Genomic DNA, 110,133 nt, shown 5'->3' on the forward strand with positions numbered 1-110,133 from the left:
AGCGATGGACGGCAAAAAAACATATTACGTCAGCGTAGGTGCCAAAGAAATCGTCGACGAAGCGGATGAAATCAACTTTGATTTTGAAATTAAGGCAACGGGTGAAGAAATCGACAAGCTGGCCGAACTTTTCGAGGTGATGGACGAATCGGACGAGGCAACGCATTTCCGGGCTCTCCTGCCTTTTAAGGAATATCACAAGGACAAAGAAAACGATGCCTATGACTATGATCTCAAAGAGATCTACCGGACGCTTTACAATTTGGGGACGGAAAAAACCCGCAAACATATCGAAGAAATGAATGTGCTGAATTAAAAAAAGACCTGCCGGGCTTCCCGGCAGGTCTTGCTTATGACGAACACGTCAGCCGACATGTTCTTTGGAATCCGTATTTTCAAACCAGCAATCCAACACTTTACTCGACATGACGCGTTTCTTGATATAATCGACCTGCTGAACCGTAAACTGGGACTCCCAAGGAACGGAAAGTTCCGTGAAGAATTTGACCACCGTAAGAAGTTCGGACCATGCCACGTATCGTTTATACCAGAAAAATTGAGGGTGTTCAATCATATACGGGTACAAATCATCAAACTCGGTGTGTTTGCAGTCTAGGGCGCGTTCGAAATGGTTCTTCGCTTCGGACAGCTTCTCCAGTAAATATTCGGCTGGAATTTGCTCATTTCCCATAGCGATCCCTCCTCTCCAGTTACCTTCCTCTATTATATCGAATTTACCCCGTCCAGGAAAGTATTGAAGCAGAATGAAAATGTTTTCATAAAATAACAGTTATTCGGCAAATACGATGTTTCCTTGGTCGAGGGACGTTATCGTCACGAGGGACTCCGTACGGATTCCCTGCTCCCGAATCGCGCGGCCTCCGGCTTGAAACGCCTTCTCCACGGCAATGCCTACACCGACCAGTTCGGCTCCCGAACGTTCGACAATCCGGATCAGCCCTCTGGCCGCGTCGCCGTTGGCGATAATGTCGTCTATGATTAAAATCCGGTCGTTTGCGGTTATATATTGGGAAGAAACCATAATATCCGTCACGATTCCTTTGGTGAAGGAAGGTACACGTTCACAATACGTATCCTCGCCCATGGTCACCGACTTTTTGCGTCTCGCGAAAATAAACGGAACGCCCAGCTCGCTTGCGACGGCAAAAGAGAGCGGAATTCCGGACGATTCGACAGTCAGCACTTTGGTCGGTGAGCTTTCTACAAAACGCCGGGCAAATTCCCTGCCCATTTCCTTAATCAATGCAGGGTCAACTTGATGATTCAAGATGGCATCCAATTTAACGACTTGGTCGGAAACGACGCTTCCGGCTTCTAAGATACGTTGTTTCAACAGTTCCATAGCTTCTCCTCCACCTTTGAATATGTGTTAACGTACCACAAGCCAAACATAGGTTTCAAGTCCCATTTTACGCCTTAGGCCCTTTCTCCCGGAACTTTTCGGCCCTTTTACGAGTCTGTATAAATAACAGGCATTTAATGCCGCCCTCCTTGCCGGCGGCAAAGCAAGAAAAGACGGCTTACGCCGTGCGCGGCAGATGACGGAGCCGTTTGAACGAACGCCAGTCTCTTATTTCAACCCATCCAAGCTAATATGAAATTTGAACGAATCGCCCCCAGGGCTTATGATAAGGAATGTCGCTTCGCGTCCGAAACCGGAGCGGCAGAAGAAAGGAACGATTGCAATGAAGAACAAACTCCGCAGAGCAGCGATGATCGGTCTTCTGATCTCCGTTCTGCCGGCGGCGGCAGGCTGTGAAGCTGTACATACGTTTTGGGGGAAAGAAACTGCCGGTCCCTCCGCAAATCAGGCAGAATCTAACGGAAACGCGCAGCCTTCGCCTTCCGGTGCAGCCGGGCAGACACCGGCTCCCGATCGTTCGGCCGCCGTTTCTTCCAACGAAAATACGGAAGGTCCGGTCAAAGCCAAGCCCGTGGTGACTCCGGAGAACACATACCGAGTCAACAATCCGACCTTGATGGGCGTCACGCTGGGCACGCCTAAGGACGAGGTGCTGAATCTCTTCGGAAAAGCGAAGAACATGTTCGTCATGGACGAAGATCCCCAATCCGTCACGGTATACGAATACGGGTCCTTCTCCGTCGGCTTCAACGTGTTCGACCGCCTCGAATTCGTCCAGATCCAATCGGCCGATATCGATCCGGGCCTTGGCGGACTGCGTCTCGGACAAACCGCCGATGAGGCCACGGACGTTCTGGGCAAGCCCAACAACCGTACGGATTACGTGCTGGCCTACAAAGCCCAGAATACCGTATTGAAGCTGGACCTTGATCCCGACAATCACACGATTCAATCCATCAAATTGTTCCCGTCCAGCTAAACGCCGGTATACGGACAGTTAAAAACCCGCAGCCCTAGGGCTTGCGGGTTTTTAACTGTTCTTTTTTCTTTTTCTGCGGACCAGATAGTAAATAAGAAAACCGACTGCGGCGGCAACGGCGAGCCCCATAAGGCAGATGCCGAGGTAAGTGTGAAACCCTTTTAGAACCGCTTCAAAATTGGCCCCGATAAAATGTCCGAGCGAAAGAAACGTACAGCACCAAAGCAGAGCGCCCGATCCGGCAAAAAGCAGATAACGCCAAAGGGAAATCCCGCTGACGCCGGCCAGATAACAGGTGAAGTGTCTAAGACCCGGAACGAAATACCCGAAAAAGACAGCCCACATGCCGTATTTCTGAAACCACAGCTCCGTGCGGGTGATGCGCTCCTGTTTGACGCGGACCCACTTTCCTATTTTGTAAAGGAAGGGCTTGCCGAGTCGAAGTCCGACCGTATAGGAAATCAGCATCCCCGTCATCGTTCCCAGATAGGAGACGATAAGCGAATGCGTAAAATTCAACGGACCGGTGTCCATCGTAAGCGAGCCGACAAACGTCATCAGCGTCTCATCGGGGATCGGCAGGCCGACAATGCCGGCGGCAAGCAAAGCGTAAAGAGCCGTATACCCGTAATTGGAAATCAGCTCAAATATCGTTTCTTTCACTACATAACACTCCTAACGGGGTTGTTCCTGCGCGTTTCTTATGTTGCTGTCATGCCCGTCCGGTCCGAAACATACCTTGTACTAGTACGAAACATGAAGGGTGAGAACAATGGCTTCTAAAACATGGACGCAAACCGCACAGGTTGCTTTTACGTATGTCGGGACGGTCGTGGGAGCGGGCTTTGCGTCGGGTCAGGAGATCCTACAGTTTTTTACCCGCTACGGCGCGGCGGCTTCCTTAACCATCGCGCTCGCGAGCGTCTTGTTTGTATGGCTCGGCATCAAAATGATGCTGATGGCGCATGATGTCCGGGCGGAGTCGTACGAAGATTTGAATATCGCTTTATTCGGCCCGAAAATCGGCAGATGGATCTCTCTATTCACTTTGTTCGTTCTTTTCGGCATCTCTTCGGTCATGCTCGCCGGCGGAGGAACGGTTTTCTCCGAGCACTTGTCCCTGCCCTTCCAGAGCGGACTGCTCGTCACCGCTGTCCTGTCCTATGCCGTGATTACACGCGGCATCGGTGCGATTATGGCGGTGAACACAGTCGTCGTGCCGATTATGGCCACGTTCAGCCTTATTCTGGTGTTTTACACGAATAAGCTTCCCACGTCGCAGGCATGGCTGACCCTCGGTACCGACCATTCGCCGCTGAGTGCCTGGACCGCGCCCCTGCTCTACGTCGGTTTCAACCTGGCCACCGCCCAAGCGGTTCTCGTTCCGCTCGGCGCGCAGATCAAAGACCGGCGCGTACTGTTCCGGGGCGCTTTGCTGGGCGGGCTCGGAATCGGTCTCCTGCTGTTCGCCGCGCACTATGCGCTGAGCGCACAGATGCCGGGAATCCGCCAGTTCGGCATTCCGATGGCCCGGATTATGGACGGGTTGGGAACCGTTATCCCTTTTGTGTATCTGCTTGTCATCTATGGAGAAATCTTTACGACTTATCTTTCCAATACATACGGGCTGACTCTTCAGTTGCAGCAGCGGACGGGCCTCGGCCGCAGGACTGTTCTTCTCCTGCTTATCGCGCTCAGTTATATTGTCAGCCTGATCGGCTTTAAGCCGCTTCTGTCGGCGCTTTATCCGTTATTCGGCCTAGTCAGCTCGGTGTGGCTGGCCGTGATGATGTGGAGAAACCGCTCCGTCTGAGGAACGCCACGCCCGCACCGTCAATAGCAGACGGTTGAAGCTCATCAGCATACCCAGGAATACAAATAAAAATCCGCAAAGCAAATAACCGATGTGATAATCGGGAAAAGCTTTCGCATCGCGCAGCACCGCAACAAGATCGGCAAGAAGCATGATGATTCCAATCGCCATGAGAGCAAACTGCGCATAATCAAGCGGGGTAATCCGCTGCAAAAATTTTGCCGCATGCTGTTCGGGAGCAGCGCCCCGCACATCCCGTTTCCACATCCGGTGAAGGATCCAGGCGGTATAAGCGGAAGCGGCGGTTACAAGAAGCCCGAAAAAGGCTGTAAAAACGGCCAGAATGGTAAACAGTTGAATTGGAATCCTCTCCCTTGCGCTAGGCTGTCAGCCGAATGTTAAGAGCTTGGACACGACCCATAGGGTACACGCCGCTGCCGCGACAGGCAGCACCCAGGTTATCATGTTCGCGGCCCGCCAACCGGGCAGCGGAGTTGACCGCCACAGCAGCTCCATAAGCCGGCTGTTCTCCCCGGGAACGGGTGTCGCTTTCTCTTCCGGGTACGTCCGAACCGCAGGGTTTGACGGGTTCGGGGCCCGATTCGTGCTTTCGCCGGAAGCGGCCGCAGAAGAAGGATTGCTTGGATGTTCTATATACTCAGACGATTTTGCGGCCTCCATCCCTTCAACCTGCCGGGATCGGGAGTACGCGCGTTCGGCCTCTGTCTTCGCTTTTTTTCGTTCGGACGCGGATTTTTTCGGTTTCGCGGGCTCCCGCTTCGGTCCGGGAAGCTTCTCGTCCTGCACGGGAGCCTTCGCTTTTGCCGTACGGATACGGCCTTTGCGGCGCCCGACTTGATAGGTAATTTCACGGTCTCCGGGTTTTGCCGGTTTTTTCTCAGACAAATGTCTGTCCCCCCAGTTCCTGTAGAACCTTTTTTGTCCCCGGTCTTCTATATAGACGACTGTTACGCCGGACAAGTTGTGCTTTTCAGTCAAAAAAAAGACCTTTCCGTCCTATTCGACATGGGGAAAGGTCTTTCCTGTTTTTTACATGCAAAAATAATGACTTTATACCTAGATAAGTCTAGAAAGGCTCCGAAAAAAGACTTACACGATCCCGGCCGCGCGATTTGCGGCGAATGCCGCGCTGCCGATCACGCCACCGTCGTCGATAAGGGTACCCGGGTGGATGGTGAGGCGCTCCCAGTACCCTTTGTAAACCGACTTCTGCAGCTCTTCGCGCATCGGCTTGAACAGCCGCTCGCCGGCCAGGGAGGCACCGCCGCCGATAATCAGCGCGTCCGGGCTGTACATGGTTACGGCATACGAAAGCCCGCGGCCCAGCAGCTTGCCCGTATGGTTCATGACTTCGATCGCAAGCCGGTCGCCTTCGTCATACGCGCGGGAAACATCCGCCGCCGTAACGGAAGCCGCTTCTTCTCCGGGAAACCACTGGCCCAGGATGCTCTCGCGGCCTGCCGCAAGCGCTTCCCTCACCTGGCGGACGATCCCGGACGCGGATGCGATCGTTTCTAGGCATCCGACGAGTCCGCAGCCGCATGGCGTCGATTCCGCATCGTCGACGCGGATATGACCGATTTCGCCAGCCATGAAGCCACCGCCGTAATACAGCTGGCCGTTATTGACCAGTCCAGCCGACATGCCGGTCCCGAGCGTAATCCCGAGCACATGCTCGTACCCGCGGCCCGGTCCCTTCATGGCTTCGCCGTATACGTACATACGGACGTCGTTGTCGATGAAGACCGGTACGCCCAGTCTAGCTCCGAGCTGGTCGGATACCGGTACCTCGTTCCAGCGGAGGTTGCTGGCGAACACGCACACTCCGCGAACCGGATCGATAAAGCCCGGCGTTCCGATTCCTACCGCTTTCAGCTGCTCGGGCGCGATATTCTGCTCCCGGAGCAGCGTTTCCACCATAACCGCAATCTTTTCCAGCACATAGTCGCTGCCTTTGGCCGCTTCCGTAGGCTGTTTGCTTTTGGCCAGGACATTGAATTCCTCATCCAACAACCCGCATACAATATTTGTTCCTCCGAGATCTACGCCGACGAAAAAGCTCATTCCCGTCCGTCCTTTCCCTTATGCGTTCGCATACAAAGTGGTAATGCCGTGCTGCTCAAGAACCTTCTCCATGTCGGGTTCCAACCTCGCGTCTGTCACACACACGTTTACGTCCGCAAGCGGAGCTATGGAGAACAAGGAGGCTTTCCCCACCTTGGTATGGTCAAACACTGCTATCGTATGCTGGGTGCGGCTTATCAACAGACGGGCTGTCTGGGCTTCGAGCTCGGAAAACGTCGTGATGCCTTTATCCGCGGAAACGCCGTCCACCCCGAGAAAGAGCTTCTCGATATTGAGATGCTCGATCGTCTTCTCGGCCAGAGGTCCGCTGAGCTCGAAGCTCTTGCTGCGCATGACGCCACCGACGACGACCACCTGCAGGCCTTCGCTGTCGGCCAGTTCCATGGCGATATTCACAGCATTGGTCACGACCGTAATCCCCTGGCGCTGCTTCAGCTCGCGGGCGATGAGGAAGGTTGTCGTACCGCCAGTCAGGCAGACGCTGTCCCCTTCCTCGATAAGGCCGGCCGCCCTGCGGGCGATCGCTTCCTTCTCCAGCCAGAGCTGCTGCTTCTTCTCGGCGAACGAGGTTTCGCGGACAGCCGTGAGGCCTTCGAACAGGGCCCCGCCGATGGTGCGGACAACTTCGCCTTTTTTCTCCAGAAGGTCCAGATCGCGTCTTGCCGTCGCTTCCGAACATTGAAAATGCTCGATGATCTCCCCAATGGTGATGCGCCCTTGCTGCTTGAGGATCGTCATAATCTGCTGGCGCCTGAGATCTCCTTTGGAAGGAGTCGTGTCATTCATTTCAACTGTCACTCCGTCACAAGGTTAAATTTTGACGAACTGAGTCAGGTTGCGAGGATCGTCCGGATTCAGCCCGCGCTTCACCGCGTTGTAATAGCCGTTGTACTGGACAGCGGGCAAATACAATACGCTTCGCGCTTCATCGCTGAGCGCGGCTCCGCCAAGTTCCAGAACCAGATCCGCAAAATCCGTGTCTTCCCCGCGCTCCGCGGTCAGAAGCAGGATCGTCGCCCCGTATTCCTTCAGCTCTCTGGCTACCTTCAGCTCATATTCGCGGGCGGACTGCGAAAGCAGGAAGCAGACAAGCGTACCCGAGTCGACAATGGATTTGGGACCGTGTCTGAACTCGAGCGTGCCGTACGCTTCCGTCCACGTGTACGTCATTTCCTTCAGCTTGAGGCAGGCTTCCAGCGCCAAGCCTCCGAGTGCGCCGAGTCCGAGATAGACCGTTTTGTTGAAGTTGTGCGCCGACACCCATTCTTTGATGCTCGAATCCGAGGCTTTGACCAGTTCTTCGTCTAATTCTAACACAGTTTTAAGCTCTTGTAAGTATGCCTCGCCGCCCGCCGCCATGGCGATCGCGGCCTGCATCATAAAGGTCATGGAGCTGAGCGATTTGCTCATCACCGTGCTCTTCTCTTTGCCGAGAGGCGAAAGCAGACATTCCGTCATTCCGAACATTTTGCTTGTCTCGTGGCAAGTGATGCCGCACGTATCGATATGATCCTCATTTTTGACGGAATCAAGCGCAAGAAGCACCTCATGGGATTCACCCGAACGCGACACGCCCACAATCAGAAGCTTCTTCCCTCTCGGGAGAGTAGCGTCACGCAGCAGGAAAATATCCGAGGAAGGCTGTGCGGATGCGCTGCGTCCGGTCCATTTGCGGAACGTCGCCGCCATCGTGATCGACTGATAATAGGAAGAGCCCGAACCGATAAAAACGACTTCCTCGTATTGATCGTTTCCTATATAACGCTTCACCCAGTCGGACTGCTTCTGAAGCTGGTCCCATGCTGCCTGCAGAGCGGCGGACTGGGCACTGATTTCGGTATACGTTAATTGGCCTTGAATGTTTGACATTTTCTAATTTCCTCCCTTATAATCAACTTAATGACATTATAAATCATTTTTTTGATCGTTTCAATCATTTTATACGAAGGGGTTTTTCAAAATGGCTCATTTAATTTCTTCTACGCACCTGCTTCAAACGGCCCGTCAAAACGGTTACGGCGTTACGGCGTTTAACGTGCACACGCTGGAAATGCTGCAGGCCGTCGTCGAGGCGGCCGAGGAGCTTCAGGCTCCGCTGATTCTGCAAACTACGGTCGGAACGGTGAAACACCTGGGACCCGACTACATCGTTGCGGCCGCAGCCGCTGCCGCCAAACGGTCTTCCGTTCCGATCGCGCTTCATCTCGATCATTGCACGGATTACGAGCTTATCGTACAATGCATCCGGGAAGGCTATACATCGGTCATGATTGACGCTTCCATGCATCCGTTCGAAGAAAACGTGCGGCAGACGCAGGAAGTCGTGAAAGTCGCCCGGGCGGCCGGCGTGAACGTGGAAGCCGAGCTCGGCAAGGTCGGCGGCGTCGAAGACGATATCGTCGTAGCCGACGAAGATGCGCTCCTCGCCGATCCGGACGAATGCGTCCGCTTCGTGGAGCTTACCGGCGTGCCGACGCTTGCCCCGGCCATCGGGACGGCTCACGGCATTTACAAGGGCGAACCGAAAATCGCTTTCGGCAAGCTGGAAGAAATCTACCGCAAAGTGAGCCTCCCCCTCGTTCTTCACGGCGGCTCCGGCATACCGGAAGAGCAGGTGAAACGCTGCGTATCGCTCGGCATGGCCAAAATGAATGTCGCCACGGAGCTGCGCATCGCTTTCTCCGATGCCATCAAGAAGGTCTTCCAGGCCAATCCGGATGAAAACGATCCGCGCAAATATATGGTTCCGGCCAAAGCGGCCGTCAAAGAGCTGGCCCAGGCGAAAATGCGCCTTACCGGCTGCGTAGGCCGCGCCAAAGACTTCATTTAATTTCAGTCAAGACAGGAGAACCCGGATGATTACCACCGTGACCCTCAATGCGGCAATCGACAAAACCTACAGCGTAAAAAGCTTTGAAATGGACCGGGTTTCCCGCGTAACGGACATGATCGCCGTCCCCGGCGGCAAAGGGATCAACGTCGCCCGGGTGGCCCGTCTGCTCGGCGAGCCCGTTACGGCCGCCGGCTTCGTGGCCGGCTTCAACGGACAGTTTATCCGCAGCGGGCTGGACACGGAAGGCATTTCCCATGACTTCACGGAAGTCCCGGGGGAATCCCGCCTCTGCCTGACCGTTCTGGATGCGGACAACGGCACGCAGACGGAACTGCTGGAGCCCGGGCCCGTCATCGCCGAGAACTCCCTTCTTACCCTGAAGGAGAAGGTGAAGGAGCTCGCGGGCAGGTCCACGCACGTGTGCTTCTCCGGCAGCCTGCCGCTCGGCTGCCCTCCCTCGCTTTATGCGGAGCTGATCACGCTCGCAAGAGAAGCCGGCGCCGAGGCCGTCCTGGACGCGAGCGGCGACGCTCTGGCTGCCGGGCTGGAAGCTATGCCTCTGCTCATTAAGCCCAATGAGCATGAAATCGTGCGCCTGCTCGGCAGGCCCGCTTCCTCCGACGACGATTTGGCCGCCTGCATCCGGGAACTGATGCAGCGCGGAATCCGGCACGTCGTCGTCTCGCTCGGCGCGCGCGGAGCCCTCGCGGGCAGCAGCGGCCGCGTGCGGCGGGTCGCCATCCCGGCGATCCGGGCCGTGAACCCGGTCGGCAGCGGCGACGCGATGGTGGCCGGCATGGTCACGGCTCTGCGCCAAGGCCGAAGCGACGCCGACGTGGTCCGCTTCGGTGCGGCATGCGGGAGCGCCAACGCTTTGCAGAAGCAGGCGGGGGTCGTCACCGACGAAGATGTGGAACGGATCTTCCGGGACATCACGGTGACGGATTACTGACACGGGCCGGACCGACGAAAAGACGACGGGCGACCGAGTCATCACGCTTCGCGCCGGAACACACAGCACCGGCACACTCGTAAAAAAACAGACATGTTCTCTTGCAACGCGGAGAACGTGCCTGTTTTTTTACGTTTTGTCCCGTTCGCTGCCGGGGAGGCCGCACGTGTGCATGCGAAACGCTTTGCAGCATGCGAGCTTCCCGGAAGGCTATGCCGTGCTGTCGGAAGCGTTCACCGACCGCCCCTTGCCCTCCCCCATGTATCGATCGCTTACGGATACCGTCACATTTTCATTCCGTTGCCCCTGGTAATTTGCCGGCGATCTGGGAAGTCTACCCTTATAGCTCTAGATCGATCAAGGGACATCATGACCGATCAGAACGACAGCCGCAAGCCCGACGGCCGGCCGACGCTCCCGGCGCCGCCTACACTGAACGCCGACCAGTGGGACATTCCGCTTGCCGCCGATACGGACGGGGTTATTCAGCTTTTCCAGGAGCTGCTGCCGACCGATGAATTTCAATGGATTCTTACGGACAATAAACTGCTCGGCGGCACCAAAGAACAGGGCCTGGATATTCTGGGAATCGGCGAACAGTTCCGGATGAGAGGCTGGGATACGACTAACTGGGAAGAACTAATAAAAAAACTGGAAGTGACGGTCCGCGTTCATCTCAAAATTCTTTCTCCGGAAGGCAAAAGAGGATAGCGCATTTTTTTGTCAAGACATACTTGGAAGGACATATACGATAAACGCCAAAAGACCCTTCCTTTAAATAAGGAGGGTCTTTTTTTCAGTCCATTAAACATGAAGTACACCTGCCGAGGGAGAAATCCCTGTCACCGCATCTCTTACATGCTCGTGACAAGTAAAAAGCAGAACCTGCCGCTTTCCGCCGAGCTGCCCGATAATCCGCAGAGCCCCTTCCATCCGCTCTTTATCGAAATTGACGAAGATATCGTCAAAAACGAGCGGCAGGGAAGCTCCGCCGGTAAATTCTTCAACGAGCGCGAATCTCATCGACAAGTAAAGCTGCTCCGCGGTTCCGCGGCTCAATCTCGATGAATCCACCTGCCGTCCGTCCGACCGGACGGCATAGAGCCGCTGCTGCCCAAACGGTGCGACCACCTGCGTAAACCTGCCGCCCGTCATGGCGGCAAAGCAGGCCGAAGCCCGGCGGAGCACGCCCGGCTGGCGTTCGCGTTCACAGCGCTCGCGCGTCCGCTTCACGAGCAGGGCGGCCATCGCGAGCACCGCGTATTTGCCGCCGAGATCGCGCACCTCGGCGAGCTGCTCCTCGGTGCGCTGGAGCAGCTCGCCCCGCTCGCTCCCGCCTTCGAGCTTCTCCAGCTCGCCGGCCAGACGGCCGCGCCTGTCGCGCAAGCGGTTCGCCTCGGCTTCCAGGCCGCTCAGGCTCCCCGCAAGCTCCTCCTCGCGCGAAGCGAGGCTCCCCTCGTCGGCGCCGGACAGCGCCTCGTCGAGCCGCTCCCGCCGCGCGACGCCGGCATGCGCATTCAGCGCGCCGGAGAGAAGCCGCGCTTCGGCCGCGAGCTGGGCCAGGCGCTCCTGGAGAGCCGCCTGGCGGAGAAGCTCCTCTTCGCCGGCCGCCTGCGCCTCGCTCAGAAGCGCTTGCAGGCGCTCTGCCGCGTGCCGAGCCTTCTGCGCGGCTGCCGCCTCCCGGCGCCGGGCCTCCCCGGCTTCGGCGGCCAGCCGCTCGCGCCTTGCGAGCAGTCCTTGCTGCTCCGCAAGACGCTCGGCGCAGCGTCGGAGCCCCAGCAACGGGTCCGCCGCTTCGGCTTCGCCCAGCAGCCGGACCGTCCGCGCTTCGAACGCGGCGGAAGTGGCCTGCAGGGCGGCCAGCTTGGACTCGCAGCCGGCAAGGCGCTGCAGCAGATCATGCCCGCGGGCGATCAGCTGCAGCGATTCCAGCGCGGCTTCGGGAGACAAGTGCGGCCTCAGCTTGCGTTCGCAGAGCCAGCCGCTCCAGCGCTCCTGACCGGACGCGGCGCGTTCTTCCAGCGAACGCAACCGGGAGGAAACCGCCGCCTGCTGCTTCTCCAGCGACTGGATGCTCTGCTTCAGTTCTTCAAGCTTGGCCCGTCGGCGCTCCATTTCGGAGCGGTGCTGCGCCCACAAGTCGGTGCCGGTCAGCCAGCTTTCCAGCTCGCGGTCCAGCCAGCTCAGCGTCTCCGGCCAAGGCGGCAGAGGCATGCGTCGGGGAGCGGAAGCTTCATCGAAAAAGCCGTTGGCACCGGCCGTGCGGGCGGCGGCCGCTTCACGGCTTCCCTCTCCGCGGCTGCTCAGCAGAAGCGCCAGATTCTGCTGAAGCCGCTGCCGGAGGGCCGCCTTGTCCGCTTCCAGCCGGACATCCTCGCCGTCTGTGCGGTCCGCTTCGCCCGGTTGTGCGGGAGCGGACAACCAATCGCCGGAGGAGGCTATTCTTCCCCGGCGGGCACGTCCTCTCCCCTCCGTCCGGACTTCCGGCAGCAGGGTGCTCGGGCTGCGGCTGTTTCCACGGGCTCTATCTGGGGAACCGAACATTAGCCAGGCCGTACCGGCCGCCAGCACAACGAATACGACCGCAGCCGCAGGCCCCTGACCGCTTAAGAGCAGCGCCGCCGGCAGAAGAACCGCGATCGCTCCCGCGGCGTAAGCGGTCTTTTTCCTGGTACGGTCGGAGTCGCTTCGCCTCCTGTCCGACCAGGCTTCGAATTCCTCCTGCCTGCGGCGTTCTTCCTCCCGGATCCGGTCTCTCTGTTCTTCCTCGCTCTTCAGCAGTCTCCACTGCGCGTAATCGGAAGATAGCCGGCGAAGCAGACCCGATTCGGCGGCTGTCCGCGCTCCCGGCGCATCTTCCCGGAGCCCCGACAGCGTCAGCCATTCGCTCCATTCGAGCTGGCGTTCGGCGAGCTCGCTTTGCTGCTCCTCCAGACGGCCAAACACCCGGCTCAGCTCGCTGTCGAGCAGCGCCCTCTCCCCGTCCCATTTCGCGAAGGAATCCCTGGCTTCCCGGATCTGCTCTTTCATGCCGACCGAAACGGGGAATTCGGCCAGATCCTCCCGCGACCACTGTTCGTCGAGCTGCCGCAGCAAAGCCGCAAGCGCTTCGTTCAGCTGAGCTTTCTCCGTCTCCGAGGAAGCCGCCGCAAGCTGCCCGCTGCGGTATGTCCCCGCTTCCTCTTCAAGGGCGGCGAGTTCGGCCGCGTCTTCGAGCAGTTCTTCGCGGACGGGCAGGGCTTCGACCGCCCGCAGAAGCGCGGCGCTCTCTTCCTCGTATTGACGCCGCTCATTCTCGAATTCGTCCCGTTCCTGACGGATGGCTTCGTAACGTGCGGCGGCATGCAGCGGAAACCCGGGAATTTCCCGGATATCCGCCATTTCCGCCTGAACCCGCCGCAGTTTCAGCCACGGCTCGAAGGCCTTCCCACAGCGCCGGGTCCATTCCAGCTCGGCGGCCGTCTCCGCCCGGGCGGCATCCAGCCCGTTCAGCCGGTCTCCGAGCCGCTTCCACTCCGCCGTCGCTTCTTCGTACCGGCTGATCTCGTCGGCGGAACGGTTTCGGCTGGAACGGAGTTCTTCGTACGCCCGGATGCTGCGGTTCAGCTCCTGGGTCCGTCCCCTTGGCCGGAACAAAACATCCGCCCTTGCGGCAAGCTTGCGCTCGGCTTCCACTACGGCGCTTCCGCTCACGCCGAAGCCCGCTCCGTAGAGGTAGCCGCCGATGTCGTCCCCCTGCAGGGTCCGCAGCTCTTGAAGCTCGCCCAGCCCGAAGGCGAACAAGCTCCGGAAAAGCTCCGCGGACAGTCCTCCGAGCAGGTGACGGAGCAGTTCTTCGCCGCCTTCAGCGCCTCCTTCGAGCGTTACTTTGACGGAACCGGCTGCGGGCGGACGTCCGGGGCCGCCGTGATCCGCGTAGCGTTCGATCAGGACAGTCCTGCCCTGCTTGTCCTCCAGCAGCAGCGCGCCGCCGTGCGATCCCCCGCCGTCGGGCTCATACCTGTCGGCGGCCTGCGCCCGCGTCGGAAACCCGAACAGGACGGCGCGGATAAAACCGAGCAGGGTGCTTTTGCCCGCCTCATTGGGGCCGTACAGCACGGTAACGGGCGATTCGAACCGGTAAGTCCGGTTCTGCAGGGAACCGAACCCGCGGACTCTTATTTCGCGGATGATCATTTGGCCCGCCTCCCGTCCGGCATCAGCTGATCGACGGCGAGTTCACGCGCCGCCTCCAGCCAGTCCCCCGTGTCTTCGAGAAGCCCGTCCGCTCCTCCGAACAGCCTGGAAGCTCCGTTCTGGGCAAGGAGGGAACCGAGCGCTTCCTCGGCAAATTCCCGCAGCTTTCCTTCATCCGCAGACAGTTCTTCCGCCAATCGGAGGAGGTCGCCTATGAAGCTTTCCTCCCGAAGAAGCAGTTCAAAGTCGATATCCTGCCCGGTCCGTGCTTCGATGGATTCGATCCAGACGAACGGAACTTCCGCCGCCGCACTGCGGAAGACGCCGCCTGAGGGGGCCGTGGTGTAAGAGCCCCTTGTCCCCTCTTCCTTATTGTCGTCCGCCGGGTGCGGCGCTTCCGCATATTCGGCGCCTGCACCCGTACCGCCCTTGCCGTATCCTGCGGCCGAACGCCCCGCCAGAGCCAGAAGCTCGCTCTCGCGCAGCTCACGGAGCAGGTCGGAAAGGGTGCTTCCGGCCTGCAGCTTCAAATGAAGCGGTCCCCGGCCTTCCAGGAAGATCCGGGCGACGGTCGGTCTGCCCTCGGCTTTCTCCCTTAGCCGGGCCAGCAGATCCTGCAGGCTTTCCTGCAGTTCCTGTTCCGTGCCGATGCCCGCGATAGAAAGAGACTCCTGCTGCCAGCGCACCCCGTCAAGAGCATGAAAATCCAGAGCGGGACTGCCGTTCTCATCCACCGCCACGATGTAGCACCCGCGCGGGCCGCACTCCCGTATGCTTCTGCCCTGTATGTTGCCGGGATACACGACTGAGGGCTTTTCATCCATGACGATTTCTCTTGTATGTATGTGGCCCAGGGCCCAATAGTCGATTCCCCGCCCCACAAGATCCGACTTGCTACAAGGGGCATAGTTGTCGTATCCCGGGTTTCCGTCGACATTTGTGTGAAGCAGAGCCACTTGAAAAACCGAAGCGTCCCCGCCCCGGAAACGCAGGGCGAGGTTCTCCGTTACGGCGGCGGACGCGTACGAGATGCCGTGAACTTCGGCGATAAGCCCCCGGTCCTCCTTCACGATCCGAACCGTCTCGACCTTGTCCGCCGGATACACATAGGCTCCCGCCGGCCATTCCAGATCCGCCCCCCGGCCGTCCAGCGGATCGTGATTGCCGTGGATAACCAGGGCGGGGATTCCCGCCCGGTCCAGCTCGGCAAGGGCGCTGCGGAAGCGCAGCTGAGCCCGGAGAGAGCGGTCGCCGGCGTCGTAGATATCGCCGCTGAAAACAGCGAAATCGACCTTCTCCCGGACCGCCAGCCGGACGAGCCGGCTTAACGCTCCGAAGGTCGATTCCCGGATCACATCCCGGATCCGCTCGGGAACCGAGTTCATCCCTTTGAACGGGCTGTCGAGGTGAAGGTCGGCGGCATGCAGAAATTTCAGCGCCTTCATCCACCCACCCCTTTCGTTTGGCCTAAAGCAATGAAACTTTTCATTTCCCGTACCTCTCGTACACGCCGCGCAGCTGCCGGATGACCCTGTTGAGCGAGTACGATTTCTTCGCCTTCTCCGAAGCCGCACGTGCAAGCTGATACCGGTAGGTCGGATCGACCACGACTTTCTCCAGCGCCTGACTGAGCGCCGGCGCATCACCCGACTCGACGAGCAGCCCGTTGCGTCCGTTCTCGATCTGCTCCGCAACCCCTCCGACATTCGTGCCTACTAGCGCCAAAAGGCAGAGAGCCGCCTCCGCAAATACGGAGCCGAACGCCTCGGCTTTCGAAGGAAGAACGAAAATGTCGAAGAAGGGCATAAACTCTTCCGGGTGCAGCATGTACCCGTAAAAAATAATCTCTTCATATAAGTTCATTTCCTTGGCCAATTCCTCGAGCTCTGTCCGGGAAGGGCCGTCGCCGATAATATGCAGGACGAAAGGATGCCCCCGTTCTTTGAGCATCGCGCAGGCCTGGAGCAGCGTTTCGAGCCCTTTCGCCGGAACCAAGCGGCACACCGTGATGAGCTGGGCCACTTCGTTCTCGTGGGAAATCGGCCGGAAGCGTTTCTCGTCGTAGCCGTTCGGGATTACCCCGATCCGGTCGGGATCCTGGATAAATTCACTTATATAACCTTTAAAAGAATTCGAAACCGTTAGAATCTGGTCCAGCCGCGCTTCCATTTCGCCGTAAATCGACGTCAGAAAAAGCTGCTCGGGACCGCCTCCCTCTATTTTTCCGTTCAGTAGAAGCTCTCCCTCGTAGCTGGAGTGAACCGTTACGATGACTGCCGTATCGGGGAATACTTCCTTGATAGCGAGCGCGGCAATCGGGTGATGAGCGTGAATCAGATCGTAGCTCTTGCGGATACGAAGCTTCGTCCACCACACGTAGTCTTTGTAGGTTTGGATATATTTGTCCACAATCGGATTTCCCGCATAACGGGTCCAATCGAACGTATTGAAGGTAACGGGCTCGGTTCCCTTGCCCCTGACCCTTCTGGGAAGGGAAAACAGTTCCATGTCCCAGCCTCTTTTATTAAACTTTTCGGTGATATACGGGACCATGGAAGAAACTCCGCCCGGCTGCTCCGGCGGGAAGAATAACGCTTGCAAAATGTTCATCGGTGCACACTCCTGATCCTCCGTCCGCTTGCGCGGCGTAAATCCGGCTTACAGCATCATACGCTCAGCCTCTTCTTATTGTACCTTCTGCCCGGCTAATAGAAAAGAGAACACGCCCTGCCGGTCCGGTCGGCGTTTCAGTCTGCCCGTACTTTTCCGAAAAAAAGTTGTTCTTGTCCCCGTCCTATTTTGCTATAATGAAATCGCCTGAAAATGCGAACGTACATTTGAATCCGGCCCGCGCAAGAGGGAACGGACAACCTCGGAGGAATGTTGAACTTGTGGAACGATCCGATTGAAACATGGGGTCCGGAGACGGCCAGCTCCATGATGCTAGTCATTCTTACCCTGATGATTTTCATCTCGGGAAGACTTTACTACACACGCAGAAAAAAAGGCTATCTCTCGATGACCGTCTCGCTCATCCTCATGCTCGCGCATAACCTGCTCCGGCTTTACTGGCAGGCCTCGGGCCAACTGCAAGGCATGTCGGGCTTCGCGGACGATCTGCTCCAGGTCGTCACCTTCGTCCTGATCAATCTGGGCGTTTATCAACTGTATAATCCGACGCGGCGGCGTCATTATTTATATTTTTACGGCTTGATCGCGGTCGCTCTGGGCATTTCCGCTTTTCATTTTTACCCGCCGTCCGGAGGAAGTCCCGAGCAGGCTGCGCTGCTGGCTGACTTGCCGCTGGAGCTGTACATATTCGTGCTGATCTTTTTGTGCGCTTACATCATTACGCCTCTGATCGGACAACAAGGAAAATTCCAGGCCATGATGACGTTGTATTTCGCCAGACAAACGGCACATATGGTCAATCTGTACCTGTTTCAAGGGGAGCAGAAATGGCTGATGCTGGCGGAATGGTTTATTCCGGTCATCTATGCGACGATTCTTTTCTTCCTGCTGTTCGATCGGGTTGTCGAGCTTATGCAGGCGATTTACCAGTCCTCGATCACCGACGGCCTGACCAAAGTGTATAACCGCAAATATTTCGATAAAAGAGTTTCGCAGTATATCCGGCTGAATTTGAACGTTTCGGTCCTGTTCAGCGATATAGACAATTTCAAAAAGCTCAACGATACCAAAGGCCACCACATGGGAGACGAGATGCTCAAGCAGGTGGCGAGCATCATGCGCCAGGAAGCGGACGAAAGCGGTATCGTGGGGCGTTACGGCGGCGAGGAGCTGGTCATTCTGCTGACCGATCCCGATGTCAAACCCGCCGAGCTTGCGGAAAGAATACGCAAGCGCATCGAAGAAGAAACCATCGTCACCGTCAGCATGGGTTTCAGCACCTACAAGAAAGGCCTCACGGGAGACAAGCTGATCAAACAGGCGGACGAAGCGATGTACAAGGCCAAAACAACCGGGAAGAACAAAGTCGTCAAATTCTCCGCCTGACTTATCGCCTGCCCGGTCTTTCGGCAGCAATGACTGCACAGCAGTGAATACAAAAAAGGCGCGGCCTCTGGCGGGACCGCACCTTTTCCTCACTGAATGTGGAACAACTCCTCGACCTGCTTTCCGAGAACGACGCTCAGACGCTTCGCGGCCCCGGGGCCGACCGACTTCATCGACCGCTCCAGCAAGCTGATGTATGCGTGGCTTAATCCCGTCTGTCTGGCGAGCTCCCGCTGGGTCAGTCCCAGCGTCATTCTTCTGCGGATAAATTCTTCCGATTTGGCGATAATCCTCATAAAAAATCATGGCCCCCATTTCCTAATTAATTCCATGGTAGCATTATAATTTACTATTGTAAACATTAAAATTTACTATAGTTGACGATAGCTTTTCTTTCTTTTACCCCCGATTGAAAAACCACATTTTCCCTGCTATGATAAGCATGTTAACTAATGTTTACCAAGAAATGCGGGTGCTGCGATGTATTTCTATGACAAGCTTAAAGATCTCCGCAAGCTGAAAGGCTATACGATCCGTGAACTGGCAGACCGTTCCGGCGTATCGGCCGCTTACATTTCCCAACTTGAGAACGGCAACCGCAATATCCCGTCTCCGGATGTGCTGATGAAGCTGTCCGAAGGATTGAATATTCCCTACGCCGAACTGATGAAAATCGCCGGATATCTAGACGAACCGGAAAGCGGCAGGGACAAGCCTAAGGCTCCGGTCAATCTGCGCCGGTTTCTTCATGACAATGATCTCATCTTCGACGGTATGGAACTGACGGAGCAGGATAAAGAATGGGTCGAGCGCATGCTCAGCGCCCTCTTCTGGAAAGAACGGAACAGCCGCAACGGATAAGACCAGCCGGCTGCTCTCCTGCATTTCTTCCTTACATAAGCAAACGGAACAACCCGCGGGAGCTGGATCTTCCCTGCGGGTTGTTATTCGTGCATGTAATTTTTTTGGCCCCGCGTCCAAAGTTCCCCTTTGAAAAACCACATATTCCCTGCTATGATAAACATGTTAACTAATGTTTACCAAGAAATGCGGTGGCTGCGATGTATTTCTATGACAAGCTTAAAGATCTCCGCAAGCTGAAAGGCTATACGATCCGCGAACTGGCAGACCGTTCCGGCGTATCGGCCGCTTACATTTCCCAGCTTGAGAACGGCAACCGCAATATCCCGTCTCCGGATGTGCTGATGAAGCTGTCCGAAGGCTTGAATATTCCCTACGCCGAATTGATGAAAATCGCCGGATATCTCGACAAACCGGAGAGCGGCGAGGACAAGCCCAAGGCTCCGGTCAATCTGCGGCGGTTTCTTCATGACAACGAACTTATCTTTGACGGCATCGAACTGACGGAGCAGGATAAAGAATGGGTCGAGCGCATGCTCAGCGCCCTTTTCTGGAAAGAGCGGAACAGCCGCAACGAATAAGACCGGCCGACCGGCCTCCTGTAATCCTGCCTTACATAAGCATACGGAACAACCCGCGGGAGCTGAATCTTCCCTGCGGGTTGTTTCTTGTTGTATGTTAATCCGGGCCGGCTACGCGATTGAATTCGGTTTGGCCAGTTGGCCGAGGTTTCCCTGTATCTCCTGAATCCGTTCATTCTCCTGCCGCAGCTTCTCCTCAATGCGTTCCGTCAAATGAGCGATCTGTTCTGCAACACTGTCCGGCACTTCAACTTCGGGCAGCGACTTGATTATATACAGCAGACACTGCAGCGTATCTTCCATCACTTCTTTTTTGCGGCTTGCGATTACGACCTCCGCCAGAAAGATGAGGTGCGTCAGTTCATTTTGCAGGACACTCATTTAAGTTCCACTTCCTTCCACTTCCGATTATGACTGAAATTGTCGAATGTGAAAAGTTGCTCTTGACAGTTTTAACTGTAATATTTATTATACTAGATATAGCGTAACTTATTTAGTTACAGTTTAGTCCACCCAGACGGCATCCGTTATGCCCGGATCTTCGTCCTTCTGCCAGCGGGCCTAACCGAGTTCTCCCTTTCCAGTCGAACGGCCGGAGGCCCGTTTTTTTTACCCGATGGCCGGGAATGTTCGACCTGAAAAAATTGACTACGCGGAACTTCCGGAAACGAGACATGTTTTCCGCAAAACCGCACACATTACCTATAACTTTGCAAACCGCCAAAAGGAGGACATTTATGACCCAACAGATTTTTCCCGAAACACTGAAAGTCATCGCGGAGCGCCACTCCGTAAAATCGTACGATCCGGATTTTATCTTTCCCGAGGAGCATAAGGAGCTTATCCTGAACGCGGCTAACCAGGCGCCATCCTCTTGGAATCTGCAGCACTGGAAATTCCTCGTGATCGACGACCCTAGCGCCAAGCAGCGTCTGCTTCCCATCGCAAGCAACCAGAAGCAGGTCACGGAAAGCTCCTTTGTCGTCGCCGTCCTTGGCGACCTGCAGGCGAACCTGAACGCCGAAACGATTTACGGGGCGGCTGTTGAAAGCGGGTTTTTGACGCCGGAAATCAAAGACACGCTCGTGTCGCAAATTAACGGCGCCTATGCGAGCGGCGGCAGCATTCCTCGCGATGAAGCGATCCGCAACGCCTCGTTCGCATCCATGCAGCTCATGCTCGCGGCGAAAGCGCTCGGTTACGACACGTGCCCGATGGGCGGATTCAATCCGGCCGCGTTTGTGCAGGAATTTAACATTCCCGAGCGCTACATCCCGACTCTGCTGATCTCCGTCGGCAAAGCGGCGAAACCGGCTTATGCGTCCGGTCGCTTTCCCCTGGAGCAGGTTATCGTTAAAAATTCGTTCTGATCTGGTCTTACACTAAAATTTCACACACGGAGGGATTCCCATGTCTTTGCTAAATGTATCCGATCAAACTTTTCAAGAAACGCTGGATAAAAACAACCTTGTTCTCGTCGATTTCTGGGCGCCGTGGTGCGGTCCCTGCAAAATGCAGAGCCCCATCCTGGACCAGTTGACGGAAGAAGCCGGCGAAGCGGTAACGATCGCCAAGATCAACGTCGACGACAATCCTGAAACGGCCTCGAAGTTCGGCGTGATGAGCATTCCTACCTTGAAGCTGTTCAAAAACGGCAGCGAAGTCAAAACGATGGTAGGCGTTCAATCGCTTCAGACGCTGAAAGAACTGGTTAATCAAAATCAGTAATTAACCCGAAGCTTACCTGCCCCTTTCCCCCAAAGCCCGGCACAAAGCAAAAAGAGCGGTCCTTATCGTCATCCGGCGAGTTGGACCGCTCTTTTTTTACGGAAAAAACGCAGAGCCCAGGCTCCACTTTATCGTGTTATTGAATCGTAACATTTTCGAACAACAATTCATCGATCAACTTGTTGCGGTAAAGCATGGACAGATGCAGCGAATCGTAATCCCGCTCCTTATCCAGCTCCTCCATCAGCAGCCGGGCAATTTCCTGCCGCTGGCGGGAATCGTCGGTTTGACGGAAGTCGATAAAGCCGGTCAGTTGATCCTCGCTTACATCAATAGTGGCCGTTCCGATCGGAATGCCCCCGTATTCCTGCTCGTAAATTTCATAGGTCAGCGTATCTCCGTCATCTCTTGCCAGAATGACCGAAAATTCGTCTTCTCCGCTGTCCAGCTCGCTCAGCTCATCCGCCTCTTCCAGTGAGATTTCGACCGAATCCACAATTTCCCCGTCAAAACGGCTGTGGAACAAAAAGTTCTCGGTCTCTTCTTCCTGAAAATCCGCCACAATCAGGTTCGATGCGAGCTCCATCTCTTCCTCAAGCGGGTCGAATACCCAGTCGAGCATACATACGGCTTCACTGCCATAGATCCGGCATGACGCTTCCGCCACAAGGCGGGATCCCGGATCGAAAAGCTGGTACTCCACCCGCCCGCGCGAATCCTCCAGAAGCACCAGCTCGTAATCCGGTTCCGCGTCATAGGCATCTTCTTCCATGGAGATGTCATCGAGTTCATCTTCCTCGTAGTCTCCGTATACCGATTCGTCACCGACCCACTCCGCCGTCGTTTCATCGTCCGCATAGTCCACCGCCTGGGATTCGTCCGAAAGCAGCGGAGTGCCGATGATATGGTCATAGCTGCCATACGTCAGCACAACGTCGCATTCCCGGATGTTCATCGCATCGACCAGCCATTGGATATGGTTGCGCACGAATGCGTCCACTTCTCTTTTGCCGGCAGGGGATAGTACCGCATCCTCAAGCTGAATGCCCCCGGTCATCCGGTCCCCTTCGCGGTACACCAAACTGATAATTCCGGCAAAACGGCCGTCCACCAAGATTTCCGTCACTTCTCCGCCCGCCGTTTTCAGGTCGGGTCTTAGTACTAACTGGGCCATTTGCTCTGCCTCCCTTATCGGTATTTCCGGACGATGCAGCAAGTTCTGGCCAGGCCAAACATGCTTACCCGGAAGATTCTGCTCCTAGCGTACCCGGATCGCCGGAAATATATGTGACAACCGGGAGGCCGGCCCATAACAAAAAAAGGCTTACCCGGAGTCCGCAAATGCGGACGGGTAAGCTTTTTCAACTCAAACAGGAAGAAGCATCTTCCGTTCAATCCGTCAGGACTGACGGGACGGCTCAGTGTTCAACCGCCTGCTCCGGCTCCTCTTCGACCTTGAAGCGTTTCGGCAGAAGCAGCGTGAGCACGATGCCGATGGCCGCCAGAACGAGCAAGGACCAGAAGATGCGGCTCAGACTGAACGCGAACAGCTCGCGGATGCCCGCCATCGTTTCCGGCGAGAACGCGGAGCGTCCGTGGGAGTCCAGCGCTTTGTTGAGGTCGATGCCTCCGACCTGATCGGGATGAGCCTGCTGATACGTATGCAGCGAGGTGTTGTACAGCATCCCGAACACCGCGATTCCCAGCGTCTGGCCGAGCGTACGGATGAACGTATGCGAAGACATCGCGGCTCCGCGCAGCTTCCAGCCTACGGCGGACTGCATCGTGATCGTGTACGCCGTGAAGGCGAAGCCGAAGCCGATCCCGAACAGCGCCGTGTACACTTCGAGCGCCCACCCCGGGGTCGCGGCCGTCATTAGGGCCAAGGCGACGGACCCCGCGGTAATTCCTCCCACTCCGATGAGGACGGCGGATCTTACGCCGAGGCGGACAAAGCCTCTTCCCGCCAGGGCTGCGCCGATCGTCCAGCAGATGGACAGCGGAATCAGCGCGAAGCCCGAGCCTGTCGCCCCGCCGCCGTTCACGCTCTGCACCCAGAGCGGCAGATAGATCGTGACCGCCACGAGGATGGCGCTGAGAATGAAGCCCGACGAGTTGATGAGCGTAAGGAGCCGGTCCTTGAACAGGTCAAGAGGCAGCATCGGCTCCGGTGATCTTTTTTCGACGGCGATAAAAATAAACAGGAAGACGACGGAGACGAGCAGCAGACCGAGAATGACAGGCGAACCCCAGGCGTACTGGACCCCGCCGCTCAGCAGGGCATAGATCAGAGCCGTCATGCTGATCGTAAACGTCACAATGCCGGGATAATCGATTGGCCGCTTCGTTTTCTCCAGATTTTCGTGCAGAAAAGCGGAAATCAACAGCATGGAGATGATGCCGAACGGAATGTTAAAATAGAAAATCCATCTCCACGACACGTAATCGACCATCAGACCGCCGGCCAGCGGCCCCAGAATGCCCGAAAGCCCCCAGATCCCGCTGATCCAGCCCTGGATTTTCGCGCGTTCTTCGAACGAGTAAATATCTCCGACGATAATCATCGTAACGGGAAGAATGGCGCCGGCGCCGATCCCCTGGACCGCCCGGAAGAAGATCATCATTTCCATGGATTGCGCGATTCCGCACAAGGTCGAGCCGATCAGGAACAAACCGGTTCCGATCATAAAAATTTTCTTGCGTCCGTACAAATCGGACAACTTGCCGAATATCGGGGTAGAAACCGCCGTGGTGAGCAGGTAAATGGATATGACCCAGCTCATCAAGTCCAGACCGCCCAAATCGCCGACGATGCGGGGAATGGCGGTCGACACGATCGTTCCTTCGATGGAAGAAAGGAAGGTCACGACCATGATCGCCAGCAGGACTTTTGTTTTGTCGGTGTTACCGGACCGAGCCATTGGCAGCACCGCCTTTTCTTTTTTTAGGGAACCGCACGGGATGTTCGTTCAATTCCCTCAATCCCGGCGGACCGTCTGTAAGACGTGCGTTTCCAGCGCTTTCGCTACGCCGTCTTCATTGTTGGAGGCGGTTATTTGGTCCGCCTGTTCCAGAACGCCTGCCGGAGAATTGGCCATCGCGATTCCGAGACCCGCGAAGGAGATCATCTCCAAGTCGTTGAAGTAGTTGCCAATGGCAAGCACTTCGTCCGGACGGACGTCGAGACTTTCGCATAAGCTCCGCAGTGCGTTGCCTTTCGTGGCATCGGCGTGCATCACGTCGATAAAATGATCCCCGCTGCGGATCATACGGAGATCGCCGTACAGCCGAGAAAGCGACCAGTCCCGCTCCACCGTGTCCATGACGGCAGGGTCCGCGCTGTAAAGCGTAAACTTGACGAGCGGGACCGTCAAAGCCGTTACATCCGCAACGAGATGCGGAGTAACGAAAAACTTCTTGTACATCGCCTGTTCGATCTCGGTTAAACGCTCCAGGTACATATCAAACGGTGCGCATACGTCGAAGTGCACCTCATGTTCGCGGCAGTATGCGATCATAGGGGCGATTTGGCTCACACGGAACGCATACTGATGAATCAGTTCCAGCCCGGGAGACTGAACGGTGGCGCCGCCGTTGTGTGTAATGATCGTTCCTTCCAGTCCCAGTTCCTCCAGAACCGGAATGGCGCTTGCGGGCCCCCGGCCCGTGCAGAGCACGATAGAGCTTCCCTGCTCGTGCACACGGCGTACGGTTTCCCGTGTCCGCTCGGTAAGGAGATAGTCGTCGTTCAGAAGCGTGCCGTCAACATCCAGGGCGATCAGTTTGTAAGTCATGGGACAGGTCTCCTTTCCACTCCGTTATGATCTGGTTTTGTCTCTCTTGCCTTGTGCATTGCCTTGTGAACGCTGCATTAGCCTCGTCTCACTTATGTAAATCGTCGTCGACACCGGGGCCGGAATCATGAGAAGGCTTGCCCTGAAGCAGCTCCAGTTCCTCCCGGGTCAGTTCCCGGTATTCGCCCAGTCCCAGAGCCGGGTCCAGTTGGAGCGGCCCCATCGAGATGCGCTTCAAATAAACGACCCGCTTGCCGACTGCCTGGAACATCCGTTTCACCTGGTGAAACTTCCCTTCCTGAATGGTCAACTCAATTTCCGAGCGTGGCGGATCGACGATTATATCGCATGTCAGAACGCGAAGCTGCGCCGGCATCGTCACATATCCGTCATCCAGCTCGACGCCCGCCTCAAACGCCTGTTTGTCGTTTTCTCCGACCGCTCCTTCCACCTTGGCGTAGTACGTCTTCGACACATGCTTGCGCGGAGAAAGGAGGTTATGGGCCAGCTTGCCGTCGTTCGTGAGCAGCAGAAGCCCCTCCGTATCTTTGTCCAGCCTGCCGACGGGGAATACGTCAAAAGGCGCATAAGCCTCGCTGAGCAGATCGACTACCGTGCGGTCCCGGTTATCTTCCGTCGCGGAAACGACGCCCTGGGGTTTATTCAGAAGCAGATAGACGAATTCCCGGTAAACGATTTTTTCTCCGCTTACGGTAATCTCGTCCTGCTCCGGGTCCACCTGCATTCCGCTGTCTTTGACCCGGATGCCGTTCACTTCGATGAGGCCGTTTTTGACCGCCTTTTTCAAATCGGACCGTGAACCGTAGCCGAGATGGGCGAGCACCTTATCGAGCCGTTGTGTTTTTCTTTTAATCGCGCTTCCGCCTCCTTCCGTCCAATATTTTGATGGAGCCTGCCTCGGTTTCCTGCTTTTCCGCCCTATGAATAAAAGCCCTCTCGCCTCCTTGAATCCGGGGCCGGGGCATGTTCGGTGGATTGCCTTTTATGTGAATCGGGGTAATCGGTCGAAGCGTTCGTGTCAAGCATACCGGGCGGGATTTAGTGCGGCTCCCCGTATTATAGACTATTCCGTGCCTGCTTGCACCTTCGGTCTGACAAAAAAACAGGAAATCTTTCACGATTTTCTCACTTTTTCACGAAGAACAAGCAGGATTTGCACTCTTTCGTCTCGAAATTATTCTAGCTAAACAAGTACACCTTTAAGGAGTGAATTATGAAAAAATTAGCGATTTACTTAGGCATTATCGTTGTCCTTTTCGTCGCGATCTTCTTGGTCACGAAATCTTCCAACAAGGGCAATGACGACGCGGCCAACAGACTTTACGGCGTATCCGCTTCCAAGCTGAAACCGGCCACGCAGAAACTGCTCGAAGACCCGAATTACCAGAACCTGATCAAACCCGAAGAGCTCGACAAACGCATCGCGAACAAAGAAAGCTTCTTCCTGTACTACTATGGCGCCGATTGTCCGCACTGTAAAGTAACGACGCCCGTCCTTGTCCCGCTGCAAAAAGAGCTTGGCATCGACGTGAAGCAGTTTAACCTGCTTGAATTCCAGGACGGCTGGAAAAAATACAACATTGAATTCACGCCTACACTCGTATACTACAAAGACGGCGTAGAAGTAGAACGCATGGTCGGCGGCGTGCCGGAAAACGGCGGAACCGAAGGCAATACGCCTGCGAAGTTCAAAGAATTTTTCCTCAAACATAACGGAAAATAAACCAAAGAAGCAGCGGAGCTTATCCGCTGCTTTTGTTATGTTATTCCCGCTCCCCGGGACGGCGGGTCAAAAATCTTTCTTTTTCATGATACCGAGCGAAATCAGATAAGAAACGAAAAATACCGATACTCCCGTCAAAGCGATAACCGCGACTGCAGCCGGGGAAGGAAGCCCCCATTTGTCCGTCGCTCCTACAATGAAGCCCAGCATGGAAGTCGACGCGAACAGCAGGATCATCATGATAACGCTGATTACCTGCAGGTACTTGTCTCCCAGCCAGTAATGCAGCGGAAGGTAAATCGCCGCATACACGAGCAGCATGGCGCCGAGAAGGCCAGAGGCTCCCCAGGAGAAGGAGGATGCGCCGCCGGTCCCTTGTATCATCGACGTTACCGTGCTTACGATAAAGCCGATCCCCGCTCCCAGTACACCGAACAGGAGCACGCTCACATACCTGGCGCGCACGATGTCCGAACGCCGCACGGGAAGGCTGCCCAGCAGGATGAAATTACGGTTCTTCACGTCATGATTCGCGGAAATAAATAAGAGCATGATGGAGGGAACAAGCTGGACCACTACACCGCCCATCCGGGAGTTGGAGAAAGTGATGGCAAAGAAAACGACATAAACGGCCATCCACAAGAGCTCTTTTCTCATCACGCGAAAATCTTTGCTAAGCAGTGCCACCATGGCCGTACCCTCCTTTGACCGTGTAAACCATAATATCTTCCAGATTCGCGGGCTCAATGACCGCATAGCCTCCGAACAACTTCTCGGCCTGCGGCCGGTTGTAAACGAGGCCTTCGAAGCCTACGGACGTTTCCCGGACGGAAACGAACTGCTTCCGGATGTCCGCATCGAGAAGCTCCGTCCCTCCTTTTACGATGGCATACCGTTCTTGAATGTTATCCTTGCTCTCGCTGAAAACGAGCTTGCCCCGGTTCATAAAGGCGACGTAATCCGCGACGCGGTCCAAATCCGTCGTAATGTGGGTGGAGAACAGGATCGTATGCTGTTCATCCTGCATCAGATCGGCCAGCAGATCGAGCAGCTCGCGCCGGAAGACGGGATCGAGTCCCGCGGTCGGTTCGTCCATCACTAGAAGCTTAGCCCCGTGGGAAAGAGCCGCGGCCAGACCGAACTTCATCTTCATGCCTTTGGATAAGTCCGAAATTTTTTTCCCGGCCGGAAGCTCGAACCGCTCCAGATAGGTTTGAAACTGCGTCTCGTTCCAATTCCGGTAAAAAGACGCGAGCAGCCTTCCGGTCTGGCGGACGGTCAAATGCTCGTAGAAATGACTTTCGTCCGACACGAAACCGATCCTTTCTTTGATCTCTTTCTCCCGTATCGGCATCTCCATTCCTTCTATGAAGACACGTCCCTGCTCCGGAATAGCAAGATGGAGCAAAATTTTAATCAGCGTGCTTTTGCCCGCACCGTTAGGACCGATCAGTCCTGTAATGTATCCTTTCGGAACCGCAAAGGACAGGTCTTGGATGCTGAAGTTTGAATAGGCTTTGGAAATATGTTTAAATTCCACGGCGTTCATCGAATCTCTTCCTCCTCTTCATACAGCGCTTTGACGGTTTCGATCGTTTCATCCACGGTTATTCCCAGCTGCCTGGCTTCCCGTACGGCTTCCGACAATTTCGCTTCAAACTGCTTTAACTGCTGTTCCCGGATATATTCCCGATTCAGACCGGAGACGAAGGAGCCTTTGCCGACGACCGAGTCGATCAGCCCTTCCTTTTCCAGCTCCTCGTAAGCCCTCTTGGTCGTGATCACACTGATTTGCAGATCTTTTGCGAGCTGCCGGATCGACGGCAGACCTTCACCGGGAAGCAGCTCTCCCTGCAGAATTTGGCGCTGAATCTGCTGTCGGATCTGCTCGTAGATCGGCTCGCCTGAACTCTGCGAAAGAATAATGTTCATAGTTCACCCGCTTCGTGTAAGCTTTGTTTATATTGTATATGTATACTATATACACTATATACAATATTGTCAATCCGCTTATGCCCATAAAAAAACGGAAGTCCGCTTGGAGCAGCCTCCGTTTATTTGTCCAACCGCATTCCCCCGTGGCTTCAGCGGTCTCCGTATCGTCCAAGCTCCTCCATGAGAAGCCGGATTCCCCTCCGGATTTGTTCGTCCCCGACTTGGGAGACATTCAGCTTCAAATAATTGTCCCGGGGAAAGCCCGGCAGATAGTGCTTGTCGATCGGTTCGATTACCACCGATTTTTTACGCAGCCGCCTGGCCAGCTCCGTCTGGGATACAGACGGGCTCAGCACAAGGTGAGTATGGACGGGAGAGAGCTCTTCGCTTCCCGCAGCTTCTTGTACTGCGCCGCCGGCAAGCGGCCCATACTCCGCAAGCATTTGCCGGAAAAGCAGCGACCTGGTCGCATAGGCGGCTTTGATTTTATGCTTGTGCCGTTCGAACATCCCGCTTTTCAGGTAAATCTCCAGCGCGCCTTGGGAAATCATCGAGCTGTCGATGTCGGCGATGCGCTTATACTGGCTGAAGAGGTCCACAAGACTGCCGGGAATAACCGCAATCCCGATGCGAAGGCCGGGGAACATGATTTTGGAGAAACTTTTCAAATAAACCACCCGTCCCCCCTCATCGTAAGCATGAACCGGGTCGGCTTTCCCGTCCGGCTCCAAGTCGGCCAGATAGTCGTCTTCCACCACGTAGACATCATATTTGCGGGCAAGGGCCGCTATTTTTTTCTTCACATCCGTGGGGTAAGAACTCCCGAGCGGGGCATGAAACCTCGGAATCGTGTAAAAGAACTTGATCGGCTCCGTGCGGAAAATCCGCTCCAGTTCATCCAGATCGATCCCTTCCCGCGAACGCCGGATTCCCATGACCGGGACCCCGTGAGTCACGAGCTGTTCGATGAACAGGTGGTAGCCGGGCTGCTCGATCAGCACCTTCGTTTTTCCGTTCGGAAAAGGAAGCGCGGCCAGAATGGCTAGCGCCTGCTGCACCCCGGACACGACAAACAGGCTGCCGACGCGCGTAAACACCTGATAATCCGCAAGCAGCTTCTGCATCATCACGAGCAGTGCGGGCAGTCCTTGAGGAGTGCCGTACACAAACAAATCGTTTTTGTACGTATCGATCGCTTTGTTCATACAGTGCTGGAAATCCAGATAAGGAAAAAAGGCCGGGTCCGGGGCGGATACGGCAAAGTCGATGACATCCGGCGAGTCCGGGGCGGTATCCGTCGACGATTGGACGACATAATACCCGCTCTTGGCGATAGAATAGACCAGGTGCCTGCTCTCCAATTCCTCCAACGCACGGATAACGGTACTTTTGTTAACCCCGTAACTTTCCGACAACTGCCGGATGGAGGGTAGTTTGCTGCCCTCTTTATAGCGGCGGTCCGCGATCTGCCGCTCCAGATCGGTTAAAATCCCTTCATATTTGTGCATGAATTCACCTCCCCGGCCAATCTGTACCGGTACAGTTAACGTTTTCTCCTATTGTAGCACAGGCGCCCATCCCCTTAAAATCTAAGCAAGGACCTTAATAAACCGCTATGCATGCAGGCTCAAAGGAATAGATCGCCATGAAAGCAGCACCTCTTACCAAAGCTTATCTAGCCGCCGTACTTTACGCCTTGATCATCGGCTTCTCGTTCATATTCGTGAAAACCGCCCTCGTTTCCACGGGGCCGTTCGACCTCCTGGCGCACAGGTTTACGATTTCCCTGGCCGCGCTGCTCGTCTTCCTCGCCCTCGGCAGAACCCGCCTGAACATCCGGAAGCGGGATTATTTAGCCATCCTGCCGATGGCCGTGCTGTATCCCGTTCTGTTTTTTGCTTTCCAGACCTTCGGCCTGGTACAGGCGTCGGCTTCCGAAGCGGGAATCATCCAAGCAGCAGCCCCCGTTTTCACCATGATGCTCGCTTCGGTTGTGCTGAAGGAACGGACCGGCCTGCGGCAAAATTTGTTTATCGCCCTCTCTGTGGCAGGCGGTGTTTATATTTTCGCCATGAAGGGACTGGACTTTCGTACGATGAACGGTGCCGGGCTGTTCCTGATCCTGCTCTCCGCTCTTTCCTCCGCGGGATACAGCGTGCTCGCGAGAAAATTAAGCCGGAACTATACGCCGCTCGACTTGACGTTTGTTTCGCTGCTTTTCGGCTTCATCGCGTTTAACGGATTTGCGGTCATTCGCCGCACCGTCCAAGGCACGCTTCCTCTCTATTTCGAACCTTTCGGCGACCTTTCGTTCACCGTCTCGGTTCTTTTTCTGGGCGTGCTGTCCTCCCTGGCGAGTTCATTTCTGTCCAATTACGCCCTTTCCAAAATGGAGGCTTTCAAAATCAGCATTTTCAGCCAGCTGGCGACGATCGTTACCATGGCGGCCGGCGTCATCATCCTGCATGAGAAACTGGCCTATTTCCATTTGATCGGAGCCGCCCTGATGATTGCCGGAGTGGTCGGCGTATGCCTGCCGGCGTCTTCCCGCAAAATTTCCCGGCAGCCGGAACGGAGGCTGGATGCGTAAAGGAAATTTTAAGCGGCGGCTGCTTGTCCAATGTCTCGCAGTCCTTATGTTTTGGCCGGAAATCGGTGTTTTCTTTGAAACCGGCCGCTCAACACTAATGCTGCCCAGCGCTTATTCGCAGGCAAAACGAAAAGGCCGTGACATTCACGGCCTTTTTATCGTTCGCTTTATTCCCGGCTGTCCGCTTCCCGCACCGGCTGCGAGGCGCCTACTCATCGCCCCGAATCACTGTCTCAAAGAGAAACGCGCATATGGATGCCGGCCAGGCGCTTCCCGTCCGGTCCCGCCTTCTCAGACACGTCGAAGGGACAGAAGCCGATCTTTGTATACAGAAGCAGCGCGGGCGTATTCGTGTTATGACAGATGAGATTCAGAAACGGAACACCGAGCTCCCGTTTCGCTTTGTCCATCATCGTCCGGATCAGATAAGAGGATGCCCCTTTTCCCCGGTAGCCGAGCGCCACAATCACGTTTCCGAGCCAGCATTCCTTCTCCCGCACACAGTCGTACAAATTGGCGTAAGCGGCAATTTCCCCGCCTTCGGCCGTTATAACGGTCGGGCACAGCCGTGTTTTCAGCGCTTCCCGAATCTGCTCCGGCGTTAGCGGAAATACGCCTTTCGGATACATGTAAAAGAGCTCGCCCGCATGTTGCGGCATCCCGCAAATAACGTCCAAATCGTCCGGCGACAAAGGCCTGCTTTGATAATCCGCCATTCCCACCACTCCCTCATCATATGTACCGTTTTGTACCGGCGAAACAGGCGAGCACCGTTATACCGCCCGCTCTTATCTCTTGTCCTACCCCTGCCTGCAAAAAAAACCGGCCGGGCCTTATGCCTGCCGGTTCTTTCCCTGCCGTTTCCATCTAGGATTCGGTCCGCCGGATAAACTCAACCCGATTCCCGCTCGCCTTGAATTTGCCGGACCCGTTCCGCCAGGTCCTCATCCACGATGCGAATCTCCAGCGGATAAGGCTCGAAAGGCCGCACCCCGTTATTCCGGAGCTTGCCCAGGTAAGCCTCCGCATCCCGCAGCAGCAGGGCCACGTCTATTCCGAGCAGCCTGTCCGGGTACCCCTGCAGCTTCGCGATCCCCGATTCCATCAATTTAACGGCTCCCGATACGTTAGCGTTAAGATGATGGTACAGGCCGACGGCAATCTGCAGCAGCCCCTGGTAAAACGGCTTCCGGCCTTCTTCCAGCCAGAGGGTCTCCATCACTTCATGGCATTCGTAATAGTCCCGGTTTACATTGAACTCGTATAAAAAAGCGAGGTACAACGGATCGTAAGGACGCAAATCAGCGTGCCCCTTTTTTCGCCCGTTTGATGGCTTCCTGGATTTCTTCCTGAAGCTCGCGCATGGCCCGTGTATCGTCCTTCTCGAAAATTTCGTTGAAGCGCATCTGGAACTGGACGGCTTCCCGCACGCGATGATAGAAGTACAGCACCTGGATGCAGTTCAGAATGACGGTAACCAGATTCGAATTGTCTTCGAACAGCTTCTGCGCTTCCACGATTTCTCCGCGGATGTTAGACATTTCCTGATCCAGCAGGTAAGCGGCTTCGGCCGCGCGGCTAAGTCTCGTGCGAACCTCCTCCGGCAGCATGCTTTCCTTGTATTTATAATTCAGGGAATGCTCGATAGTCGCCCAGAAATTCATCGCCAGTGTACGCAACTGAATTTCGCCGAGCACCTTTTTCATCCCCAGAGAAGTCTGCACCGGGTATTCGATAATCATATGAAAGCTGCGGTAGCCGCTTTCCTTCTTGTTGGCGATATAATCTTTTTCGTAGAGCACTTTCATATCCTTACGCTGGTGGATCAGCTCTCGCAATGTTTCGATATCTTCAACGAACTGGCACATGATGCGGATGCCCGCAATATCTTCGATACCGGTTTCGAGATCGTCCATGGATACGTTCAACTTCTTGGCTTTATCCAAAATGCTGGAAATTTTTTTAACACGCCCGGTCACGAATTCGATCGGAGAATATTCCTCGCGGTTTTTGAGTTCCGCCCGAAGCGTTTTGAATTTAATTTTGAGTTCTTCTACGGTCTGTTCATAAGGAAACAGAAATTTTTTCCAATCTCTTCCATCCATAAGAACTGCCTCCACTTCCGGTCAAAGTCGACGTTGATCTGCCCCGATCGCCTCGGAAATATGGGTAAAGCCGTCTTTTTTAAGCAGGGTCGACAAACCTTCATTCAATTTCTTCAAAAGGCCCGGGCCTTCGTATATAAGCGCCGTATACACCTCGACGAGGCTCGCTCCCGCCCGGATTTTGTCATAGGCATCCTGCGCGGTGAAAATTCCGCCGGACCCGATAATCGGGATGCGTCCTTCCGTCATTCGGTACACGCGCGAAATAAGCTCGGTCGAACGGGATGTCAGCGGACGTCCGCTCAGGCCCCCTGCCTGATCCCGGTTGGGATGACTTAATCCGTCGCGTCCAAGCGTCGTATTCGAAACGATAATCCCGGAAACCCCGCTTCCGCCGATGACGGCAATCGTATTTTCCAGCTCGGTGTCGGTCAGGTCGGGCGCGATTTTGACGAGAACCGGCTTGGCCGCGCCGCCGGTCCGCTCGTGCTGAATCTTCATCTCGCCCGTGACCGCATGAAGCAATCTCTGCAGATCATTGCCATGCTGCAAATTACGCAGATCGGGTGTATTCGGTGAAGAGATATTAACCACGAAAAAGTCTCCGTGCCCGTACAAGACCCGGATGCAGGAGCGGTAATCTTCTTCCGCCTGCTCGTTGGGCGTCGTTTTGTTCTTGCCGATGTTGACGGCCACGGGGACCGGACGGCTGCCGAGGCGGCTTAAATTTTGCGCCATCGCCTCCGCGCCGACGTTGTTGAAGCCCATCCGGTTGATCAGGGCTTCATCCTCCGGAAGCCGGAAAAGCCGCGGCTTGTCGTTGCCGCTCTGCGGTTTGGGGGTAACGGTCCCCACTTCCATAAAACCGAAACCCATCCGGGAGAAACCTTCCACCGCCTGGGCATTCTTATCCAGTCCGGCGGCAAGTCCCACCGGATTCGGAAACGCGATTCCCCAGAGCGTGCTATGAAGTTCGGGGGCATGACCGGACCCCCATGCGGCGCCGATAACGGACGACATTCCTGGGATCTTGGCAGCCGTTTTAAGTCCGTTAATAATCAAATGGTGAGCCTTCTCCGCGTCCATGCGAAACAGGACCGGCTTAGCGATTTTCTTGTATACCATGCAGTTGACACTCCGTTCCTCAGTACTCTCATCTGTCAGTTTATCGCGTTCCGCGCGAGAATGCAAAGATTTTTACCCGTACAGAGTCCCTTGATCGGGACGTATAACTCCTGTTAAACGGTATTAAACACGAACGAAATATATTATAACACATAAATCGTTCGTTTTATGGCAAATTCCGTACAAATGTTTGCATCTTTTGAGTCGTTCTTTCGACAGAACCTATTTCGATAAACCGGATCGTTTTAATCGGTTTTAAAAAAACGGGTTTAAACGGCAGTCCTCCGTCTCGTATCGCGTCAGACGCAAGAGTCTCTAATCGGCCGTAAAAAAAAGCGCCTCCCCCGCACGTAGCAGGAAAGGCGCTCTCACATCCCGTCCTTAACGGACGGGGATTTAATCCAGCCAGCGGTATACTTTACCGGGATTGGTCTCCTTAACCTCCGAAGGAAGCTTAAAAGCTCCCTTCGGGCCGAATCCGGCTCCGGGTGCGCCGCTTCCTTTGGAAGCCCCGCTGTCGCCGCCGGACCCGTCACCGACGAGCCCCGCCGGGAGCAGCCCGCTTCCTATGGTGACCTTCGTGCCTTTCGGAGCCATGTCGAACAGCTCCTCCACGTCTTCCTGCCTCATCCGGATACAGCCCAGCGATTCGTCCTTGCCGATCGAGGACGGGTGCCTGGTCCCGTGGATCGCATAGTCCGTATCGGAGAGCGTCATCCCGCGCGTGCCGAACTCGCCTTTCTTCCGTCCCTTGGGATCGCGGACTTTCTCGGATACGGCGAATTCGCCGAGCGGCGTCCGAGCGCCTCCGAGGCCGACCTCGTAGCTCCGCACAACAGTCCGTCCGCTCACCAGAGCCAGCCGATGCAGCTTCGTGTCGATGAGGATCGCCAGCGGCTCGCTGAGCGCCTCCTCCGCCGCGACGGAAGCGGCGGTCGGCTTTGCGCCGGGGGCCGTGCCCGCGCCGCCTGTCCCGGCCGCGGCCTGCCCGTTCGCGCCCGCGGCGGCCGCCTCCCGTACAAGCGGGAACGCTTCCCGCATGTACGGCGTAAGTCCCGACATCACGTTGTCGGGATACGGCCTCAGCAGCTCCTCCGGGCCTTCCGGCAGCTTCCCGCTAGCCGCGCGGTAAGCCTCCAGCGCCGATCGGAGCACGAGGAGCTGCTCCTGGCGCTGCCGCCAGGCTCCCGCCGGTTCCGCGAAGCGGCCCGGATCGTCCGGGCGGCAGTTGCAGGCGGCGGCGTCGAAATAGGCGATCGCCGCCGCTTCGCCGGGCCCGCCGCTCGCGACCGACAGGAGCGGATTCAGCGGCCGGTGCCAGGCGATCCAGCCGCCGCCCGGGCCGTCCGCGCTCTGTGCGGACAGGAGGACCGCTTCGCCGCCTGTCGGCCTGTCGCGCAGCAGCATCCGTTCGAGCGCTCCGCTCGCGGACGTCTGCTTCTCCGCCGCCAGGTAGACGCGGAGTCCCCCGTCCGCAGCCGGGAGCTCCGCCGATGCGGCGGCGCTTCCGGCGGGGCGCCCGTCTCCCGCGGCCGGCCCCGCCGGAGCGGGCAGCAGCGCGATCAGCGCCAGCAGGGCGGCCGTAAGCGCGGCTTTCCTGCGGCGGCTCCGCTTGGCCGCCGTCTTTAGCTCCTGCGGCCAGGGGACGGAGGAATCGAGCGCCGACCAGTCGACGGTTATTTTCCGTTTCTCGAACGCTTCATAGATTTCGCCGGACTGCGCGTAGCAGTAAGCGGCTTTCCCCCGGTCTCCCCGGGCCGCATATTCCCTGCCGAGCAAGTACCACGCCATCCTCTGGTCCGGATGATCCCGGACGTATTCCTTCAGATAAACCCGGTCTTCAATGGGATTGTGCCGCAAAAATTGGGCAAGTTTCTCGTCCGGTTTTTCTGTGCTCACTTTTTTCACCGCCTGCCTCAAGGATTACCGGTGTTTCTTCTCTTTTTATCGGCAGGAGAAGCCGCTCTGTTGAATTTCCTTCAAATTCTGTCGGTTTTTCTCTCTTAATTTCCGTTATCCGGGTTTATCCGAGTTAATCCGACAATATAACACAAAAAAGCCCTGTTTCCGATGGGGAAACAAGGCTTTATTTGTATAAAGAAAGAAATCTTACATATTGAAAGGAGTATCGGCCACTTTGATCGAATCGGTCGGGCAGCCGTCTTGCGCATCCTGCAGATCGTCGTACAGATCTTCCGGAATTACGGTTACGCCATGGTTACCGTCGTTTTCGTAAATCACTTCCGCAATACCCTCATCATCGTAGTCGTAAATATCTGGAGCAGTTGCGCCGCAAGCTCCGCACGCAATGCAGGTGTCTTTTTCCACCCATGTATACTTAGCCATATATGAATTCCTCCTCTAATAGTCCTCCATTGTCCACTATAATATAAAGTATTCGAAAGTTCAACGGAAAGTACAAGTGAAAACCAGCCGCCGCGCGGTGTCCGGCTCTTCCCCTTTAAGATTTCATTCCGGGCCGGATGTTATTCGGCTCCCGGCTTTTATAACGGGAATGAATCTCCGTCGGGGTCTTTCTGCAAAGAAGTTCCCCTCCGCTTGCGGTTGCGTATATGCGCCGACGGATTGTCGCCGATCATCCCCGCGGTGAGCACCGCGTCTTCTCCGAATTTATCCCGGAGCGCGTCCATAATTTCGCTCAGCTTGTCCTTCTTCGGCTGCTGCTCGTAACTGAACAGATCGAGCTGAATCGCGGCCTCCTCCTTCGGCGTCAGGTTCTGGCCCGTGATGCCGAGCAGGCGGATCGGCTTTTCCGGCTCCCAATGCCGCTCGAACAGCTCGCACGCGGCTTTGTACAGATCCTCGTGATGATCGGTCGGCACGGGCAGCGTCACGTTCCGCGTGATCGTCTTCATATCGGGGTCCCGGATCGTAATCTGCACGGTCGAAGCCATCAGCTTCTGATGTCTGAGTCGGCGCCCGACCTGATCGGCCAGATTCAGGAAGACTCGGAACACTTCCTTGCGGTCCGTGTAATTGTAAGGAAGCGTTGTCGTGTGGCCGACCGACTTGTTCGGCTCGCGCTCCGGGTTAACCTCCGACCGGGAGATGCCGTTGGCGGCCTGCTTGAGCGCGAATCCGTTTATGCCGAACGACTTGCGGAGAAGCCCCTCGTCGGCGGCCGCCAGTTGGCCGATCGTGTGAATCTGCAGCTTCTGCAGCTTCTCGGCCGTTTTTCTGCCGATGCCGTACAATTCTCCGCAGGGCCTGTCCCAGAGAACCTTCGGCACATCCCGCAGGCGAAGCACGAACAATCCGTTGGGCTTCTTCATATCGGAAGCCATCTTGGCCAGAAGCTTGTTCGGCGCCACCCCGATCGAACAGGGCAGGCCCAACTCCTCCCGTATCCGGGTCTGAATCTCCTCCGCGATCTGAAGCGGGGTTCCGAACTGCTTGGAGCCCGTTATGTCCACATAACATTCATCAATGGACATGGTCTCGACCATCGGTGAATAATCATAGACTATACGGCGGAATCCGCGGGAAAACTGCCGGTACAAATCAAAGTTCGGCTTGATGAGCACAAGCTCCGGACAAAGCCTCATCGCCTGCCGGACGAGCATGCCCGTCTTGACTCCGCGCGCCCTGGCGGGATAGGAGGAGGTTACGATGATGCCTTTGCGCTGTTCGACGCTGCCCGACACCGCGATCGGCTTGCCCCGGTACAGTTCGGGCTGTACGACTTCGTGAACGGAACAGTAAAACGCGTTCATATCGATATGTAAAATGACTCGTCCGTTCTTGGGATACCCTTCCTGTGCCATCATCCCGGCTTCCTCCTTCCTGCGGGCGCGCGAGGTCCCGAACAGCCTATCAAAAAAGCGGCCTTTCGGCGCTTGATCCTCTTTGTTCCTGCTAATTCTTAGTCTATTCCTGTCCGCTTGAGGAATCAAGAACGGTTATCGTCCAAAATTTGCGAAAATTCATTTTTTATGGTTGAAATTATGATATAATCGTGCATTATACATTCGAGAAAACATTCGAAAAATGAACAGCCACACGTTTAGAGGGGGAGCACCGAAATGTCCGATTCAATCAAAATCTTTGACACTACGCTTCGTGACGGAACCCAGGGCGAGGGAATCAGCCTGTCCGTGGAGGACAAACTGAAAATTGCCCAGAAGCTCGACGAGCTGGGCGTTCATTATATAGAAGGCGGCTGGCCCGGAAGCAACGGCAAAGACATTGAATTTTTTAACCGTGTTCAGGAACTGAATCTTAAGCATGCGAAAGTAACGGCATTCGGCAGCACCCGCCGCAAGAACACGAAAGCCGAAGAAGATCCCAATCTGACGACGCTGGTGGCCTCCGGCGTTAAAGTCGCGACGATTTTCGGAAAATCGTGGGATTTTCACGTTCACACCGCCATTCAGACGACGCTGGAAGAAAACCTCGCGATGATTTTCGATTCCGTCCGGTATCTGAAAAGCTGCGGTCTTGAAGTTATTTACGACGGCGAGCATTTTTTTGACGGCTACAAAAACAACCCTGACTACGCTCTCCAGACAATCCGCCAGGCGCAGGAAGCCGGTGCGGACTGGATCGTGCTGTGCGATACGAACGGCGGATCGATGCCGGAGGAAATTTTCGAGATCGTTTCGGAAGTCAAGAAACAGATCACGACTCCCGTGGGCATCCACGCCCACAACGACTGCGAACTGGGCGTCGCCAACTCCCTGGCAGCCGTTAGAGCCGGTGCCCGCCAGGTCCAGGGTACGATGAACGGATACGGCGAGCGCTGCGGCAACGCGAATCTGTGCTCCGTCATTCCCAATCTGCAATTGAAGCTCGGCTTCGCCTGCATCTCGGATGAGCAGTTGGAGTCGCTGGGGCCCGTCGCCCGTTACGTCAGCGAGATCGCGAACATGCACATGCCGATGAACCAGCCGTATGTCGGCAGCGCGGCTTTCGCCCACAAAGGCGGAATCCACGTGTCCGCTATCCTCAAGCACGCGAGCACATACGAGCATATCGTTCCCGAGAAGGTCGGCAACAAACAGCGTGTGCTCGTTTCGGAACTGGCGGGACAGAGCAACCTCGTTTCGAAAGCGGCCGAGCTCGGCCTCAATCTGGAGCAGCAGGACGGCAAAGCGAAAGAAATCATTTCGCGCATCAAAGACCTCGAGCACGAGGGCTACCAGTTCGAAGGCGCGGATGCTTCGCTCGAATTGATGATGCGGGAAGCTTCCGGCGAACTGCAGGAACCGTTCGTGTTGGAATCGTTCAAAATTTTCGTGGAAAAATCGGCGGATCGCCCGGTCAGTTCCGAAGCTTTCGTCAAGGTTAACGTGAACGGCGAATCCATGTATACCGCCGCGGAAGGCGACGGACCTGTCAACGCGCTCGATAACGCGCTTCGTAAAGCTCTGCTGCCTTTCTATCCGGACATTCACAGAATGCACCTGTCCGACTATAAGGTGCGCGTACTTGACGACAAAGGAGCGACCGCTTCCAAAGTCCGTGTTCTGATCGAATCCCGCAATTTCGAGAACGAATGGAATACCGTCGGCGTTTCCTCCAATATTATCGAAGCCAGCTGGCACGCGCTCGTGGACAGCTTCCGGTATGCCCTGATCGGCAAATCCAGCATCGAGAGAGAATCGCTTGATCCCAGACCGGTCGGTCTAGTGAACCATTAATATTTACACCTTCTTATTCCTTACAAAAAGACAAGCCCCGTTTCTTCCGTGTGGGCAGCCTGGCTTTACACACGGACCCGAAACGGGGCTTTTTGCATGTCTCCGAAGGAGTCGGATAATGTGACCGGATCTTATCGGCCCGTCCGCTAGCGGCCCTTGATCAAAGCCTTGATTTTCTTTTCCCACTCCGCCTTGGGAAGAAGGTTTACCACTTCCTGCACGACTCCGTTCTTGTCTACGAGGAAGCTCGTCGGGATCGCCAGAAACTTGAACGATTCCGAGACTTTACCGGGTTCATCCAGCAGCACCGGAAAATTGATTCCATACTCCTTGGCGAAGGCCCTCGCCTTTTGCTCGTCATCCTGACTCGTTACATTTATCGCCACCAGGTCCACTTTGTCCCCGTACTTTGCCTGCAGATCAATCAAATCGGGCACTTCCATCTTGCACGGACCGCACCAGGACGCCCAGAAGTTCAAAATAAGCGGCTTATCGCGCGCGCCTCCGACCTGATAGGGCTTGCCATCCAAATCCGGCAGGCTGAAAGAAGGCACAAACATTCCCGGCCGGGGTCCCGTTTGAGTAGGCGCCGCCGTTTGTTTTTCGTCTTTTTTGCCGATCTGGACAAATATAGCCGCGGCCAGAAGAAGCACGATGGCCAGAATCGCTGCATTCCGTTTCAATTTGAGCCCTCATTTCCGCATCATTCGCTTTATTCTATCACATGGGAGGTTCAAAATCAGGTAACCCCCTTAGTATCCCCATCTTTATCCGATTCCAACATTATGAACGGCTTAAAAAGTATGATCTTCCGCCCGGAGGAAACCCTATCCGTACCAAGTCAGAAGAGAGGTCAACCGCATGGAAAAAACGAAATCCCGAGGGCTTGACATCATTTTCGAGAGTGATCAGGACGACGACTACCAGTTTACCGCCGAACAGACGGCTGAAGGCGGCGAAAAAGGAGGCGGCGGCAAAGGCCGGCTTCTTGAATTTATGGCCATTGCGACGGTACCGCTCGTGCTGGTACTCGGCAACTCGATGCTGGTTCCTATTCTCCCCCAATTGGAGACCGAGCTGGGCATCACTAAATTTCAGAGCAGTTTGGTTATTACTCTCTTTTCGATAACCGCAGGCCTGATCATCCCTATATCGGGATACTTATCCGACCGGTTTACGAGGAAATCAGTGATCATCCCGTCTCTTATTATATATGGGGCTGCCGGGGTATTGGCGGCGTTCGGAGCCATCTGGAAATCCTATACGATTCTGATTATAGCCAGAGCCATTCAGGGGATCGGCGCTGCCGGCACGGCTCCCATCGCGATGGCTCTCGTCGGGGATTTGTATAAAGGGGGAACGGAAAGCAAGGCCCTCGGCCTGACGGAAGCATCCAACGGGCTCGGTAAGGTGCTCAGTCCCATCATCGGCTCCCTGCTTGCTCTTCTTGTCTGGTATATGCCTTTTTTCGCCTTTCCGATTTTTTGCCTTCTGGCCTTGCTGGCCATGATGTTTCTCATTCACGAACCCAAAACCAAGAAGAAACCGACGGAACTGAAACCTTACCTCCACAAAATCGGAACCATTCTGAAAAAGAAAGGACGCTGGCTGATCACTTCTTTTTTTGCGGGTTCGCTTGCGCTTTTTATCCTGTTCGGCGTCTTATTTTACTTGTCCAATATACTGGAAGAGCCTCCGTACCATATAGATGGCGTCAAAAAGGGGTTCGTCCTGGCAATCCCGCTGCTGGGGATGGTCATTACCTCTTACACAACCGGAGCCCTAATTAAGAAAAACGGCACCCTGATGCGCTGGCTGATCAACATCGGCCTTTTAGTTATGACCCTGTCGCTGGCTTCCACGATTTTCGCTTTTCAGAATCTGTATTTGTTTATCGGCCTGCTTACCTTAAGCGCCATCGGCACCGGGCTGCTTCTTCCCTGCCTCAACACAATGATCACCGGCTCCGTGGAAAAAAGCGAACGCGGTATGATCACATCCATCTATAACAGCCTCCGGTTCATTGGCGTGGCCTTCGGTCCGCCCATCTTCGGCTGGCTGATGGATAAATCCGACCGGCTCATTTTTATAACCGTATCTTCTCTGGCGGGTTTGACGCTCATTCTTGTTTTTTATCTGGTTAAACCTCAGGGAAAAATCAGCTGATCCGTTGAGTGCGTTAAAAGATTTCGTTATAATTAGCGCATGATAAACGCGAAACGGTTAACTGAAATCAAAGTAAGCCTGTCCTTGTACACGGAATGGCTGGCGCGGTTCAGCAGCTTTCCGGATGAAGAAACGTGCGGATTCGTTTACGGAAGGATTCGGAATGAGACCGCCTATGTCTCCTCTTTCGTATGGGTTCCGAATGTTTCGGCTTGTCCCGCCCGGTCTTTCCGTATATCCCCATCCGATATTATGCGTCACTTAGGGGGCGGACAAGCCCGAAACGACCGGCCCGCGCGGTCTTCATTAGCGGCCCCCGTGCTGCTGGGCCTGTTCCACTCCCACCCGCGTACGGCTGCTTCGCCGTCTTCCGAGGACATCTCGGCCTTGCGGTTGTGGCCGGAACTGCCCTCCTTCTGGATCGTCTCCCTGGAGCGCTGCGTTCCCGAAACCGAGGTATACGCGTGGGCGGAACCGCAGGATAGCCCGGCCGCACTCGGACCGTCCGAATCGGCGGATTCCGCCGATAAGATCGTCACGACTGAGGATACGGGGCAGCCCGGATCGGTTGGTCCCTCCACAACGGACACTTTGACCGATCGGACCTCACTGCGTGCAGTATCCGCTCCTTCGTCTAATCGGCCAAATCAGGCGAAAAGTCTCTCAAAGCTCCGTAAAATCCCGCTTTGTATAGAAGCGCTATGAACCAAAAAAGCAAGCAGGTATCCGCGGCTTCCCGCACTCCTGCTTGCTTTTTCATATCTTGGCTTTCTTCTCCGCTATCTGCGAGCCCTACGCTTTACCGAGAAGCGCATACAGATCTCCGAGCGTATCCACGCCCATTTCACCGATCTCTTCCAGAAGCTTCTTCCACAGCTCGGCGGTCATCAAAGAATCGTCCAATGCGTGGTGTCTTCTCAGCACCGGAATTCCGTACAGCTCAAGCAGGGAATCGAGTGTGTAGTCTTTGTGCCGGGGCATCAGCCATTTGGCTGCCATCAGCGAATCCAGCACCCGGTGGGAGAGGCTGATTTTCGATGTTTTCCAGAGCGCCGCATTCAAAAACGCTTTGTCATGAGCCGAACCGTGCGCCAGCAAAACCCTCGCCCCCACAAACTCGAAAAATTCACGCAGGGCCGTAATCAAGTCCGGCGCTTCGGCCGCCTCTTCCGTCCGGATTCCGGTCAGCTCCTCGATATGAGGAGGAATCGGGCGGTTCGGATTCACAAGGGTGTAAAACGACTCCTCTTCGAGTTTGTCCCCGGCCATAGACACGGCGCCGATCGAAATAATCTCGTCCGCTGCCGATGAGAAACCCGTTGTTTCCAGATCAAAAACAACGACTTTGAGATTGTGCAGGGAAGTGTCCAGCAGCGAATGTCTGCGCTGATCCTTCAGAAGCTGACGGATAAACGCCATCTGCTGGGCATTACGCGGGTTAAACATGGATGTAATCGCCGGGGTCAACCCGCCCATCTTGTAAAGCCTCCACAAACCGCCGCCCGGGCCGCTCTCTTTCATCGTTTTACTCCTTTCCGGTCCTATTGTCCCGTATGCTCGCGCAGCTTGGCGGAGGAAGCGTCCCTGCCTTTCTTGACGGAACCCCGCACTTGGCGGATGATCTGCCGCTGAAGCCGTTTTCCGAATTTAAGGCCGTTTTTCAGTTCCGCCCGGCATTTGCGGGTCAGCATTTCGGCAGGCAATATCCCCGCAGTCGCGAAGTGTCCGTTTTCCCTGTAAAAAGGCGTGCTCAATCTCATTTCCAATGAGTGCAGAAACACTTCCCGGCAAGCCGTGCCGAACTCAACCGTAACGGCTCCGCGGTCGATGAGCGCATGGATTCTTTTAAAAGTGGAAGAATCGGAAATGCCGTTTTCCAAAGCGAGTAGACGGACCGCATTTACAAGCGGGATATAAAGTCCGTATTTGATATCCACACCACCCGCGTACGGCCCGTACCGTTCCGTCACCAGACGCCCCAGCAGTCCCAGGGACACTTTATGGTGCAGGGTGTTAGCCAGAAGCGGCAGGAGCAGCCCTCGGTTAAGCGCTACGCTCTCGTGGAAAGCCTGCTTGATCCGTTCCGCAAGAGCTTCGCTGCCGTATACGCACCTCAGGTCGGACGCAATAAGCAAATAGCGTGCGTTCTCCCAGACGGGCTCCTCAAACCAACCGCTAAGCTGATCTTTCCACCCCGCTTCGCTTCTTCTCCACATCGAGTTCTCGGCCAGCACCCTCCCCGTGCACGGCGGATATCCTGCCAGCTCCAGACCTTGGCGGATTCGCTGGGCCAGCTTGCTGAAATATACGTCCGCCGCCGCTTCCGTGCCTTCCGGGGGATTTTCGTAAACCAGTCCGTTGTCCTGGTCGCTCCACGGCGTCTGTTCCTCCCGTCCGCCGCTTCCCATAAGCAGGAATGCGTAAGGGAGCGGGGGCTCCCCTGCTCCTTCCGCTGCGAGGCGTTTTTCCGCCAAGAGAATCATTTTCCGGATCAGGGTATCGTGTGTAAAATTCAGCTCTTTGTACAGCAAAGCTGCCGCTTTCTCGCCGAGTTCCTTCCGGAACAAATCCTGCATATCCGCGCGGATCAGGGCCAGTTCATCCGTTCCGGCGGCACGGGCGATCCTTGTGCGAAGCAGCTGCCAATCCGAGCCTAATGTCGGTTTCATAACGGCATCTCCTTAGATGAGACCGGTCCGGGGCGCGGTCACGAAACCGGCACCGGGCGACCGCCTTCATTGGACTGTTTTGCCGAAGTGTGCGCTTCGATCGCGTGATTCATTTGCTCGGGATACCCGTAAGTGCCGTGTTCGGCGAGATCCAGCCCCATGATTTCTTCTTCTTCCGTCACGCGCAATCCCGTCGTAATTTTAATCAGGTAGAGGACAATGAAGGAAATGACTAGGACGAAAACAAGAGCGCCTGCCACTCCGATAAACTGAACCCACAGCTGGCGGAAACCGCCGCCGTAGAACAAGCCCGCTCCGCCTACATTGACCGTTTTGGCCAGCTCCGGCGTTGCGAAGAAACCTGTGGACAGCGTACCCCAAATCCCGGCGATGCCATGCACGGAGAAAGCGTAGACCGGATCGTCGATCCCTTTCTTCTCAAACCAGATTGCCGTGAAGAAAGTGACCCCTCCGGCGATGGCCCCGATGGCGATTGATGCCAGAGGCGTAACGAAGGCGCAGGAAGCCGTGATCGCGACAAGCGCGGCAAGTACGCCGTTAAGCATGCTTGGTATATCGGATTTGCCGAAGTAAATCCAGGAGACCGCCATAGCGGCCACGCCGCCTGCCGCCGCGGCCAGGTTTGTAGTCAGGGCGATATAGCCGAAGAACCCGTCTCCCATTGCGCTCAGCGTACTCCCCGGATTAAAACCGAACCACCCGATCCAGATGATGATGACGCCAAGCACGGACAGCACTTGATTGTGACCCGGAATTTTATTCGGCGAGCCGTCTTTATTGAATTTGCCGATACGCGGCTTCAGAAGGATGGTTGCCACCAGTGCCGCCGTAGCCCCTTGCAAATGCACAACCGTGGAGCCCGCAAAGTCCTGCATGCCGATTTTGGACAGCCAGCCTCCGCCCCATACCCAGTGAGCCACGATCGGATAGATCACTACGGTGAAAAGCAGTCCGAAAATAAAGTAAACCGGGAGCTTGGCGCGTTCGGCGAAGCCTCCCCACGCGATTGCGAGCGAAACACCCGCAAACGCCAGCTGGAACAAAAACTTTATCGTGATCGGGACATCCGAAGCGCTCAAGGAAACGAAGGCGTCGGCGTTGACTCCGTCCATGAAGAAGCCGGACAAGCCGAACAGATTGTTGTTGAACAATCCGGCCCCGTCTCCGAAAGCAAGCCCGAAACCGAACGCCCAGAATGCGATGGCGCAAATTCCGAAAGTCAGAATGGTTTTACCCGCCACGTGGCCTGCATTTTTCATCCGGGTCGAGCCTGCTTCCAGCAAAGCGAAACCGGCCTGCATAAAGACAACTAGCATAGCGGCGACCAGCACCCATACCGAGTTGATCGCGGCTTGCAGTTGTTCCGGTGTCGGCGCTTCCGCAAACGCCAAAGTCGGTAAAGCCATACTGAGCAGCGCTAACCCGATCAGTGTCTTTTTAATCATTGATACCAGTCCCTTCATGTCAGGTTTCTTTACAAAGAAATTGATTAGTGTCATTATAAGCGAACGATTCGCGAAAAAACAATAGGTTTCGTTCACTTTTTTGATGTTTTTTATTAAAAAATCAACTCTTTTTCCGGATTTTTCAATATATTTATCATACAATGTAATGTTTATGTCATTTGTGAGCTCGTTCATCAAAATGTCAAAAGCATTACGTTTGACTGTACGGTTTAGGATCGGGTATCATTAGGCTGAGGTAAATACGTGCGAACAACAACTTTTAAAGGAGGGGCAAAATCATGGGGATATGAAGCTTCATAGAATCGGAGAGTTGTCCCGGTTGGCCGGAGTCAGCCCCAGGACGATCGATTATTACACCAAGCTGGGCCTGATTCATCCCGAAAAAAGATCGGACACCAATTACCGCTTGTATTCGGATGAAACCTTGCTGCGGCTCAAACGTATTGAAGAAATGAAAAAAGAGAAATATACGTTGGAAGAAATCCGTACAACCATGCTGAAACTGGATAAAGCGGCCCACGACGAACATGTGACCGACAAGCTGACATCCTATCAGGTGCTGCTCGGCCAGCTGCAGAAAGAAATCAAGGAACTCGATCCTATGATTCAGCAGCTAAAACCGAATCAGCTCAAAAAGATTTATAATCTGATTACCCAGCCCACCGCCGCATGCGTCGAGGCATTGCTCTACTTGCTCGGCAAAGGTCCTTTTACGTAACGGATCCCCACGATTATCTTGACTATGGAGGTCTGCAGCTATGTTTTTTCATCCTATGGATTTTCTCATTCTCATTGCCTTCGGCTTGTCCATGTGGGCTTCATTCCGGGTCCGCGGCACGTTCAACCGTTGGTCCCAGGTACCCGTTCAATCCGGTATGACCGGATACGAGGCGGCCCGCCGCATGCTTGATGCGGAAGGGCTGTACGATGTTCCGATCGAGCCGGTTCCCGGAGCTCTCACAGATCATTACGATCCGATCTCCAGAACGGTGCGTCTTTCCGAGCCTGTCTACTACGAGAGCACCATCTCGGCCGTTTCGGTCGCTTGTCACGAAGTGGGACACGCGATCCAACATCAAGTTCATTATCCGATGCTTGTTGCGCGCCACAAGATGTTCCCGGTCGTAAACTTCGCTTCGGGCGTGGCTCCGCTTCTACTTATCGCCGGCCTTATTTTTCAGCAATTTGATATTCTGCTTCTTCTGGGGATCGTCTTCTTCTCCGCAGCGGTGCTTTTCCAGCTCGTGACTCTGCCGGTCGAATTCAATGCCAGCAACCGGGCCCGAGAGCTCATGATTGCAGGCGGCTTTATCACCAACGAAGAAGAACAAGGCGTTGCGAAAGTGCTTAACGCGGCTGCCTTGACTTATGTGGCTGCGGCCCTTATCTCGCTGCTTGAGCTCGTTAAGTACGTCATGATTTTCAACAGCCGTTCCAATGATTAAAACGGCCGTAACCGCAAAAAGCTTTCGTCTGCAATAGACGAAAGCTTTTTTTCTGTATATGTACGGATAACGACAGATTATGTAGGACGGATGACGGAGGGCTTTTTCATCCCGTTATCCGGCTAAGCCCCGTCTAATCTGTCCATAGGCCTGCCCGGATCGGCAGAGGGCTGAAACTCCATCAGAAACCGGCCGAAAAGCTCCGTCACGGGCGGAAGCTTCTCGTCCCTCCGGCGGATGATTCCTACGGTGCGCGTCACCTTCGGATCGACCTTCACCACACACGGCTCTATATGCGTCGAATAGCGCAGTGCCAGCTCGGGAAGAAGACTCACGCCCATCCCCGCCGCGACAAGCCCGCGGATCGTATCCGTTTCGTCTCCTTCAAATTCGATCTTCGGCACAAACCCTGCCTTCAGGCAGGCGTTCATGACGATCGGACGAAGCGAATACTGTTCGCCGAACATGACAAACGGCTCCTCCTTAAGCTGCTCCAGCCGGATGCTTTTGCAGCCGGCCAGCGCATGGTTAGGCGGAAGCACCGCTAACAGCTCCTCCGTGAGCATCACTTCTCCCTTGACGAGCTCATGCGTCTCCGGACACGGCGATATGATCGCCAGATCGATTTCGCCTTCCGTAACGTCACGGATGAGACTGGTGTAAGTTCCTTGCTTTAACCGGAATTTAACGTTGGGATGCTCTTTCTTGAAGCAGGATATAAACGCTGGAAGAATAGATACGGATACACTATGCGGAAAACCGACCCGGATCTCCCCGGCTTCGGGGTCCAGGAATTCCCGCACTTCGCCCACCGCGCGTTCCAAGTCGGTCAAAATATGTTCCGCACGGCTCAGAAACAGACTCCCGGCGGGAGTCAGCTGCAGATTGCGGCCTTTCTGGACAAACAGCCGGACACCCAGCTCCTCCTCCAAATGACGGATTTGCCGGCTTACGGCAGACTGGGCCACGCGAAGCTCTTCGGCCGCTTGTGTCATATGCTGCTTTTTAGCCACTTTCACGAAATACTGCAGTTGTCGTAACTCCACAGATTCCTCCATTAGTAAGTTCTGCCATTTGTACCTATTATAGCCGATTTAGGTGTTCCAGAGAACCGTTTCCGGTTCCCTTTCTTTTAAAGAGTGTATTGGACAACCCCTTAAATGCGAGGGTATAATAGGGAGGGCTGGAATTTCCAGTTCTTTCGGATAATCGATAAGGAGGAATACATATGTCACAAGAACGCAAGGGTGCAGCCACTTTTAAGGGCAACCCGATCACACTCGTCGGTCCCGAGCTTAAAGCGGGCGATGCAGCACCGGATTTCAAACTGAACAAAGACCTCCTGAACGAAGTTTCCCTTTCCGATTATGCCGGCAAGGTGAAGCTGATCAGCGTGGTTCCTTCCATCGATACGGGCGTATGCGACGCTCAAACCCGCCGTTTTAACGAAGAAGCCGCTAAACTCGGCGATAACGTTGCCGTTCTGACTGTCAGCGTCGATCTTCCGTTCGCGCAAGCCCGCTGGTGCGGTGCCGCAGGTATCGATCAAGTCGTCCTGCTGTCCGACTACAAAGCGAAGTCCTTCGGACAAGCTTATGGCGTTCTTATTCAAGAACTCCAGCTCGACATGCGTTCCATCTTCGTCATTGACGCCAATGACAAGATCCAATACGTGGAGTATCTCGGTGAGATGACGGAGCACCCGAACTACGAAGCTGCGATCGAAGCGGTTAAAAAGCTCGTGTAAAACTCCGGCATAAAAAGAAAACAGCACAGGAATCGATGCGCTCATCGAATCCTCTGCTGTTTTTTTTATGCCCGCGAAGCCGTCCGCAAGCTATCCAAGCGTCAGTGGCTGATTTTGTAAGCCGCCAGCTTTTTATCCAGCTGCTTGTAAATGTCCAGAATAGTCCGGTAATTGGAACCGAGATCCCCCATATTCCCACGGGAAGCCGAATAAATATCAATAGCCGTTGTCGTCGGATTAACCGCAAACAAAGTAATCGTAATATCCTGAGTACGTCCGAGAGCCGTACGTTTTTCCACCACAATCTCTCCGACGTTCTTCACTTCGTGAAGGAGTTTGTAGCCGGGTGTTTTTTTCATCATCCCGACGGTTTCTTCCCACACCTGGTCTTTGGATAATTTGTAGTAACGGGTTTTTAATTCCGGATCTTTAGCTTTCTCACCGGTTGTCTCGAAACTGCGAAGCAAACCGACTAACGTTCGTTTCAAAGTCGTTCCCCCTTCATGAAGCATATCCAAACTGCTTGCCAAACCACACTAAAGACAATCTTACCATTCTTTGCAGGGAAGCAAAAGAGGAGAACGGCAAAAACCGGGCATAAATCCCTGGTCATTTTATTGAACAGCGGCTAAATAACCAATTTCCTCCATCATTGCCGCATTTATATGAATAAAAAGCCTCTCCGCAGAGAGGCCCATTTAATTCAAGGGAGGCTCCGTTCACCCTAAATGTGCGCCCCCGGATTATGTTTAGAACGTTTTCTGGTTGGCACCTTCCCAGTCCTTCATAAACCGTTCCACGCCGGCATCGGTTAACGGATGCTTCATCATGGCTTCGATCACTTTGAACGGCACTGTAGCGATATGGGAACCTAGAAGAGCGGCCTCGATCACATGCGTAGAATGACGCACGCTGGCTGCGATAATTTGCGTCGGCAGCTCGTGCACCGAAATAATCTGGCTCACTTCTTCAATCAGATTCATCCCCACCTGGTTAATATCGTCGAGCCGTCCGATAAACGGAGATACGTAGGTCGCTCCCGCTCGTGCGGCCAGAAGCGCTTGTGTGGAACTGAATACAAGGGTCACGTTTGTTTTAATGCCTTGGTCGCTGAAACGCTTCGTCGCCTTAAGGCCGTCCGCAGTCATCGGCACTTTAATGACAATCCCGCTGCCGATTTTGGCAAGTTTCTCGCCTTGCTGGACCATTCCTTCCACGTCCGTGGCGACAACTTCGGCACTGATCGGCAGATCGCCTACGATGCCTACAATTTCTTTGAGGGTCTCAAAGAAATCTCGTCCCTCTTTGGCAATCAGAGACGGATTCGTCGTAATTCCGGAAATAACCCCCAGCTCGTGCGCTTCTTTAATCTCGTTAACATTGGCCGTATCAAGAAACAGCTTCATACAAGATCCACCACTTTCGGCAAAATTTTTGATCTCTATGTACATTCACATTCCACTTTTTTACCATAGCATAAAATGGGGTCTAATACAAAAAGGGTCCGTGCCTGCAGCTTCTCTTTAAATTACCCTCTTTCGGACAAAATAAAAACAGCCCCGTTTACGGAGCTGTGTCTTTTTTTATACGCTTAAAATCCATAATGACATAAAAAAACCCGCAAATGCCGTCCGGTTTAATAGTTTCAAACCTGCTTTAGCAGGTGGGTGATCGCAGAAACGTTTTTGAAGTCCCTTTTCGGGGGCATGTCAGCCGCGCTTCAATATGGATCTCCCGAGAAACAATCATTGGTTTAAAACAAAAGAAACCGAAACGTACATCGCAGGATTTTGTTTGTATCCCTATTATAAGACAATCGCGAACCGGATTCAACTGGAATCGACTGTCTTTTGTAAGAATAGGTCTATCGCTTCAGAACGCCGCCGAAAAAGGGCCCCAGGCTATAGTTTGTCAGACTCTTTCTTTGTCGAATCGTCTTCCCGGACAGCCGCCGCATCCAGTTCAGCCGCCTGCCCGTTCTCTTCCTCCTCCCGCTCGCGTTCAGCCTCTTCCATCGCCTCCTGCTTGCGTTTGATTTTCTCGAAGCTCCGGTTGAACTGCCAGAACGTAAAGGTCGCGCTGACGCTGCCCGCGAAGAATACGAGCAGGAAGCTGAAACGGAAACTGATCATCACGATCGCCACGTTTCCGATAATCGTCATCACGCTGGTCACGGGGTTGCCGATCGTCAACAGGATGGCGTTTTTGATAATTTGAAGAACCTTCATATGAAGGTGGGTCATGATACAGAAAAAATTGAAAAAGGCGCCGATCAGCAGGATTCCCATGGCCAGGAACATGTACGAAAGAAGGGAAAGCGCGCTGTCGAGACCCGCATAAAAACGGTAGCTCACGAACAAAATCAGGATAAATAAAACGAAGGCGATGCCTCCGATCATACTCTGCAAAAAGTTTTCTTTGTAACCGCGGAAGTAGGTCTTGAACAAGGGCACATCCTCATCCCCGGTCACCCACTTACGGGCTACCGTGAACATCGCAGCCGTAGAAGGAAACAGTGTAAACGGTGCCAGTATTCCCATTAAAACGAGCGATTGCATCATTATATCCGTTTGGCCCGAAGTAAGCCCGGCTAATGCAAAAAAGAAAAACGGAATGCTGCAAAGGATCCACAGCAAATTAATGGCGGACAGCCTCATGATCCATTCGGAAATCCGGTAAAAGCCGCCCATTAGTCCTCTAAATTCCAAACCCTTGTCCCCCTCTGTTGATGTTATTCTTATTATAGCCTATTTTGTAGAGCATAGGTAGCCGCCGTTTCTTTTCTTCCCCTCAGGCATAATCTATTAAGGTAACAAATCTTCAAATTTTTCACGAGGAGGAGATTACATGTCTGGTGTAGGCGGCGGTTTTACTTCCACGGGTGCGATTCTCGTGCTTTTCATTCTACTGGTTATCATCTCTCGTACTTTCCTCTACTAATCAATCCGTAAAGTTCTATACTAATTTAACACGAATCTCCAAAAAAAATGACGACCCGTAGGGTCGTCATTTTGATATTCAAATCGATTAAGCGTTGGAATCTTCACTGCGGCGAGTGCTGCTGGAACGGTCACGATTGTAATCGGAACCGCCGCTGCGGGAGCCGTAGCCTCCACCGGAACGGCTGTCACGGTCACGGTCGCGGTAATCGCGTCCGCCGTCTCTTCCGCGGGAGGAAGAAGAACCGTAGCGCGATCCGCCTTGGCCGGAGCGGGAGCCATAGCCTCCGCCGGAACGGCCGTCGCCTCTGCGGTCGCTGCCATAGTTGAACTTGCGTCCGGAGCTGCGAACATCGACGCGGCGTTTCTTCGCACGGATCGGATCTTCCGGAGTCAGCTCGACGGATACTTCCTTCTTCTCACCGCCGGTAAGAAGCTGAAGTGCCGCTGCCAGCAGGTTGACGGAATCGTATTCCTCAAGAAGCTGGATAGCTACGCCTTTGAACTCGTTGTGCTTGTCTTCTTGAAGCAGGTTGATGATGCGTTCAGCCGTTACCTTCTGCTTGCCTTCCATAGCCTCGGCCGGGCTCGGCATAGGCTTCTTAGGAATGCGGTGACGGGTTACTTTCTCGATGAAGTGCAGGTGATCGATCTCACGTGGCGTTACGAACGTCCAAGCCGTTCCTTCTTTGCCCGCGCGGCCCGTACGGCCGATCCGGTGAACGTAGCTTTCCGGATCCTGCGGAAGATCGAAGTTAACGACGTGCGTGACGCCGGAAACGTCGAGACCGCGCGCCGCCACGTCCGTAGCGACAAGCACTTCGATGCTGCCGTCGCGGAATTTGCGCATCACGTTGTCACGCTGATTCTGGGACAAGTCGCCGTGCAGGCCTTCCGCGGCATAACCGCGCTTCTGCAGGGCTTCCGCCAGCTCGTCTACACGGCGCTTCGTACGTCCGAACACGATCGCCAGTTCCGGGGATTCCATGTCGATGAGACGGCTAAGCGCTTCGAATTTCTGCTTCTCATGCACTTCGACATAAGCCTGATCGATAAGCGGAGCGCTCACGTGCTTAGGAATGACCGATACATGCTGAGGGTTCGTCAGGAACTGTTGAGCCAGTTTCTGAATGTTAGGAGGCATGGTTGCCGAGAAGAGCATGGTGTGGCGTTCTGCCGGTACAAGGCTCAAGATGGACTGGATGTCATCCATGAAGCCCATGTCGAGCATTTCATCCGCTTCGTCGAGAACGACGGTTTTAACGTCTTCGAGCTTGATCGTTTTACGGTTGATGTGGTCAAGCAGACGTCCCGGCGTACCGATGATGATCTGAGGTCTTTTCTTCAATGCGCGGATTTGCTTACCGATATCTTGTCCGCCGTAGATCGGCAGGGAGCGGATGCCTTTGAAACGTCCCAGTTTGCTTACTTCTTCCGCAACCTGGATGGCAAGTTCGCGTGTCGGGCACATGATAAGTGCGACGATCTTGTCTTCGCTTGGTTCGATTTTGCTTACGAGAGGAATACCGAAAGCGGCCGTTTTACCCGTACCGGTCTGCGCCTGGCCGATCAGATCGTGTCCTTCAATCGCAAGCGGAATCGTTTTCTCCTGAATCGGGGTCGATTCTTCGAAACCCATTTCTGTAATAGCTTTGATTACTTTTGCATCTAAATCAAATTCTGAAAAATTTTTCAATCCGTTCATTCTCCTTTTATCCGATGAAGATCTCTCTTCTTTTATATACCCTTAAGCACGACTTTTCTTCCTTAATATCCGTTCATCCGTGCGGAAACCCTATCCCGAATTGCCCTTATCCTAATTCGTAGAGCCGCCCTTAAGAATATCTCGACTAGTATAACATATTATACTCAAGCTTTTCCAGTGACTATTTGCCCATGTGCAGGGAGGAAGAGGGTCTGCCATCGAAACCTTAATCGCTTTTCATCGTATATAATGGACAGAAGAACAACAGATTAAACGTAAGGAGCGTCCCTTTATGTCTATATTCAAACGCGTAGGCAACATAATCCGCAGCAATAAACAGCAGGAACCGGTCAGACAAGCGAACCCCATCGAGGAATCACGCGTCGGCGATATCGTCAACGTCGATCTCGAGGAGTACGTCGTTACCGGGAAAGTGATTTATTTCGACCGCGGTTTCGAGCCTCACCGGTATGCGTACTATCTTCAAAGCGGCAAAGATATCCGCTGCCTGCTGATCGAGAAAGGCCGTTCTTACGAGTGCTTCCTTTGCGATTTTATGGAGGGAGCGCTCGACGACCCGAACGACGTGCCTTCCCGGCTCGAGCTTGACGGAGAAGACACGTTCGAACTGGAGCATCACCGCAGCGACGTGACCCGTACGGAAGGCAACACCGATTTCCGCAGCGGCGACGAAGTCACGATCTGGAGATACTTCGGACCGGACGACCGCTATTTCTTCCTGCAATGGCAGGACGGCAAATTCGTCGCCATGCAGGGCGAACGCACACCGGCCACGCAGGTCAAATTTATGCGGGCGACGCTTTAACGTCCGGCGGGCGGAAATCCGGTTCGTTCATTCCGGCGGCAAACGGCGCTGAGGCTGCAGACGGCCGCACAGACTGTCTGTGCGGCTTCTCCAGTTCAAACGGAGGCTTCTGTTTTTATCCCCCTTCAGCCTTCAGGAGGTGCCTTCCGCTTGAACAGATGGACATCATGGATTTCCTGCCTGCTAGTATTCGTTCTGCTCACGGGCTGCGCCCCCAACGCCGGCGATTTCGTCCGGCAAGAGTATAATCTCACCAGCGCCGACGGATCGGGCAGCAATTTATCGAAAGTATACACCGCCGAGAATAAAGACGTCCCGACAGTGGCCAAGGAACTCGCCGCCCGGGAGAAGCCGCGCGAAATCAGCAAGGAATCGCAGGATCAGATGTTTCTGCTCTATCCCGACAAGGTCATCAACCTGCAGCGGGACGAGCAAAACCCGGCGAACACCCTGGTCCAGTTGGATTCGATCCAATATGCCAGGGAGCATTACTCGCCCTCCTTCCTGCAGACCTTCCTGACCGCAGCCATGCTTCAATCCGTTCTCGGCGGCGGTTTTTTTGGCAATCGGGGGGCCAGCGATTACCGCGGCTACCGCTCTACCCCGACCTACCGGGGGACGCCCGGCGGTTATTCGCCCGGCACGGGTACGGGCACGACCAAGCCGCCCGTAACGTCGGACCGCGAAGGCTCATTCCGGACTCCGGGCAGCCCGTCCGGCACTACCGGCGGGATCGGCGCCGGAACGGGAGCCGGCGGCCGCCGCAGCGAGATCACCAATCCCGGACGCACAAAGCCCGGGATCGGGACTAGACCGGGAACAAGCGGCCGGTCCGGATCGTTCAAGAGGCGGCGGTAAGCCAGTTGCCGGCGGCGGCCCTTTCCTTGCAGTACGAGCCAGTTCCGCGCTAAGCCGGAAACCGGCGAGCCGTGCGGCCGTTCGTCGAACGGCCGTACGGCTTTTTACATAGGTCACCTCCTGCTTAATTCTTCCGCGTTTCGGGTAAAAGAACAACGAACGCAACAAAACCGTTACACGGAAGGAGGAACGATCATGCCTTGGACCAAGAACGACTATCCGCCCTCAATGAAAAATTTGCCCGAACGGGTTCGCAAGAAAGCCGTTGAAATCGCCAACGCCCTGCTGGACGACGGATACGAGGAAGGCCGAGCGATCGCGATTGCTACCGCGAAGGCGGAGGAATGGGAAGACAATCATCCCGATCACCGGAGCGGCGGCAAAAGCGGTACGGAACGCAGGGCTTCTTCCTCCCACTCCTCACCGCTTCATGTCGTGCCGGACGGCGACGGCTGGGCCGTTAAAGCCGAGGGAGAAGATGAACCTCGCTATGAAGCGGACACGAAAAGCGATGCGGTCAAAAAAGCCGACGAGCTTGCCTCAGAAGCCAACACGAGGGCCGTCATCCACCGGAAGGACGGCACCGTTCAGGACTCCCACAATTACTCTTAACCCCACAAACGGACCAGCCGAAAGTAACCTGAGCGGCAGAATGACAGGTATATTTTCAAAAAGGTCCGTTTTTTTATTGTCCTCCGGTCAATTCCTCTTGATGTTTATCCCGGATGAGTGGTACTTTTAATCTGCATACTACTTCTTGAGGTGATCGTGTGGACAAAAAAGCGATTTCCATCGCGGTTGTACTAATCGGCGCGGCACTCGTCGCGTTCGGCTTTAACATGTTTCTTATTCCGCACGAACTCCTGAGCGGCGGAGTATCCGGTATTGCGATGGTAATCGGATACTTGACGAACATGGATATTTCCATTTTATACTTCGTCCTGAACCTGCCTTTGATCATCTGGGGGCTTGTCATCATCGGACGCCGGTTCATTGTGCTCAGCCTCGCGTCCGTTATCGCCACGACCTGGTTCATGCAGCTGATCCCGGTACGCGGGCTGGTGCAGGAGCCTATTCTCGGGGCCGTATTCGGCGGCGTGCTTGTGGGAATCGGCGCCGGCATCACGATACGGGCGGGCGGCTCCACGGGCGGGTTCGACATCGTGGGGTTCATTCTGACGCGCAAGCGCGATTTTCCTCTCGGACAAATGCTGTTCGCTTTGAACGGCGGCGTTATTTTTATGCTCGGTTATTTTAAAAACAACTGGGACCTCGCCCTCTTCTCCATGCTTTCCATTTATATTGCCGGCAAGGTGATCGACACGATTCATATCCGCCATATCAAAGTGACTGCTTTCATCGTGACGAAGCAAAGAGAGGCGCTTCTGGAGAAGCTTCTCGTGATTCCGCGCGGGGTGACCGTTATCCGTACGGAAGGAGCTTATACGAATCAGGAGCAGAGTCTGCTGATGACGGTAACGACACGTTACGAACTGGTCGGCCTGCAGAAAATCATTAAAGAAACCGATCCTAAAGCGTTCGTGAACGTGGTCGAAACGGTCGGTGTCCTCGGAGAATTCCGCCGACAATAGCACCGGATTCAATCGGGAACCCTCCACGATGTGCCAATGCACCCCGCCGCTCTTTATGGTATAATGAAAGAAGGCTTCAGCTTGGCTTCATTTCGGTTTACGAGTAATATTTCCGCTTAGCTTTCTCATCAAATCCGGATAGGAAGGATGATGGAAATGGAAACCGTAAAACTGTCTCATATCGTGAAGACTTATACCCCTGAGCTTTATACGTTTTTAACGCGTACGGAACTCAATTCCGAAATCGTCCTCGTGAACGGAATGCAGTCCCTGGATCAGGAAGATGTGATTGAAATTGTACAGTTTAGCATAAACGAAAACCGCAAAGACGCCTTCCTCCAGTAGGAGGGCGTCTTTTTTGCAGCTAGTTCACAAAAAAGTAGCAAATGAACTGGATTGGTGTCCCATTACATGGTATGATAAGGTCACGATTGAATAGCCTGGTTGCATGCCGGCATCGAATTGGAGGTACATGTAATGAATTTTTTCTCTCCATGGCATTTACTGCTCGTTGTTCTAGTTGCTTTACTGCTATTCGGACCAAGCAAACTGCCTGAACTGGGACGCGGCTTCGGACGTATGTTCAGAGAATTCAAAGACGCGACTAACGGTCTCGTTTCCGACGAACCGAACCAAAACCAAGCGGCTCCGGCGCGTAAAGAAGTCAACACTAATTCTTCCGTTGAAGAAGAAGCGCGGAAATAATTTTATACCCCCTTTATACACAGAAGACTCCGCGTCGATGCATGCAGGGTCTTTTTTATTGTAAACAAACAGCCCGGCAAGGGAGATCCCTTGCCGGGCTGTTTGCGTGAAGCTTTTCCTGCTGCTGTAAAGGAGCCCAGACGAAGCGTCCCGGCTTTGTTTTAGCGCAATCCCGGCCAATTGCCCCGGGACGACTGCTGCCAGCGGCCTCTGATTTCGGCAATAGCTTCGATAGGGAGCGGCCCCCGGGAGAGAAATGCCGCATTCTCTTCCCAGCGTCCCGGACGCGTCGTTCCCACGATGGCCGTATGAACACCGGGCACCGACAGGGTAAACCGGAGCGCATAAGCGATGGCTTCCGGTACGGATTCGTTCAGAAAATGGTACCGCAGCCGCTTCAAGCGCTCCCAGTATTCGTGGTGATAGCTGTCGGCAGGCTTCTCTCCCGTCCGCCAAGCGGCGTTAGCAAGAGGTCTCTTCGCGATGACGCCCATCCCCCGCTGCCGGGCTTCGGGAATCGTCAGCTCGATCGCCTCCTGATCGGCTATGCTGAGCGACGTCTGAAGCGTGTCGAACAATCCCGTCCGGACAGCGTACAGGGCGGCTTGCCCGTCTCCGCTGCATCCGATGAAGCGGGTTTTGCCCTGCTTCTTGAACTTCTCAAGAAGCCCGATCACTTCTCCCCGGCGCAAAATCTCCTCCGGGCAGCTGTGCAGTTGAAGCAAATCCACGTAGTCGGTTTTCAGACGCTTCAAGCTGCGGTCGATGCTTTTCTCAAGCATTCCCAAATCCCAGTCTTCTTCTTGAAAACCGGCGCTGTGGCCGATTTTGGTAAACAGGCTGAATTCAGCCCGGCGGTGCGAAACGGCTTTTCCGATTAATTCTTCGGAATCTTTGTAGCATTCTCCGGTATCGATGACGGTAAGTCCCGCGTCCAGCGCTCGGCCCAGCAGATTTTCCACCGTTCCCGGATCAATGCCCTGGTAGCCGATTTCGGCGCCTCCGAATCCAAGCGAGCTTACCTGCAGGCCTGTCCGGCCCAAAATCCTCTTCTCCATCTCGTTGCCTGACTCTCCTTTCAACCTTAAACGGATTTACGGAAAGTCTCTGTCATAGACAGGAAGTAAGTGACCGTTCTAAGAATACGCTCGCGGATTTGAAGCGTTTCCGGCTCGCCCTGTTCGTTAAACGTCCGGCCCGCGCCCCCGATGGAGATCCACTCCGGGCAGTTAACGCCGTGAAGGTTGCGGACAACCGTCTGAAGCTGCTGCAGCGAGCTCACTCCGACAGCACCGCCCGCGGAACTCATCGACAGCACGACTTTGCCGTCCACGTACTGGGCGTCCATGTGATCGAGCGCGTTTTTCAGTACGCCGCTCATGGCGCCATGGTATTCCGGCGTAGCCAGAATGATGCCGTCCGCCTCCATGACCGCTTGTTTCATATGGACCAGATTCTCGTCCTCGACTACGCTCGGATCCGGGCTGTAGAGCGGGACAGGCTGTTTGTACAGGTCGACCAGGGTCACTTCCGCCCCCTTCTCCGTCAATACTTGTCCGACATAGGCGCTTAAAAGGGTTGTACTTGCCCCTTCGCGGTTGCTTCCGCTAATAATTACGATTTTCATTTTTTCGTTTCCCCTCTTCTTAAACCGGACTCTCGACGGCGGATTCGATTACGTACCCCGCGCCGTTTCCGACCCGTTTTTTCTCAATGATCGTCGTTTGTACGACTTCAGGCGCCACGGTGAAATGGCGGACAAGATGACCTTCTACCGCATCGAACGCCTTAGCGTCCGTTTCCGCCACAACAATCAGATACGCCAGACTTTCTTTAAGTTCCAGCTCTACTTTGTATAAGAACACCTTCATAGCCTCCTTCTCCCACCGACATACTCGGCATCTCTGTAAGATTCCCTTTATGTTACCAAATTGTCAAGGATTTGCCTAGATGAACCTCGGCCGCTCGCGCTTGTTTTCTTTCTCCTTCTCTTTTGTTTAATATATAGAAAAGGAGCTGACCCCTATGCTGAATATAACGGCTTTAACGAAAATGGACTTGACGTATTTGCAGAATCATCTGCCTGAAGATTTGAAAGACGCCGTTTCGCTGGCGCAGTTTCCGACTGCCGAAGAGGCGGGGGACCGGCTCGCTTCCACGGATATACTTCTCACATCCGGAGCGTTTCAAGACGACTGGCTCCCTCTACTGCCCAAGCTGCGCTGGTTTCAAAGCCTCTCGGCCGGTGTCGACAAGCTGCCTCTGAAGAAGCTGGACGAGAGAGGCATCCAGGTGACCAACATGAGCGGTGTCCACTCCATCCAAATGAGTGAATATGCGCTGTCCGTCATGCTGGACTTCGTCCGCCGTTCTCATACGCTCATGGAGAGCCAGAGCCTCAAAGAATGGAACCACCGGATTCGTACGGCGGAGCTTCACGGCCAGACGCTCGGCCTTATCGGCACGGGAGCGATAGGTTCGGAAGTAGCCCGGAAGGCGAAGGCGTTCGATATGAAGGTGGTCGGCTACAGCCGCTCCGGCCGGGACAGGGAACATTTCGACGACATGCGAAAAGGAAAGAGCGGCCTTTATTCTCTCCTGCGCGAATCCGATTTTGTTGTCGTGATCGTCCCCGCCACGCGCGAGACGGAAAACCTGATCGGGGCCGAAGAACTGGCCCTCATGAAGCCGTCGGCGTTTCTCGTTAACATGGCCCGCGGCAGCGTGATCGATGAAACGGCTCTGATCGAAGCGCTGCGGAAAGGCATCCTTGCCGGCGCGGCGCTGGACGTATTCCGGGAGGAGCCGCTTCCCGCGGATTCCCCGCTCTGGGGAATGGAACAGGCTGCCCTTACGCCTCATATCGCGGGAAATACGCCGAAATATGTAGAGCGGTGTGCGGAAATCTTATTTCCGAATATCCGTCGTTTTATCGAAAATAAACCGTTGATCAACCGGATCGATCCGGAACACGGCTATTAACAAGCGCCGCTTTGCGCCGGGTCTGCTGCCGGATAAGACGGGAAGACCTGGTGCGGCCGCATTCATCATAAAAGCCTTCCTTCTCCATATGCCCGCTGAGGCCGTGGAGAAGGAAGGCTTTTGTATATCGGCTTGTTCCGGCGTACCGGTCACCCGCATTGCAGAATTACTGCGATAAACGCAGCGCAAGATTGTACAATTCCATGTTGAACGGACGCTTCGTGTTCACGACTAGGTCGATATCCGTCGCAACGAGTTCGCCTTTGATCACGCCGCAGGATTTGCCGGAGTCGCCCTCGATGAGTCTGCGTACGGCAAAATCTCCAAGGCGGCTTGCCAGAATACGGTCCGTATGTGTCGGCGTTCCGCCGCGCTGAATGTGGCCGAGGACGGTCACGCGGGCATCGATGCCGTTATGCTCCATGATCTGGCGGGCGATATCATCGCCTTTGCCGGCGCCTTCCGCAACGAGAATAATGCTGTGACGCTTGCCGTGGGCAAAGTTGTCGCTCATCCGTTTCGCGATTTCCTGGCAGTCGTGAGGAACTTCCGGCACGAGGATCGTCTCGGCGCCGCTCGCAAGTCCCGCGTACAGGGCGATTTCGCCGCAGTGGCGGCCCATGACTTCGACCACCGAGGAGCGCTCATGCGAAGTCATCGTATCGCGGAGCTTGTTAATCGCGTCTACGACGATGCTGACAGCCGTGTCGAATCCGATGGTGAAATCGGTGAACGCAATGTCATTGTCGATGGTGCCCGGAAGACCCATCGTTTTGATTCCGAGCTTGCTCAGTTTGTTCGCCCCTTGATAAGAACCGTCTCCGCCGATAACGATCAGACCGTCGATGCCTCTGTTGCGGAGATTCTCCGCTCCGAGCTGCTGGCCTTCCGGCGTCGTGAATTCCTTGGAACGGGCCGTCTGCAGGATCGTTCCTCCGCGCTGGATAATGTCCCCTACGCTTCTAAGGTCCATTTCCGTTATATCGTTATTAATCAGCCCCTGGTAGCCGCGCTGGACACCGAATACCTTCACACCGTGATAAAGTGCGCTGCGCACAACGGCGCGTACGGCTGCGTTCATCCCTTGGGAGTCGCCGCCGCTCGTAAGAACTGCGATGGATTTTACTGCTGTCATTAAAGTTCCTCCTTGCTTATCTATGAGCAATATAATGAGAGATCAGGACGTTTTGCGGATCACAAGACTGTTTATCCAGAAAAACAAACGGCTGATCGTACTGTCTTTCATCAGATTCCGGGATATTTGCCGGACAACCGGCTGGTCTTTCACTTTGGGGTCGGACAAATAAAGGGCAAGCAGTCCTTCAATAACCATGCGGTGGAAAGCGGCGTCTTCCAGTTTCGAAGTGCCTTCCTTGGCCTGTTCGGCCACGTAAGCGATCCGCCGGATCGTTTCATCCATGTCCGCGTAGTAAAAGCAAAAATTCAAATCTCCGCCGACACGGTCTTCTTCCTGGTCGATGAGATAATCCAGCAGAATATGAAGCCCGCATACGTAAGGAAAGTAGGCGCTTTTAATCCCCTCCACCCGCCGACGGTCCAAATTGCGGTCCGAAGCCGCCGCGAACAGCATGAACATGCCGAGCGTCGATCCGGTTGCCGCCGAAAACTCGTTCCAAGTCAAATCGGGGTAGTTCGCGCTATGTTCCGCCCACCAGTCCAGCAGGGCTTGTTCGCGAAGTTCGGGGCGAATATGTTTGTATACCTGCAAATCACAATACAGCCCCACTAACGAGCGGACCGCATCGGCTGCCAGCCCGTACGAAGGAAGCTCGGCAATGCTTTTCTGACAGGTCTGTACGAGTTTGACCAGATAGCCGTTGTCTTCTTTCTCATTACGGTAAGCGTAATAATCGTGAAGGGGAGCCGCCGGGTCGACCGCGTCCAGCATGGATTGATGCAGCATCCGGAAATCCTGAGGGTCCAGTGAAGTGCTGCGGTCGCACAGGTTATCCAAGTAGTCGCTGATGGTCTGGAAAGCGACAATCAGCGAAATGAGCACCTGCCTCATCGGTAAATTGATTACCGCATAAATGGCGCCGCCCTGACAGTGAAACTGTTTGGATGTCATGCTGGCAATCGCCTGCGTCCGCAGCTCCTCGTCCGGAATCCGCTCCGCTTCGCGGCGCCAGCCTTCCAATTCCCGTTTAACGCCTGGAAGCACATATTTGTATACCCGGTACATTAGGCCCAGAGGCCCCCGGGGAACGTTTAAAGATCCTTTATTCGGCAAGTTCAACGAGTTCTCCTCCATAACACTGGCGATAACAGTAAGCAAGCAGCAGTTTGAACTCCAGGTATTGGATATGAGTGAGCCAAGCTTCAATGTCCGGATTTTGCAGCAGGGTTACCTGAAGCTCGACGGCATCCGCAAATACGGAGGAATTCCACTCTGGAGAAGTGACAAGAACGTCAATCTTCGCTTTCATCGCTTCATGTTCTATCGCCCGGAGCCCCGGCTGGCGATCCAGAAAGGACCGGACCTCGTTGACCAGGTCGGTATGGATCGGATGGTTGCCCGCGTCCTGCAGCCAATACTTCGCATTGCTGTAGTCGCCTTCCATCCGGTGCATCAGCCCGTGCCAATAGCTTCCGGTTTCATTTGTAACGGACTGGGAAATTTCATGACTGTTGTCAAGACTCTCATTTAACAGATAGAGTCCCGATTTTAGCGCCAGTGCATAAGGTTCTATATCTGGACTGTCTCCGCTTAATGCGGAAACCTGAAGTTTGTCGATCCGGACATCGATCAGCGAATCCCATTCTTCGATCGGATACAGCGAAGGCTGCCTTCCGAGCAAAGGCTTGACGATCAGTCTGATCCAAGACGGTTTCTCATTTTCTGTTGGCACCTCGAGCACTCCTTCCTGCGGCTCAGACCTGGCGCTTCAGATCCAATCTCAATTTTTCTTTCTATTTTACCAGAATTGCGGAGCTTTTACACCTCGTCTCCTCCGGCAGTCCTGCCGCAGCAAAAATACGTGCGCATCCGCGCAGAGAGAAAATCACCGGAAGGAACCCTCTGTCGTTAACCGTGTATCTTGCTTTCCACTTCCTGATTCGTCCGGAACCAGAGATGAAGGTCGTTGATGGCGCTGGCCAGCTCGGCAATCTGCGAATTAAGCGCGCAGGAAACCGGAAAGTCGTCCTCGACGTTCAACTTGTTCTGCTTGGCGATAATCTGTCCTTCAAGCTGCTTGATCCGGTCCGGGATCGTTCCGCGTATTTGTTCCCATTGAAACAGAATGGACTCTCTTTCCCTTAGAGAGTACTCTTCCCACTCCTTATCGAACTCGGGGACCGGGATTCCCAATCGCTCGTCAAAAATAAAACGGCAGGTCACAAGGCACCCCCTTCAGCTTAATCCGGCGCGATGTCTAACAATCTTATCTTCTAATGTATCACGAGGCGCCGTAACCTTTCCACTACAAGTTAACGGTAACTTGTCCCCTGCCGTTACCCGCATCCTACTGCATCCCAATTATACCGGGATATGACTTTTGTCATGGTTTCGGAGCCTCCATAGGGTCCTTAAGACTATCGGACGGTCCATAACGCTTCTGTGCCGGGATATGGCGCCGGATTTGTTCATATAGAAGCAACTGGGATAAGCAGCCCCCTCTATTCTCCAAACGACTGCCGATAGCGGTGAAATGCTCAATTGCGCCGCCGCCCGCGGCCTCCGTATACTGGATGGAAAGAATACGGGGCGCCCTTACGGCGTCCTCCGTTTTTACAGAACAACGAAGACAGGTGGTCGCCTTGAAAAAACAAAATGATTTCGTCTTGAGAGGGTTTACGTTTTCCTATTATATGATGATGGCCGTTATCGCCACATTCTTCCCTCTTTACTTCGATTCGCGAGGGTATTCCAAAGCCGAAATCGGACTGCTGTATTCCATCGGTCCGATGGTGAGCATCTTTGCCAACCTCGCCTGGGGATTCGCGAGCGACCGGATGCAGAAGATCAAGCCGATCATGATCACCCTGTATGTCGGACAGCTCGTTTTTGTCATCTCCATGTTCGGAACCGATTCCTTTACCGTGCTTTACGCTCTGATGGCCGGGTTTTACTTCTTCCAGCAGCCCGCCCAATCCCTGAACGACAGCCAGCTCCTGCTGCATGCCAGCCAGACGGGAAAGAGCTATTCCTCCTTCCGGATATTCGGCTCCATCGGCTTTGCTTTCTCGGCGCTTTTTTTCGGGCTCCTTATAAAAGAAACTAATATCAGTCTTACTTCGTCTATTAGTATAGCGGTTATTGTGATCGGGCTGATTTTCACTCTCGGCCTGGTCGATACACGGGTTGCTTACAGCAAAATGGACTTTAAGGGCATGGGAAAAGTGATCGGTTCCCCCCGGCTGCTGATCTTCCTCCTGTTCGTCCTGATCATGTCGATTTCGCACCGGATCAATGACGGCTTTCTGGCTCTGCATCTGCGCGAGCTGGGGGCCTCGGATATGACGGTCGGTACGGCGATGATGCTTTCGTCGCTGAGCGAAATTCCGGTGTTCTTCCTGCTGGGCAAATACGGGAACCGCTACAAAGAGCTTCCGCTTCTGGCCATTGCCGGATTTATGTACGCCGTCCGCCTCCTGATCGTCAGCCTGACGGATCAAACCGGCTGGGTGCTGTTCGCGCAAACGATGCACAGCGTGACCTTCGGCATTTTCTTCGTCACGGCATTGCGCTATCTCGCCCAAATCATCCCGGATGAATACAGAGCGTCCGGCCAGGCTATTTTCGCCGTTACGTGGTCGGGGCTTGCGGGAATCATCAGCGGAAGATTCGGCGGCCTGATCTATGCGGACTACGGAAGCACGGTTCTCTTCGGAATCGGATCGGGGCTTGCTCTTACCGCTGCGGCCGGTTTTCTTGTATTTCATGCCCGCCTGAACGCCCTGGAAGCCAAACTAACTGCTATTTCAACGAAAAAGGAGGATTCGCATGCTTGAGGTAAGCGGGCTTTCGCATACCTTTCTAAGCGGTACGGAACAGTCCCAGGTGTTGAAAAACATCAATTTTACCGTGAACAAAGGAGAAATCGTAGCCCTGCTCGGAAGCTCCGGCTCCGGTAAATCCACACTGCTCAACCTGATGGCCGGACTTATGAAGCCGACGGAGGGCAGCATTCTGATCGACGGACAGCCGATCGAGCGCATGAGCGAAAACAAGCTCGCCGAATTCCGGCGCCATCATATCGGATTTATTTTTCAATCCTATGAGCTCATCTCGCATTTAACCGTCCGGGAGAACGTCGAGCTTCCGCTCGTCTTTCAAAGCGTCAAGCCCAGCGAACGGCGCGAGCGCGCCATGAGTCTGCTTACGCAGGTCGGACTGGCGGAGAAGACGGAACTCTTCCCTTCCCAGCTGTCCGGCGGTCAACAGCAGCGCGTATCCATCGCGCGTTCGCTGATCACCCGTCCTCCCGTCGTCTTCGCGGACGAACCTACGGGGAATCTGGACACCAAGACCGAGAAGGAGATCATCGATCTGCTGCTCGAATTGAACCGCACGCTTCAGCTAACGTTCATCATCGTCACGCATGAAAGCGAAGTGGCGGCCAGAACGCAGCGGGTCATTCAGCTGAAAGACGGACGGCTCGCCGAAGACAGCGATTACCTTCACGGAGAGAATGAGACGGCGGCGGCCTTGGCCGATGAAGCTCCTCCGGCACTCGCGCCGGAAACCGCTCTCCATGCCGGACAAGCCGGAGGTGAGCGGCCATGAAGATGCGCGATTACATGGGGCTCGGCTGGGACCAGCTCAAACGCCGGAAAGTCGTTACCGCTCTGTGCGCACTCGGGATTTCCATCGGGTCCGCCGCTATCGTTGTCGCCCTGGCCGTAGGAGAGTCCGCTTCTCACTACAGCGAGCAGCAGATGAAAGCGTACCTGAAAACCGATGAGATTACGATCCGGAACGACCAGAGCCAGGACCAGGGGTCAGCGGGCTCCGCTTCGGACAAACCTGGCTCCGCTGCCGGTTCCATTACAAATCAGAAGCTCGATCTGATCCGGACGCTGCCGCACGTCAAAGCCGTCGCCAGCTTTCAGCAGGTCGGTCACTTCTTCTTTAAGCTCGACGACGGCAAAATCGGCAGTTTCGAGCTGGTCGCCACGGATCTGGATACGCTCGAAAAGTTCGGGAACGAATTCCAGCAGGGCGGCCCTTCCGATATCGAAAACACGATTATTTTGAACCCCGGCGCCACTATGGGACTTCTCGACGAGGAAACCATGAAGAACCGGGATCGTCAAATGCGGGCGAATCAGAACGATCCGGCGATATGGGAAACGTTCCGGGAATTCGATAAAATCCCGACATCTCTTTATCAGAAGAAGCTTACGCTGACGCTGGAACACCCAAGCGCATCGGAAGGCAAAGCGCAGGCGCAAATCCCCGTACGAGTCGCCGGCGTCCTGAAAAAAGGAGAGAGTGTGCCCGCTAATATGGTTATGTATGACAAAAAGGGGTACATTTCCCACGCCCTTGCCAAACAAATCCGCGAGACCATTAAAGCTTCGGCACCGCCGGACAGCGAAACCGCCAAGCGGATGGGAGCAGGCGAATCCTACTCGGAGGTACTGGTTAAAGTCGAGAACTCGAGCCATATCGAAACCGTCGACAAGCAGATTCAGAAGCTTCGCCTGAATACCCAGAACAATCTTCATCAGGAAGAGAGAATGCAGGGAGAGTTCGTCATCATCCGGGTCGTCTTTCTCGGCGTCGGATTGTTCGTCCTGTTCATCGCCTCCATTTCCATTGTGGTCGCCATGACGATGTCCACCTACCAGAGACGACGCCAAATCGGCATCATGAAGGTGCTCGGAGCGAACCTGAGGCAAATCCGCAACATGTTCATCGTAGAGTCGGCGCTCCTGGGGCTGCTGGGCGGAATTCTCGGCATTATGCTGTCCTATTGGGTCGTCTGGGGCATTAACGCTCTGACCTTCATGATGGGCAAAAATTCTGCGGGCGATGACTCCCAAATCTTGTTTATATCCACGTGGATCCTACCCGTCGGTCTCTTCTTTGCCATCATGACAGGGGTCCTCTCAGGCATCTATCCCGCTGTCAAAGCGTCCAAAACCGACGCCCTGACAGCTATCAAACGCGAATAGGAGTGAAATCGGTAACGATGAAGAAAAAATTGTGGGCACTGGCGGCGGCGGTTGTCGTCATAGGAATCAGCGCGTTTTTATACATAAAAAGCCATCCTCAAACAGGTCCTAATCCCGCCGATATGGCGATGAACAATCCCCTTTCTTTCAAAGTGACCCGCGAAGAGCTGGTCGGCTCTGTTGAAGTGAAAGGCAAATCATCTTATGAAAAAGAGACCTGGGTACACGCCCCGTTCAGCGGGGATATCGTGAAGTGGAACGTAAACGAAGGCGCTCAAGTCAAAAAGGGCGACTCGCTTTTCGTCCTCGACAGTGCGGCCATCGATGCCGAAATCGTTCAGATGCAGGCCAACCTGAGAAAACAGGACCTGGAAGCGCAGCTCGCCAAATTCCAGGAGCGTTCCGCCGAAGCTCCTTCGGCAGGTTCCGGCGAATCGGGCGGCATGACGGAATCGGAATCCAAGAAACGCTATGTCGATGCCGAAAGCGCCAAACTGCAGGCCCAGCTCAATACCATGAACCGGGAGGCGGCCCAGAGCCAGCTCGGAGAAAAACAGAAAATGCTCGCCAAAGCGAATTTTAAAGCTCCGGAAAGCGGCATTTTTCTTTTCGAGGATTCGTCCAAAATTCCGCAGGCCCTTCAGGCCAATCACCGGATCGGAAAAATTGTCGATTTGTCCAAGCTTGAACTGCTCTGCTATGTGGGAGAATTCGATGTTTTTCAAATCAAGCCGGATATGCCGGTCCAAGTCAAGATCAATGCACTTGCCGACGTTCCGCTGAAAGGCAAAGTCAAACAAGTGTCCAAATTCGCCAAATCGGGAACGGAAGCGGTCGCCTCTCCGACAGCCCAGTTTGAGGTCATCGTCTCCCTGGAGCCCAACGAAAGGCTTATTGCCGGCCTCAGTCTGACGGGCACCATTGAAACGGCCCGCAAGGCCGACGCTCTTGTCGTTCCTACCCTTGCCGTGCAGCGTGATAAAGACAAGCATTTCGTCATGCTTGAAACAGCGGGCGGCGTGGAGCGCAAAGAAATTACAATCGGCATGGAAACCGCCGATAAAACCGAAGTGGTCAGCGGCTTGAACGAAGGAGACACCGTCGTCCTCCAGTAACAATTCCGGGCGGAAAGGACCGCTTGTCCATCATCGGCTTTCCCTATGCAAACTGCCGGATTTGGACTATAATTAGGAGAAGATATTAGTACCAAGTCTTAAGAACAGTATCCAGGAACCAGCGGAAAGTAGGGACTGTACGCATGAACTATGAAGATTTCAAATCCATCGTGCTCGAAAGACGGAGCGTCCGGAAATTCACGGAAGACCCTGTCTCGGTTGAGGACGTGCGCGAACTGATTGACTGCGCCAGATACGCACCGAGCGATACAAACTCACAAACATGGAAATTTATTGCCGTCATGAACGGCGACCTCATCAAAACGATCGAAGACGTTACGTGGGAAGAGCTTCACAAAAGGGCGGCCGATGCCGAAGAACGCGGATTATTTCGTGAAGGCCGTCTTCTCGTCAAGTCTTTCGGACCGTATGCGACCGCGTTCTCGGGCGCGCCTGTGCTGATTATTTGCCTGGCCACCCCTTACGATTCCAAATTCCGCAAGCGCATTTTCGATCCGATCGCACTTGTTGAAAACTCCGTCTGGGATGAAGAAGGCATTAAGAGCTCCTGCCTTGCGGCCCAGAACCTGATGCTGGCCGCTCATGCGCGCGGCCTAGCGACTTGTCCCATGACCGGACCGGTCCTCCTTGCGCAGCACAGGCTCCGCGAGCTTCTCCCGATTCCGGAAGAAGCGCAGGTCAACATGGTCATCGCCCTCGGTCATCCGCAGGAGCGCCCGGGCAAGCTGGCCCGCAAAGAAGTGGATGAGATACTCGAAATCATCCGCTGACCGGATCAAACGCAGGTAAACTTTCAAGCCTCCCCTTTCCAAGCCGGAAACCGGGAGGCTTTCTTTTCACGTCTCACCCTGTGTTAACGAACTTCAGGAGGCGGTATTATGGCACAATTACCCGTACTTACAAAAGAACTTGTGAAGCGCCTGGAACAGGCGGAAACGGCCTTCTGGACTTCACGCATAGAAGCCATCGGCAGCCGCGAAGGCAACCCGATGGGGGTTCACACGGCGCGTTTCGGTCATACAAGCGCTGTTTGCACGGAGGAGATGCCCTGGCCCTTGTTCAACACCGTCAGGGGTCTGGGTCCCGAAGATGTCGGAGAGCTCGGGACGATTCTCCGCTTTTACGCGAAATACGGCCGTTCCTGCACGTTCGAGCTAACTCCCGGCAAAGCGGACAAGTCCGTTGCTTTCGCGCTGGCGCGGCAAGGCTTTTATCAGGAAAGCTTTCACGCTTATATGTACGGCTTGCCGGAACCCATCGCTCCCGTACTTCCGCCTCATATCCGGATCGAACCGGTAACGTCGGCCGACCGGTTCGACCTTTACGCGGAACTGCACTGCGTCGGGACAGGAATGGATGTGAGCGCGAAGCGGCATTTCATCGACAACAACATCGTTCTGCTTAACCGGCCGGACTGGCATTTGTACATGGGCTACGTTAACGATCAGCCCGCCGGAGTCAGTATGATGCACATCGACGGCGACATCGCCTCCTTCACCCTGGCCGCGACACTGCCGCAGCATAGGAGCCGCGGCCTGCACACCGCTATGCTGCAGGTGCGCATGCACGAGGCGGCCAAACGAGGCTGCCGGCTAGCAGCCGCGCAGGCCGCCTTCGGCAGCGTAAGCCAGCACAACATGGAGCGCGCCGGCATGAGGCTCGCTTATACGCGCGCCGTCTGGAGCGCTTTGGGCGAGTAGCCCGGCGCGGTAGCGGTCCCGGCGCGGTAGCGGTCCCGGCGCGGTACACAAAAAAAGAGAGCGGAACGGCGAATGCCGCTGCTCTCTTTTTTTGTGTCAATTTCCCGGCCGCGGTGCGCTCCGCTCGTCCGCCGGTGTTCCCGGCTTGGCGGGCCAGAACGCCGCTCTGCCGAGCAGAAGCGTGATCGTCGGCACCAGGAACGGACGGACGATAAACGTGTCCAGCAGAACGCCGACCGCACAGATCACGCCGAACTGCACGAGCACCTGAATCGGCAGCACGGACAGTACCGCAAACGTGCCCGCCAGAATCAGTCCGGCCGAAGTGATCACGCTGCTCGTCGAGCTGACGCCAAGCCGGATCGCTTCTTTCAGCTTGTGCGTTTTGCTTGCTTTCCATATCCCCGACACCATAAAAATATTGTAGTCTTCACCCAAAGCGACCAGGAACACGAACGCGTAAAGCGGAATCAGTCCCTGAATCGCCTCGGTTCCGAAGAACGTGTGCAAAATAAGCCAGCCGGCTCCAAGAGCCGAGAAATAAGACAGCAGAACGGTGGCCATCAGATAGACCATCGCAACGAGCGAACGGAGATAGACGAGAAGCAGCAGCGCGATGATCCCGATTACAATCGGGATGACCACCTTCGTGTCCTTGCCCGTCACATTCTCGGTATCGTACTGCTCGGCGGTTTGTCCCGAAACCCTCACATGGGAGCCGGTACTCGTCACTCCCGCATCTTGAAGAGAAGCTTCCGCCGCCGCATACAGATCCGGAATGTGATGAATCGATCCCAGCTCGAACGGATCATCCTTGAACAGCACATCGTAGGCTACGATGTCGGGATTTGTTTTCCCTTTTACAGGTTCCGAGACGGAGTCCACAAAAGAGAGTGCCTTCAGTCTGGCTCCAGCGTCCACCTTCTTCCCTTCCGTGTCCACCATCACTTTGGCGGGGGCCAGCGTCCCCGGAGAATAATGTTCCGAAAGGAGAGTAAACCCTTCTCTGGACGGCATCGTTTCCGGAAAAGATGAAAGCAGATTAAATGTATATTTGATCTGAGACGAAACCCCCGCCAGTGCAATCAGCACAACAAGGCTTACGACCAGAATCGTCTTCGGCTTTTCCGTCACCATCCGCCCCAACGTTTCGCTCATACGGCCGACGGCTCGCTGTCCGCGGACGGGTTTTCCCCGCTTCGCTTCCTTCACGGCTCTCTGTTCCGGCGTAAGCGGAGCAAACGGATAGAACGACTTGCGTCCCAGAATGCCCAGAATCGCCGGCACAAGCGTTACGCTCGCTGCGGCCATGATAAACACGGCCAGAGAGAACGGGATGGCAAACCGGTGGTTGGCCCCGTATTTGGCGAAAAGCAGCGCCAGCATCGAAACGATAACCGTCAGCCCGCTCATCCCGATCGCACCGCCCGAACCGAGCAGCGCTTCTTTGACGGCCAGATGCTTATTCTCGTGCTCCAGAAGCGCCGTCCGGTACCGGGTGGCAAAAAACAGACAATAGTCCGTCCCCGCCCCGAAAAGCAGCACCGTCATAATAGAAATAGACTGCGCATCCACCACGATCCAGCCAAGCTGCGCCAGCTTTCCGAGTATCGGCGAAATAACGCCGTAAGCAAAGGCCACCCCGACAAGCGGCACAATCGCCATAACGGGCGACCGGTAAAGCAGAATCAGCAGCACGAGCACGAGAATGACCGTCGCCATCAGCAGCGAGAAATCCGCTCCCTTGAACAAATCGTTCGCATCCATGGAAATTCCGACAGGACCGGTAATGCGCGCGATCAAACCGTCTGCCTTCAGATTTTTCACGGCAAAAGGATCGCTTCCCGTCACGGCGGCCGCTATCTCCTTGAGCTTTGCCGCGCTCTCCTTGAGCACCTTGGTTTCCGTTTTTTCTTTAAACGAGACCGGCAGCACGACGGTGGTCCCGTCCTTGCTCACGGACTGCTTCAGAGCCGGTAAAGGCAGCTTGTCGAAAGGAGCCACCGAAGTCTGCTCCGGAAGCGGCGTTTCCGTCAGCCGGCCCGCTATTTTCTGCAGGGCGCCAAGATCTCCTTCGGTCAATCCGGCCTGCCGGTAAAAGACAACAAGCGCCGGGACCCCGCCGCTTGCGGGAAACTGCTCCTTCTCAAGCGCCGCGGCCTGCACGGAGAGCGAATCCGCAGGAAGCTGGTCCGCCGCGTTATTTTCCTGGCTGTTGACGCCCGGCCACAGAGCGCTGAGCAGAACGGTCAGCACGATCCAGACTGCTACCGTAACCCATTTGCTTCTGGGACCCGCAACCCGGGAAAGCATTCCCTCCATAAAGGACGATGATTTCATTGAGACGTTCTCTCCTTTTTATCCGGATAGTAAAGTGGTAAGGGCACTCTATAGACGAAAAACATTCATTTTCGTTATAATTATATATACTGGTCAGTTAATTAATCAACCAAAAATTTTCCGTTTCCTTTTTTCCAACCTGTTTGTCGGAGCTGCGAGTTCCCTGTCACGGACGCTTTAAGAAAGGTTATGTCCCTGTTTGTGGTATAATACTCTTTAATGAACTTCTCAGATTTCCGTTTTGAAAGGAACACTGCCTATGTCTTCAACTTCCCGAAAACCTCCCGGAAGGCCCCGTTCCAGCGAGCAGGCGGCCCCCGTTTCCGACCGGATTCTCCAAATAGCCATGCACGAATTTATTCGCAGCGGCTATGATGCCGTTTCCATGGACGATATAGCGAAAGCGAGCGGAGTCACCAAAGCGTCGGTCTATTATTATTTTCCGTCCAAAGCCGTGCTGCTCACCGAATCGACGATCCGGCTTATGAATGTGGTGCGTGCGGCCACGCTGAAAATTCTCCAGAAGCCCCTTCCTCTCCGGGAACGGCTGCTGGAAGTCACTTACAATCACCTTCAGGCCACGACAAGCTTCGATTTCGAAGGCTTTATGAACAAAATCGAAACCGTCCTCACTCCCGAGCAGACGGAAAATATGCGCAAAGCGGAGCATCAGCTTCTGGAAGCGTTGGCCGACGCGTTCGCCGAGGCCTCGGACAAGGGCGAAATCCACACCGCGGATTCCTGGCTCGCGGCGCGTTCTTACATGGCCCTGCTGATGATCGGACACAGTAAACAGCCCGACGGCACGTTTACCTACCCGGACAAGCGGCTCGCCGCCGATAAAATCGTCAGCATGCTCTGGAACGGAATCGGAAACAGTCCCGCATAAGCCCGTTATGAACAAATTCAGACCGCAAAAAAGACAGTTCCCAATCTTTCGATCGGGAGCTGTCTTGGTTTGCTATGACACTATTTATAAGAAGGTGGTTATCCCTGGATCTTATAACTTGGTGACGTTAGCTGCTTGAGGACCGCGGTTACCATCCGTGATCTCGAATTCTACTTCTTGGCCTTCGTCAAGAGTTTTGAATCCATCGCCTTGAATAGCGGAAAAATGAACGAATACGTCTTCGCCGCCTTCTACTTGGATGAAGCCATAGCCCTTCTCTGCGTTAAACCATTTAACTGTACCTTTCAAGTGAACAACCTCCTAAATGTATCGCCATCTATGGCGAATATGGATATTATATCATCCTTTGTCTGCCAGTTCAACTGCCAGAAAGGGGTCAATCCGCAACTTTATGCAAAGTCAAGTAGTCCCTCGAACCCGGGATAAAAGCGAGCCGCGTCGGCCTATATTCGGCGGTGACGCCCTCTCTGGCGAGCTCCGCCAGCAGCTCGGGAAGCTGAGGATACAGCTCTCCGCCGAACGTCAGCAGCGGATAAATCCGCACTTCTCCGCCCGGTTTACAAACTCTCAGCAGCTCTCTCATCGCCTGGAGGTGAAATTCGGGGCCGAACTGCTCTCCGTACAGAAACAAGAAGTGGCTGCACAGCACAAGATCGAACTCATCCTCCGAGTGAGGAAGTTCCGGCAGCGAAGCCGCCGCGTATTTCTCTTCGCGGGAAGCGGGATTCGCATAATCGGCGGCAAAATCCGCGAATGACTTTTTGCGAAGCTCTTTCAGGAGCTCGGGGCCTTCATAGAAGTCCCAATTGTACATGTGCCTTCTCTCCGTCAGCTTGGCAATAAACCGGTCGATCTCCTCTAGACCCAGCCCTTCGATTTCCGAAGGCCCCATCGCATACAGGGGATCCGCCGCTCTGGCCTCGATTTCCCTTCGGGAAGCCTCGGCCGTAAATGCCGAAGCGCCGGCGCCGGTATCCAGCACGCGCTTGCCGCGCAGCTTTTCCGGCTCCAAGTCAAACATCCGGACGTATTCCTCGAAATTGCGGCATGTCATAGCGACACCCGTCTGCTCATAAAAGCGTTTTGTCTCCATCTCAACTGCACTCTCCTCTTCTCGGCTCATCTCAACTAAACTGATTGTCCGTCGCTGCGGACGGGACTTTACGGATAAGTGACGGCGGCTCTCGATCTGCCTCATCCAACTTTTCCCATAAAGATTGAAAGTATTGTACCACCTCCGTCCGGTTCATGCTAGTGAAATTTTCAATCCCTTATGCTAAAGTAAGATGCAAGCGGTTGGGGCATTCTTACCTTTAAATTCGTCCCTCATCCTTCAAACCAGATTAAAGGAGAATTCTCATGTCACACGTGATAAAAAAACATGTCATCTTCAAAAGAGACAAATGGAATATGGTTACGGTTGAAGTGAACGGTTCCCGGCTTGTCGCCAGGGAGATTTCGGACCAATGGGGTGAAGACACTCATACTTTTCTCAGCCGGCCGGCCTTGATGCAATGGGCTCGGGAGCGATTCCCGCGGGATCTGTTCGAGGGGACCGACGAAGAATATGACGCCATGATGGAAGCTTTCCGCAACGTCTGAATCAGGCTAACAAATGTCTTGACGTATTTGCGACACGCGCGTTATACTGAGCACAGAAAACTAAATGTACGGGACAGTCAAAGGGGAGTAGCTTCTACAGTAAAGTCGTCAGTTCGGGTTGGACAACAGCCCCGGCTTTATTGGCAACGAAAGTTGTTAGCAAGACCTTTGCCAGCACGCTGGTAAAGGTCTTTTCTTCTTCGCTGGAGAAAAATGCCTTTACCGGATAATTCGGTAAGGCATTTTTTTGTAGATTGCCGTCGAATTAGAAGTCCCGGACTTGCAAACCCTATTTTAAGATGAAGGAGTGAACTCACTATCATGGACTGGTTCTCAACAGCATCCTTGCTTACCTTGCTCAACATCATTATCATCGATCTCGTGTTAGCGGGAGACAATGCCATCGTCATCGGGATGGCTGCCAAAAACGTACCCAAGAACCTGCAGAAGCGGGTCATCCTTTGGGGGACTGCAGGTGCGGTCGGTATCCGCGTAGTCGCAACCGTTCTCGTTGTGTATCTGCTTAAAATTCCCGGCCTGCTCTTCGTAGGCGGACTGCTGCTGGTCTGGATTGCGCTCAAGCTTCTCACGGATAAAAGTGATCACGACAATATCGCGGCGAAAAATACGGTCGGAGCCGCGATAACCACCATTATCGCCGCCGACGCGGCAATGGGCATCGATAACGTGATTGCGATTGCCGGTGCGGCTCACGGCCATATCGGCCTCGTCATTATCGGACTGCTGGTAAGCGTGCCGATCGTCGTCTGGGGAAGCACCATTTTCATCAAAGTCGTCGACCGGTTTCCGATTGTCATGTACATCGGTTCCGGGGTACTCGCCTATACCGCAGCCAAAATGCTGACGGAAGAAAATTTCATTATGCACGATTATTTCTCCGCTAACCCGCTTGTAAAATGGCTCTTTATCGCCGTCGTTATCGTCGGAGTACTCGTAACCGGTTATGTCGTGAAAATGTCCGGTTATTCCGTTAAGATCAACGACCGCGGCCAGCTCACCCTTCCCAAGCATGTGGGCCACGAAGCCAACATCGCACCGGAAGACCGGTTTACCGTGCAGTCGGATCCGAGCGGCCGTCTCGTCTTCGTCAAAGTAGGTCCGGACAAAGATCCGAAGTCCGTTAAATCCGCCGGCTGACGATCAAGCTCCGCATCCCGTGAATCTCCCGGACCCGCCCCTTTCCGTTGAAAGGCCGGCGGGTTTTTGCGCGTTAGCCGGAAAAGAGGGAAATCGTCCGCATGAAGCGAAATTGTATGGCATACTAGTTAAAACGCTTAATGGCATGAGGTGAACGTATTTTGGGGATTTCAAATGATGCATTGCTCTTTATCATCGCGGGCTTCGCTTTCGCGCTGCTTGTGCTTTATTCTCGCAACCGAATACCGGAACAGTTGCGCAGGCCGATGGCCATTTTCGCGCTGATCCTGGTGGTCTGCTCTTTCTCGTTGGTGGTCGTATCTCTGTTTAAATTAGGAATGGCGGGGTAATCGCGGGCGAATTTACTTCCCATACGCATTCCCCTATAATGATAATTAATCTTCCGATCGGTCATACTAGACGGGATTCCCGAAAAGTCAACTGGGAAAATCCGTCTGGGGAGCGTGAAACCGTATGCGCCTCTTACCGATCGCCCTTATGGCCGGATTGCTCGCGTCCACGCTGGTTCCCGGCAGCGGCGCGCATTCGGCCGCCAATCCGAAATCATCTGTCAGGAGGGTTCCCATGAACCAAATTCCCGTTCGTAAAGACGTCCCGGCCGAGCACCGCTGGAAGCTGGAGGATCTTTTCGCCAATCAAGAAGCCTGGAACAAAGAATACAACGAAACGAAAGAAGCATTGGGCAAAATCGGCCAATTTCACGGCAAGTTAAGCGATCCAGCCGCTGTGAAGCAATGCTTCGAGCTGGAAGACGATATTTCCCTACATACCGAAAGACTGTACGTGTATTCCAACATGAAGCACCACGAAGATATGACGGACCCTACATACCAGGCTCTGTCGGATAAAGCCCAGAAGCTCAGCGTGGAAGTGAGCCAGGCGCTCTCTTTCATCTCGCCCGAAATCGTGAGCCTATCCGAAGAGCAATTAAAGGCGCTCGTGGAGAACAAGGATCTGGCGCCATACAAAACGACGCTGGAAGAAATGATCCGCCAGAAGCCGCACGTGCTGTCCAAGGAAGAAGAAGCGCTGCTGGCGATGGCCGGTAATATGTCCGGCGCTCCGAGCAACATTTTCGGCATGATCAACAATGCGGACATGAAATTCCCTAAGGTGAAGAACGAGAACGGCGAGGAAGCCGAGCTGACACACGGAAGCTACATCCAGTTCCTCGAGAGCCGCGATCGTCAGGTTCGCGAGCAAGCTTTCAAAGCCGTTTACGAGACGTATGCCAAGCAGAAAAACACGATAGCCGCTACGCTTTCGTCCAACATCAACAAGAACATCTTCTATTCGCAGGCGCGGAAATATCCGTCCGTTCTGGAGATGTCCCTGTTCGGCGACAACATCAAACCGGAAGTATACACGAATCTGATCGATACGATTCACGAATCGCTCCCGCTTCTTCAGCGCTACATGAAGCTGCGTAAGAAGCTGCTCAAAGTCGACGAGCTTCACATGTACGATCTGTTCGTGCCGCTTGTAGACGATCTCAAGATGAAAATCACCTACGACGAAGCGAAAGAAACGATCAAGGATAGCCTGGCTCCGCTCGGCAAACCCTACGTGGAAACGCTGGAAAAAGGCTACAACGACGGCTGGATCGATATTTACGAAAACCAGAACAAGCGCAGCGGCGCCTACAGCTGGGGCGCTTACGGCACGCACCCTTACGTGCTGCTTAACCACAAAGAAAATCTGAACAGCATGTTTACGCTGGCGCATGAAATGGGCCACGCCATCCATTCCTACCTGTCGGACGAAAATCAGCCGTACCGGGACGCCCAGTACACGATTTTCCTGGCCGAAGTGGCTTCCACGCTCAACGAAGCGCTTCTGATGGACTACCTGCTGAAGCATACGGACGATCCGAAGAAGAAGCTGTACCTGCTTACTTATTATGCCGATCAGTTCCGTACGACCGTGTTCCGCCAGACCATGTTCGCCGAGTTCGAGAAAATCACGCACGAGAAGATGGAAAAGGGCGAATCGCTTACGGCACAGGAGTTCAGCAAAATCTATTATGATTTGAATACCCTCTATCATGGTAAAGAAATGGTAGTGGACAAAGATATCGAAATGGAATGGGCGCGTATCCCACACTTCTATAACAGCTTCTATGTGTATAAATATGCGACGGGCTTCTCCGCTGCCACGAGTTTCTCCAAACAGATTCTCGACGAAGGCCAGCCTGCCGTGGAACGCTACCTCGGCTTCTTGAAGAGCGGCGGAAGCGACTATTCCATCAACATTCTGAAAAAAGCCGGCGTGGATATGTCAACTCCAGAGCCGATCAAGCAGGCTATGAGCGTATTCGCTTCCGTGCTTGATCAGATGGAAGAGCTGACGAAGTAATTCACGCGGACTTCTCCCGAGCTTTAAGGCCGATGAACCGTTTCACGGCCTTTTTGCCGGTTTAAAGGAGAGATTTTTCATGAAGTCGAACCGTATTCAATGGCTGCTCATCGGCGCTCTTATTTTCGCCCTTATTACGACGGTTTTCGCAGTGGTGAACATGGATCAGGTTCGTGTCAATTTCGTGTTTATGGAAACGAACGCGCCTCTTATCCTGGTCATCGTGATATCCACGGTTCTCGGCGGACTTATCGTCGGCCTGTTCGGCATTTTGCGTCAGGTGCAGATGCAGAAAGAAATCAAGGAGCTTCGCAAAAAGCTGAGCGGCTCCGCCGTTCCCGCCGATACGGAAGTGCTGCCGGGCACTGCCGCCGCAGAAGCCGCTTCCGCTTCTTACGAAGAGCGTCTGCCCGGCGAGGAAGCCTCCGGCAAGAAAGAGTTCGGCAAGAACAACTCCGGCGCGCTGTAAGCCAAAACCGAAAAACCTCCATCCGTGCGGCCGTTACGGCCTGCCGGGATGGAGGTTTTTTCTTGTTTCGGCACGTTAGGCCAAGACGCGGTGGGTTGCACCATCGGCGGGCGAGCGGCGGCGCGTCAAGCCCGGCAGCGGCTCGCAGGCTGTTCACAGCCAGCCTGCGAGCAGGGCCGCCGCAAGCGCCGCGGCGCCGCCGAAGAGCGAACCGATGACGTTCACGGCATCGTTCGTCATCCAGGCGAAGCCCCGCAGCGGCTCGGCGGGTGAGCCGCAGTGCGAGCCGCGCTCGATGTCGCGGCCGCACACGGCGCAGCGGTACATCGCCTGCCACTTCGCGCCGATCAGCGAATCGGACAGCGATCCGGCGAGGCCGCCGGCCAGACCCGCCGCAAGCAGCGGCAGCAGCGTCTCCAGCGGATGCTGCGCCCCGGCGGTCAGCACAGCGGCCGCCTGCCGGCCGGACGCAGCCGCCACGGCCGCGGCGGCGTCAGCGGCTCCCGTGACGGCGCCGCTCCCCAGCCTGGCCAGCAGCCACGCCGCCGCGCCGATAAAGAGCCCGCCCGCGCAAGTCGCGAGCAGCCCGAGGGCGGTGACCCCGCCGGACGTGCCGGGAGCGACTTTGCGCCCCGTCAGGATGGAGCGGGGAGCGGTCCGGCTCAGCCCGCCGATTTCCGTGGCCCAGGTATCGGCCGTGACGGCGGCCATAACGCCTACGAAAGCGGCCCACCAGGCGGGATGAGGGGCGATCACCGAGCCGATGCAAAGCAGAAGCCCCAGGCCCCCGTTTGCGGCCACTTGCCCGGCGTCCCGGTTGCCGCTTTTGGCGTAGCCTGATTCGATGGCCGCTTTGCGCTTATGCTTGTACTTGGACAGCAGCGTCGAAGCAACGAAAAACGCGATCAGGGTGCCGAACCAAGCGGCCGAGCCGAGCGAATACATCAGCGTGCCCAAGACAACCGCCGCGGCCGCGCCCGACACGGTCAGGGAGCGCTTCGAATAGGCGGCCCCCGCCACCAGGACGCTTCCCAGCAGCCCTATCCACACATCCATTCCCGACATTCTCACATCTCCCCTTCTTTCAATCATCCGAACAAAAAACAAGACAAAGCAATGCCTGCAAAAGACGGCGGCTGCAAACCGCGGGTTTCGTTTTCCGTATTTCGGGTAAAAATAAGAATAGATCCCGCATCACACATTCGTTTATGAGGGGAGATTTTAATCATGGAAACCAACCGAAACAAGCCGAACGAGGCCATCAACCCGATTACGGATGAAAATAAGCATAACCCTTACACCAATCAGAAAAATAATGTCCGTAAATATGAGAATGAAGATCTCGAATCCGTAAAAGAGCATGAATATCATGACGCCAAGCAAAATTCCGCTGATCGCGACATCAACGAGGTCATGAACGGTTCGATGGCGCCGAACATGGATGAAATCAAACAGCTCGGCAAAGACATGGAAGGCATGAAAACCAACGAGGACCTCACGGAAGAAGGCCTTCTTCCCGACCCGATTCAGAACGAGCGCGAAGAAGAAGCTTCCCGCTAATTTCCGCCTTAGGTCCATTATGGCAAAAATCGCCCTTTCAAGCAAAACACACCCCCACTCGGGAGGTGTGTTTTCTGCTTTTCAGGAAGCGGGTTCGATGGCTTTGCCGCGTATCTTAACACCGTAAGAAATGGACTGGAGAAAATCCAACTGCTTTTTGTCGTAAGCCGCGTCCCTTTTCACAATCTGATCTTTTTGAATGTAATACGGGTTGAATTCTGCGGTGATCTTTCCGTTGATCAGCTTTAATGAAAGAAGTCCGGTGTCCGCTTTTGCGTCTTTCACATAATCGGGAAATAAAAAATTGCCGATGGAATATGCGATGGGCTTGCCTTTGTAAAATTCGAATCCTTGCAGAACGTGCACATGGCTCCCGATGATTCCGTCGGCCCCGGCATCGATCATTTCTTTGGCGAAGGTCCGCTGCCACTCTTCCGGTTTGTGGTTTTTCTCTACTCCCCAGTGCATATAGACGAATACATAGTCCGCGTCCTTGCTTTCCTGCCGGATGACCGGCAGAACGGCGGATTTGTCGTAAGCCTGAGCTATCCCCGGCGTATCGGGACCCGCAAACCAGTCCCGGCTCGGAATGAACCGGGAAAAGGCAAGAAATTTGATCCTGGCCCCGTTAATTTCGACGGTTTTGGCTTTGTACGCTTCCGCGGCGTTGCGGCCGCCCCCGATATAAGGGAGACCCGCTTGCTTCAGGTGATTCAGCGTATCCAGAAAACCCTGTCTCCCGAAATCGAGCACATGATTGTTCGCTATGGAAACGAGATCGAATCCGGCATTTTTTAATCCTTTCAGGGACGGCGGGTCCGATTTGAAATTATAGAGCTGGTTCGTATCCTTTTCGGTCGCGTCGGTCACCGATGTTTCCAGATTCACGAAGGCGTAATCCGCCTTGGAAACTTCCGCTTTTACAAACTGAAAAGGATAATCCGGCCCCTTCTTCTTGATCGTTTCCTTCACGGACCAATCCATCAGTGCGTCCCCGGCAAAAATGAGATCAACGGCTTCATGATCGCCCACTTTTTTGCGGACGGCAGGAGCCGTGTCCTGCGAACCCTTCGGCTTTTCGGTCGCTTTGGTTTCCCCTCGGTTCGCCGGTTTATCCGCCGGTTTCGTTTCCTTATTGCCGGTCGGTTCGCTTGCGGCAGCCTCCGCCGGCTCCTCCGTTTTCCCCGGGACCGGAGATGCCGCGGGTACGGGCGTTTTCTCCGGAGCCGGCACCGCAGAGGAGGCGGGCTGATTGTCGCCGCCCGTCTTGGCGACCGGCTGTTCCGAAGACGCTGCGGCGAGCGGAGCGGATACCGCGTCCATTTTTATTTTGACAAGCATCAGTCCCGTAACGAGAACTGCGCTGAAAATCGCAGACACGATAAGAAGGGTCAATCTCTGTTTTTTCATCGGTCCCCTCTACTTTCCGCGGCAGGGCATTTCATCCTGTCCCTCCTTACAGCTTAACTGTGCAGCGGCCGAAGATCTCCTCGCCCCAAAGAAGCTCGAATACGTCCCCGTCCACGCAGGCTCCGACGCCGGCAGGCGTGCCCGTATAAATCAGGTCCCCCGCTCCGAGGCCGTAGTTTGCGGCCACATAGTCGACGATAGTTTGCAGCGGGAAAATCAGCTCCCCGATATTGCCCCGTTGGACGGTTTCGCCGTTGCGCACGGTCTTGAATTCCGTCTTTTCCAGTTCGGCCGCACCCGGAAACGGGCGAAGCGGACTCAAGGCAGCGGAGTTCAAAAAGCCTTTGGCGGCCAGCCAAGGATGGCCTTTTTTCTTCAAAACGCTTTGAACGTCACGCAGGGTGAAGTCAATCCCCAGTCCGAAAGAATCGACAAGCTCATCCACCGTCATTCCCGGCGAATAAGGCTTGGAAATATGAAGAACGAGCTCTCCCTCGTAGTGGATTTCTCCTTTGCCTTGAGGCAGCTCGAGCAAATCCCCTTCCATTGCGGCAAGCGCATGCGTCGGTTTCGTAAAGATCATCGGCTCTTCCGGCACGTCGTTGCCCAGTTCGGCGGCATGAAGCTTATAGTTGCGTCCTACACAGTAAATGTTGCGTACAGTTCCCGTCATCGGTCACTCAACTCCCCGTTCTGAATAAGGGCATACATGGAAAAAGGCCCTCTAGCGATTATAAACGTTCCGCTAAGGGGCCTCAAGGAGAACACCGGTTTTAAACTGATTTTTATCGGAAGCTTCACGGCTGTCACGGTTGTACTTCCTAACGCTTATTGAATCGGATTGGAGGAAGAATCGCCCGCTTTGGAAGTCAGCGCTCCGCTGTCGGGTTCGTCCGTTTGCTCTTCCTGTCCGCCTCTTTGGGAGTTGACGACAGGTGTCTGGGCGTGGGAAGCCTGCCTGGTCCCGGCGGCGGAAGCGGCGTAGCCGGACTGGTGCTGCTGCGCGCCGCTGTGCGTCTGCGTACTGCTGTGCTGCTGAGTGCCGCTGTGCGGCTGGGTTCCCGAACCGGTTTGCGGCGTGTAATTCCGCTCCCCTTGATACGTGGAATTGGAAGCTTGTACATAGGACGGGCTTTGCGTCTGATAAAGCGCCTGCTGGCCTGCGCTCTCATACCCGTAAGCGGAGCCGTAGCCCGAAGCGCCGCCTCCCGTATAAGAGGAAGGCTGTGCGAAGCCGGGAGCGTCCGGCTGCTGCCCTTGGCCTCTATAAGCCGAGCTGCCGTAGGAATGAGTCCCATAGCCCGTTTCCGTTCTTCCGTATGCGGAGTACCCGCCGTTATCCGGCTGAGCGTTGTAACCCCCGTTGTAACCGTAGGCGCCCGGCTGATGGTTTTGCGGCTGGTAACCTTGCGGCTGATGGCTCTGCTGATGCGGCTGGCTTCCACCGGCACCCGGATAGCCGTACAAGTGATTTTGGCCGTAGTCGGGAGCATAGCCGAATTCCTGAGCGTAGCCGTAACCTTGGCCGTAGTTTCCCGTGATCTGGCCGAAATCCGATTCACGGACCGGTTGGAAAGTGTGCAGGTAGGTTTTGGCCGTATGGTCGTGAAGCGTCGGAACCTGGTACTGGCCTTGACTGTTCATGAACAGAAATACTTCATAGGCATGATCCGCGGCCGCATCGGCTGCTGTAAGAAGCATCCGGCGGACATTGGGATCGGCGCATTCCAGCGCGGCCGTCATTTGATTTTTCGCGCTGTTTTTGTGGCAGCAGAGTATGGCGGATAAAATCTGTTCGTCATTGAAGGAGCCGTCCGTTTCCGGTGAGACCGGGGCAGGGTGGCGCAGGCCGTACAAAATATCCTGGACCGAGACAAACGGCGGCTGTCCGTAAGGCGCATGGCCCCGCGCGGCGCTGTAGTCATGCGTGTAAGCGACCAGCTCGTTGTAGTGCTGCACCCCCGCTTGAAGATGATGCTCGGCGATCGCTTTCACCTGCGGATGCCGGGCCTGCCGGGCGTAAAAAGAAAAATGCTGGATCATATTTATTTTTTCGGTCAATACTTCGTGAACCTCTAACGTTTCATGGGCTCCGAATGGCATGGACAAGCAGCTCCTTTTGTAAGTTCTTTTACGCTTACAATTCCCTTTCTATGGGAAATTTATGCAAGAGAAGCCGATTGCCCCCGCCTTACCGGGTTAAAGATAGGTAGAACCTTGGAAGAAGCATAAATCCTTATAGCCCTTCCCTAAGCATGAAGGAAAAAATATCTTCTTTTTGTGATATAATAAGGGGATGAATTCCAGAACGGCGCAAAAGTATAGCAAGTACAACTAGAAATGGGGGAATTGCATGATCAATTGGAAAGTAAACTTGGCGGTTTTGTGGGTCGGACAGTTTTTCGTAATGGCAGGCATGACCATGATCATGCCGTTTCTGCCCTTATATCTCAAAGAGATGGGCTTGCAGGACGCGCAGGAAATCGCAACTTGGACGGGCATTATTTTTGCCGGAAACTTCGTCACTTCCTTCCTCTTCCAGCCATTCTGGGGAGGAATGGCGGACCGCTACGGACGCAAAGTGATGCTGCTGCGCTCCGGCTTCGGAATGGCGGCCGTCATGACGACGATGGGCTTTGCCCATGCCCCGTGGGTGCTCCTGCTGCTGAGGCTCGTTAACGGCACGATCTCCGGGTACGCTCCCGCTTCCGTCGCTCTCATGTCGACGAACACGCCGCGCGAGCATATCGGATTTGCGATGGGAACGCTCCAGTCGGGTGCGGTAGCCGGCTCCATTCTCGGCCCGTTTATCGGCGGCCTGCTGGCCGAGCTTATCGGCTTCCGGTACATCTTCTATGTAACCGGAGCCATGCTTTTTATCGCTTCGATGGTGACGATGCTGCTGGTCAAGGAGAAATTCAACGCCGCCGAAGCCAAAAAACAGCCGAAAATATCGGTTATTCAGGGCTATAAGGACCTGAGGCCGATCCGGCAGCTGCCGACGCTGTATTCGATCACGTTCGTGATCCAGTTCTCCATCCAGTGCTCCATGCCGCTGATGGCTCTCTTCGTCGAGGAACTCCACGGCACGGGGGAACTGCTCGCCTTCTACGCGGGACTTGTCGCGTCGATCACCGGGTTCTCGAACATGGTGGCCGCCCCCCTTCTCGGAAAATTGTCCGATAGAATCGGCCCGCAGCGCATCTTGTTCGTTTCACTTATCGGTGCGGCCATCTTCTTCATTCCGCAGGCTTTTGTGCAGAACGTCTGGCAGCTGATGGCTGCCCGGTTCTGCCTCGGCATTTTTATCGGCGGACTTCTGCCGACGGTCAATTCCCTGATCCGGACCTACACGCCGGTCGGAATGGAAAGCCGCTCGTACAGCTTCAATACGAGCGCCCTGGCTCTCGGCAACATGCTGGGACCGGTTATCGGCGGCGCTCTGTCCGGCTTCCTGAACATCCGCGAGCTGTTCCTGTTCGCAACCGTCATGCTTGCCATTAACGCGGCATGGTCGTACCGCACGCTGCTCGGCAAGCACAAGATTTCGGACGGAGCCTTGTAAGGAACGAACGGGCGGATGGGCGCAGGAGAGTAGCGCTTGACGGAACCGTTTTGGCGGCCAGACGCCTTCAACCGCCAAACCAAACAAAAAAGAACGATCCTTTTTACCGGCTGCGTCCGGGCGGATCGTTCTTTTTGTTGTTTGATTGTAGCTCACTCCGGAAGACAAGCGAGCCCGGAGTCCTATTTCACCCGCGCCACCGCAAGCCCGTCGTAAGCGGGAAGCATCGTGCTTTCAAGGCGAGGATCGGAAGCGAACCGGCGGTTGAACTCCCTCATCGCTTCGACCGATTTCTTCGTAACGGCCGCATCGATCGTCCGCCCCCGCATCAGAATATTATCGCCTATGATAATGGCGCCCGGGTTGGCCAGCTCGATGGCATGCTCCAGGTACACCGGATAATTCACTTTATCCGCATCGATAAAGAAGAAGTCGAACTTCGCACCTTCCTCCTTCAGCGCGGCTAAGCTTTCTACGGCGTCAGCGACCCGGTACCCGATCTTGTCCCCGAAGCCGGCCTTGGTCACGTTCTGCCGCGCCGTTTCCGCGAAGGCGGCGTTCACCTCCAGGGAGAGCACCTGTCCGCCGTCGCCAAGTCCTCTGGCCAGGCAAATGGCGCTGTATCCGCCCAACGCTCCGATTTCGAGCACCCGCTTGGCGCCCGTCAATCCGACGAGCATAGTGAGCAGGCGGCCATAGCCGGGAGCAACCGAAATATCGGGCATGTTGTTGGCCCGGATAGCCTCTTTCACCAACCCGAGCGCTTCATCTTCCGCGTAGAGCGCTTCCAGGTATTCCTCAGGCCCGGGAGCCGTTTTCTCCGAACCCCCGTTTGTTTGATCCGTCATTTTTTCCACGGGACATTCCTCTCTTCTGCATATGTATTCAGCAACTGTCCTCAAGGTATGAGACAGTCCTGGAACAGCCGGTTCATCGGCCAAGCCAAACGCACCATTGCGACACGTGAATCCCATGCACGCGCGGCGCTGATCTGTGAGGTCATTGTATATGAAAAAACAGGCGCCTTCAACCGCCCGGCGGCTGATTTCGGCAAGATTGGCATTTGTCTCCCGCGCCTCTTTCGCCTATACTTAGAAATTACACGGATACCACCCGAAAGGAAATGAAAGCATGGCTAAATTGGATTTGATCGCCACCTGTCCCATGGGGCTGGAAGCGATCGTAGCAAGAGAGGTCAAAGAACTCGGTTACGAGGATGTGACCGTCGAGAACGGGCGGGTTACCTTCACGGGGGACGAATTGGCGATTTGCCGGACGAACCTGTGGCTGCGTACCGCCGACCGCATTCTTGTCAAAATGGGGCAATTTGAAGCGCGGACTTTCGATGATTTGTTTGAAGGCACCAAAGCACTCGACTGGCCCGCCTGGATTCCCGAATACGGCGAATTCCCCGTGGAGGGCCGTTCCCATAAATCACAGCTTTCCAGCGTCCCGGCCTGCCAGGGCATCGTTAAAAAAGCCGTCGTTGAGAAAATGAAAGAACGCTACCGAACGGAATGGTTCGAAGAAGACGGCCCCCGCTATGTGATCGAGGTCGCTCTCCTTAACGACATCGCCACTCTGACGATCGATACGACGGGCCCGAGCCTGCACAAACGGGGATACCGGAAGCTTGTGACCGAAGCTCCGCTCAAGGAAACGATGGCGGCGGCTCTGGTAAACCTGAGTCGCTGGAAGCCGGACCGCCCGCTCTACGATCCGTTCTGCGGCTCCGGCACGATTCTGATCGAGGCCGCCATGTTGGGCTGGAATATCGCGCCCGGCCTGCGCCGCTCCTTCCCCTCGGAGTATTGGGACATCATCGGCCAGAGTCGCTGGGAGCAGGCCCGGGAAGAAGCCTATGATTCCCTTAACGACGACATTCCGCTGGAAATAGCGGGCTCCGACATCGATCCGAAAGCGATTGAGGTCGCCGAGGCGGCCGCCAAAGCGGCCGGCCTTTCCAAGGAGCTGAAGTTTTATGTCGAGCCTGTAGCCAAAGCGAAGCCGCGAAGCGACTTCGGCTGCCTGATCACGAACCCGCCTTACGGCGAGCGGCTCGGCGAACAGAAGGAAGTGGAGCGCGTGCTGCGCCAGCTCGGACAGCTGACGGGTTCGCTTCATACATGGAGCTCGTTCGTCCTGTCACCGAGCAAGCAGTTGGAGCATTATTTCCCCCGTCCGGCCGACAAGCGCCGCAAGCTGTTTAACGGACGGATCGAATGCCAGCTGTATCAATATTTCGGACCGCTGCCGCCGCGCCGGCGGAATACGGAACCCGTGGAATAATAACGGCAGATTTACACCTGCCCGGTCTAAACGCAAACCCCGATTTGTTCATTCGCTGAACGAACCGGGGTTTTATTTTGTCCGCAGGCTGCCATGACCGCGATTTAGCCCGGGAAACTCTGGTGAACCGTCATGCGGCACGACTCCGCCCGACCGGGAGCTGCGAGTAATCGGCGAAATGTAAATACCCGGCACAGAACAACGTCGATTGTGTAGCGTGAACCCGGAAAAACCGGGCCTATATACTCATAAATCCCGAAATAAGAATCGAAAACAAATTTTTTTGATAAATTTTTGATAAATTCTTCCCATTTTTCTTTGTATATGGTACTATTTTCATAGGAAATAGTACCCAATCATTTCTGACTATTTTATTGTTTATAGGGGGAACCGCTATGCAAGGTATTCTGGCGCTTGTCTTATTTTTTATCTCTATGCTTATGTTTGCAGCTCTCGTTCATTCGAAATCGAAAGGCCAGAACCAGCGGTTCCGCTTTCTTCATCACCCGTTGTTCCGTAAAACGGCCGTGGTCGTTTCCGTTCTCGCCTTTCTGCTCGCGGTCGTAGTCAGCCCCAAAGCGGATGAAGGACCGCACACCGAAGCGAAGCTTACAACAGCGGCTGTAACGGTACGATAAAGTCCGGAATAGAATCCGGAAAGCAAGAGTGAACATCGCAGTCAGTCACCGCTCTGACCCCATACCAAGACTAATCAAAAACAAAAACGGCCTCCAGCCGCATGTATGCGGACGAAGAGGCCGTTTTTTTCTTTGTCGGATAAGAACCCCGGGAAACGAAGCACACTGCTTCGCAGCTATGCCGACCCGGTGGCGGCGTATTCGCCTTCTATCCGTTTTGTAAGCAGCTGACTCCCCCGCCAATATAAAAACGAGCTGGTGACCGTCACGACCGCCATGACCAGAAACATATTGCCGCCGATCGAAGCTAGCAGAAGACCGCCGACCCACGGGCCGATAAAATGTCCGAGGCTGGTAAGGGTCTGCGCCCCGAAGTACGTGCCCCGCATATGGTCCGGGGCGATTTTATCCATAAGCATCGTGGATGCCGGAAAATTGAGCGTCTCCCCGATAGTGAAAACGACCATCGAAGCGATAAGCAGCAGCCAGTGGCCCGAAAGCGCGAAGCCGACGTCCCCGAGCGCGAACAGGAGATTCCCCACGACGATCGCCGTAAGCGGAGACTTCCGGTCCGCCAGCTTGGACAACGGAATCTGGAGCACGATCACGGTGACTGCATTGACGCTCATCATCGCCGCGAACAGCTGGACCCCTTGGGCAAAATTTTCGTTTACGTACTGCGATAGGGTAATGGCCATCTGGGAATAGCCGATCGCGCCGATCATCCCGCCCAGCAGCTGGTAGCGCAGGATCATGTCCTTGCGGACGACTCTCCATGCGGCTGCGAACGTTACCCTTTCTTTGACTTCCTTGGATACGGTCTGAACTTTGAATTTTCTCATCATAACGACGAGGAAGATTCCGTAGAACAGATAAACAATTCCTGTAAGAAGAAAAGGAAGCGAGCCCTTCACCATCCCGAAGGCCGCACCCAGCAGGGGACCTACCGCCACGCCGACATTGATCGCCAGATAGCGGAGCGAGTAGACCTGCAGCCGTTTTTCTTTTTCAGTCAAATCCGCCATGAGCGCCTGAGAAACCGGCTCGTAGAACGAACGGCACAGTCCGCTGATCAGATTCAGCAGAAGAAATAGCAGAGGATGCGTCACTAGCGAAAAGCCGACAAAGACGGCTGCCCATGTAAACAGCGCCCCCTGCATGACCGCTTTGCGGCCGATCCGGTCCGAGAGCGTCCCCCCGATAAAGCCGCCTACCGTTCCCGCCAGCGAGCTTGCACCGATAACGAGACCGATCATCCCTTTGCTCATATCCGTTGTGGCTACGAGGTAAAGCGCCAAAAACGGCATACTCATGGAGGAAGCTGCCCGCGCCATCACTGTACCGAACAGAAGCGTATGCACGAGCGGGTGATACGAAGATAAAAAATGCCGTATTCGATTCAAGCCAATCAGTCTCCTTCCGAACATTTCCGGGAATCCGGCCGACCGGGTAACCAGGAAGGCATTCGTTTACCTTCGGTCAATTGTTATATATTTTTGTTATTATACACGACAATTCGTCCAGCACAACAAAAAAATCTTGCCGCCCGGTACGGACAGCAAGATTAAGGACGGAGAGCTCAGGCTCTTCCGCCGATCGGACAAGTTTCAAGCCGGACGGATAGACGATCGTCAACATCACGCCGCACTGCTCCCGGCACGCGGGTGCAGCATCGCCCGACAAACGGCGGCCCGTATGAGGGCTCCGTCCATTCGCCGGGTCACACGAGCAGACGCCCGTTTTCCAGAATCAGCTCGTCATCGATATACACGCGCGGTGAGAGCACCATGAGATCGATGTGGACGCCGGCCGCTACGGTTCCGCCAAACGTATTGTTGCTCCCGAACGCCACATGGATCGTGCCGTACACCTTCTCGTCCTCAAGCACGACGCCGGTGATCCGGGCCTTGTCGTTCGTGCCGATGCCGAACTCGCCCAGCAGCCGGCCGTCCCCGTCGCCGAGCACGGCAAGCAGAGCCTCGCCCTGCTCCCCGTCCGCTCCGACAAGGCGGCCGTTCTCCACGGTCAGCGTGAGCGGAGACGTCACTTTGCCGAGCCCAGCAATGGAACCGTCCACGAGCAGCGTGCCCGAAGCGCTCCCTTCCACCGGGGCGATATAACCTTCTCCCGAAGGGAGGTTGCCCGATTCGCCCGGATTCAGGTAGACGCCCGTGCTGGGCACGCCCGCTCTGCCCGCGATCGAGAAGGTGAGCGCCGTGTGCTCCTTCTCGATCTTAACCCGGCTCCCGGCGGTCAGCCGGGCGGTCACGCGCTCGGTCAGCTCGCGCACTTTGGCGTAGTCGGCCGAGATCGCCCCTTCACGGAACATATCTTCCGTGATGGTCGGCATGGTCGCCACGCGCGTGCCGCTGGCCGCCGCTTCCTTGCGCGCGCCCGTATGCGTCAGCGAGTGCTGCGTGAGGCAGACGGCCACATCCGCCTCGCGCATCGCCGCCGCAACCGGAGCAGGAGGCTCCTGGCCGGACTTCTCGCGGTGCTTCATGACGACGAGGGAGGCATCCGCCCCCAGCTCCAGTCCGGCCTGATGTACATGCTCGGCAAGTTCTTTCTTATAGTCGTCGGCCACAACGACAAGCAGCTCACCCGGCTTTACGCCAAGGCTCGACTGCAGCAGCGATTTGCTGATTTCGATTAAGGAACGGTCCATAGTCATCGTTACAATCTCCTTTAAATCTTGCGGATTGCCCGGCCGTGCCGGGCTGACGGCTCCGGGTTTCTTGCGCTGCCGGGACGCCGCCAGCCTTACTGCCGACCCGAGCTGTCCTGCTATCGTATCACGCCCGGCCTTCTTCCGTCATGTCCCGGGTCATCCAGACCAGCTCGTGAACGGTCTGAAACCCTTTCTCCTCCAGCAGGCGGAGCAGATCCGTCCGGCTCGAAGGAATATGCGAAGCGCTGAACGAGACTTCCCCGTAACCGTCCAGGACCGCCTCCAACAGAGTCCTGAGCACAGTCTCGGGCTCCCGGTTGTCCGGCGAGGCTTCACACTGGTAAAGGGTGACGCCGGCAAGTTTGCCCGAAGCTTCGTAGACGCGCTTGTACAGGGCGTAGCCGGCCGGCTTGCCGTCTTGGAGCATAATCAGCGACTCTCCCGCCGTCAAACTGGCCCAGTGCACCTGCCAGGCACCCAGGGCCGGATAGAACGGCAGGAGACCGGCGTCTCTGGCAGTGCCGTGGCGCAGTGTGTACCGACCGGCGGCGGACTGGCTGCCATCCGCGTGTCCCGCTTCCGCTGCCGACAGAGCAGCATGCCCTCCCCGGCCTTCCTGAGACGCGTCCGCCTGCCGTGACGTCGCCGCTAAGCCGCCGGAGGCATTGGCAAGCCCGCCGGCGCGTACAGCCGCTGCATCCGGCAGTCCGCCGGTCTCTCCGGCCGCCGGAAGCAGCGCATCGCCCAAGGCTCCCCGGCTCTCGCCGGTCCCCTCTGCCGGACCGCCACCCGCAGCTCCGCCCGCTTTGCGGAGCACAAGCAGCGTGTCCCGGGTAACGTAGCCCACGCTTTCATAGAGAGCGATCGCCGGGACATTGCTCGCAAACGCTTCGATCGTAGCCGTATCGACGCCTTCTTTGCGGTAAATGTCCAGCGAGGCTTCGATCAGCTTACGGCCGACTCCTCGGCCCCTGTGCGCCGGAATGACTCCGGTGCCCCCGTTCCAGGAAATTTTTCTGGCCCCCGCCATACGGATGCCGTTCAAAACAAACCCGACCGGCTGTTCCCCGTCGAAAGCGACAATGGAATGCTGCGGCGATAATTGTTCGTATGCCTGTCTCGTCATAAAGGCATCCGGATTCGTAGTCATGTCGACTAAGTACCCGGAAAACCCGGCGTTCCATACCTGAACGGCCTGGTCTAAGGTACACTCGGATAATTTTCGGATCACAATCATCTGTCCCTTCCTCCTCTTCCCTATGTATACCGCTAGTATACCACTCGAAATAACCCAGTAAAAACCAGTTTTGACCCGTTTCTTCCTACGGAGAAACCGTGCTTTTGCGTTCAAAAGTACTAGCTTTGTCCCGGCGGAAAGCCGCAAAGGTCCTGAAAAGTTCCGCCTTGGGCAGGTTTGTGGAAAAAAACGGTTCGTCATATAATGGAAGTTAGAGAGAGGGAGGAGAGAGCTCATGCGAATTGCCATCAGCGGAGGAACCGGGTTTATCGGCGGACATCTTATCGCCCATTTCAAAAAGCGGGGAGATGAACTTATTCTCATTTCCCGTTCGGCTTCCGGACATGCTTATGCGGGCGTCCAAACCGTAACTTGGTCGGAGATTGAGCACAGTCCCCGGTATCTTGAAGGTATAGACGCCTGGATCAATCTGGCCGGCTCCACCATTAATCAGCGCTGGAGCGAAACCGCCAAGCGCCAAATCCTATCTTCCCGACTGAAAACGACGGCGGCTGTCGCCTCAGCCCTAAAGGCGCTTCAAAACAAGCCCCCGGTGGTCGTAAACGCTTCGGCTATGGCGATTTACGGCACATCCGAAACTCATACATACGATGAATTCAGTCCCGCCCGTGCCGACGATTTCCTGGCTGAAGTCGTGAAGGAATGGGAGGAAGCCGCCGACCGGATTCCCGCGGAACGGATCGTCAAAATCCGTACGGGTCTCGTGCTCGGAACCGACGGCGGTGCCTTCCCCAAAATGGCTCTTCCGTTCAAATTCGGCGCGGGAGGCCGGATCGGCAGCGGAAGCCAGTGGATGTCCTGGATCCATATCGGGGATATGGTCGCTTTGATCGATGCCTGTATCCGCAATGAAGATATATCCGGTCCCGTGAACGCGACCGCCCCTCATCCGGTCCGCAACCGGGAATTCGCCCAGACACTGGGCAGCGTGCTCCGGCGGCCCCATGCCCTGCCGGTCCCCGCCTTCGCTTTAAAGCTTGTCCTGGGGGAGCTCTCCATGCTTCTGCTGGAAGGACAGCGTGTTCTTCCCCGCAAGCTCCTGGAGCATGAGTTCCAGTTCCGTTATCCGACGCTGGAAGAAGCGCTTCTGGACCTGACCGGCGCCGAAAGGCCCGCTTGAACAACCGGAAGCGGGTCTTTCGGCCAAATAAAAACGGCCCGGTTCCCCGGGCCGTTTCTTCGGCTACTTCAAAAACTTCTTCGCGTGCTCGATTGCTTCGTCTTCGGTCGGCGCTTTGATATAACGGCCGTTAATAAAAACGAATGCGTAGCGGGCGCAAGGACCGCAGTATGATTTGCAGCCGACTTTAACTTCGGCATCCGATGCAAGCTTCTGAAGCTTAGGCAGCGCCGTTTTCACCCGCATATGCTTGCATTTATCGCAAATCCGGATATCATTAGCCATTAATGATCCCCGTGATTGCCCTTGCTCGGATTCGTAATCATGAATCCTTCTTGCGGAATGTAGAAGTAATCGATCCGGATGCCGTCGAGCAGCGGCTCATCTTTCTCCAGCAGGACGTCAATATCCTTATCGGTAGAAACGACTACATCATTATCCGTTTGTGTATCGAGACCAAGCGCGTAGTGAGCGTGATCGCCGTGGTTGTGGCTTACCTGGACGCGGACCAGAAGACCCTTGTTCTCTTCTTTCTCCAGTTCGAGTTTCAAAACTTTAGCTGCGTTGCGCGTAATTTTGACGTTCATAGTGTAGTCACATCTCCTGAAAAGTTATCATTCTTTCTTTTAATCTTTATTGTAAAGAAAGCTTCGCCTGAAATCAACAAGAAGTCACAGTCCGGAGGAGGCAAAGCCGTGACAATTCGCGGTATCAACCATTTACTAGTTTCCGTTTCCGATCTGGAGCGCTCGATCCGTTTCTACCGGGAGGTGCTAGGCGCCAGACTGCTGGTGAAAGGGCGTTCCCTTGCCTACTTCGACCTGGGAGGCCTATGGCTGGCCTTGAACACCGAGCGCGAGATTCCGCGCAATGAGATCCGCCAGTCCTATACGCATCTCGCTTTTACGGTGGACGAGAAGGATCTGCCCGCCCTCGAAGCGAAGCTTGCCGCCTGCGGGGCTCTTCTACCGGGACGGGAGCGGGACAGCCGGGACAAAAGCTCGCTCTATTTCGAAGACCCCGACGGGCACAAGTTCGAATTTCACACCGGCACGCTTCAGGACAGGCTGGACTATTACCGGGAGGACAAAGGGCACATGCGGTTTTTCGACGATCCGATGGTGGAGTAAAGGCTGCAATAAGAGGGAATTCGCACCGTTTGCGGATTCCCTGGCATCGGCGCCGCGCCGCATGACGGACGGCAGCATAATCTGAACCTGGAGCAGAGAAAATCCGGCCCAGGCCATTTGAATTTTACCCGGTTATTTTATACTATGGAATTTGGGCTTTCTTACGGGCTTTGGAAAGCTTTTTAAGCTACGCCGACCTTTATCGGGATGCCAATCGCGCGCAGCGGCGTCTTTTTTTGACCCGAACGAAACTAGAAGCTGCCGAAAGGTCATACTGATGAAATATACAAATAATTCGGCAGAGGAGATGTACGCTCTTATGGTAACGATTAAGACCAAAGACGAAATCGAAAAAATGCACCGCGCAGGTAAATTGCTGGCGGCATGTCATCGCGAAATCGCAAAAATGATCCGTCCGGGTGTAACCACCTGGGAAATCGACCAGTTCACGGAACAATTTCTGCGCGAGAACGGCGCTACCCCGGAACAGAAAGGGTACAAAGGCTACCAGTACGCAACCTGCGCCTCCTTGAACGATGTCATCTGCCACGGTTTTCCGAAGAAAGAGCCGCTGAATAACGGGGATATCGTCACCATCGATATGGTCGTCAATCTGGACGGCTGGCTCGCGGACTCCGCATGGTCCTATGCGGTCGGCACGGTTTCCGAGGAAGCGGGCAATCTGCTTGAGACGACGAAGGAATCGCTGTACAAAGGGATCGAGCAAGCCGTCATCGGCAACCGGATCGGCGATATCGCGCATGCGATTCAAGTCTTCGCGGAAGAACGCGGCTACTCGGTCGTCCGCGATTTCACGGGCCACGGAATCGGCCAGAAGATGCACGAGGAGCCGCAGGTGCCCCACTACGGCCCGGCCGGCCGCGGTACGAGGCTCAAGGACGGCATGGTGCTGACGATCGAGCCGATGCTCAATACGGGCATGTACTTCGCCACCGTGGATCTCGACGGCTGGACCGCCCGTACGGTGGACGGAAGCCTGTCCGCCCAGTATGAGCACACCATCGCCATCACGCAGGACGGACCGCTCATTCTCACTGCGCAGTAACCGCGGTTCCCCTGCAGCCGGGAGGCTGACGGGCAGCATGCCTGAAGCTTGCGACCGTCCGTCCCCGGTTATTTTATACCTACATAACCTGCCAAAGCATGGCAAACCTGCCCGGCAACTACCCAGTCATCCCCCACACGTCCTGCCAGCGGCCATAACGATTACGGAGGAATGCTATGATATCGTTTTACAAACGGTACTACAAAACCATCCTGGACATTGGGCTGATCGTCCTCACCGTTTTTCTGTTCATGAAATTGTTCAGCTTTATTTACGCGATCGCCACGCCGATCTTCTGGGCCTTCATCATTTTTGCCATGATCGAGCCTCTCGCCCGCTTCCTTCATCGCAGAGGACTCAAAAAAATGCTCGCGACGACAATTTCGACGCTTCTGTTCGTTCTGATCATCCTGGCCGTCTTCACCGGAGCGGGATTTCTGTTTACGAGCCAGATCGACAATCTGGTAACGGTGCTCCCCAAGTATACCCAGATGCTTCAGGAGCAAATTACAAAACGCACGATCGATCTGCAAAACAGTATCGAGGCGCTGCCTCCCGATGTAATCGAGAAATCCAGGGAAATCGCCAACCAGATGGCGACGAAAGCCACAAGCTTCGCCACGAATTTCCTGAAAAGCCTGCTTAACTTCCTGACCAGCGGCGTCATGGGACTCGTTACTTCTTTTTCTACTTTTATGCTGAATTTTGTAGCTGGCGTCATTCTGGCCTTCTTCCTTTCTCTTGAAATCGACTGGTGGAAAAAGAACGCCCGCGAAAAGACGCCCAAAACGTTCCGTAAAGCGTTCGATTTTCTTCGCGAGAACGTAATCAAGGGCATCGTGAGCTACCTGAAATCCCAGCTCATTCTCATTTCCATCACGTTCGTCATGGTGCTGGTCTCGCTCATGATTCTTGGCGTCAACAACGCCTTTACGATTTCGCTGCTGGCCGCTTTCTTCGATGTGCTGCCGCTGCTCGGCGTCTCGACCTTATTCGTGCCGTGGATCGTGTACCACTTCATCGCGGGAAGCACGATGATGGGCATCTGGCTGACCGTCGTGCTGGCCGTAGTCGTTCTCGTCCGGCAGGTGCTGGAGCCCAAGATTACGGGCGAGTCGCTCGGAGTATCCGCTTTTACGATGCTGTCCTTTATGATCATCTCGCTGTCCCTTTTCGGGGTCGCCGGCGTTATTCTTTCCCCGATTCTGATTATTCTGATCAAAGCGCTCTACGACCAGGGCTATCTGCGTAAGTGGATCCGTTCCCCCGAGGATGAATATTGACCTTGCCCTTATAGACAAGCTTTAAGAAGAAAGAGGCCCCGGCGGCCTCTTTTTTTGTCTAGGCGCGAACAGCCGTGATATACTGAATCCATGAGAAACTTGAGAGATTTGTAAACCGGAAGGCAGGGAACTTGCGATGAATAAAGTGGCAAAAGAAATTGGAGGCTGGGCGCTTTCCCTCGGAATCGCGTTCGTCATTGCACTGGTAATCGGAATCTTCGGTATTCAGCCGACCAAGGTGCTGGGCCATTCGATGGACCCGACTTTATCCGACCAGGAACGTATTTACGTATCCAAATTATCGCATACGCTGGGCTACGAGCCGGATTACGGGGACATCGTCATTATCGACAGCCGCGTAAACCGGGAGCGTACGCTTAAGGACGACATCATGGAGCATCCGCTGTTTTCTCTCTTGAGCGGTAAAGTGGACGATAACCTGTACGTCAAACGCATCATCGGCAAAGCGGGCGATAAGCTCCAGTTCAAAGACAACAAAGTGTACCGCAACGGGCAGCCTTTGGATGAGCCCTACCTCAACGAAACGATGCTGTATCAATCCGACGAGGAAATCACCGTTCCCGCGGGTCACGTGTTCGTAATGGGAGACAACCGCAACAACAGCAAAGACAGCCGCGATATCGGACCCGTTCCGCTGGATCACGTGCTGGGCATCAAGATCAACGGTTAGATCAGTTTGCTCGCTAAAAAACAGAGATTTCCGGCTGTCCGGAAGCTCTGTTTTTTTCCTTTTTTTGATGCGCGGCCTATTGAGTGACCTTACATCATGTGTTATATTAAAAAGGCGGAGCAGGAAGACTTTCCGCCTCTCACCCGCAACATTCATTGCTTCCGACACCGAACAGTCGCACCCCTAATCTTGATTGACAAGGAGTGAAGAACATGGATGCCAATCTGCACATTCCCCAAGGGGACGATACGATTCTTGTTGAAATGACCGTTAAGGAAGCCATGGCGCTCTCCGGACAAAAGTTTCACTCGGACCACAAGGTGGAAACCGAGGCCATCAAGAAAGTCAAAAAGAGCCTGGAGAACCGTCTGATCTCGGGCGTTTCGCAATAAACCTTTTTTTAAAAGCCAACCTTGAAAAGGGTTACATACCCGGTTCAGGGTCTTTTTATATGGATTCGTAAGGGCGCCGCAAGAAAAGGGCTTGGAAATCTGGAGAACCGTATAGAAAACCCGCCGCGCCGCATACTAAGCATCGTGAACGTGCTTCAGTCTTGATCAGCCCGACCGGACAGGGGGTGAACCTCAGTGTCAAACAAACAACAGGGCCACGCTCGGCAAAACACGACGACCCGCACTTCCGATCGCAAGAACGGCAACGGCAAAAGCAAATAAGTCATTTCATCCTTGAAACAGGGAGGCAGCGACCGATGATTGAGAATCTCGAAAGCAATTACGATTGCGCCCACGCGGGTCTGGACCTGCACCAGTTGAAGGAAGAGCTGAACGACCTGAGAATCAGCATGATTCCGGGCTCTCTCGTGCATAACGAGAAAGTGAACCGTCTGGAGAACCAGATCCGGTTTATCGAGAACAAGTGCTCCATACACCATGGAGACTCCGGTTCCCTGTAAGGCATTCTCATCCTTTTTGTTAGGACCGGATTTGTTCATGCCGTTTATCGCTTTGACAGCATGCACAAAAAGCCGCGGCCGGGGGCTCGGGGTTGAACCCGTTCCTGCCGGATCGCGGCGTACAAACGTCTTGCGGTACATAATCGTTCTAGATACGGCACCGGGCTGTATGGATCTATCGGGCGTGTACCTATACCTCTATATTCGGATCATGCTGCCTTGCCTTCCGGCCGGCGGCGCGTGATTTATCTAAGCCTGCGGATATTTACGCTCCATCCAGCCCGTAAACCAGCTGGCCAGCATCATCGTGACAGCTATATCGTCAATCGGCATAAACGGCAGGACATCGGGCAGTACCCAGTACAGCAGCGCCGGAACTACAAAGAGAAGTTTGCTGCCAATCGGTACTTGCGGAGACATCAGCAGTTTGCCCGCCCGCTTGAATACATGGCTCCAGTGGCGCAGTGACAATAATTTTTTCACACGGGTTCCCTCCTTAGGGTAGGACGTGATCCCGTAAACCGGATATGCGGCATCCGCGCCGTGTCCCGGTCTGAAACGGAAGTCCCTAATAACCTATACGCGAAACGGCTTTTTGCGTTTCAGTTCCATCCTTCTTCTGCCGTATACTCTTCTCTTACCCGCAATTGCCTTGAAAAGAACAAAGAGCATCTCGCATAAGCCGATGCTCCGTCCTTGAAAACCCTTTACATTTTTCGTTCAACTGTGCGGTTCGCCGGATTGCAGCTCGCTTGTCACGGCATCCGAATCGCCGAACCGGATGTTCAATTCCACGTTCACGGGAACATGACTCCGGATTTTGAGAAACAGGCTGAGCCGCTCCAAAATCTGCGCGACCTCTTCGGCCGGGTAGGTTCCGTTTACGTTGTAGCGGAAGTTGTCCGAGATCGATAAGGCGGGGGCCGAAACGGCCGGACGATTTTCTGCCTGAACAGATTCGGGGAGGCGCCGGAAGTCGGACTGCTCGGAAGGCCGTTCCAACGATCTGCTCTGGGAACGGTAATTTGTATAGCCCATAAACTTGTTGGATGTTCTGACTGTATCGTTGTAGATGTTCAATTTTTTCAAAATGGTATAGTAGGTTGCCGCATTGTTGAGCTTCCATGCTGACGTTATTTCGCCTACGGAATAATCTTCTTTCCACTGATTGATTAACCGTATTTGCTCCTCACGTTCCAACTCCTTGAACTGGTCGAGTGGCAGAATCCCGGACATACTATTCCTCCTATTCGGATTGGTCTTACTCTTTATCATAAAACAAAATTAATTAAACTTCAAAAACCTTTATACCTATAATCTCTACTAGTTTACCATTAAAATGCATAATTCATACAATTACTTTATATAGGTATCTTTTACCATTTTAAGCCATGTAAAATAAACCTTTAAAGGCCCGGACATATGTCCGGGCCTGAGTCTTCGGAATCAGTCGATCTGTTTTTCATCCCCCATCGGCGCGCTTTTTGTAGACTCAAGTGAGTTTTCTGCGCGTCAATATGCAGGGTACACCTTTACCGAGCGCCCCGGGCTGGGACATCCGCTCCAAATACCGCAGTCCCCTTGCGCACTGTTGTTTACAAACCGCACAGGTGGACGATTCGACAATCCTCATCGTATACTGCACCCTGCCGGAGGATTCAATCTTCTTGCCGCCTTTTCCTTTTCCGCTTTTTCCCGCCATCGTAATTCCCTCCCCCTAACAATCGCCTGGTTCAGTATATGGGGACCGCTTTCGGGCGGATTGGACGTTTGTACCGGCGGCGGAGGCTTCCTTACGCGTTTTACAGAGCGAGAGCCCGGACAAGCAGCCGGGCGGTTTCTTCGTAAAGCGCCGGAAACTGCTCCAGCGGGAGCGGATTGATTCCGCTTCCGAGTTCAACAGTGAATCCGGGACGCCGGAATTCGTAGATGAACCAGTCCTTGAACCCGGCATCGCTGCCCCTCAGCTTTACGCTCTTAAAGCCGCTTGCCTGCTGCAGCTTCAGGGCCAGAAATTCCGCGTCATCCGGTTCGTAATCCCGGTAGTTCCAGTAAATTTCGCGCCCCTGCGTATGCAGGGCGACGACGTGACGGAAGCTGCGGCTGCGGGTAAAATCAGCCACGGCTATCGCTTCCGGCTCGGTCAGCGGAGCCTCGCCCGTATAGTCGCGCGGTCCGGGTCCGGGTACCGCGCGGCGGGCCCGTTCCTCTTCCCAGAAGGCGGGGAACTGATCGTTAAGATCGACGCCGTTGATGTTCGCTTTCCACCGGCGGAAATCAAATGACCCTCCGTTCCACTCATGGAGGGAAGCGAACAAGGGATGCGCCGGGTAGACGCCCCCGAGCACGAGCTCGACTCCGTCCGGGTTCACCATCGGCACGATCCATAAGCTCGTCTCGCGGAACAGCGCGGCCGCATCGGAGCCGTGAATGTCTCCGCCTTGGCGTACAGCCTCCGCATAGTCCTCTATGAATTTCACCGCAGCCAGGGAGGTAATCCATTCGTTCGCGTGAAACGACGCGTTGACTTGTATTTCCCGGCTTCCGGTACCGATACGTACAGCAGGAATTTTCCGGTCTAGAACGCTGTATCCGATGCATGTTTCCTCCAAAAACGGGTATCGTTCCTTCAGAAGCGTCAAATCCCGGAGCATTTCGGGGTACCCGTACTCCTCGGCCGTGCGGACCACGGACCTGTCGCGGACAGCCGGCACATCTATCGTGACGCCGGGCCGGAGCGTAGCCGGATCCAGGAAGGTGTTGGCCTTCCAAAGCTCTTCCCGGGATAATCCGAAGCGCAGCGACACGCTTTCCCAGGCGTCTCCCGGTTGAACCGTATATTGATGATCGAGTTTGGCCGGAATCAGGATCATCTGACCGGGAATGACATACTCATGAAGACTCAACTGCGGGTTCGCAGCCAAAAGAGAAACGGAATTGACGGCATACAACCTGGCGATTCGCTGCAGCGTCTCCCCCTGCTGAACGACGTGGCGAAACGGCATACCACTCATACCTCCTCAGGACAAGGCAAAGAGAAGCCGCTTTCCTTCACGCACTTGCTTCCCTGTACCGAGTTGTGAGTATATGTCTATGCCCCCTCTCCCCTCTTCATGTCCCGGGCATGCAAAAGGACCGGCAGGTTCCCGCCGATTCTGAATAGAATGCGGCGGAACTTACCGGTCCTGTCGTTTGATTGCGGAAATTGGACGGGCTAGACGAACGTCGGCACCTGCCAGACGACCGGGGTACCGAGCAGCTGCTCGCGCAGCCAAGAGCCCGTAATGAGATGGAACATCTCGGCATCGCCGCTGCAGAAAAACTGGTGCACCGGAATGTCTTTGGTCGTCGCCAGCATTCCCCGGTGATAAAGGATGGTGCTGATTTCCCGGGCGGTCTCGTCCGCGGAAGAGATCAGCGTCACTTCCGGATCGACCACGCGGGCTATCGCCTCCGTCAGGAACGGGTAGTGCGTGCAGCCGAGAATGAGACAATCCATGGGCTTGTCGAGCAGCGGCTGGAGGGAATCGCGCACGGTATCGACCGCTTCCTCGGAGAAGTACAATCCCCTCTCCACAAGCGGCACCAGGGCCGGACAGGCCAGCGAGTGAACCTGGATCGTGGGCGAGATCGTTTTCAGTGCTTGTTCGTACGCTTCGCTCCGGATCGTGCCTTCCGTGCCGATCACGCCGACAATGCCGCTTCGAGTCGTCTTGATCGCGGCACGCGCTCCCGGGGAAATGACTCCAAGCACGGGAATATCCAGCCGGTCGCGGATTTGCTCCAGCGCGACCGCCGTCGCGGTATTACAGGCGATCACGATCATTTTAGGGTTAAATTGGATCAGGTAATCCACAAGTTGATTCGTAAAAGTGAGAACTTCATCGGCGGGTCTGGGGCCGTAAGGCGTCCGTGCCGTATCGCCGAAATAGATCACTTTCTCCTGCGGAAGCTGTCGCATAACTTCTTTTACAACGGTTAAACCTCCGACTCCGGAGTCTAGGATGGCTATCGCTTGCTGCACACTTATACGCTTCCTTTGCGAATGAAATGATTGCTTTGCTTGTAAATACATGGATAGAATATGCTTGCCCAAGCCGAAATGTACCTAGGTATCATACCAGATTTCCGATTCGGTGCCAACGAAAGCAGCTCCGAAAGCGGCATGCGCCCGGAGCTGCAGGACTAGCTGGGAATAGAGCCGTACGAGATCCGGCAACTTCCGACACTCAGGGGTCAGCGCTTGATCTCACTAACCAGACCGAAGGAGTAGCCGGCCTTTTTCACGTCTTTCAGAATGCGGTCCAGCGCTTCCATGTTTTCTTTGGAGCCCTGGTGCATCAGGATGATATTGCCCGGATGCAGGTTGTTCATGATATCGTTGTAAGGATCCTCGGCTCCGTTGGCGCGGGGCTCCCAGTCTCGCATCGCGGTCGACCAGAAAACGGAGGTATACCCCATATCCGAAGTCAGATCGAGCAGATGCGTGCTGTATTTCCCGTACGGAAAACGGAAATATTTGACGACATCCTGTCCGGTAATGCTTTTGTACAGCTTCTCGAAGTCGGTAATTTCTTTGCGCACCTGCTCATCGCTCAGCGTATTCATATCCTTGTGCGTCATCGTATGATTGGCCACGAGATGCCCGTCCGCCGCCAACTGCTTGATAAAATCGGGATGGGCCTTGACGTTGTTGCCCGAAATGAAGAAGTTCGCCTTCACGTTGTTCTCTTTAAGCGTCTTCAACAGTTTCGCGGTATCTCCCATCGGGCCGCCGTTGTCTATGGTCAGGTAAACGTTTTTGCCCTGTCCGACCCAGACGGCTTTCTCTTTGGCGGTAAAGGATTTCGTTTCTTTCGGAAAATCCGGCACCTGGCCTTTCGGCTTTTTCATGTAGTACCACGACAGAGCCTGACGGCTGGCGCTGCTTTCACCCTTCGGCTGCGCGGACGGTTTCGCGGCCCCCGGGGAAGCGGAAGGTTTTGCCGATGGTGCGGCGGAAGGTGCTGCCGACGGCGAAGCCTTGACCGCGGACGAAGGCGCGGGAGAAATTCCCGGCGAAGCCGAAGCGGACGGAGACGCGGAAGGCTTCGCGCTGCCTGCCGGTGTTTTTTCCGGAGCCGGTGACGGTGCAGCAGCCGGAGATGTAGAAGCACCGGCAGTCGCCGCCGGAGATTGGACAGGACTTCCGGAATTTGATACGTTGGAATTGCCTGTGCACCCGGCGGCCAGTATGCCGGAAAGCAGAAGAACGGCGGAAGCCGCGGCTGTTTTTTTCATGGTATCACCTAGATTCCCTAAAATGTGAGGCTAATCTTTCCTTTTCGACGGCAGGCTGAGGAATCCTTGCCCGAAACTGTGTTTTAAACGTAAACGGAACAAAAATTTCCGCCATCAAACAGGGACCTGCCGGGTCCCGCCGACAAAGGGGCGATTGCGATGCTTATCGACGAACTTAAGCAAAAAGCAGCCGTGACCGGTTCCGTACCGGCACACTTCGACTTGATCATCGAGGACCTGCAAGAACAGGAGGACGGAGAGACACAGGCCCTGTTTGTCTGGCAGGAGCCATCCGGGGAAAGCGGAATCTCCGTCACTCTTGATGCGGCCGGCAGGCTGCTCTCCTACTCCGTAGACGAAGAGTTGTGCAAAGAAGCCGCTCCGATCGGCGAAGAGGCTTTGAGGGAACGGGCACGGTCTTTTTTCCTCTCCCAACATCCGGAAGATGCGGACAGGTTTCTCCTAACGGAGTCCCGGTTCGAGGAGCGCAGCGCGTTCTTTGAGTGGGCGCAGACCGCACTCGATCTCCCGCTTCCCCAGACAGGCGCTTTTATCCGGCTTACCTTATCTGGAGAGGTAACCAGCTTCACCTACAAAGGATCGGCGGCCGCGCCTCCTCTCCCCGTCTCTCTGGTGCAGCCGGAGCAGCTCCGGCAGCAGTTAGCCGAAACCGTGCGGATGAGTCTTGCGGTCGTCAAGCTCATTCCCGCCTTATATGCGGGCGGCGACGACCGGCTCCGTCTCGTTTATCAGCCGGAACCCGGCTACCGGCGTTTCGACGCCGTGACGGGTCTGGCGCAGGGGACGGATGCCGAGGCGGAAGAGGAGCACGAGGCTTACAAGGCGTACGAATTATCTCCTGAGGAGACTGGCGATCCGCTAAGCAGTCTTGAAGAGCTGATCGGCATTTCTACCTATCCCCTCGTAAAAGACAGGGAAAGGGATATGGACGAGAACCTCAGAGGAATCGTCTGGCACGCTGCGGACCGGGAGGAAAATCCGGCCGACCTCTCGCTGGACGGCTATTTCCGCAGAAGGATGGAAGATACGGTGAAAGCGACCGCAGACAAGGATACCGGGCGCCTTCGCTCCTTCATTTGGATGGTCCGCCGGACGGGGAAGCTTGCGCTCTCGTACGAAGACTGCCTTGAGCGGGCGGAAGCTTTTCTGCGCAAAGCGATGCACGACTGGCTGCAAGTGCCGGGTCTCGCTTTTTATTTTCAGGAAAAAAGCGCCGAGGACGCCGGGTCGGAATCGGAAGGCCAGCTCCGGTACTTTTTTACGTGGCAGCTCCGCTATGAAGACGTTCCTCTCTATTTGCAGTTCGTGACGCTATGCGTGAATGCTTCCACCGGATATGTGGACCGGTTCTCGGGACCCGACTGGAATCCGGAAGAAATCCGGAATCTTGCTCCTGCCGCGAAGCTGAACGCGGACGAAGCTCATCGGCTCTACGTGGAAGCAGTGGACTTCAAGCTGGAGTGGGATCGGGATTATGACGCCGAAACGCCCGAAGGCGCCTACAATCTTCTGTATACGCCCATCCTCAAGGGAAGCGGGCGGAACCGGATCGCTTTTATCGATGCCGCAAGCGGCGAGTTTGTGACCCAGGCGTAATGTGACGGCTGATTCTTCGTTTCGTTGCCCCAACGGGATGCTGTTCATCAACTTGTTCCTTTCGTTATCCGGGCGGGAAAATAGAAAGTCTCGGATAGCAAAAAGCCGGCTCCCTTTCGGGGAACCGGCTTTTCAGCTTGGGTTGGGATCAGCCCGGATGCGTGGATGTCCGTTTGGTCGTTTCGTCGTTTCGGATTCGCTCACCGCGCTGCCGGTGCGTTTGCGGTTAAACGCCGCATGGCGGCGGTCAACGCACACGCCTGCAAGCTACAGTTCCGCTTCCGTCCCAGCGTGTCTTACGGCGGCACCGGTATTCCTTCTGCCGCGCGCTGCGAATCGTACCCGCGAAAGCAGACGGACGACCGGCTCGTCGATCAGACGGTACATCAAGTGGGCAAGCGCAAATAGGAGCGGGAGCGAAACAAGCGTGGTCACGAGGATGTTCAGCCCGTAAGGCAGCCAGCCGTCCAGCCGCAGAAACAGCAGGCAGGAGAAGCTGCACAGCACCGCAAAATGAACGAGATAGAGCGAAAAAGACAGCTTGCCGAGATAAGCCATCGATCTGCCGCCGAACAGCTTCTGCCCCGACGGGCTGTTTAGCAGCGCAAGCAGCACCAGAGCCGCGCCGGCGGTCCGGTAGGTGACGACACCGGGGAAGCCGCCCGGGCCAAGCGGCAGCCAGGCGTAGAAGGTTCCCTGCCAGCCGACGTAAGGAACCGAGCCGAGGAAGAGACCTAGCAGCGCAAGTACCACTGGAACGGCACCGGGACGCAGCACAATCAAATTCCGGCCGGAGCCGGCCGATAAGTCGCTGAGCAGCATGCCCAGCACGAAGCCCAAATAGTAAGAGTCCCGGAACAGCCAACCCCCTGCGGCATACAGGATGAACCGGAAACGGGACCTCCCGAAAGCCAGAAGCAGCCCGTAAACGAGGAAGGAACCGAAGAGCTCGTAGGTCATCGTCCAGAGTACGGGGTTATAAGCCATGCCATATCCGAAGAACGTATGGACAAAGCCCTGCTCCAGCAGCGTCCCAAACGACGGGACCGTCGTGTACGGGTCGGGCATCGTAGCCCGCGTGTACCCCCTCGCCTCCTCGTAAAAATTCCAGTCCAGCTTCATGACCGCGAAAGCCAGCAGCAGCGAGCAGAAAGCGGGAACGGCGAGACGGAAATACCTTTTCAGAAGTGCGGCCGTCACAATCGAGCGGTTGCGGTACCGGAAGAAGCGGCGGCTCAGGACGAATCCGCTCAAAACGAAGAAAAGGCAGACCGCAAAATTGCCGTTGAACAAAAGATTTAGCGGCGTACGCGGAATCCACTGGTCGAACGCAAAGTGGGAAACCTGAGGCCGAGCTTCGAACATGGACGGCAGAAACACCTGAAGAAAATGGGCAAAGACGACAACCAGTGCAGCCGCACCGCGCAATCCGTCCAGATACGTAATTTTCGGCTCGTTCATGACGGCTTGACTCCGGGCTACAGCCGGATCAGCTCACCGGACTCCGAGGAAAGCCGGATGGCTTCCAGCATCCCGACGACCTCGCACCCCTGCGCCGCATCCGAGAGCGGCTGGCGCCTTGTTTTTACACAGTCGATAAAATGGGCGATCTCTGCCTTATAGTAGTCGACGGACGGAACGGAAAGCTTGTGTTCCACCGGGAAGCCGTTCACTTCCGTGAATATGCTCAGCGGCTCGAGACTTCCCCCGCCCCCCGTTCCGTAAAGCTCCACCTTAACGGCGTCATCCTGGCTGCCGTTGACAGCCCAGCTTGCTTCGACGGTAAGGACGGCGCCGTTTGTAAACGTGATAAAAGCGGTGCCCAAATCTTCCACATCGTAGACACCCTCCGACTTGTTGATGTCGGAATGAGCCGTATAAGCCGCTATCCCCTTGGTCGTGTAAGGGGCGATTTTGCGGAACAGCTTACCGGTGACCGATTCGGGCTGAGGACAGCCCATCATCCACCAGGCCAGGTCCAGCACATGGACGCCGATGTCCATCAGAGGTCCGCCGCCGGAATAGCGGCTGTCCGTGAACCAGCCCTCGGGCACACCACGCTGCCGCAGGATCTTGGTCTTCGCGTAGTAGATGCTGCCGAGCCCGCCCGACGCTACCATGCCCTGCAGCGCCTGCACATCCGCGCGGTACCGGTGGCTCATGCCGACCATGACGAGCCGGTCGCTCCCGGCCGCCTTGTCGCGGAGCCGTGCCGCTTCGTCGCGGTTCATCGCCATCGGCTTCTCGACGAGCACGTCGAGGCCGCGCTCCAGCGCCAGCAGCGACAGCGCCACATGGCTGTCGTTGAACGTGCAGACGCTGACGGCATCGAGCCGCTCGGCGTTCAGCATCTCCTCGGCCGACGCGTACGAAGCCGTCCCGTATTGGGCGGCCGTCTTGTCGGCCCTGTCCTTGTCGATATCGGCCACGGCCGCAAGCTCCACATCGGGGTGATCCTTGTAATGCTTCAGGTGAAACATGTGGGCAATGGAACCGGTCCCGATGACTCCGACTCGAATACTCATCGTCTTTTCGCTCCTTTGCGTGTGGGCTGCCCGGCAAGCCGCGCTGTAAGCGGCACGCAGGCGCCTGTTATGGTGACGGTCCGGACAGGCTGGCATGGCCGCATCCGTGGCTGCGCCGACCGCTGCGGTCCGCTGTAAGCGCCGATCTGTTTAACCTATATCAGATGCGTTGGCAGTTATCTGCAGTACCGGCCGGTATCAGCAGTGTCGTAACAATTATTTCCGTTGCCGCCCGGTATCTTTTCGTCCAGTTAGGCGGCGTTTGAGATTCATTTTTTCCACAGTCACTAAGTATCGGCGGCGTTTTTTCATCTCCCGCCCGATCACGCGTGCGATAAAAGGGTTCGTCGGCCGGTTTTGTACAGATTCCGGCGGATGGAGAGACGGCCTTCGAAATAGGCCAGGGGGAGAAGAAGTACGGGAACCGCCTCCACCGGCTCGCTATTCCCGCTTTAGAAGCTCCACTTGTTCATGCACGTAGTCGAGAGCCTTTACGGAGCCTTCCGCAGGCTCCTCCAGTCCTTCGAACTCGACCGTGAGCCAGCCGTCGTACCCGCTTGCCGCCAGCTCCCGGAAAATATACGGCAGGTCCACGTCGCCTTCTCCGGCTATACGGCCCACATAGGGGGTGCCGTCCAGGGCGTTCATGGCCCCCTCGGCACCGGGCTCCGTCCGCAGGAAGTCCTTGACGTGGACATGCCCTATCCGGCCCCGCAGCTCTTGTACGGCTGCGGAAGGCTCCTCGCCCACCAGCAGGAAATTTCCGGTGTCGAACGTGC

General features: G+C 55.1%; 117 protein-coding genes and 1 other RNA gene (1 of these 118 cut by a window edge). 50 read left to right on the top strand and 68 right to left on the bottom strand.

The window, feature by feature from the left end:
* The first annotated feature begins 4 nt into the window (after positions 1–4).
* Positions 5–316, top strand: a complete 312-nt coding sequence (locus tag PCH01S_RS15630) for a hypothetical protein (RefSeq protein WP_042230809.1) — start codon at positions 5–7, stop codon at positions 314–316.
* A gap of 48 nt (positions 317–364) precedes the next feature.
* On the opposite strand, the gene PCH01S_RS15635 is transcribed toward PCH01S_RS15630, so the two are convergent.
* Both PCH01S_RS15635 and PCH01S_RS15640 read right to left on the bottom strand, forming a co-directional pair.
* The gene (locus tag PCH01S_RS15635) at positions 365–691 is read right to left on the bottom strand and encodes a hypothetical protein (RefSeq protein ID WP_009674785.1); all 327 of its coding nucleotides are present in this window, start codon (positions 689–691) and stop codon (positions 365–367) included.
* A gap of 99 nt (positions 692–790) precedes the next feature.
* A complete protein-coding gene (locus tag PCH01S_RS15640) occupies positions 791–1,363 on the bottom strand; it encodes a xanthine phosphoribosyltransferase (RefSeq protein ID WP_042230810.1) in 573 nt (190 codons plus the stop codon).
* A 343-nt stretch (positions 1,364–1,706) separates the two neighbouring features.
* On the opposite strand from PCH01S_RS15640, the gene PCH01S_RS15645 reads away from it, so the two are divergent.
* Positions 1,707–2,363, top strand: a complete 657-nt coding sequence (locus tag PCH01S_RS15645) for a hypothetical protein (RefSeq protein ID WP_042230811.1) — start codon at positions 1,707–1,709, stop codon at positions 2,361–2,363.
* Between the two features lie 51 nt (positions 2,364–2,414).
* Here PCH01S_RS15645 and PCH01S_RS15650 read toward each other — a convergent pair whose 3' ends face one another.
* Positions 2,415–3,026 (bottom strand): DedA family protein, encoded by a 612-nt coding sequence (locus PCH01S_RS15650; protein WP_042230812.1) that lies wholly within the window; start codon positions 3,024–3,026, stop codon positions 2,415–2,417.
* Positions 3,027–3,135: 109 nt separating this feature from the next.
* Between PCH01S_RS15650 and PCH01S_RS15655 the strand changes: the two genes are divergently transcribed.
* Entirely contained in the window at positions 3,136–4,176 is a 1,041-nt protein-coding gene (locus PCH01S_RS15655) for a YkvI family membrane protein (RefSeq protein WP_042230814.1), read from the top strand.
* Here the strand turns inward: PCH01S_RS15655 and PCH01S_RS30470 are convergent.
* The 5 genes from PCH01S_RS30470 to PCH01S_RS15680 form a co-directional block, all read right to left on the bottom strand.
* Positions 4,123–4,443: a hypothetical protein gene (locus PCH01S_RS30470; RefSeq protein ID WP_129112468.1), complete on the bottom strand. Its 321-nt coding sequence runs from the start codon at positions 4,441–4,443 to the stop codon at positions 4,123–4,125. The two genes, PCH01S_RS15655 and PCH01S_RS30470, sit on opposite strands and share 54 nt — an antisense overlap.
* A gap of 120 nt (positions 4,444–4,563) precedes the next feature.
* Positions 4,564–5,082, bottom strand: coding sequence for a hypothetical protein (locus tag PCH01S_RS15665; RefSeq protein WP_042230816.1), 519 nt, complete (start codon positions 5,080–5,082; stop codon positions 4,564–4,566).
* Between the two features lie 204 nt (positions 5,083–5,286).
* Positions 5,287–6,261 (bottom strand): ROK family protein, encoded by a 975-nt coding sequence (locus PCH01S_RS15670; RefSeq protein ID WP_042230818.1) that lies wholly within the window; start codon positions 6,259–6,261, stop codon positions 5,287–5,289.
* Positions 6,262–6,279: 18 nt separating this feature from the next.
* Entirely contained in the window at positions 6,280–7,068 is a 789-nt protein-coding gene (locus PCH01S_RS15675; RefSeq protein WP_009674761.1) for a DeoR/GlpR family DNA-binding transcription regulator, read from the bottom strand.
* A gap of 24 nt (positions 7,069–7,092) precedes the next feature.
* Positions 7,093–8,151 carry an SIS domain-containing protein gene (locus PCH01S_RS15680; protein WP_042230820.1) on the bottom strand — a complete coding sequence of 353 codons (1,059 nt, stop codon included), beginning with the start codon at positions 8,149–8,151 and terminating at the stop codon, positions 7,093–7,095.
* Positions 8,152–8,242: 91 nt separating this feature from the next.
* Between PCH01S_RS15680 and fba the strand changes: the two genes are divergently transcribed.
* The 3 genes from fba (at position 8,243) to PCH01S_RS31405 (ending at position 10,778) form a co-directional block, all read left to right on the top strand.
* Positions 8,243–9,112, top strand: a complete 870-nt coding sequence (gene fba / locus PCH01S_RS15685) for a class II fructose-1,6-bisphosphate aldolase (protein ID WP_042230821.1) — start codon at positions 8,243–8,245, stop codon at positions 9,110–9,112.
* Between the two features lie 25 nt (positions 9,113–9,137).
* A complete protein-coding gene (gene pfkB, locus PCH01S_RS15690) occupies positions 9,138–10,067 on the top strand; it encodes a 1-phosphofructokinase (protein WP_042230822.1) in 930 nt (309 codons plus the stop codon).
* A gap of 369 nt (positions 10,068–10,436) precedes the next feature.
* Entirely contained in the window at positions 10,437–10,778 is a 342-nt protein-coding gene (locus tag PCH01S_RS31405) for a Ger(x)C family spore germination C-terminal domain-containing protein (protein ID WP_042230823.1), read from the top strand.
* A gap of 93 nt (positions 10,779–10,871) precedes the next feature.
* Here the strand turns inward: PCH01S_RS31405 and PCH01S_RS15700 are convergent, their stop codons facing one another.
* The 3 genes from PCH01S_RS15700 to PCH01S_RS15710 are packed head-to-tail and all read right to left on the bottom strand — an operon-like array spanning position 10,872 to position 16,853.
* Positions 10,872–14,243 carry an AAA family ATPase gene (locus PCH01S_RS15700; protein WP_042230824.1) on the bottom strand — a complete coding sequence of 1,124 codons (3,372 nt, stop codon included), beginning with the start codon at positions 14,241–14,243 and terminating at the stop codon, positions 10,872–10,874.
* Positions 14,240–15,688, bottom strand: a complete 1,449-nt coding sequence (locus PCH01S_RS15705) for a metallophosphoesterase family protein (RefSeq protein WP_042230825.1) — start codon at positions 15,686–15,688, stop codon at positions 14,240–14,242. Before PCH01S_RS15705 ends, PCH01S_RS15700 begins: the two co-directional genes overlap by 4 nt.
* Before the next feature lie 40 nt (positions 15,689–15,728).
* Positions 15,729–16,853 (bottom strand): glycosyltransferase family 4 protein, encoded by a 1,125-nt coding sequence (locus PCH01S_RS15710; protein WP_042230826.1) that lies wholly within the window; start codon positions 16,851–16,853, stop codon positions 15,729–15,731.
* A 270-nt stretch (positions 16,854–17,123) separates the two neighbouring features.
* On the opposite strand from PCH01S_RS15710, the gene PCH01S_RS15715 reads away from it, so the two are divergent.
* Positions 17,124–18,260, top strand: coding sequence for a GGDEF domain-containing protein (locus PCH01S_RS15715; protein WP_255246843.1), 1,137 nt, complete (start codon positions 17,124–17,126; stop codon positions 18,258–18,260).
* A gap of 89 nt (positions 18,261–18,349) precedes the next feature.
* On the opposite strand, the gene PCH01S_RS15720 is transcribed toward PCH01S_RS15715, so the two are convergent.
* Positions 18,350–18,556, bottom strand: coding sequence for a helix-turn-helix domain-containing protein (locus PCH01S_RS15720; RefSeq protein ID WP_042230828.1), 207 nt, complete (start codon positions 18,554–18,556; stop codon positions 18,350–18,352).
* Positions 18,557–18,740: 184 nt separating this feature from the next.
* Between PCH01S_RS15720 and PCH01S_RS15725 the strand changes: the two genes are divergently transcribed.
* A complete protein-coding gene (locus tag PCH01S_RS15725) occupies positions 18,741–19,121 on the top strand; it encodes a helix-turn-helix domain-containing protein (RefSeq protein WP_042230829.1) in 381 nt (126 codons plus the stop codon).
* 200 nt (positions 19,122–19,321) lie between these two features.
* Positions 19,322–19,702 carry a helix-turn-helix domain-containing protein gene (locus PCH01S_RS15730; protein WP_042230830.1) on the top strand — a complete coding sequence of 127 codons (381 nt, stop codon included), beginning with the start codon at positions 19,322–19,324 and terminating at the stop codon, positions 19,700–19,702.
* Between the two features lie 111 nt (positions 19,703–19,813).
* Here the strand turns inward: PCH01S_RS15730 and PCH01S_RS15735 are convergent, their stop codons facing one another.
* Positions 19,814–20,083: a hypothetical protein gene (locus PCH01S_RS15735; RefSeq protein WP_042230831.1), complete on the bottom strand. Its 270-nt coding sequence runs from the start codon at positions 20,081–20,083 to the stop codon at positions 19,814–19,816.
* A 356-nt stretch (positions 20,084–20,439) separates the two neighbouring features.
* Here PCH01S_RS15735 and PCH01S_RS15740 point away from each other — a divergent pair, with 356 nt between their 5' ends.
* Together PCH01S_RS15740 and trxA are read left to right on the top strand one after the other, a co-directional pair.
* On the top strand, positions 20,440–21,072 hold the full coding sequence (locus tag PCH01S_RS15740; protein ID WP_042230832.1) for a nitroreductase family protein: 633 nt from the start codon (positions 20,440–20,442) through the stop codon (positions 21,070–21,072).
* 40 nt (positions 21,073–21,112) lie between these two features.
* Complete coding sequence (trxA, locus tag PCH01S_RS15745; protein WP_042230833.1) at positions 21,113–21,430, top strand: thioredoxin; 318 nt, start codon at positions 21,113–21,115, stop codon at positions 21,428–21,430.
* Between the two features lie 136 nt (positions 21,431–21,566).
* On the opposite strand, the gene PCH01S_RS15750 is transcribed toward trxA, so the two are convergent.
* The 4 genes from PCH01S_RS15750 to PCH01S_RS15765 all read right to left on the bottom strand — a co-directional run bounded on the left by PCH01S_RS15750 (position 21,567) and on the right by PCH01S_RS15765 (position 26,098).
* Positions 21,567–22,604, bottom strand: a complete 1,038-nt coding sequence (locus PCH01S_RS15750; protein WP_042230834.1) for a hypothetical protein — start codon at positions 22,602–22,604, stop codon at positions 21,567–21,569.
* Between the two features lie 244 nt (positions 22,605–22,848).
* Positions 22,849–24,351, bottom strand: a complete 1,503-nt coding sequence (locus PCH01S_RS15755; protein WP_042230835.1) for an MDR family MFS transporter — start codon at positions 24,349–24,351, stop codon at positions 22,849–22,851.
* 57 nt (positions 24,352–24,408) lie between these two features.
* Positions 24,409–25,224, bottom strand: coding sequence for a Cof-type HAD-IIB family hydrolase (locus PCH01S_RS15760; RefSeq protein WP_042230836.1), 816 nt, complete (start codon positions 25,222–25,224; stop codon positions 24,409–24,411).
* Between the two features lie 88 nt (positions 25,225–25,312).
* Entirely contained in the window at positions 25,313–26,098 is a 786-nt protein-coding gene (locus PCH01S_RS15765) for a pseudouridine synthase (RefSeq protein ID WP_255246848.1), read from the bottom strand.
* A gap of 360 nt (positions 26,099–26,458) precedes the next feature.
* Between PCH01S_RS15765 and PCH01S_RS15770 the strand changes: the two genes are divergently transcribed.
* Positions 26,459–26,968 (top strand): thioredoxin family protein, encoded by a 510-nt coding sequence (locus PCH01S_RS15770; protein ID WP_042230838.1) that lies wholly within the window; start codon positions 26,459–26,461, stop codon positions 26,966–26,968.
* Between the two features lie 66 nt (positions 26,969–27,034).
* Here the strand turns inward: PCH01S_RS15770 and PCH01S_RS15775 are convergent, their stop codons facing one another.
* From PCH01S_RS15775 to PCH01S_RS15790, 4 genes are all read right to left on the bottom strand, one after another.
* A complete protein-coding gene (locus PCH01S_RS15775) occupies positions 27,035–27,658 on the bottom strand; it encodes an ABC-2 transporter permease (protein WP_042230839.1) in 624 nt (207 codons plus the stop codon).
* Positions 27,642–28,517, bottom strand: a complete 876-nt coding sequence (locus PCH01S_RS15780; protein WP_042230840.1) for an ABC transporter ATP-binding protein — start codon at positions 28,515–28,517, stop codon at positions 27,642–27,644. Before PCH01S_RS15780 ends, PCH01S_RS15775 begins: the two co-directional genes overlap by 17 nt.
* Entirely contained in the window at positions 28,514–28,900 is a 387-nt protein-coding gene (locus tag PCH01S_RS15785; RefSeq protein ID WP_042230841.1) for a GntR family transcriptional regulator, read from the bottom strand. The genes PCH01S_RS15780 and PCH01S_RS15785 overlap by 4 nt, the downstream gene beginning before the upstream one ends.
* A 152-nt stretch (positions 28,901–29,052) precedes the next feature.
* Positions 29,053–30,411: an aminotransferase-like domain-containing protein gene (locus tag PCH01S_RS15790; protein ID WP_042230842.1), complete on the bottom strand. Its 1,359-nt coding sequence runs from the start codon at positions 30,409–30,411 to the stop codon at positions 29,053–29,055.
* 137 nt (positions 30,412–30,548) lie between these two features.
* Between PCH01S_RS15790 and PCH01S_RS15795 the strand changes: the two genes are divergently transcribed.
* Positions 30,549–31,493, top strand: coding sequence for a DMT family transporter (locus PCH01S_RS15795; RefSeq protein WP_042230843.1), 945 nt, complete (start codon positions 30,549–30,551; stop codon positions 31,491–31,493).
* Between the two features lie 233 nt (positions 31,494–31,726).
* Here PCH01S_RS15795 and PCH01S_RS15800 read toward each other — a convergent pair whose 3' ends face one another.
* The 7 genes from PCH01S_RS15800 to PCH01S_RS15830 all read right to left on the bottom strand — a co-directional run bounded on the left by PCH01S_RS15800 (position 31,727) and on the right by PCH01S_RS15830 (position 38,508).
* Complete coding sequence (locus PCH01S_RS15800) at positions 31,727–32,209, bottom strand: GNAT family N-acetyltransferase (protein WP_042230844.1); 483 nt, start codon at positions 32,207–32,209, stop codon at positions 31,727–31,729.
* 176 nt (positions 32,210–32,385) lie between these two features.
* A complete protein-coding gene (locus PCH01S_RS15805; RefSeq protein ID WP_042230845.1) occupies positions 32,386–32,793 on the bottom strand; it encodes a DUF309 domain-containing protein in 408 nt (135 codons plus the stop codon).
* 1 nt (position 32,794) lies between these two features.
* Entirely contained in the window at positions 32,795–33,598 is an 804-nt protein-coding gene (locus PCH01S_RS15810; protein WP_009674739.1) for a GTP pyrophosphokinase, read from the bottom strand.
* 21 nt (positions 33,599–33,619) lie between these two features.
* Positions 33,620–34,723: a quinone-dependent dihydroorotate dehydrogenase gene (locus PCH01S_RS15815; protein ID WP_042230846.1), complete on the bottom strand. Its 1,104-nt coding sequence runs from the start codon at positions 34,721–34,723 to the stop codon at positions 33,620–33,622.
* A gap of 396 nt (positions 34,724–35,119) precedes the next feature.
* Entirely contained in the window at positions 35,120–36,622 is a 1,503-nt protein-coding gene (locus PCH01S_RS15820) for a L,D-transpeptidase (RefSeq protein WP_164977117.1), read from the bottom strand.
* Positions 36,623–36,832: 210 nt separating this feature from the next.
* Complete coding sequence (locus PCH01S_RS15825; protein WP_042230847.1) at positions 36,833–37,069, bottom strand: ferredoxin; 237 nt, start codon at positions 37,067–37,069, stop codon at positions 36,833–36,835.
* Between the two features lie 158 nt (positions 37,070–37,227).
* The gene (locus PCH01S_RS15830; protein WP_042231180.1) at positions 37,228–38,508 is read right to left on the bottom strand and encodes a DNA polymerase IV; all 1,281 of its coding nucleotides are present in this window, start codon (positions 38,506–38,508) and stop codon (positions 37,228–37,230) included.
* Between the two features lie 258 nt (positions 38,509–38,766).
* Between PCH01S_RS15830 and cimA the strand changes: the two genes are divergently transcribed.
* Positions 38,767–40,383, top strand: a complete 1,617-nt coding sequence (gene cimA / locus PCH01S_RS15835) for a citramalate synthase (protein WP_042230848.1) — start codon at positions 38,767–38,769, stop codon at positions 40,381–40,383.
* Between the two features lie 146 nt (positions 40,384–40,529).
* Here cimA and PCH01S_RS15840 read toward each other — a convergent pair whose 3' ends face one another.
* Positions 40,530–41,066 (bottom strand): TlpA family protein disulfide reductase, encoded by a 537-nt coding sequence (locus PCH01S_RS15840; protein WP_042230849.1) that lies wholly within the window; start codon positions 41,064–41,066, stop codon positions 40,530–40,532.
* 178 nt (positions 41,067–41,244) lie between these two features.
* Here PCH01S_RS15840 and PCH01S_RS15845 point away from each other — a divergent pair, with 178 nt between their 5' ends.
* On the top strand, positions 41,245–42,549 hold the full coding sequence (locus tag PCH01S_RS15845) for an MFS transporter (protein WP_042230850.1): 1,305 nt from the start codon (positions 41,245–41,247) through the stop codon (positions 42,547–42,549).
* An 84-nt stretch (positions 42,550–42,633) separates the two neighbouring features.
* Positions 42,634–43,254 (top strand): Mov34/MPN/PAD-1 family protein, encoded by a 621-nt coding sequence (locus PCH01S_RS29845; RefSeq protein WP_241688835.1) that lies wholly within the window; start codon positions 42,634–42,636, stop codon positions 43,252–43,254.
* A gap of 87 nt (positions 43,255–43,341) precedes the next feature.
* Here PCH01S_RS29845 and PCH01S_RS15855 read toward each other — a convergent pair whose 3' ends face one another.
* Genes PCH01S_RS15855 through PCH01S_RS15865 form a run of 3 tightly spaced genes read right to left on the bottom strand, consistent with a single transcriptional unit; the run spans position 43,342 to position 46,684 of the window.
* Positions 43,342–44,070: an exonuclease domain-containing protein gene (locus PCH01S_RS15855; protein ID WP_042230852.1), complete on the bottom strand. Its 729-nt coding sequence runs from the start codon at positions 44,068–44,070 to the stop codon at positions 43,342–43,344.
* A gap of 20 nt (positions 44,071–44,090) precedes the next feature.
* On the bottom strand, positions 44,091–45,218 hold the full coding sequence (locus PCH01S_RS15860) for a DUF294 nucleotidyltransferase-like domain-containing protein (RefSeq protein ID WP_042230853.1): 1,128 nt from the start codon (positions 45,216–45,218) through the stop codon (positions 44,091–44,093).
* A gap of 38 nt (positions 45,219–45,256) precedes the next feature.
* Positions 45,257–46,684: an ammonium transporter gene (locus tag PCH01S_RS15865; protein WP_042230854.1), complete on the bottom strand. Its 1,428-nt coding sequence runs from the start codon at positions 46,682–46,684 to the stop codon at positions 45,257–45,259.
* 307 nt (positions 46,685–46,991) lie between these two features.
* On the opposite strand from PCH01S_RS15865, the gene PCH01S_RS15870 reads away from it, so the two are divergent.
* Both PCH01S_RS15870 and PCH01S_RS15875 read left to right on the top strand, forming a co-directional pair.
* A complete protein-coding gene (locus PCH01S_RS15870; protein ID WP_009674805.1) occupies positions 46,992–47,423 on the top strand; it encodes a helix-turn-helix domain-containing protein in 432 nt (143 codons plus the stop codon).
* Between the two features lie 40 nt (positions 47,424–47,463).
* The gene (locus PCH01S_RS15875) at positions 47,464–48,150 is read left to right on the top strand and encodes a zinc metallopeptidase (RefSeq protein WP_009674804.1); all 687 of its coding nucleotides are present in this window, start codon (positions 47,464–47,466) and stop codon (positions 48,148–48,150) included.
* A 122-nt stretch (positions 48,151–48,272) separates the two neighbouring features.
* Here the strand turns inward: PCH01S_RS15875 and PCH01S_RS15880 are convergent, their stop codons facing one another.
* On the bottom strand, positions 48,273–49,196 hold the full coding sequence (locus PCH01S_RS15880) for a LysR family transcriptional regulator (RefSeq protein WP_042230855.1): 924 nt from the start codon (positions 49,194–49,196) through the stop codon (positions 48,273–48,275).
* A 182-nt stretch (positions 49,197–49,378) separates the two neighbouring features.
* On the opposite strand from PCH01S_RS15880, the gene tpx reads away from it, so the two are divergent.
* Positions 49,379–49,897, top strand: coding sequence for a thiol peroxidase (tpx, locus tag PCH01S_RS15885; RefSeq protein ID WP_016423958.1), 519 nt, complete (start codon positions 49,379–49,381; stop codon positions 49,895–49,897).
* Positions 49,898–49,998: 101 nt separating this feature from the next.
* Here the strand turns inward: tpx and PCH01S_RS15890 are convergent, their stop codons facing one another.
* The 4 genes from PCH01S_RS15890 to PCH01S_RS15900 form a co-directional block, all read right to left on the bottom strand.
* Positions 49,999–50,409 carry a DUF1499 domain-containing protein gene (locus PCH01S_RS15890; protein WP_042230856.1) on the bottom strand — a complete coding sequence of 137 codons (411 nt, stop codon included), beginning with the start codon at positions 50,407–50,409 and terminating at the stop codon, positions 49,999–50,001.
* A 237-nt stretch (positions 50,410–50,646) separates the two neighbouring features.
* Entirely contained in the window at positions 50,647–51,303 is a 657-nt protein-coding gene (gene fsa, locus PCH01S_RS15895) for a fructose-6-phosphate aldolase (RefSeq protein WP_042230857.1), read from the bottom strand.
* 205 nt (positions 51,304–51,508) lie between these two features.
* A non-coding RNA gene (gene ssrS, locus PCH01S_RS29850) (6S RNA) lies at positions 51,509–51,689 on the bottom strand.
* A 109-nt stretch (positions 51,690–51,798) separates the two neighbouring features.
* Positions 51,799–52,605 (bottom strand): YesL family protein, encoded by an 807-nt coding sequence (locus tag PCH01S_RS15900; protein WP_042230858.1) that lies wholly within the window; start codon positions 52,603–52,605, stop codon positions 51,799–51,801.
* 139 nt (positions 52,606–52,744) lie between these two features.
* On the opposite strand from PCH01S_RS15900, the gene PCH01S_RS29855 reads away from it, so the two are divergent.
* Positions 52,745–52,837 (top strand): sporulation protein YjcZ, encoded by a 93-nt coding sequence (locus tag PCH01S_RS29855; RefSeq protein WP_084706621.1) that lies wholly within the window; start codon positions 52,745–52,747, stop codon positions 52,835–52,837.
* A gap of 87 nt (positions 52,838–52,924) precedes the next feature.
* Here PCH01S_RS29855 and PCH01S_RS15905 read toward each other — a convergent pair whose 3' ends face one another.
* A complete protein-coding gene (locus PCH01S_RS15905) occupies positions 52,925–54,532 on the bottom strand; it encodes a DEAD/DEAH box helicase (protein WP_009675007.1) in 1,608 nt (535 codons plus the stop codon).
* A gap of 301 nt (positions 54,533–54,833) precedes the next feature.
* Between PCH01S_RS15905 and PCH01S_RS15910 the strand changes: the two genes are divergently transcribed.
* From PCH01S_RS15910 to tatA, 6 genes are all read left to right on the top strand, one after another.
* On the top strand, positions 54,834–55,367 hold the full coding sequence (locus PCH01S_RS15910) for a DUF4178 domain-containing protein (protein ID WP_042230859.1): 534 nt from the start codon (positions 54,834–54,836) through the stop codon (positions 55,365–55,367).
* A 150-nt stretch (positions 55,368–55,517) separates the two neighbouring features.
* On the top strand, positions 55,518–56,225 hold the full coding sequence (locus PCH01S_RS15915; protein ID WP_042230860.1) for a DUF4247 domain-containing protein: 708 nt from the start codon (positions 55,518–55,520) through the stop codon (positions 56,223–56,225).
* A 195-nt stretch (positions 56,226–56,420) separates the two neighbouring features.
* The gene (locus PCH01S_RS15920) at positions 56,421–56,837 is read left to right on the top strand and encodes a DUF2188 domain-containing protein (protein ID WP_042230861.1); all 417 of its coding nucleotides are present in this window, start codon (positions 56,421–56,423) and stop codon (positions 56,835–56,837) included.
* Positions 56,838–56,995: 158 nt separating this feature from the next.
* Positions 56,996–57,817 carry a YitT family protein gene (locus PCH01S_RS15925; RefSeq protein WP_042230863.1) on the top strand — a complete coding sequence of 274 codons (822 nt, stop codon included), beginning with the start codon at positions 56,996–56,998 and terminating at the stop codon, positions 57,815–57,817.
* Between the two features lie 156 nt (positions 57,818–57,973).
* Complete coding sequence (locus PCH01S_RS15930; RefSeq protein WP_369995027.1) at positions 57,974–58,162, top strand: hypothetical protein; 189 nt, start codon at positions 57,974–57,976, stop codon at positions 58,160–58,162.
* A gap of 132 nt (positions 58,163–58,294) precedes the next feature.
* On the top strand, positions 58,295–58,522 hold the full coding sequence (tatA, locus tag PCH01S_RS15935) for a twin-arginine translocase TatA/TatE family subunit (RefSeq protein WP_042230865.1): 228 nt from the start codon (positions 58,295–58,297) through the stop codon (positions 58,520–58,522).
* A gap of 161 nt (positions 58,523–58,683) precedes the next feature.
* Here the strand turns inward: tatA and PCH01S_RS15940 are convergent, their stop codons facing one another.
* The 3 genes from PCH01S_RS15940 to PCH01S_RS15950 are packed head-to-tail and all read right to left on the bottom strand — an operon-like array spanning position 58,684 to position 60,393.
* On the bottom strand, positions 58,684–59,580 hold the full coding sequence (locus PCH01S_RS15940) for an aldo/keto reductase (RefSeq protein WP_042230866.1): 897 nt from the start codon (positions 59,578–59,580) through the stop codon (positions 58,684–58,686).
* 26 nt (positions 59,581–59,606) lie between these two features.
* Complete coding sequence (locus PCH01S_RS15945; RefSeq protein ID WP_042230867.1) at positions 59,607–60,149, bottom strand: NADPH-dependent FMN reductase; 543 nt, start codon at positions 60,147–60,149, stop codon at positions 59,607–59,609.
* A 19-nt stretch (positions 60,150–60,168) separates the two neighbouring features.
* Positions 60,169–60,393 (bottom strand): DUF3906 family protein, encoded by a 225-nt coding sequence (locus PCH01S_RS15950; protein WP_084706622.1) that lies wholly within the window; start codon positions 60,391–60,393, stop codon positions 60,169–60,171.
* A gap of 154 nt (positions 60,394–60,547) precedes the next feature.
* Between PCH01S_RS15950 and PCH01S_RS15955 the strand changes: the two genes are divergently transcribed.
* Positions 60,548–61,504 carry a D-2-hydroxyacid dehydrogenase gene (locus PCH01S_RS15955; RefSeq protein ID WP_042230868.1) on the top strand — a complete coding sequence of 319 codons (957 nt, stop codon included), beginning with the start codon at positions 60,548–60,550 and terminating at the stop codon, positions 61,502–61,504.
* A 166-nt stretch (positions 61,505–61,670) separates the two neighbouring features.
* On the opposite strand, the gene pfkA is transcribed toward PCH01S_RS15955, so the two are convergent.
* From pfkA to PCH01S_RS15975, 4 genes are all read right to left on the bottom strand, one after another.
* Positions 61,671–62,639, bottom strand: a complete 969-nt coding sequence (pfkA, locus tag PCH01S_RS15960) for a 6-phosphofructokinase (RefSeq protein WP_009675013.1) — start codon at positions 62,637–62,639, stop codon at positions 61,671–61,673.
* A gap of 42 nt (positions 62,640–62,681) precedes the next feature.
* A complete protein-coding gene (locus tag PCH01S_RS15965; RefSeq protein WP_129112559.1) occupies positions 62,682–63,707 on the bottom strand; it encodes a tetraprenyl-beta-curcumene synthase family protein in 1,026 nt (341 codons plus the stop codon).
* Positions 63,708–63,744: 37 nt separating this feature from the next.
* A complete protein-coding gene (locus PCH01S_RS15970; RefSeq protein WP_042230869.1) occupies positions 63,745–64,374 on the bottom strand; it encodes a hypothetical protein in 630 nt (209 codons plus the stop codon).
* A 176-nt stretch (positions 64,375–64,550) separates the two neighbouring features.
* Complete coding sequence (locus PCH01S_RS15975; RefSeq protein ID WP_042230870.1) at positions 64,551–64,865, bottom strand: hypothetical protein; 315 nt, start codon at positions 64,863–64,865, stop codon at positions 64,551–64,553.
* 410 nt (positions 64,866–65,275) lie between these two features.
* On the opposite strand from PCH01S_RS15975, the gene PCH01S_RS15980 reads away from it, so the two are divergent.
* The 6 genes from PCH01S_RS15980 (at position 65,276) to PCH01S_RS16005 (ending at position 71,483) form a co-directional block, all read left to right on the top strand.
* A complete protein-coding gene (locus PCH01S_RS15980; RefSeq protein WP_241688834.1) occupies positions 65,276–66,478 on the top strand; it encodes an MFS transporter in 1,203 nt (400 codons plus the stop codon).
* Complete coding sequence (locus PCH01S_RS15985; protein ID WP_042230872.1) at positions 66,471–67,253, top strand: ABC transporter ATP-binding protein; 783 nt, start codon at positions 66,471–66,473, stop codon at positions 67,251–67,253. The genes PCH01S_RS15980 and PCH01S_RS15985 overlap by 8 nt, the downstream gene beginning before the upstream one ends.
* Positions 67,250–68,647 (top strand): ABC transporter permease, encoded by a 1,398-nt coding sequence (locus PCH01S_RS15990; RefSeq protein WP_042230873.1) that lies wholly within the window; start codon positions 67,250–67,252, stop codon positions 68,645–68,647. Before PCH01S_RS15985 ends, PCH01S_RS15990 begins: the two co-directional genes overlap by 4 nt.
* Before the next feature lie 17 nt (positions 68,648–68,664).
* Positions 68,665–69,762: an efflux RND transporter periplasmic adaptor subunit gene (locus tag PCH01S_RS15995; RefSeq protein ID WP_042230874.1), complete on the top strand. Its 1,098-nt coding sequence runs from the start codon at positions 68,665–68,667 to the stop codon at positions 69,760–69,762.
* A gap of 143 nt (positions 69,763–69,905) precedes the next feature.
* Positions 69,906–70,553, top strand: coding sequence for a nitroreductase family protein (locus tag PCH01S_RS16000; RefSeq protein ID WP_042230876.1), 648 nt, complete (start codon positions 69,906–69,908; stop codon positions 70,551–70,553).
* Between the two features lie 108 nt (positions 70,554–70,661).
* Complete coding sequence (locus tag PCH01S_RS16005) at positions 70,662–71,483, top strand: N-acetyltransferase (RefSeq protein ID WP_042230877.1); 822 nt, start codon at positions 70,662–70,664, stop codon at positions 71,481–71,483.
* Positions 71,484–71,579: 96 nt separating this feature from the next.
* On the opposite strand, the gene PCH01S_RS16010 is transcribed toward PCH01S_RS16005, so the two are convergent.
* Complete coding sequence (locus tag PCH01S_RS16010) at positions 71,580–73,823, bottom strand: MMPL family transporter (protein WP_042230878.1); 2,244 nt, start codon at positions 73,821–73,823, stop codon at positions 71,580–71,582.
* A gap of 259 nt (positions 73,824–74,082) precedes the next feature.
* On the opposite strand from PCH01S_RS16010, the gene PCH01S_RS16015 reads away from it, so the two are divergent.
* On the top strand, positions 74,083–74,712 hold the full coding sequence (locus PCH01S_RS16015) for a TetR/AcrR family transcriptional regulator (RefSeq protein ID WP_042230880.1): 630 nt from the start codon (positions 74,083–74,085) through the stop codon (positions 74,710–74,712).
* Between the two features lie 111 nt (positions 74,713–74,823).
* Here the strand turns inward: PCH01S_RS16015 and PCH01S_RS16020 are convergent, their stop codons facing one another.
* Both PCH01S_RS16020 and PCH01S_RS16025 read right to left on the bottom strand, forming a co-directional pair.
* Positions 74,824–75,021 carry a cold shock domain-containing protein gene (locus PCH01S_RS16020; RefSeq protein WP_009675016.1) on the bottom strand — a complete coding sequence of 66 codons (198 nt, stop codon included), beginning with the start codon at positions 75,019–75,021 and terminating at the stop codon, positions 74,824–74,826.
* 88 nt (positions 75,022–75,109) lie between these two features.
* The gene (locus tag PCH01S_RS16025; RefSeq protein WP_042230881.1) at positions 75,110–75,826 is read right to left on the bottom strand and encodes a class I SAM-dependent methyltransferase; all 717 of its coding nucleotides are present in this window, start codon (positions 75,824–75,826) and stop codon (positions 75,110–75,112) included.
* Positions 75,827–76,092: 266 nt separating this feature from the next.
* Here PCH01S_RS16025 and PCH01S_RS16030 point away from each other — a divergent pair, with 266 nt between their 5' ends.
* Together PCH01S_RS16030 and PCH01S_RS16035 are read left to right on the top strand one after the other, a co-directional pair.
* Positions 76,093–76,335, top strand: coding sequence for a hypothetical protein (locus tag PCH01S_RS16030; protein ID WP_042230882.1), 243 nt, complete (start codon positions 76,093–76,095; stop codon positions 76,333–76,335).
* Between the two features lie 321 nt (positions 76,336–76,656).
* Positions 76,657–77,493, top strand: coding sequence for a TerC family protein (locus PCH01S_RS16035; protein ID WP_042230883.1), 837 nt, complete (start codon positions 76,657–76,659; stop codon positions 77,491–77,493).
* Positions 77,494–77,719: 226 nt separating this feature from the next.
* Here the strand turns inward: PCH01S_RS16035 and PCH01S_RS31040 are convergent, their stop codons facing one another.
* On the bottom strand, positions 77,720–77,866 hold the full coding sequence (locus PCH01S_RS31040) for a hypothetical protein (protein WP_174446823.1): 147 nt from the start codon (positions 77,864–77,866) through the stop codon (positions 77,720–77,722).
* Between the two features lie 212 nt (positions 77,867–78,078).
* Here PCH01S_RS31040 and pepF point away from each other — a divergent pair, with 212 nt between their 5' ends.
* Positions 78,079–79,869, top strand: coding sequence for an oligoendopeptidase F (pepF, locus tag PCH01S_RS16045; RefSeq protein WP_174446824.1), 1,791 nt, complete (start codon positions 78,079–78,081; stop codon positions 79,867–79,869).
* Positions 79,870–79,948: 79 nt separating this feature from the next.
* The gene (locus PCH01S_RS16050; RefSeq protein WP_042230886.1) at positions 79,949–80,338 is read left to right on the top strand and encodes a LapA family protein; all 390 of its coding nucleotides are present in this window, start codon (positions 79,949–79,951) and stop codon (positions 80,336–80,338) included.
* Positions 80,339–80,491: 153 nt separating this feature from the next.
* On the opposite strand, the gene PCH01S_RS16055 is transcribed toward PCH01S_RS16050, so the two are convergent.
* On the bottom strand, positions 80,492–81,394 hold the full coding sequence (locus PCH01S_RS16055; protein WP_377649771.1) for a DUF92 domain-containing protein: 903 nt from the start codon (positions 81,392–81,394) through the stop codon (positions 80,492–80,494).
* 171 nt (positions 81,395–81,565) lie between these two features.
* Between PCH01S_RS16055 and PCH01S_RS16060 the strand changes: the two genes are divergently transcribed.
* Positions 81,566–81,898 carry a hypothetical protein gene (locus PCH01S_RS16060; protein WP_042230888.1) on the top strand — a complete coding sequence of 111 codons (333 nt, stop codon included), beginning with the start codon at positions 81,566–81,568 and terminating at the stop codon, positions 81,896–81,898.
* Between the two features lie 81 nt (positions 81,899–81,979).
* On the opposite strand, the gene PCH01S_RS16065 is transcribed toward PCH01S_RS16060, so the two are convergent.
* The 3 genes from PCH01S_RS16065 to PCH01S_RS16075 all read right to left on the bottom strand — a co-directional run bounded on the left by PCH01S_RS16065 (position 81,980) and on the right by PCH01S_RS16075 (position 85,411).
* Positions 81,980–83,308 (bottom strand): CapA family protein, encoded by a 1,329-nt coding sequence (locus PCH01S_RS16065; protein ID WP_042230889.1) that lies wholly within the window; start codon positions 83,306–83,308, stop codon positions 81,980–81,982.
* 46 nt (positions 83,309–83,354) lie between these two features.
* Positions 83,355–83,981 (bottom strand): fumarylacetoacetate hydrolase family protein, encoded by a 627-nt coding sequence (locus PCH01S_RS16070; protein ID WP_042230890.1) that lies wholly within the window; start codon positions 83,979–83,981, stop codon positions 83,355–83,357.
* A 155-nt stretch (positions 83,982–84,136) separates the two neighbouring features.
* A complete protein-coding gene (locus PCH01S_RS16075; RefSeq protein ID WP_042230891.1) occupies positions 84,137–85,411 on the bottom strand; it encodes a spore coat protein in 1,275 nt (424 codons plus the stop codon).
* 250 nt (positions 85,412–85,661) lie between these two features.
* Here PCH01S_RS16075 and PCH01S_RS16080 point away from each other — a divergent pair, with 250 nt between their 5' ends.
* On the top strand, positions 85,662–86,873 hold the full coding sequence (locus tag PCH01S_RS16080; protein ID WP_042230892.1) for an MFS transporter: 1,212 nt from the start codon (positions 85,662–85,664) through the stop codon (positions 86,871–86,873).
* A gap of 182 nt (positions 86,874–87,055) precedes the next feature.
* Here PCH01S_RS16080 and PCH01S_RS16085 read toward each other — a convergent pair whose 3' ends face one another.
* Positions 87,056–87,721, bottom strand: a complete 666-nt coding sequence (locus PCH01S_RS16085) for an O-methyltransferase (protein ID WP_042231182.1) — start codon at positions 87,719–87,721, stop codon at positions 87,056–87,058.
* A 283-nt stretch (positions 87,722–88,004) separates the two neighbouring features.
* Here PCH01S_RS16085 and PCH01S_RS16090 point away from each other — a divergent pair, with 283 nt between their 5' ends.
* Complete coding sequence (locus PCH01S_RS16090) at positions 88,005–89,162, top strand: THUMP domain-containing class I SAM-dependent RNA methyltransferase (protein WP_042230893.1); 1,158 nt, start codon at positions 88,005–88,007, stop codon at positions 89,160–89,162.
* A 395-nt stretch (positions 89,163–89,557) separates the two neighbouring features.
* Complete coding sequence (locus PCH01S_RS16095; RefSeq protein ID WP_042230894.1) at positions 89,558–89,800, top strand: hypothetical protein; 243 nt, start codon at positions 89,558–89,560, stop codon at positions 89,798–89,800.
* Positions 89,801–89,976: 176 nt separating this feature from the next.
* Here PCH01S_RS16095 and PCH01S_RS16100 read toward each other — a convergent pair whose 3' ends face one another.
* The 3 genes from PCH01S_RS16100 to PCH01S_RS16110 form a co-directional block, all read right to left on the bottom strand.
* The gene (locus tag PCH01S_RS16100) at positions 89,977–91,203 is read right to left on the bottom strand and encodes an MDR family MFS transporter (RefSeq protein ID WP_042230896.1); all 1,227 of its coding nucleotides are present in this window, start codon (positions 91,201–91,203) and stop codon (positions 89,977–89,979) included.
* 317 nt (positions 91,204–91,520) lie between these two features.
* A complete protein-coding gene (locus tag PCH01S_RS16105; protein ID WP_042231183.1) occupies positions 91,521–92,468 on the bottom strand; it encodes an aminopeptidase in 948 nt (315 codons plus the stop codon).
* 127 nt (positions 92,469–92,595) lie between these two features.
* Positions 92,596–93,708 carry a GNAT family N-acetyltransferase gene (locus PCH01S_RS16110; RefSeq protein ID WP_042230897.1) on the bottom strand — a complete coding sequence of 371 codons (1,113 nt, stop codon included), beginning with the start codon at positions 93,706–93,708 and terminating at the stop codon, positions 92,596–92,598.
* A gap of 235 nt (positions 93,709–93,943) precedes the next feature.
* Here PCH01S_RS16110 and PCH01S_RS16115 point away from each other — a divergent pair, with 235 nt between their 5' ends.
* On the top strand, positions 93,944–94,849 hold the full coding sequence (locus PCH01S_RS16115) for a TIGR01777 family oxidoreductase (RefSeq protein ID WP_042230899.1): 906 nt from the start codon (positions 93,944–93,946) through the stop codon (positions 94,847–94,849).
* A 63-nt stretch (positions 94,850–94,912) separates the two neighbouring features.
* Here the strand turns inward: PCH01S_RS16115 and PCH01S_RS16120 are convergent, their stop codons facing one another.
* Complete coding sequence (locus tag PCH01S_RS16120) at positions 94,913–95,134, bottom strand: YuzB family protein (RefSeq protein WP_042230901.1); 222 nt, start codon at positions 95,132–95,134, stop codon at positions 94,913–94,915.
* The gene (locus PCH01S_RS16125) at positions 95,134–95,436 is read right to left on the bottom strand and encodes a heme biosynthesis protein HemY (protein WP_042230903.1); all 303 of its coding nucleotides are present in this window, start codon (positions 95,434–95,436) and stop codon (positions 95,134–95,136) included. Before PCH01S_RS16125 ends, PCH01S_RS16120 begins: the two co-directional genes overlap by 1 nt.
* Before the next feature lie 108 nt (positions 95,437–95,544).
* On the opposite strand from PCH01S_RS16125, the gene fosB reads away from it, so the two are divergent.
* The 6 genes from fosB to PCH01S_RS16155 all read left to right on the top strand — a co-directional run bounded on the left by fosB (position 95,545) and on the right by PCH01S_RS16155 (position 99,932).
* Positions 95,545–95,979: a metallothiol transferase FosB gene (gene fosB / locus PCH01S_RS16130; protein ID WP_042230905.1), complete on the top strand. Its 435-nt coding sequence runs from the start codon at positions 95,545–95,547 to the stop codon at positions 95,977–95,979.
* Positions 95,980–96,298: 319 nt separating this feature from the next.
* A complete protein-coding gene (map, locus tag PCH01S_RS16135; RefSeq protein WP_042230907.1) occupies positions 96,299–97,045 on the top strand; it encodes a type I methionyl aminopeptidase in 747 nt (248 codons plus the stop codon).
* A 176-nt stretch (positions 97,046–97,221) separates the two neighbouring features.
* A complete protein-coding gene (gene ytvI, locus PCH01S_RS16140) occupies positions 97,222–98,328 on the top strand; it encodes a sporulation integral membrane protein YtvI (RefSeq protein ID WP_042230909.1) in 1,107 nt (368 codons plus the stop codon).
* A gap of 136 nt (positions 98,329–98,464) precedes the next feature.
* Complete coding sequence (lepB, locus tag PCH01S_RS16145; RefSeq protein ID WP_042230912.1) at positions 98,465–99,019, top strand: signal peptidase I; 555 nt, start codon at positions 98,465–98,467, stop codon at positions 99,017–99,019.
* 212 nt (positions 99,020–99,231) lie between these two features.
* Entirely contained in the window at positions 99,232–99,411 is a 180-nt protein-coding gene (locus tag PCH01S_RS16150) for a hypothetical protein (protein WP_042230914.1), read from the top strand.
* A gap of 317 nt (positions 99,412–99,728) precedes the next feature.
* Positions 99,729–99,932, top strand: coding sequence for a hypothetical protein (locus PCH01S_RS16155; RefSeq protein WP_042230916.1), 204 nt, complete (start codon positions 99,729–99,731; stop codon positions 99,930–99,932).
* 249 nt (positions 99,933–100,181) lie between these two features.
* Here PCH01S_RS16155 and PCH01S_RS16160 read toward each other — a convergent pair whose 3' ends face one another.
* The 6 genes from PCH01S_RS16160 to PCH01S_RS16185 all read right to left on the bottom strand — a co-directional run bounded on the left by PCH01S_RS16160 (position 100,182) and on the right by PCH01S_RS16185 (position 105,212).
* Positions 100,182–100,415 (bottom strand): hypothetical protein, encoded by a 234-nt coding sequence (locus PCH01S_RS16160; protein WP_042230919.1) that lies wholly within the window; start codon positions 100,413–100,415, stop codon positions 100,182–100,184.
* Positions 100,416–100,652: 237 nt separating this feature from the next.
* A complete protein-coding gene (locus PCH01S_RS16165; protein ID WP_042230920.1) occupies positions 100,653–101,168 on the bottom strand; it encodes a hypothetical protein in 516 nt (171 codons plus the stop codon).
* 256 nt (positions 101,169–101,424) lie between these two features.
* Complete coding sequence (locus PCH01S_RS16170; protein WP_042230922.1) at positions 101,425–101,634, bottom strand: hypothetical protein; 210 nt, start codon at positions 101,632–101,634, stop codon at positions 101,425–101,427.
* A 100-nt stretch (positions 101,635–101,734) separates the two neighbouring features.
* Positions 101,735–102,937, bottom strand: coding sequence for a M14 family zinc carboxypeptidase (locus PCH01S_RS16175; protein ID WP_042230923.1), 1,203 nt, complete (start codon positions 102,935–102,937; stop codon positions 101,735–101,737).
* 209 nt (positions 102,938–103,146) lie between these two features.
* A complete protein-coding gene (racE, locus tag PCH01S_RS16180; RefSeq protein WP_042230925.1) occupies positions 103,147–103,956 on the bottom strand; it encodes a glutamate racemase in 810 nt (269 codons plus the stop codon).
* A 212-nt stretch (positions 103,957–104,168) separates the two neighbouring features.
* Entirely contained in the window at positions 104,169–105,212 is a 1,044-nt protein-coding gene (locus tag PCH01S_RS16185) for a delta-lactam-biosynthetic de-N-acetylase (RefSeq protein ID WP_042230927.1), read from the bottom strand.
* Between the two features lie 159 nt (positions 105,213–105,371).
* On the opposite strand from PCH01S_RS16185, the gene PCH01S_RS16190 reads away from it, so the two are divergent.
* The gene (locus PCH01S_RS16190) at positions 105,372–106,829 is read left to right on the top strand and encodes a YcdB/YcdC domain-containing protein (RefSeq protein ID WP_042230929.1); all 1,458 of its coding nucleotides are present in this window, start codon (positions 105,372–105,374) and stop codon (positions 106,827–106,829) included.
* A 267-nt stretch (positions 106,830–107,096) separates the two neighbouring features.
* On the opposite strand, the gene PCH01S_RS16195 is transcribed toward PCH01S_RS16190, so the two are convergent.
* From PCH01S_RS16195 to PCH01S_RS16205, 3 genes are all read right to left on the bottom strand, one after another.
* On the bottom strand, positions 107,097–108,290 hold the full coding sequence (locus PCH01S_RS16195; protein ID WP_042230931.1) for an acyltransferase family protein: 1,194 nt from the start codon (positions 108,288–108,290) through the stop codon (positions 107,097–107,099).
* Between the two features lie 17 nt (positions 108,291–108,307).
* On the bottom strand, positions 108,308–109,354 hold the full coding sequence (locus PCH01S_RS16200; protein ID WP_042230933.1) for a Gfo/Idh/MocA family protein: 1,047 nt from the start codon (positions 109,352–109,354) through the stop codon (positions 108,308–108,310).
* A 441-nt stretch (positions 109,355–109,795) separates the two neighbouring features.
* Positions 109,796–110,133 carry the 3' end of a sugar phosphate isomerase/epimerase family protein gene (locus PCH01S_RS16205; RefSeq protein ID WP_241688833.1) on the bottom strand. It continues 517 nt past the right edge of the window, so only the last 338 of its 855 coding nucleotides appear in the window; its start codon lies off the right edge, out of view — the gene reads right to left on this strand; its stop codon occupies positions 109,796–109,798.

Source organism: Paenibacillus chitinolyticus NBRC 15660 (assembly GCF_000739915.1).
Classification (GTDB): Bacteria; Bacillota; Bacilli; order Paenibacillales; family NBRC-103111; genus Paenibacillus_F; species Paenibacillus_F chitinolyticus.

What these genes read in the sequence shown, in the direction of transcription:
- PCH01S_RS15630 (WP_042230809.1), top strand. Translation starts at nt 5, where the DNA reads ATGGACGGCAAAAAAACATATTACGTCAGCGTAGGTGCCAAAGAAATC.
- PCH01S_RS15635 (WP_009674785.1), bottom strand. Translation starts at nt 691, where the DNA reads ATGGGAAATGAGCAAATTCCAGCCGAATATTTACTGGAGAAGCTGTCC.
- PCH01S_RS15640 (WP_042230810.1), bottom strand. Translation starts at nt 1,363, where the DNA reads ATGGAACTGTTGAAACAACGTATCTTAGAAGCCGGAAGCGTCGTTTCC.
- PCH01S_RS15645 (WP_042230811.1), top strand. Translation starts at nt 1,707, where the DNA reads ATGAAGAACAAACTCCGCAGAGCAGCGATGATCGGTCTTCTGATCTCC.
- PCH01S_RS15655 (WP_042230814.1), top strand. Translation starts at nt 3,136, where the DNA reads ATGGCTTCTAAAACATGGACGCAAACCGCACAGGTTGCTTTTACGTAT.
- PCH01S_RS30470 (WP_129112468.1), bottom strand. Translation starts at nt 4,443, where the DNA reads ATGTGGAAACGGGATGTGCGGGGCGCTGCTCCCGAACAGCATGCGGCA.
- PCH01S_RS15670 (WP_042230818.1), bottom strand. Translation starts at nt 6,261, where the DNA reads ATGAGCTTTTTCGTCGGCGTAGATCTCGGAGGAACAAATATTGTATGC.
- PCH01S_RS15675 (WP_009674761.1), bottom strand. Translation starts at nt 7,068, where the DNA reads ATGAATGACACGACTCCTTCCAAAGGAGATCTCAGGCGCCAGCAGATT.
- PCH01S_RS15680 (WP_042230820.1), bottom strand. Translation starts at nt 8,151, where the DNA reads ATGTCAAACATTCAAGGCCAATTAACGTATACCGAAATCAGTGCCCAG.
- fba (WP_042230821.1), top strand. Translation starts at nt 8,243, where the DNA reads ATGGCTCATTTAATTTCTTCTACGCACCTGCTTCAAACGGCCCGTCAA.
- pfkB (WP_042230822.1), top strand. Translation starts at nt 9,138, where the DNA reads ATGATTACCACCGTGACCCTCAATGCGGCAATCGACAAAACCTACAGC.
- PCH01S_RS31405 (WP_042230823.1), top strand. Translation starts at nt 10,437, where the DNA reads ATGACCGATCAGAACGACAGCCGCAAGCCCGACGGCCGGCCGACGCTC.
- PCH01S_RS15700 (WP_042230824.1), bottom strand. Translation starts at nt 14,243, where the DNA reads ATGATCATCCGCGAAATAAGAGTCCGCGGGTTCGGTTCCCTGCAGAAC.
- PCH01S_RS15705 (WP_042230825.1), bottom strand. Translation starts at nt 15,688, where the DNA reads ATGAAGGCGCTGAAATTTCTGCATGCCGCCGACCTTCACCTCGACAGC.
- PCH01S_RS15710 (WP_042230826.1), bottom strand. Translation starts at nt 16,853, where the DNA reads ATGAACATTTTGCAAGCGTTATTCTTCCCGCCGGAGCAGCCGGGCGGA.
- PCH01S_RS15715 (WP_255246843.1), top strand. Translation starts at nt 17,124, where the DNA reads ATGTTGAACTTGTGGAACGATCCGATTGAAACATGGGGTCCGGAGACG.
- PCH01S_RS15720 (WP_042230828.1), bottom strand. Translation starts at nt 18,556, where the DNA reads ATGAGGATTATCGCCAAATCGGAAGAATTTATCCGCAGAAGAATGACG.
- PCH01S_RS15725 (WP_042230829.1), top strand. Translation starts at nt 18,741, where the DNA reads ATGTATTTCTATGACAAGCTTAAAGATCTCCGCAAGCTGAAAGGCTAT.
- PCH01S_RS15730 (WP_042230830.1), top strand. Translation starts at nt 19,322, where the DNA reads ATGTATTTCTATGACAAGCTTAAAGATCTCCGCAAGCTGAAAGGCTAT.
- PCH01S_RS15735 (WP_042230831.1), bottom strand. Translation starts at nt 20,083, where the DNA reads ATGAGTGTCCTGCAAAATGAACTGACGCACCTCATCTTTCTGGCGGAG.
- PCH01S_RS15740 (WP_042230832.1), top strand. Translation starts at nt 20,440, where the DNA reads ATGACCCAACAGATTTTTCCCGAAACACTGAAAGTCATCGCGGAGCGC.
- trxA (WP_042230833.1), top strand. Translation starts at nt 21,113, where the DNA reads ATGTCTTTGCTAAATGTATCCGATCAAACTTTTCAAGAAACGCTGGAT.
- PCH01S_RS15750 (WP_042230834.1), bottom strand. Translation starts at nt 22,604, where the DNA reads ATGGCCCAGTTAGTACTAAGACCCGACCTGAAAACGGCGGGCGGAGAA.
- PCH01S_RS15755 (WP_042230835.1), bottom strand. Translation starts at nt 24,351, where the DNA reads ATGGCTCGGTCCGGTAACACCGACAAAACAAAAGTCCTGCTGGCGATC.
- PCH01S_RS15760 (WP_042230836.1), bottom strand. Translation starts at nt 25,224, where the DNA reads ATGACTTACAAACTGATCGCCCTGGATGTTGACGGCACGCTTCTGAAC.
- PCH01S_RS15770 (WP_042230838.1), top strand. Translation starts at nt 26,459, where the DNA reads ATGAAAAAATTAGCGATTTACTTAGGCATTATCGTTGTCCTTTTCGTC.
- PCH01S_RS15775 (WP_042230839.1), bottom strand. Translation starts at nt 27,658, where the DNA reads ATGGTGGCACTGCTTAGCAAAGATTTTCGCGTGATGAGAAAAGAGCTC.
- PCH01S_RS15780 (WP_042230840.1), bottom strand. Translation starts at nt 28,517, where the DNA reads ATGAACGCCGTGGAATTTAAACATATTTCCAAAGCCTATTCAAACTTC.
- PCH01S_RS15785 (WP_042230841.1), bottom strand. Translation starts at nt 28,900, where the DNA reads ATGAACATTATTCTTTCGCAGAGTTCAGGCGAGCCGATCTACGAGCAG.
- PCH01S_RS15790 (WP_042230842.1), bottom strand. Translation starts at nt 30,411, where the DNA reads ATGCACAAATATGAAGGGATTTTAACCGATCTGGAGCGGCAGATCGCG.
- PCH01S_RS15795 (WP_042230843.1), top strand. Translation starts at nt 30,549, where the DNA reads ATGAAAGCAGCACCTCTTACCAAAGCTTATCTAGCCGCCGTACTTTAC.
- PCH01S_RS15800 (WP_042230844.1), bottom strand. Translation starts at nt 32,209, where the DNA reads ATGGCGGATTATCAAAGCAGGCCTTTGTCGCCGGACGATTTGGACGTT.
- PCH01S_RS15810 (WP_009674739.1), bottom strand. Translation starts at nt 33,598, where the DNA reads ATGGATGGAAGAGATTGGAAAAAATTTCTGTTTCCTTATGAACAGACC.
- PCH01S_RS15815 (WP_042230846.1), bottom strand. Translation starts at nt 34,723, where the DNA reads ATGGTATACAAGAAAATCGCTAAGCCGGTCCTGTTTCGCATGGACGCG.
- PCH01S_RS15825 (WP_042230847.1), bottom strand. Translation starts at nt 37,069, where the DNA reads ATGGCTAAGTATACATGGGTGGAAAAAGACACCTGCATTGCGTGCGGA.
- PCH01S_RS15830 (WP_042231180.1), bottom strand. Translation starts at nt 38,508, where the DNA reads ATGGCACAGGAAGGGTATCCCAAGAACGGACGAGTCATTTTACATATC.
- cimA (WP_042230848.1), top strand. Translation starts at nt 38,767, where the DNA reads ATGTCCGATTCAATCAAAATCTTTGACACTACGCTTCGTGACGGAACC.
- PCH01S_RS15845 (WP_042230850.1), top strand. Translation starts at nt 41,245, where the DNA reads ATGGAAAAAACGAAATCCCGAGGGCTTGACATCATTTTCGAGAGTGAT.
- PCH01S_RS15855 (WP_042230852.1), bottom strand. Translation starts at nt 44,070, where the DNA reads ATGAAAGAGAGCGGCCCGGGCGGCGGTTTGTGGAGGCTTTACAAGATG.
- PCH01S_RS15860 (WP_042230853.1), bottom strand. Translation starts at nt 45,218, where the DNA reads ATGAAACCGACATTAGGCTCGGATTGGCAGCTGCTTCGCACAAGGATC.
- PCH01S_RS15865 (WP_042230854.1), bottom strand. Translation starts at nt 46,684, where the DNA reads ATGATTAAAAAGACACTGATCGGGTTAGCGCTGCTCAGTATGGCTTTA.
- PCH01S_RS15870 (WP_009674805.1), top strand. Translation starts at nt 46,992, where the DNA reads ATGAAGCTTCATAGAATCGGAGAGTTGTCCCGGTTGGCCGGAGTCAGC.
- PCH01S_RS15875 (WP_009674804.1), top strand. Translation starts at nt 47,464, where the DNA reads ATGTTTTTTCATCCTATGGATTTTCTCATTCTCATTGCCTTCGGCTTG.
- tpx (WP_016423958.1), top strand. Translation starts at nt 49,379, where the DNA reads ATGTCACAAGAACGCAAGGGTGCAGCCACTTTTAAGGGCAACCCGATC.
- PCH01S_RS15890 (WP_042230856.1), bottom strand. Translation starts at nt 50,409, where the DNA reads ATGCTTCATGAAGGGGGAACGACTTTGAAACGAACGTTAGTCGGTTTG.
- fsa (WP_042230857.1), bottom strand. Translation starts at nt 51,303, where the DNA reads ATGAAGCTGTTTCTTGATACGGCCAATGTTAACGAGATTAAAGAAGCG.
- PCH01S_RS29855 (WP_084706621.1), top strand. Translation starts at nt 52,745, where the DNA reads ATGTCTGGTGTAGGCGGCGGTTTTACTTCCACGGGTGCGATTCTCGTG.
- PCH01S_RS15910 (WP_042230859.1), top strand. Translation starts at nt 54,834, where the DNA reads ATGTCTATATTCAAACGCGTAGGCAACATAATCCGCAGCAATAAACAG.
- PCH01S_RS15920 (WP_042230861.1), top strand. Translation starts at nt 56,421, where the DNA reads ATGCCTTGGACCAAGAACGACTATCCGCCCTCAATGAAAAATTTGCCC.
- PCH01S_RS15930 (WP_369995027.1), top strand. Translation starts at nt 57,974, where the DNA reads ATGGAAACCGTAAAACTGTCTCATATCGTGAAGACTTATACCCCTGAG.
- tatA (WP_042230865.1), top strand. Translation starts at nt 58,295, where the DNA reads ATGAATTTTTTCTCTCCATGGCATTTACTGCTCGTTGTTCTAGTTGCT.
- PCH01S_RS15940 (WP_042230866.1), bottom strand. Translation starts at nt 59,580, where the DNA reads ATGGAGAAGAGGATTTTGGGCCGGACAGGCCTGCAGGTAAGCTCGCTT.
- PCH01S_RS15945 (WP_042230867.1), bottom strand. Translation starts at nt 60,149, where the DNA reads ATGAAAATCGTAATTATTAGCGGAAGCAACCGCGAAGGGGCAAGTACA.
- PCH01S_RS15950 (WP_084706622.1), bottom strand. Translation starts at nt 60,393, where the DNA reads ATGAAGGTGTTCTTATACAAAGTAGAGCTGGAACTTAAAGAAAGTCTG.
- PCH01S_RS15955 (WP_042230868.1), top strand. Translation starts at nt 60,548, where the DNA reads ATGCTGAATATAACGGCTTTAACGAAAATGGACTTGACGTATTTGCAG.
- pfkA (WP_009675013.1), bottom strand. Translation starts at nt 62,639, where the DNA reads ATGACAGCAGTAAAATCCATCGCAGTTCTTACGAGCGGCGGCGACTCC.
- PCH01S_RS15965 (WP_129112559.1), bottom strand. Translation starts at nt 63,707, where the DNA reads ATGTACCGGGTATACAAATATGTGCTTCCAGGCGTTAAACGGGAATTG.
- PCH01S_RS15985 (WP_042230872.1), top strand. Translation starts at nt 66,471, where the DNA reads ATGCTTGAGGTAAGCGGGCTTTCGCATACCTTTCTAAGCGGTACGGAA.
- PCH01S_RS15990 (WP_042230873.1), top strand. Translation starts at nt 67,250, where the DNA reads ATGAAGATGCGCGATTACATGGGGCTCGGCTGGGACCAGCTCAAACGC.
- PCH01S_RS15995 (WP_042230874.1), top strand. Translation starts at nt 68,665, where the DNA reads ATGAAGAAAAAATTGTGGGCACTGGCGGCGGCGGTTGTCGTCATAGGA.
- PCH01S_RS16000 (WP_042230876.1), top strand. Translation starts at nt 69,906, where the DNA reads ATGAACTATGAAGATTTCAAATCCATCGTGCTCGAAAGACGGAGCGTC.
- PCH01S_RS16005 (WP_042230877.1), top strand. Translation starts at nt 70,662, where the DNA reads ATGGCACAATTACCCGTACTTACAAAAGAACTTGTGAAGCGCCTGGAA.
- PCH01S_RS16010 (WP_042230878.1), bottom strand. Translation starts at nt 73,823, where the DNA reads ATGAAATCATCGTCCTTTATGGAGGGAATGCTTTCCCGGGTTGCGGGT.
- PCH01S_RS16015 (WP_042230880.1), top strand. Translation starts at nt 74,083, where the DNA reads ATGTCTTCAACTTCCCGAAAACCTCCCGGAAGGCCCCGTTCCAGCGAG.
- PCH01S_RS16025 (WP_042230881.1), bottom strand. Translation starts at nt 75,826, where the DNA reads ATGGAGACAAAACGCTTTTATGAGCAGACGGGTGTCGCTATGACATGC.
- PCH01S_RS16030 (WP_042230882.1), top strand. Translation starts at nt 76,093, where the DNA reads ATGTCACACGTGATAAAAAAACATGTCATCTTCAAAAGAGACAAATGG.
- PCH01S_RS16035 (WP_042230883.1), top strand. Translation starts at nt 76,657, where the DNA reads ATGGACTGGTTCTCAACAGCATCCTTGCTTACCTTGCTCAACATCATT.
- PCH01S_RS31040 (WP_174446823.1), bottom strand. Translation starts at nt 77,866, where the DNA reads ATGGGAAGTAAATTCGCCCGCGATTACCCCGCCATTCCTAATTTAAAC.
- pepF (WP_174446824.1), top strand. Translation starts at nt 78,079, where the DNA reads ATGAACCAAATTCCCGTTCGTAAAGACGTCCCGGCCGAGCACCGCTGG.
- PCH01S_RS16050 (WP_042230886.1), top strand. Translation starts at nt 79,949, where the DNA reads ATGAAGTCGAACCGTATTCAATGGCTGCTCATCGGCGCTCTTATTTTC.
- PCH01S_RS16055 (WP_377649771.1), bottom strand. Translation starts at nt 81,394, where the DNA reads ATGGATGTGTGGATAGGGCTGCTGGGAAGCGTCCTGGTGGCGGGGGCC.
- PCH01S_RS16060 (WP_042230888.1), top strand. Translation starts at nt 81,566, where the DNA reads ATGGAAACCAACCGAAACAAGCCGAACGAGGCCATCAACCCGATTACG.
- PCH01S_RS16065 (WP_042230889.1), bottom strand. Translation starts at nt 83,308, where the DNA reads ATGAAAAAACAGAGATTGACCCTTCTTATCGTGTCTGCGATTTTCAGC.
- PCH01S_RS16070 (WP_042230890.1), bottom strand. Translation starts at nt 83,981, where the DNA reads ATGACGGGAACTGTACGCAACATTTACTGTGTAGGACGCAACTATAAG.
- PCH01S_RS16075 (WP_042230891.1), bottom strand. Translation starts at nt 85,411, where the DNA reads ATGCCATTCGGAGCCCATGAAACGTTAGAGGTTCACGAAGTATTGACC.
- PCH01S_RS16080 (WP_042230892.1), top strand. Translation starts at nt 85,662, where the DNA reads ATGATCAATTGGAAAGTAAACTTGGCGGTTTTGTGGGTCGGACAGTTT.
- PCH01S_RS16085 (WP_042231182.1), bottom strand. Translation starts at nt 87,721, where the DNA reads ATGACGGATCAAACAAACGGGGGTTCGGAGAAAACGGCTCCCGGGCCT.
- PCH01S_RS16090 (WP_042230893.1), top strand. Translation starts at nt 88,005, where the DNA reads ATGGCTAAATTGGATTTGATCGCCACCTGTCCCATGGGGCTGGAAGCG.
- PCH01S_RS16095 (WP_042230894.1), top strand. Translation starts at nt 89,558, where the DNA reads ATGCAAGGTATTCTGGCGCTTGTCTTATTTTTTATCTCTATGCTTATG.
- PCH01S_RS16105 (WP_042231183.1), bottom strand. Translation starts at nt 92,468, where the DNA reads ATGGACCGTTCCTTAATCGAAATCAGCAAATCGCTGCTGCAGTCGAGC.
- PCH01S_RS16110 (WP_042230897.1), bottom strand. Translation starts at nt 93,708, where the DNA reads ATGATTGTGATCCGAAAATTATCCGAGTGTACCTTAGACCAGGCCGTT.
- PCH01S_RS16115 (WP_042230899.1), top strand. Translation starts at nt 93,944, where the DNA reads ATGCGAATTGCCATCAGCGGAGGAACCGGGTTTATCGGCGGACATCTT.
- PCH01S_RS16120 (WP_042230901.1), bottom strand. Translation starts at nt 95,134, where the DNA reads ATGGCTAATGATATCCGGATTTGCGATAAATGCAAGCATATGCGGGTG.
- PCH01S_RS16125 (WP_042230903.1), bottom strand. Translation starts at nt 95,436, where the DNA reads ATGAACGTCAAAATTACGCGCAACGCAGCTAAAGTTTTGAAACTCGAA.
- map (WP_042230907.1), top strand. Translation starts at nt 96,299, where the DNA reads ATGGTAACGATTAAGACCAAAGACGAAATCGAAAAAATGCACCGCGCA.
- ytvI (WP_042230909.1), top strand. Translation starts at nt 97,222, where the DNA reads ATGATATCGTTTTACAAACGGTACTACAAAACCATCCTGGACATTGGG.
- lepB (WP_042230912.1), top strand. Translation starts at nt 98,465, where the DNA reads ATGAATAAAGTGGCAAAAGAAATTGGAGGCTGGGCGCTTTCCCTCGGA.
- PCH01S_RS16150 (WP_042230914.1), top strand. Translation starts at nt 99,232, where the DNA reads ATGGATGCCAATCTGCACATTCCCCAAGGGGACGATACGATTCTTGTT.
- PCH01S_RS16155 (WP_042230916.1), top strand. Translation starts at nt 99,729, where the DNA reads ATGATTGAGAATCTCGAAAGCAATTACGATTGCGCCCACGCGGGTCTG.
- PCH01S_RS16165 (WP_042230920.1), bottom strand. Translation starts at nt 101,168, where the DNA reads ATGTCCGGGATTCTGCCACTCGACCAGTTCAAGGAGTTGGAACGTGAG.
- PCH01S_RS16170 (WP_042230922.1), bottom strand. Translation starts at nt 101,634, where the DNA reads ATGGCGGGAAAAAGCGGAAAAGGAAAAGGCGGCAAGAAGATTGAATCC.
- PCH01S_RS16175 (WP_042230923.1), bottom strand. Translation starts at nt 102,937, where the DNA reads ATGCCGTTTCGCCACGTCGTTCAGCAGGGGGAGACGCTGCAGCGAATC.
- PCH01S_RS16185 (WP_042230927.1), bottom strand. Translation starts at nt 105,212, where the DNA reads ATGAAAAAAACAGCCGCGGCTTCCGCCGTTCTTCTGCTTTCCGGCATA.
- PCH01S_RS16190 (WP_042230929.1), top strand. Translation starts at nt 105,372, where the DNA reads ATGCTTATCGACGAACTTAAGCAAAAAGCAGCCGTGACCGGTTCCGTA.
- PCH01S_RS16195 (WP_042230931.1), bottom strand. Translation starts at nt 108,290, where the DNA reads ATGAACGAGCCGAAAATTACGTATCTGGACGGATTGCGCGGTGCGGCT.
- PCH01S_RS16200 (WP_042230933.1), bottom strand. Translation starts at nt 109,354, where the DNA reads ATGAGTATTCGAGTCGGAGTCATCGGGACCGGTTCCATTGCCCACATG.